109 protein-coding genes and 1 pseudogene (2 of these 110 only partly in view) are annotated in these 110,967 nt (G+C 64.2%); 61 read left to right on the forward strand and 49 right to left on the reverse strand.

The features are described from left to right. The 4 genes from ABIC03_RS23195 to ABIC03_RS23210 form a co-directional block, all read left to right on the forward strand. On the forward strand, positions 1–477 hold the 3' portion of the coding sequence (locus ABIC03_RS23195; protein ID WP_354061359.1) for an outer membrane protein. Its footprint begins 387 nt before the window's first position; only the last 477 of its 864 coding nucleotides appear in the window; the start codon falls outside the window, past its left edge; it ends in the stop codon at positions 475–477. Positions 478–633: 156 nt separating this feature from the next. Further along, the gene (locus ABIC03_RS23200; protein ID WP_354061361.1) at positions 634–1,761 is read left to right on the forward strand and encodes an alkene reductase; all 1,128 of its coding nucleotides are present in this window, start codon (positions 634–636) and stop codon (positions 1,759–1,761) included. A 162-nt stretch (positions 1,762–1,923) separates the two neighbouring features. Then, positions 1,924–2,427: a GFA family protein gene (locus tag ABIC03_RS23205; RefSeq protein ID WP_354061363.1), complete on the forward strand. Its 504-nt coding sequence runs from the start codon at positions 1,924–1,926 to the stop codon at positions 2,425–2,427. Between the two features lie 105 nt (positions 2,428–2,532). After that, a complete protein-coding gene (locus ABIC03_RS23210) occupies positions 2,533–4,194 on the forward strand; it encodes a thiamine pyrophosphate-binding protein (protein WP_354061365.1) in 1,662 nt (553 codons plus the stop codon). A gap of 191 nt (positions 4,195–4,385) precedes the next feature. On the opposite strand, the gene ABIC03_RS23215 is transcribed toward ABIC03_RS23210, so the two are convergent. Then, the gene (locus ABIC03_RS23215) at positions 4,386–5,765 is read right to left on the reverse strand and encodes an LLM class flavin-dependent oxidoreductase (RefSeq protein WP_354061367.1); all 1,380 of its coding nucleotides are present in this window, start codon (positions 5,763–5,765) and stop codon (positions 4,386–4,388) included. Positions 5,766–6,004: 239 nt separating this feature from the next. Between ABIC03_RS23215 and ABIC03_RS23220 the strand changes: the two genes are divergently transcribed. The 7 genes and pseudogenes from ABIC03_RS23220 to ABIC03_RS23250 all read left to right on the forward strand — a co-directional run. Continuing rightward, positions 6,005–7,402 (forward strand): M20 family metallopeptidase, encoded by a 1,398-nt coding sequence (locus ABIC03_RS23220; RefSeq protein WP_354061369.1) that lies wholly within the window; start codon positions 6,005–6,007, stop codon positions 7,400–7,402. Positions 7,403–7,501: 99 nt separating this feature from the next. Then, a complete protein-coding gene (locus ABIC03_RS23225) occupies positions 7,502–8,413 on the forward strand; it encodes an amino acid ABC transporter substrate-binding protein (protein ID WP_275171048.1) in 912 nt (303 codons plus the stop codon). Between the two features lie 128 nt (positions 8,414–8,541). Beyond that, positions 8,542–9,273 (forward strand): amino acid ABC transporter permease, encoded by a 732-nt coding sequence (locus ABIC03_RS23230; protein WP_354061372.1) that lies wholly within the window; start codon positions 8,542–8,544, stop codon positions 9,271–9,273. A gap of 4 nt (positions 9,274–9,277) precedes the next feature. Further along, the gene (locus ABIC03_RS23235) at positions 9,278–9,970 is read left to right on the forward strand and encodes an amino acid ABC transporter permease (protein WP_275171050.1); all 693 of its coding nucleotides are present in this window, start codon (positions 9,278–9,280) and stop codon (positions 9,968–9,970) included. Positions 9,971–9,978: 8 nt separating this feature from the next. Then, positions 9,979–10,710, forward strand: coding sequence for an amino acid ABC transporter ATP-binding protein (locus ABIC03_RS23240; protein ID WP_275171051.1), 732 nt, complete (start codon positions 9,979–9,981; stop codon positions 10,708–10,710). A gap of 201 nt (positions 10,711–10,911) precedes the next feature. Beyond that, a complete protein-coding gene (locus ABIC03_RS23245; protein ID WP_275171052.1) occupies positions 10,912–11,772 on the forward strand; it encodes a D-amino-acid transaminase in 861 nt (286 codons plus the stop codon). Positions 11,773–11,825: 53 nt separating this feature from the next. Next, positions 11,826–11,948: pseudogene (locus ABIC03_RS23250) on the forward strand (LysR family transcriptional regulator); the annotation flags it as partial. Here the strand turns inward: ABIC03_RS23250 and iaaH are convergent. Beyond that, positions 11,943–13,367, reverse strand: a complete 1,425-nt coding sequence (gene iaaH / locus ABIC03_RS23255; RefSeq protein WP_354062009.1) for an indoleacetamide hydrolase — start codon at positions 13,365–13,367, stop codon at positions 11,943–11,945. The pseudogene ABIC03_RS23250 and the gene iaaH sit on opposite strands and share 6 nt — an antisense overlap. A gap of 76 nt (positions 13,368–13,443) precedes the next feature. Then, positions 13,444–16,893, reverse strand: coding sequence for an indolepyruvate ferredoxin oxidoreductase family protein (locus ABIC03_RS23260; protein ID WP_354061375.1), 3,450 nt, complete (start codon positions 16,891–16,893; stop codon positions 13,444–13,446). Between the two features lie 154 nt (positions 16,894–17,047). On the opposite strand from ABIC03_RS23260, the gene ABIC03_RS23265 reads away from it, so the two are divergent. Then, positions 17,048–17,503, forward strand: coding sequence for an Lrp/AsnC family transcriptional regulator (locus ABIC03_RS23265; RefSeq protein ID WP_275171054.1), 456 nt, complete (start codon positions 17,048–17,050; stop codon positions 17,501–17,503). Positions 17,504–17,620: 117 nt separating this feature from the next. Here the strand turns inward: ABIC03_RS23265 and ABIC03_RS23270 are convergent, their stop codons facing one another. The 3 genes from ABIC03_RS23270 to ABIC03_RS23280 are packed head-to-tail and all read right to left on the reverse strand — an operon-like array spanning position 17,621 to position 20,863. Continuing rightward, entirely contained in the window at positions 17,621–18,406 is a 786-nt protein-coding gene (locus tag ABIC03_RS23270; RefSeq protein ID WP_354061377.1) for a fumarylacetoacetate hydrolase family protein, read from the reverse strand. A 15-nt stretch (positions 18,407–18,421) separates the two neighbouring features. Continuing rightward, positions 18,422–19,789, reverse strand: a complete 1,368-nt coding sequence (locus ABIC03_RS23275; RefSeq protein ID WP_354061379.1) for an LLM class flavin-dependent oxidoreductase — start codon at positions 19,787–19,789, stop codon at positions 18,422–18,424. 21 nt (positions 19,790–19,810) lie between these two features. Next, positions 19,811–20,863 (reverse strand): Ldh family oxidoreductase, encoded by a 1,053-nt coding sequence (locus tag ABIC03_RS23280; protein WP_354061381.1) that lies wholly within the window; start codon positions 20,861–20,863, stop codon positions 19,811–19,813. A gap of 283 nt (positions 20,864–21,146) precedes the next feature. Between ABIC03_RS23280 and ABIC03_RS23285 the strand changes: the two genes are divergently transcribed. After that, on the forward strand, positions 21,147–25,262 hold the full coding sequence (locus tag ABIC03_RS23285) for a GAF domain-containing protein (RefSeq protein ID WP_354061383.1): 4,116 nt from the start codon (positions 21,147–21,149) through the stop codon (positions 25,260–25,262). Here the strand turns inward: ABIC03_RS23285 and ABIC03_RS23290 are convergent. From ABIC03_RS23290 to ABIC03_RS23305, 4 genes are all read right to left on the reverse strand, one after another. Next, complete coding sequence (locus ABIC03_RS23290; protein ID WP_354061386.1) at positions 25,236–25,577, reverse strand: hypothetical protein; 342 nt, start codon at positions 25,575–25,577, stop codon at positions 25,236–25,238. The genes ABIC03_RS23285 and ABIC03_RS23290 overlap by 27 nt on opposite strands. A 284-nt stretch (positions 25,578–25,861) precedes the next feature. Further along, positions 25,862–26,668 carry a WecB/TagA/CpsF family glycosyltransferase gene (locus ABIC03_RS23295; RefSeq protein WP_354061388.1) on the reverse strand — a complete coding sequence of 269 codons (807 nt, stop codon included), beginning with the start codon at positions 26,666–26,668 and terminating at the stop codon, positions 25,862–25,864. Continuing rightward, positions 26,661–29,036, reverse strand: coding sequence for an exopolysaccharide transport family protein (locus tag ABIC03_RS23300; protein ID WP_354061390.1), 2,376 nt, complete (start codon positions 29,034–29,036; stop codon positions 26,661–26,663). The genes ABIC03_RS23295 and ABIC03_RS23300 overlap by 8 nt, the downstream gene beginning before the upstream one ends. A 291-nt stretch (positions 29,037–29,327) precedes the next feature. Continuing rightward, positions 29,328–30,128 (reverse strand): class I SAM-dependent methyltransferase, encoded by an 801-nt coding sequence (locus tag ABIC03_RS23305; protein WP_354061392.1) that lies wholly within the window; start codon positions 30,126–30,128, stop codon positions 29,328–29,330. Between the two features lie 396 nt (positions 30,129–30,524). Here ABIC03_RS23305 and ABIC03_RS23310 point away from each other — a divergent pair, with 396 nt between their 5' ends. After that, the gene (locus tag ABIC03_RS23310; protein WP_354061394.1) at positions 30,525–31,553 is read left to right on the forward strand and encodes a glycosyltransferase family 2 protein; all 1,029 of its coding nucleotides are present in this window, start codon (positions 30,525–30,527) and stop codon (positions 31,551–31,553) included. Positions 31,554–31,568: 15 nt separating this feature from the next. Here ABIC03_RS23310 and ABIC03_RS23315 read toward each other — a convergent pair whose 3' ends face one another. After that, complete coding sequence (locus ABIC03_RS23315; protein ID WP_354061396.1) at positions 31,569–32,555, reverse strand: glycosyltransferase; 987 nt, start codon at positions 32,553–32,555, stop codon at positions 31,569–31,571. 247 nt (positions 32,556–32,802) lie between these two features. Here ABIC03_RS23315 and ABIC03_RS23320 point away from each other — a divergent pair, with 247 nt between their 5' ends. The 3 genes from ABIC03_RS23320 to ABIC03_RS23330 all read left to right on the forward strand — a co-directional run bounded on the left by ABIC03_RS23320 (position 32,803) and on the right by ABIC03_RS23330 (position 36,529). Continuing rightward, complete coding sequence (locus ABIC03_RS23320; protein ID WP_354061398.1) at positions 32,803–33,870, forward strand: glycosyltransferase; 1,068 nt, start codon at positions 32,803–32,805, stop codon at positions 33,868–33,870. A 41-nt stretch (positions 33,871–33,911) separates the two neighbouring features. Beyond that, positions 33,912–35,318, forward strand: a complete 1,407-nt coding sequence (locus ABIC03_RS23325; protein WP_354061400.1) for an O-antigen ligase family protein — start codon at positions 33,912–33,914, stop codon at positions 35,316–35,318. Between the two features lie 65 nt (positions 35,319–35,383). Then, a complete protein-coding gene (locus ABIC03_RS23330) occupies positions 35,384–36,529 on the forward strand; it encodes a GNAT family N-acetyltransferase (RefSeq protein ID WP_354061402.1) in 1,146 nt (381 codons plus the stop codon). 30 nt (positions 36,530–36,559) lie between these two features. Here ABIC03_RS23330 and wrbA read toward each other — a convergent pair whose 3' ends face one another. The 3 genes from wrbA to ABIC03_RS23345 all read right to left on the reverse strand — a co-directional run bounded on the left by wrbA (position 36,560) and on the right by ABIC03_RS23345 (position 38,728). Beyond that, positions 36,560–37,159, reverse strand: a complete 600-nt coding sequence (wrbA, locus tag ABIC03_RS23335; RefSeq protein ID WP_354061404.1) for an NAD(P)H:quinone oxidoreductase — start codon at positions 37,157–37,159, stop codon at positions 36,560–36,562. Between the two features lie 85 nt (positions 37,160–37,244). Further along, positions 37,245–37,943 (reverse strand): pirin family protein, encoded by a 699-nt coding sequence (locus ABIC03_RS23340; RefSeq protein ID WP_354061406.1) that lies wholly within the window; start codon positions 37,941–37,943, stop codon positions 37,245–37,247. Between the two features lie 32 nt (positions 37,944–37,975). Further along, positions 37,976–38,728, reverse strand: a complete 753-nt coding sequence (locus tag ABIC03_RS23345) for an SDR family NAD(P)-dependent oxidoreductase (protein WP_354061408.1) — start codon at positions 38,726–38,728, stop codon at positions 37,976–37,978. Positions 38,729–38,845: 117 nt separating this feature from the next. On the opposite strand from ABIC03_RS23345, the gene ABIC03_RS23350 reads away from it, so the two are divergent. Then, positions 38,846–39,781, forward strand: a complete 936-nt coding sequence (locus ABIC03_RS23350) for a LysR family transcriptional regulator (RefSeq protein ID WP_354061410.1) — start codon at positions 38,846–38,848, stop codon at positions 39,779–39,781. A gap of 130 nt (positions 39,782–39,911) precedes the next feature. On the opposite strand, the gene ABIC03_RS23355 is transcribed toward ABIC03_RS23350, so the two are convergent. Continuing rightward, positions 39,912–40,169 (reverse strand): hypothetical protein, encoded by a 258-nt coding sequence (locus tag ABIC03_RS23355; protein ID WP_354061412.1) that lies wholly within the window; start codon positions 40,167–40,169, stop codon positions 39,912–39,914. A gap of 154 nt (positions 40,170–40,323) precedes the next feature. Between ABIC03_RS23355 and ABIC03_RS23360 the strand changes: the two genes are divergently transcribed. Beyond that, positions 40,324–41,307: a tripartite tricarboxylate transporter substrate binding protein gene (locus ABIC03_RS23360; protein WP_275171074.1), complete on the forward strand. Its 984-nt coding sequence runs from the start codon at positions 40,324–40,326 to the stop codon at positions 41,305–41,307. Positions 41,308–41,402: 95 nt separating this feature from the next. Then, complete coding sequence (locus ABIC03_RS23365) at positions 41,403–41,747, forward strand: hypothetical protein (protein WP_354061414.1); 345 nt, start codon at positions 41,403–41,405, stop codon at positions 41,745–41,747. Here ABIC03_RS23365 and ABIC03_RS23370 read toward each other — a convergent pair. The 3 genes from ABIC03_RS23370 to ABIC03_RS23380 all read right to left on the reverse strand — a co-directional run bounded on the left by ABIC03_RS23370 (position 41,744) and on the right by ABIC03_RS23380 (position 44,097). Beyond that, positions 41,744–42,220 (reverse strand): YbaK/EbsC family protein, encoded by a 477-nt coding sequence (locus ABIC03_RS23370; protein ID WP_354061416.1) that lies wholly within the window; start codon positions 42,218–42,220, stop codon positions 41,744–41,746. The two genes, ABIC03_RS23365 and ABIC03_RS23370, sit on opposite strands and share 4 nt — an antisense overlap. 41 nt (positions 42,221–42,261) lie before the next feature. Continuing rightward, complete coding sequence (locus ABIC03_RS23375) at positions 42,262–42,993, reverse strand: haloacid dehalogenase type II (protein ID WP_354061418.1); 732 nt, start codon at positions 42,991–42,993, stop codon at positions 42,262–42,264. 93 nt (positions 42,994–43,086) lie between these two features. Beyond that, a complete protein-coding gene (locus tag ABIC03_RS23380) occupies positions 43,087–44,097 on the reverse strand; it encodes a zinc-dependent alcohol dehydrogenase family protein (RefSeq protein WP_275171077.1) in 1,011 nt (336 codons plus the stop codon). Positions 44,098–44,181: 84 nt separating this feature from the next. On the opposite strand from ABIC03_RS23380, the gene ABIC03_RS23385 reads away from it, so the two are divergent. Further along, entirely contained in the window at positions 44,182–44,529 is a 348-nt protein-coding gene (locus tag ABIC03_RS23385) for a MerR family transcriptional regulator (protein WP_354061420.1), read from the forward strand. A 22-nt stretch (positions 44,530–44,551) separates the two neighbouring features. Here ABIC03_RS23385 and ABIC03_RS23390 read toward each other — a convergent pair whose 3' ends face one another. Next, positions 44,552–44,974, reverse strand: a complete 423-nt coding sequence (locus ABIC03_RS23390; protein WP_275171079.1) for a winged helix-turn-helix transcriptional regulator — start codon at positions 44,972–44,974, stop codon at positions 44,552–44,554. Between the two features lie 84 nt (positions 44,975–45,058). On the opposite strand from ABIC03_RS23390, the gene ABIC03_RS23395 reads away from it, so the two are divergent. Continuing rightward, on the forward strand, positions 45,059–45,793 hold the full coding sequence (locus ABIC03_RS23395) for an SDR family NAD(P)-dependent oxidoreductase (RefSeq protein ID WP_354061422.1): 735 nt from the start codon (positions 45,059–45,061) through the stop codon (positions 45,791–45,793). Positions 45,794–45,852: 59 nt separating this feature from the next. Here the strand turns inward: ABIC03_RS23395 and ABIC03_RS23400 are convergent, their stop codons facing one another. After that, the gene (locus ABIC03_RS23400; protein WP_007596981.1) at positions 45,853–46,737 is read right to left on the reverse strand and encodes a 4-hydroxyphenyl-beta-ketoacyl-CoA hydrolase; all 885 of its coding nucleotides are present in this window, start codon (positions 46,735–46,737) and stop codon (positions 45,853–45,855) included. A 321-nt stretch (positions 46,738–47,058) separates the two neighbouring features. Between ABIC03_RS23400 and ykgO the strand changes: the two genes are divergently transcribed. The 3 genes from ykgO (at position 47,059) to ABIC03_RS23415 (ending at position 48,318) form a co-directional block, all read left to right on the forward strand. Next, positions 47,059–47,184 carry a type B 50S ribosomal protein L36 gene (gene ykgO / locus ABIC03_RS23405; RefSeq protein WP_006611362.1) on the forward strand — a complete coding sequence of 42 codons (126 nt, stop codon included), beginning with the start codon at positions 47,059–47,061 and terminating at the stop codon, positions 47,182–47,184. Positions 47,185–47,291: 107 nt separating this feature from the next. Then, positions 47,292–47,933 carry a tetratricopeptide repeat protein gene (locus ABIC03_RS23410; RefSeq protein ID WP_275171081.1) on the forward strand — a complete coding sequence of 214 codons (642 nt, stop codon included), beginning with the start codon at positions 47,292–47,294 and terminating at the stop codon, positions 47,931–47,933. Positions 47,934–48,057: 124 nt separating this feature from the next. After that, positions 48,058–48,318, forward strand: coding sequence for a hypothetical protein (locus ABIC03_RS23415; protein WP_354061425.1), 261 nt, complete (start codon positions 48,058–48,060; stop codon positions 48,316–48,318). 12 nt (positions 48,319–48,330) lie between these two features. Here the strand turns inward: ABIC03_RS23415 and ABIC03_RS23420 are convergent, their stop codons facing one another. Then, a complete protein-coding gene (locus ABIC03_RS23420; protein ID WP_275172373.1) occupies positions 48,331–48,513 on the reverse strand; it encodes a hypothetical protein in 183 nt (60 codons plus the stop codon). Positions 48,514–48,839: 326 nt separating this feature from the next. Between ABIC03_RS23420 and ABIC03_RS23425 the strand changes: the two genes are divergently transcribed. Next, a complete protein-coding gene (locus tag ABIC03_RS23425) occupies positions 48,840–49,796 on the forward strand; it encodes an alpha/beta fold hydrolase (protein ID WP_354061428.1) in 957 nt (318 codons plus the stop codon). 18 nt (positions 49,797–49,814) lie between these two features. Here the strand turns inward: ABIC03_RS23425 and cycA are convergent, their stop codons facing one another. Beyond that, entirely contained in the window at positions 49,815–50,210 is a 396-nt protein-coding gene (gene cycA, locus ABIC03_RS23430; RefSeq protein ID WP_027520444.1) for a cytochrome c-550 CycA, read from the reverse strand. A gap of 273 nt (positions 50,211–50,483) precedes the next feature. Between cycA and ABIC03_RS23435 the strand changes: the two genes are divergently transcribed. The 5 genes from ABIC03_RS23435 to ABIC03_RS23455 all read left to right on the forward strand — a co-directional run bounded on the left by ABIC03_RS23435 (position 50,484) and on the right by ABIC03_RS23455 (position 56,495). Beyond that, a complete protein-coding gene (locus tag ABIC03_RS23435) occupies positions 50,484–51,977 on the forward strand; it encodes an FAD-linked oxidase C-terminal domain-containing protein (protein WP_354061430.1) in 1,494 nt (497 codons plus the stop codon). 63 nt (positions 51,978–52,040) lie between these two features. Next, positions 52,041–53,279, forward strand: coding sequence for an FAD-binding protein (locus ABIC03_RS23440; protein WP_354061432.1), 1,239 nt, complete (start codon positions 52,041–52,043; stop codon positions 53,277–53,279). After that, positions 53,276–54,598 carry a glycolate oxidase subunit GlcF gene (gene glcF, locus ABIC03_RS23445; protein WP_354061434.1) on the forward strand — a complete coding sequence of 441 codons (1,323 nt, stop codon included), beginning with the start codon at positions 53,276–53,278 and terminating at the stop codon, positions 54,596–54,598. The genes ABIC03_RS23440 and glcF overlap by 4 nt, the downstream gene beginning before the upstream one ends. Positions 54,599–54,697: 99 nt before the next feature. Continuing rightward, entirely contained in the window at positions 54,698–55,081 is a 384-nt protein-coding gene (locus ABIC03_RS23450; RefSeq protein WP_275172379.1) for a histone, read from the forward strand. A 409-nt stretch (positions 55,082–55,490) separates the two neighbouring features. After that, positions 55,491–56,495 (forward strand): TorF family putative porin, encoded by a 1,005-nt coding sequence (locus ABIC03_RS23455; RefSeq protein WP_354061436.1) that lies wholly within the window; start codon positions 55,491–55,493, stop codon positions 56,493–56,495. 250 nt (positions 56,496–56,745) lie between these two features. Here the strand turns inward: ABIC03_RS23455 and ABIC03_RS23460 are convergent, their stop codons facing one another. Beyond that, positions 56,746–58,509: an ABC transporter ATP-binding protein/permease gene (locus ABIC03_RS23460; protein WP_354061438.1), complete on the reverse strand. Its 1,764-nt coding sequence runs from the start codon at positions 58,507–58,509 to the stop codon at positions 56,746–56,748. 313 nt (positions 58,510–58,822) lie between these two features. Here ABIC03_RS23460 and ABIC03_RS23465 point away from each other — a divergent pair, with 313 nt between their 5' ends. Further along, positions 58,823–60,487 carry an L-lactate permease gene (locus tag ABIC03_RS23465; RefSeq protein ID WP_354061440.1) on the forward strand — a complete coding sequence of 555 codons (1,665 nt, stop codon included), beginning with the start codon at positions 58,823–58,825 and terminating at the stop codon, positions 60,485–60,487. A gap of 138 nt (positions 60,488–60,625) precedes the next feature. Further along, complete coding sequence (locus tag ABIC03_RS23470; RefSeq protein ID WP_007614988.1) at positions 60,626–61,024, forward strand: META domain-containing protein; 399 nt, start codon at positions 60,626–60,628, stop codon at positions 61,022–61,024. A gap of 196 nt (positions 61,025–61,220) precedes the next feature. On the opposite strand, the gene ABIC03_RS23475 is transcribed toward ABIC03_RS23470, so the two are convergent. Further along, a complete protein-coding gene (locus ABIC03_RS23475; RefSeq protein WP_354061442.1) occupies positions 61,221–62,432 on the reverse strand; it encodes a hypothetical protein in 1,212 nt (403 codons plus the stop codon). Positions 62,433–62,458: 26 nt separating this feature from the next. Between ABIC03_RS23475 and ABIC03_RS23480 the strand changes: the two genes are divergently transcribed. Further along, the gene (locus tag ABIC03_RS23480) at positions 62,459–62,638 is read left to right on the forward strand and encodes a hypothetical protein (RefSeq protein ID WP_354061444.1); all 180 of its coding nucleotides are present in this window, start codon (positions 62,459–62,461) and stop codon (positions 62,636–62,638) included. Here ABIC03_RS23480 and groL read toward each other — a convergent pair. Next, positions 62,635–64,266, reverse strand: coding sequence for a chaperonin GroEL (groL, locus tag ABIC03_RS23485; protein WP_354061446.1), 1,632 nt, complete (start codon positions 64,264–64,266; stop codon positions 62,635–62,637). The genes ABIC03_RS23480 and groL overlap by 4 nt on opposite strands. 143 nt (positions 64,267–64,409) lie before the next feature. Next, the gene (locus ABIC03_RS23490; protein WP_007596954.1) at positions 64,410–64,706 is read right to left on the reverse strand and encodes a co-chaperone GroES; all 297 of its coding nucleotides are present in this window, start codon (positions 64,704–64,706) and stop codon (positions 64,410–64,412) included. A gap of 313 nt (positions 64,707–65,019) precedes the next feature. Between ABIC03_RS23490 and ABIC03_RS23495 the strand changes: the two genes are divergently transcribed. Next, a complete protein-coding gene (locus ABIC03_RS23495; RefSeq protein WP_018453434.1) occupies positions 65,020–65,541 on the forward strand; it encodes a hypothetical protein in 522 nt (173 codons plus the stop codon). Positions 65,542–65,702: 161 nt separating this feature from the next. Here the strand turns inward: ABIC03_RS23495 and ABIC03_RS23500 are convergent, their stop codons facing one another. After that, complete coding sequence (locus ABIC03_RS23500) at positions 65,703–66,482, reverse strand: protein phosphatase CheZ (protein WP_354061449.1); 780 nt, start codon at positions 66,480–66,482, stop codon at positions 65,703–65,705. A 314-nt stretch (positions 66,483–66,796) separates the two neighbouring features. Between ABIC03_RS23500 and ABIC03_RS23505 the strand changes: the two genes are divergently transcribed. Continuing rightward, positions 66,797–67,597, forward strand: a complete 801-nt coding sequence (locus ABIC03_RS23505) for a L,D-transpeptidase (protein WP_354061451.1) — start codon at positions 66,797–66,799, stop codon at positions 67,595–67,597. A 73-nt stretch (positions 67,598–67,670) separates the two neighbouring features. Here the strand turns inward: ABIC03_RS23505 and ABIC03_RS23510 are convergent, their stop codons facing one another. The 5 genes from ABIC03_RS23510 to ABIC03_RS23530 all read right to left on the reverse strand — a co-directional run bounded on the left by ABIC03_RS23510 (position 67,671) and on the right by ABIC03_RS23530 (position 72,783). Continuing rightward, positions 67,671–68,510: a DUF2076 domain-containing protein gene (locus ABIC03_RS23510; protein ID WP_354061453.1), complete on the reverse strand. Its 840-nt coding sequence runs from the start codon at positions 68,508–68,510 to the stop codon at positions 67,671–67,673. Between the two features lie 136 nt (positions 68,511–68,646). Beyond that, the gene (locus ABIC03_RS23515; protein WP_354061455.1) at positions 68,647–69,492 is read right to left on the reverse strand and encodes a ChbG/HpnK family deacetylase; all 846 of its coding nucleotides are present in this window, start codon (positions 69,490–69,492) and stop codon (positions 68,647–68,649) included. Further along, positions 69,489–70,550: a glycosyltransferase family 2 protein gene (locus ABIC03_RS23520; RefSeq protein ID WP_354061457.1), complete on the reverse strand. Its 1,062-nt coding sequence runs from the start codon at positions 70,548–70,550 to the stop codon at positions 69,489–69,491. The genes ABIC03_RS23515 and ABIC03_RS23520 overlap by 4 nt, the downstream gene beginning before the upstream one ends. A gap of 100 nt (positions 70,551–70,650) precedes the next feature. Beyond that, complete coding sequence (gene hisG, locus ABIC03_RS23525; protein WP_275172391.1) at positions 70,651–71,628, reverse strand: ATP phosphoribosyltransferase; 978 nt, start codon at positions 71,626–71,628, stop codon at positions 70,651–70,653. A gap of 3 nt (positions 71,629–71,631) precedes the next feature. Further along, the gene (locus ABIC03_RS23530) at positions 71,632–72,783 is read right to left on the reverse strand and encodes an ATP phosphoribosyltransferase regulatory subunit (RefSeq protein WP_354061459.1); all 1,152 of its coding nucleotides are present in this window, start codon (positions 72,781–72,783) and stop codon (positions 71,632–71,634) included. Between the two features lie 738 nt (positions 72,784–73,521). On the opposite strand from ABIC03_RS23530, the gene ABIC03_RS23535 reads away from it, so the two are divergent. Next, on the forward strand, positions 73,522–74,466 hold the full coding sequence (locus ABIC03_RS23535; protein ID WP_354061461.1) for a helix-turn-helix domain-containing protein: 945 nt from the start codon (positions 73,522–73,524) through the stop codon (positions 74,464–74,466). 82 nt (positions 74,467–74,548) lie between these two features. On the opposite strand, the gene ABIC03_RS23540 is transcribed toward ABIC03_RS23535, so the two are convergent. Beyond that, positions 74,549–75,301 carry a 16S rRNA (uracil(1498)-N(3))-methyltransferase gene (locus tag ABIC03_RS23540; RefSeq protein ID WP_354061463.1) on the reverse strand — a complete coding sequence of 251 codons (753 nt, stop codon included), beginning with the start codon at positions 75,299–75,301 and terminating at the stop codon, positions 74,549–74,551. A 210-nt stretch (positions 75,302–75,511) separates the two neighbouring features. Here ABIC03_RS23540 and ABIC03_RS23545 point away from each other — a divergent pair, with 210 nt between their 5' ends. Both ABIC03_RS23545 and ubiA read left to right on the forward strand, forming a co-directional pair. Beyond that, on the forward strand, positions 75,512–76,171 hold the full coding sequence (locus tag ABIC03_RS23545; protein WP_275172395.1) for a hypothetical protein: 660 nt from the start codon (positions 75,512–75,514) through the stop codon (positions 76,169–76,171). Further along, positions 76,168–77,100 (forward strand): 4-hydroxybenzoate octaprenyltransferase, encoded by a 933-nt coding sequence (gene ubiA / locus ABIC03_RS23550; RefSeq protein WP_354061466.1) that lies wholly within the window; start codon positions 76,168–76,170, stop codon positions 77,098–77,100. Before ABIC03_RS23545 ends, ubiA begins: the two co-directional genes overlap by 4 nt. Here ubiA and ABIC03_RS23555 read toward each other — a convergent pair. Next, positions 77,097–77,615 (reverse strand): DUF6101 family protein, encoded by a 519-nt coding sequence (locus ABIC03_RS23555; protein WP_354061468.1) that lies wholly within the window; start codon positions 77,613–77,615, stop codon positions 77,097–77,099. The two genes, ubiA and ABIC03_RS23555, sit on opposite strands and share 4 nt — an antisense overlap. Before the next feature lie 264 nt (positions 77,616–77,879). Here ABIC03_RS23555 and ABIC03_RS23560 point away from each other — a divergent pair, with 264 nt between their 5' ends. The 7 genes from ABIC03_RS23560 (at position 77,880) to ABIC03_RS23590 (ending at position 84,065) form a co-directional block, all read left to right on the forward strand. Further along, complete coding sequence (locus ABIC03_RS23560; protein ID WP_354061470.1) at positions 77,880–79,283, forward strand: TldD/PmbA family protein; 1,404 nt, start codon at positions 77,880–77,882, stop codon at positions 79,281–79,283. Beyond that, positions 79,270–80,085 carry an inositol monophosphatase family protein gene (locus ABIC03_RS23565; protein WP_354061472.1) on the forward strand — a complete coding sequence of 272 codons (816 nt, stop codon included), beginning with the start codon at positions 79,270–79,272 and terminating at the stop codon, positions 80,083–80,085. The genes ABIC03_RS23560 and ABIC03_RS23565 overlap by 14 nt, the downstream gene beginning before the upstream one ends. A 60-nt stretch (positions 80,086–80,145) precedes the next feature. Further along, complete coding sequence (locus tag ABIC03_RS23570) at positions 80,146–80,388, forward strand: DUF4170 domain-containing protein (protein WP_007596929.1); 243 nt, start codon at positions 80,146–80,148, stop codon at positions 80,386–80,388. Further along, positions 80,385–81,098: a lysophospholipid acyltransferase family protein gene (locus ABIC03_RS23575; RefSeq protein WP_354061474.1), complete on the forward strand. Its 714-nt coding sequence runs from the start codon at positions 80,385–80,387 to the stop codon at positions 81,096–81,098. The genes ABIC03_RS23570 and ABIC03_RS23575 overlap by 4 nt, the downstream gene beginning before the upstream one ends. After that, on the forward strand, positions 81,061–82,407 hold the full coding sequence (locus ABIC03_RS23580; RefSeq protein ID WP_354061476.1) for a 3-deoxy-D-manno-octulosonic acid transferase: 1,347 nt from the start codon (positions 81,061–81,063) through the stop codon (positions 82,405–82,407). Before ABIC03_RS23575 ends, ABIC03_RS23580 begins: the two co-directional genes overlap by 38 nt. Further along, positions 82,400–83,416, forward strand: coding sequence for a tetraacyldisaccharide 4'-kinase (gene lpxK, locus ABIC03_RS23585; protein WP_354061478.1), 1,017 nt, complete (start codon positions 82,400–82,402; stop codon positions 83,414–83,416). The genes ABIC03_RS23580 and lpxK overlap by 8 nt, the downstream gene beginning before the upstream one ends. A gap of 313 nt (positions 83,417–83,729) precedes the next feature. Then, positions 83,730–84,065: a GYD domain-containing protein gene (locus ABIC03_RS23590; protein ID WP_007596925.1), complete on the forward strand. Its 336-nt coding sequence runs from the start codon at positions 83,730–83,732 to the stop codon at positions 84,063–84,065. A 382-nt stretch (positions 84,066–84,447) separates the two neighbouring features. On the opposite strand, the gene ABIC03_RS23595 is transcribed toward ABIC03_RS23590, so the two are convergent. Then, positions 84,448–84,642, reverse strand: a complete 195-nt coding sequence (locus tag ABIC03_RS23595) for a hypothetical protein (RefSeq protein ID WP_354061481.1) — start codon at positions 84,640–84,642, stop codon at positions 84,448–84,450. 519 nt (positions 84,643–85,161) lie between these two features. Between ABIC03_RS23595 and ABIC03_RS23600 the strand changes: the two genes are divergently transcribed. Then, positions 85,162–85,467: a hypothetical protein gene (locus tag ABIC03_RS23600; protein ID WP_275172403.1), complete on the forward strand. Its 306-nt coding sequence runs from the start codon at positions 85,162–85,164 to the stop codon at positions 85,465–85,467. Between the two features lie 16 nt (positions 85,468–85,483). Here the strand turns inward: ABIC03_RS23600 and ABIC03_RS23605 are convergent, their stop codons facing one another. Further along, positions 85,484–85,711 (reverse strand): DUF2093 domain-containing protein, encoded by a 228-nt coding sequence (locus ABIC03_RS23605; RefSeq protein ID WP_007596922.1) that lies wholly within the window; start codon positions 85,709–85,711, stop codon positions 85,484–85,486. Positions 85,712–85,886: 175 nt separating this feature from the next. Between ABIC03_RS23605 and ABIC03_RS23610 the strand changes: the two genes are divergently transcribed. Together ABIC03_RS23610 and ABIC03_RS23615 are read left to right on the forward strand one after the other, a co-directional pair. Further along, positions 85,887–86,711: a dienelactone hydrolase family protein gene (locus ABIC03_RS23610; RefSeq protein ID WP_354061484.1), complete on the forward strand. Its 825-nt coding sequence runs from the start codon at positions 85,887–85,889 to the stop codon at positions 86,709–86,711. A 259-nt stretch (positions 86,712–86,970) separates the two neighbouring features. Next, positions 86,971–87,156 carry a hypothetical protein gene (locus ABIC03_RS23615; protein ID WP_354061486.1) on the forward strand — a complete coding sequence of 62 codons (186 nt, stop codon included), beginning with the start codon at positions 86,971–86,973 and terminating at the stop codon, positions 87,154–87,156. Positions 87,157–87,631: 475 nt separating this feature from the next. On the opposite strand, the gene xseA is transcribed toward ABIC03_RS23615, so the two are convergent. After that, a complete protein-coding gene (gene xseA, locus ABIC03_RS23620; protein ID WP_354061488.1) occupies positions 87,632–89,272 on the reverse strand; it encodes an exodeoxyribonuclease VII large subunit in 1,641 nt (546 codons plus the stop codon). Positions 89,273–89,390: 118 nt separating this feature from the next. Here xseA and ABIC03_RS23625 point away from each other — a divergent pair, with 118 nt between their 5' ends. The 8 genes from ABIC03_RS23625 (at position 89,391) to ABIC03_RS23660 (ending at position 96,080) form a co-directional block, all read left to right on the forward strand. Continuing rightward, a complete protein-coding gene (locus ABIC03_RS23625; protein WP_354061490.1) occupies positions 89,391–90,500 on the forward strand; it encodes an alpha/beta hydrolase in 1,110 nt (369 codons plus the stop codon). After that, on the forward strand, positions 90,497–91,051 hold the full coding sequence (locus ABIC03_RS23630; protein WP_354061492.1) for a hypothetical protein: 555 nt from the start codon (positions 90,497–90,499) through the stop codon (positions 91,049–91,051). Before ABIC03_RS23625 ends, ABIC03_RS23630 begins: the two co-directional genes overlap by 4 nt. After that, positions 91,051–91,350 carry a winged helix-turn-helix domain-containing protein gene (locus tag ABIC03_RS23635; protein WP_354061494.1) on the forward strand — a complete coding sequence of 100 codons (300 nt, stop codon included), beginning with the start codon at positions 91,051–91,053 and terminating at the stop codon, positions 91,348–91,350. Before ABIC03_RS23630 ends, ABIC03_RS23635 begins: the two co-directional genes overlap by 1 nt. Positions 91,351–91,807: 457 nt before the next feature. Further along, positions 91,808–92,179, forward strand: a complete 372-nt coding sequence (locus ABIC03_RS23640; protein WP_354062011.1) for a helix-turn-helix domain-containing protein — start codon at positions 91,808–91,810, stop codon at positions 92,177–92,179. Positions 92,180–92,241: 62 nt separating this feature from the next. Then, entirely contained in the window at positions 92,242–92,706 is a 465-nt protein-coding gene (locus ABIC03_RS23645) for a hypothetical protein (protein ID WP_502916945.1), read from the forward strand. Between the two features lies 1 nt (position 92,707). Beyond that, on the forward strand, positions 92,708–93,436 hold the full coding sequence (locus ABIC03_RS23650) for an HIRAN domain-containing protein (RefSeq protein WP_354061496.1): 729 nt from the start codon (positions 92,708–92,710) through the stop codon (positions 93,434–93,436). 283 nt (positions 93,437–93,719) lie between these two features. Next, complete coding sequence (gene purD, locus ABIC03_RS23655) at positions 93,720–95,003, forward strand: phosphoribosylamine--glycine ligase (RefSeq protein WP_354061498.1); 1,284 nt, start codon at positions 93,720–93,722, stop codon at positions 95,001–95,003. Between the two features lie 171 nt (positions 95,004–95,174). Next, positions 95,175–96,080, forward strand: coding sequence for an alpha/beta fold hydrolase (locus tag ABIC03_RS23660; RefSeq protein WP_354061500.1), 906 nt, complete (start codon positions 95,175–95,177; stop codon positions 96,078–96,080). Here ABIC03_RS23660 and ABIC03_RS23665 read toward each other — a convergent pair. Continuing rightward, positions 96,077–96,535 carry a nucleoside deaminase gene (locus ABIC03_RS23665; protein ID WP_007596901.1) on the reverse strand — a complete coding sequence of 153 codons (459 nt, stop codon included), beginning with the start codon at positions 96,533–96,535 and terminating at the stop codon, positions 96,077–96,079. The two genes, ABIC03_RS23660 and ABIC03_RS23665, sit on opposite strands and share 4 nt — an antisense overlap. A gap of 119 nt (positions 96,536–96,654) precedes the next feature. Here ABIC03_RS23665 and ABIC03_RS23670 point away from each other — a divergent pair, with 119 nt between their 5' ends. After that, positions 96,655–98,796: a pseudouridine synthase gene (locus tag ABIC03_RS23670; protein WP_354061502.1), complete on the forward strand. Its 2,142-nt coding sequence runs from the start codon at positions 96,655–96,657 to the stop codon at positions 98,794–98,796. 2 nt (positions 98,797–98,798) lie between these two features. Then, positions 98,799–99,353 (forward strand): 16S rRNA (guanine(966)-N(2))-methyltransferase RsmD, encoded by a 555-nt coding sequence (gene rsmD, locus ABIC03_RS23675; protein ID WP_354061504.1) that lies wholly within the window; start codon positions 98,799–98,801, stop codon positions 99,351–99,353. Between the two features lie 133 nt (positions 99,354–99,486). Here the strand turns inward: rsmD and mutL are convergent, their stop codons facing one another. After that, positions 99,487–101,298, reverse strand: a complete 1,812-nt coding sequence (gene mutL / locus ABIC03_RS23680) for a DNA mismatch repair endonuclease MutL (protein WP_354061506.1) — start codon at positions 101,296–101,298, stop codon at positions 99,487–99,489. A gap of 245 nt (positions 101,299–101,543) precedes the next feature. Here mutL and ABIC03_RS23685 point away from each other — a divergent pair, with 245 nt between their 5' ends. Next, the gene (locus ABIC03_RS23685) at positions 101,544–101,861 is read left to right on the forward strand and encodes a ribbon-helix-helix domain-containing protein (RefSeq protein ID WP_354061508.1); all 318 of its coding nucleotides are present in this window, start codon (positions 101,544–101,546) and stop codon (positions 101,859–101,861) included. A gap of 144 nt (positions 101,862–102,005) precedes the next feature. Here the strand turns inward: ABIC03_RS23685 and ABIC03_RS23690 are convergent, their stop codons facing one another. Genes ABIC03_RS23690 through ABIC03_RS23705 form a run of 4 tightly spaced genes read right to left on the reverse strand, consistent with a single transcriptional unit; the run spans position 102,006 to position 104,969 of the window. Then, complete coding sequence (locus tag ABIC03_RS23690; RefSeq protein ID WP_354061510.1) at positions 102,006–103,574, reverse strand: GMC family oxidoreductase; 1,569 nt, start codon at positions 103,572–103,574, stop codon at positions 102,006–102,008. Between the two features lie 29 nt (positions 103,575–103,603). Beyond that, on the reverse strand, positions 103,604–104,152 hold the full coding sequence (locus tag ABIC03_RS23695) for a gluconate 2-dehydrogenase subunit 3 family protein (protein ID WP_354061512.1): 549 nt from the start codon (positions 104,150–104,152) through the stop codon (positions 103,604–103,606). Positions 104,153–104,186: 34 nt separating this feature from the next. After that, positions 104,187–104,582 carry a VOC family protein gene (locus ABIC03_RS23700; protein ID WP_275172421.1) on the reverse strand — a complete coding sequence of 132 codons (396 nt, stop codon included), beginning with the start codon at positions 104,580–104,582 and terminating at the stop codon, positions 104,187–104,189. Further along, the gene (locus ABIC03_RS23705) at positions 104,583–104,969 is read right to left on the reverse strand and encodes a c-type cytochrome (RefSeq protein WP_275172522.1); all 387 of its coding nucleotides are present in this window, start codon (positions 104,967–104,969) and stop codon (positions 104,583–104,585) included. A gap of 306 nt (positions 104,970–105,275) precedes the next feature. Here ABIC03_RS23705 and ABIC03_RS23710 point away from each other — a divergent pair, with 306 nt between their 5' ends. Then, positions 105,276–105,584: a hypothetical protein gene (locus ABIC03_RS23710; RefSeq protein WP_354061514.1), complete on the forward strand. Its 309-nt coding sequence runs from the start codon at positions 105,276–105,278 to the stop codon at positions 105,582–105,584. A gap of 62 nt (positions 105,585–105,646) precedes the next feature. Here ABIC03_RS23710 and arfB read toward each other — a convergent pair whose 3' ends face one another. The 6 genes from arfB to ileS form a co-directional block, all read right to left on the reverse strand. Then, positions 105,647–106,063, reverse strand: a complete 417-nt coding sequence (gene arfB / locus ABIC03_RS23715; protein WP_354061516.1) for an alternative ribosome rescue aminoacyl-tRNA hydrolase ArfB — start codon at positions 106,061–106,063, stop codon at positions 105,647–105,649. A 112-nt stretch (positions 106,064–106,175) separates the two neighbouring features. Beyond that, positions 106,176–107,543, reverse strand: coding sequence for a M16 family metallopeptidase (locus ABIC03_RS23720; protein WP_354061518.1), 1,368 nt, complete (start codon positions 107,541–107,543; stop codon positions 106,176–106,178). After that, positions 107,540–108,934, reverse strand: a complete 1,395-nt coding sequence (locus ABIC03_RS23725) for a M16 family metallopeptidase (protein ID WP_473304537.1) — start codon at positions 108,932–108,934, stop codon at positions 107,540–107,542. The genes ABIC03_RS23720 and ABIC03_RS23725 overlap by 4 nt, the downstream gene beginning before the upstream one ends. Positions 108,935–109,131: 197 nt before the next feature. Next, on the reverse strand, positions 109,132–109,857 hold the full coding sequence (locus ABIC03_RS23730) for a hypothetical protein (protein WP_354062016.1): 726 nt from the start codon (positions 109,855–109,857) through the stop codon (positions 109,132–109,134). 97 nt (positions 109,858–109,954) lie between these two features. After that, entirely contained in the window at positions 109,955–110,449 is a 495-nt protein-coding gene (gene lspA / locus ABIC03_RS23735; RefSeq protein ID WP_199198057.1) for a signal peptidase II, read from the reverse strand. Positions 110,450–110,605: 156 nt separating this feature from the next. Beyond that, a protein-coding gene (gene ileS / locus ABIC03_RS23740; protein WP_354061522.1) for an isoleucine--tRNA ligase crosses the window boundary here: on the reverse strand, positions 110,606–110,967 show its 3' end. It continues 2,638 nt past the right edge of the window; the window shows 362 of its 3,000 coding nt (coding positions 2,639–3,000); the start codon falls outside the window, past its right edge; it ends in the stop codon at positions 110,606–110,608.

Consider the following 110,967-nt stretch of genomic DNA (forward strand, 5'->3'; position numbering starts at 1 on the left):
ACCCGAACCTTGCCGGTCTTCCCGACGATCATGACCACGCAAGATCAGAAGGTCGACTGGTTGGGGACCGTGCGCGCCCGGATCGGTGCCGCCGTTATGCCCGACTTGATGCTGTACGCGACCGGCGGTCTTGCCTATGGGCACGTCAAGGCGTCGACGTCGATCGTGGATCCCACGGGTGCGAGCGGCACGCCCTGCCTCAATGTGATCTGTAGCGCAGGCGCGGTGGAAAGCTGGCGCGTGGGCTGGACGGTCGGCGGCGGTGGCGAGTACCATTTTGCGTCGAACTGGAGCATCAAGCTCGAATATCTCTACTACGATCTCGGCAGCGAGAAATACACGATCTTCAATCCGCTGTTCCCGTTCACGCCCGGCCCGGCGCGCGGCTTTGACTCAACCGCGAATTTCTCGGGCCACATCGCGCGTGTCGGTTTGAACTACAAGTTCGGCGCAGGCGCGGTCGTTGCAAAATACTGACCTGCAATTCTGAACAGACAACAAGCCCCGGGCTCGGCCCGGGGCTTTTTTATTCCCCGCCTCTTTTGGCTGGCCAGCCATTCCCCCATGCAGCTTCCGAGCTGCGAGCCTTTCTCTTATGATCCTCGTCCTCTCATCGATCATTTTGGGGCCGGAATGAAATTCGAGGCTTTGTTTCAACCGTTGCAGGTCGGTCCGTACGAGCTCGCGCATCGCGTCGCGATGGCGCCGTTGACGCGCATGCGGGCCGAGCGCGAGAGCTTTTCGCCGCGGCCGCTCAACGCCGAATATTATGGTCAACGCGCCACCCAGGGCGGCCTGCTCATCGCCGAGGCCTCGCCCGTGCTCTCGCACGGCCGCGGTAATCCGGCGACGCCCGGCATCTATTCGGAGACGCAGATCGCGGGCTGGCGCAAGGTGGTCGACGCCGTGCACGCCAAGGGCGGCATCATCTTTCTCCAGCTCTGGCATGTGGGCCGCGTCTCGCATTCCTCCTTCCACGGTGGGGATCTGCCGGTCTCGGCCTCGGCGATCCCGATCAGGGTCGAAGGCATGAAGGCAATGACCGCCGACGGCAAGATCTCCGACTATGAGACGCCGCGCGCGCTGGAGACGGACGAGGTCAAGGGAATCGTCGAGGCGTTCAGGCAGGGCGCGAAGAACGCGCTCGCCGCCGGCTTCGACGGCGTCGAGATCCACGGTGCCAACGGCTATCTGCTCGAGCAATTCCTGCAATCACGCAGCAACCAGCGCACCGATCAATATGGCGGTTCGATCGAAAACCGCGCGCGGCTTCTGCTCGAAGTGACCCAGGCCGCGATCGACGTCTGGGGCGCGAGCCGCGTCGGCGTGCGGCTGTCGCCCCACGGCATTGCCAATGATTCCGGCGAGCCAGATCCGATGCCGCTCTACACGCACGTGGTGAAAGCGCTCGACGAACTCGGCCTTGCCTATCTGCATTTCATCGAACCGCGCTCCAGCGGCTCGGGGCGCGCCGAAGTCAACTGGCAGAACGTGCCGTCGGCAATGCTGCTGTTCCGCCCGCTCTACAGCGGCGTGCTGATGACCGCCGGCGGGTTTACGGGCGAGACGGCGAACGCCGCGATCGCGGAGGGGCATGCCGACATCATCGCTTTCGGCCGCATCTTCATCTCCAACCCCGATCTGCCGCGCCGCCTGCAGCACGACTACCCACTGACGCCGTATAACCGTGCGACGTTCTACGGCGGCGAGGAGAAGGGGTATACGGATTATCCGGTGCATGACGAGCCGACGCCTGCATGAGCGTTCTCGTCTGTCATTCCGGGGCGATGCGAAGCATCGAGCCCGGAATCCATTCCGCCTTCAGGTACGCCGTGCGATGGATTCCGGGCTCGCGACTTCGTCGCGCCCCGGAATGACAATCATGTATTGTCGTGGTCACGACGACAATTCAGGGAATTCACCATGGCCAAAGCCGCAGCCGCCGCAGGAGTCGCAACGGGCCAATGCCTCTGCGGCAAGGTCACCTTCGAGATCGACGTCCCCGCACGCTGGGCCTGGCACGATCACTCCGCCGCCAGCCGTCGCGCCCACGGCGCTGCCTATGCGACCTATGTCGGAAGCTGGAAGAAACGGTTTCGCATCACCGCAGGCAAGACGGCGCTGACCCGCTACGAGGATAAGGCAACGAAGACCGCACGCAGCTTCTGCGCGCATTGCGGCACGCCGATCGCATATGAGCGCCCGCGCGGGCCGCATATGGTCAACATCCCCCGTGCGCTGTTTAGGGAACGCACCGGCCGCCAGCCGCTCTATCACATCGCGATCGAGGAGCTGCAGGAATGGACCTATACCGGCGAGCCGCTGGTGCCGCTGAAAGGCTTTCCTGGTGTGGTCTGGCAACGCTCGAAAAAGAAGAAGCGTACGGGTGGCGAGGACCCGTTCGAGCTGGGGCGCGAGGAAATGTAACGCCTCGCGTACGCAACGCAGCCATGACCGTGCTTCCTTGGCGCCTCCCACGATTTCGGCCATCATGCGCCCGTCCTTGCGGCAACGTCCGCCTCTGGAGGAAACATGAAGAACAAGATCACCGGCCGCTCCGCCTTTCTCGCGCTGCTCAAGGACGAGGGCATCACGCATCTGTTCGGCAATCCCGGCACCACCGAGTTGCCGATCATGCATGCGCTGAAGGACCACCCTGATCTCACCTATGTGATGGCGATGCAGGAGAGCCTGGTGGTGGCGATCGCGGATGGCTACAGCCGCGCCTCCGGAAAGCTCGTCGCCTGCAACGTCCATGTCGCGCCCGGCCTCGGCAACGCGATGGGCTCGCTCTACAACGCCCAGTTCACGGGTACGCCGATGATCCTGACAGCGGGCCAGCAGGAGCAGGGCCACGGCCTGATGGAGCCGGTGCTCAACGGCCCGCTGGTGCGCATGGCCGAGCCGCTGGTGAAATGGGCGGTCGAGGTGACGCGGCTCGAGGATCTGCCGCGCATCGTGCGCCGCGCCGCAAAAGTCGCGACCACGCCGCCGACCGGGCCGGTGTTCATTTCGTTGCCCGGCGACATCCTCAACAGCGAGGCCGGCATTGATCTCGGCCGCTCCACCCGCATCGACGCTCGCACAAGGCCATCGGATGAGGCACTCAAGGCGTTGGCCGCGCGGCTGCTCAAGGCCGAGGGTCCCGTGATCGTCACCATGGACGAGGTGGTGAAGAGCGATGCGCTGAATGAGGCCGCCGAACTCGCCGAGCTTTTGGGCGCGGCCGCGTACCAATCCTCGACGCCCTATGGCTCGCACTTCCTCTCGGAGAGCCCGAGCTTCGTCGGCACGCTGGCACGGGTTCAGAAAGTCGCGCGCGACACGCTTGCGCCGTACGACCTCTTGATCGCGCTCGGCGGCGATCCCCTGCGGATGTCGGTCTACAGCGAGGTCGATGCGCTGCCGGAGGGCCTTGGCATCGTGCAGATCGGTCTCGGCGATTGGGAGATCGCCAAGAACTACGGTGCCGAGATCGCGCTGAAGGCGGATTTGAAGGAAACGCTGCGCGCGCTGATCCCGGTGTTGAAGGAGATGGGCGGCGCGGCCCTGGCGCAACGTGCGAGGCAACGTCTCGCCGAGCTCGCGCCGAAGAACTGGACCGCAAGGCGTACCGCGCTGGTCGAGCAAATCGGCAAAGCCGCCGACCGCAGCCCCATCGATCCGGACTGGCTGGTGCTGCAGATGGTCGAGGCCATGCCCGCCAATGCCATCCTCGTCGACGAAGGCCTCACCTCAAGCCGCCAGATCACGGCGCTGCGTGCGCACCGCGACCGCTTCGGCTATCACGGCCTTGCCTCCGGCGGCATCGGCTGGGGCCTGCCGGCCTCCGTCGGCGCGAGCATCGCCAATCCCGATCGTCCCGTGGTCTGCTTCTCCGGCGACGGCAGCGCGATGTATTCGATCCAGTCGCTGTGGACGGCGGCGCATCACAAGCTGCCGCTCAATGTGGTCATTGCCAACAATGGCGGCTACCGCATCATCAAGCAGCGTCTGCTCGCCTTCCACGGCGACGACAATTACGTCGGCATGGATTTCGTCGATCCGCCGGTGGATTTCGTGGGCGTGGCGAAGGCGCTAGGATGCGAGGCGATCAAGGTCAGCGACCCCCGCGAGTTGAAGGCGACGCTGGCGTCGGCGTTTGGCCGGCCGGGGACGAAGCTGATCGAGGTGATGGTGGACGGGAAGGTGTAGGGCACGCTGTCTCCACATCGCCGTCCTGGCCTAGTGCGCAATTGCGCACGGGGGCCAGGACCCATACCGCGTGATTTATCGATCGCAGGTGGTGCCGGTCCCGAACAACCAGTCTTCGCCAAATTGCTCCCTGGGGTTATGGGTCCCGGCCTGCGCCGGGACGACACTGAGGGTGTGGCGCGATCTTCCGCCTACCCCTTCTTCCCCACCCGATACCCCGCTGCAGGATGCGGCGCACCTAGCCGCGCACGTCCCTCGCCGAACAGCTTCTCCCGCAACGTGCCCTGCGCGTACTCCGCCTTGTACCGCCCGCGCCGCGTCAGCTCCGGCACCAGCATGTCGGCGATGTCCTCGAAATCGCCGGGTGAGATCGCGAACGCGACGTTGAGGCCGTCGACGTCGGTCGCCTCGAACCACGCCTCGATCTTGTCCGCGACCGTCTCCGGCGTGCCGACCACGACGGGACCGGCGCCGCCGACGCCGACATGCTCGATGACGTCGCGCACGGTCCAGACGCGGTCGGGATCTGCGCGGGTGACGTTGTCGAGTGCGCTGCGGCCGGCGTCGTTCTGGACATGACGCACCTGCTGATCGAGCTCGTAACCGGAGAAGTCGATGCCGGTCCATCCCGACATCAGGGCCAGCGCGCCTTCCGGGCTGATGTGGCGGCGATAGTCGGCATATTTTTCGTTCGCCTCGGCCTCTGTCCGCCCGAGGATGATCGTCATCATCGAGAACATCAGGATTTCCGCCGGATTGCGGCCGAACGCGGCGGCCTCCTGACGGATCGCCGACACGCGCGGCGCGATCACCTTGGCCGATGGCCCCGACATGAACACGCATTCGGCGTGCTGTGCCGCGAACTTCCGTCCGCGCGGCGAGGTGCCGGCCTGGTACAGCACGGGCGTCCGCTGCGGCGACGGTTCGCTGAGATGAATGGTGTTGTTGATGCGCCAGTTCGCGCCCTCATGGTTGACGCGATGGACTTTTGTGGGATCAGTGAAGATGCCGCGCTTGCGGTCGCGCAGCACGGCGTCGTCCTCCCAGCTCCCTTCCCAGAGTTTGTAGACGACCTCCATATATTCGTCCGCGATTTCGTAGCGGTCGTCGTGCCCGATCTGCTTGTCCTTGCCGGCGCCGCGCGCGGCGCTGTCGAGATAGCCCGTGACGACATTCCAGCCGATACGTCCCTCGGTGAGATGATCGAGCGTCGACATCCGCCGCGCGAACGGATAGGGCGGCTCGAAGGAGAGATTGCTGGTGACGCCGAAGCCGAGATTCTTCGTCACCGCCGCCATGGCCGACAGCAGCAGCAGCGGATCGTTCGAGGGCGACTGGGCTGCATTGCGCAAGGCTGCGTCAGGACTGTTGCCGTAGACGTCATAGACGCCGAGCACGTCGGCCAGGAACAATCCGTCGAAACGGCCGCGCTCCAGCGTTTTGGCAAGATCGATCCAGTAGGGCAGGCGGTTATATTCGGCAGTGCGGTCGCGCGGATGGGTCCACAGGCCCGGCGACTGGTGCGCGACGCAATTCATCGCAAATGCATTGAGCCTGATCTGCTTGGCCATGATGGTCCCCGGCGCCCTGTACCGGGCACTCTTCGAATGATAGAGCTGCGCCCGAACTTGGCGAAGTTCTTGCATATAGCGCGACGTTGGCAAGGCCAAAATCAGCGGCGCTGCCGCGCTTGGCAAGCCAATCTCAAGAGAGCAAGAACGAAATCCCAAGACTATCGAAGTCCCCGCCACTTTCGAAGGCCTGCCCGTATCGGGTATGCTCCTTCGTCTGACAACCTAAAAAGAAAATAATGACCAGAGCCGATGCCATCGCCCGCGCCCGTGACGATTTCAAATCCGGCGCGTTCCTCGCCGAACTCGACCGTCGCGTCGCCTACCGGACCGAGAGCCAGAATCCGAACCGGAGCGTCGAGCTGCGCGCCTATCTGGAACAGGAGATGGTGCCCGCTTTCGCCGCGCTCGATTTCGAAAGCCGCATGGTCGAATCTCCCAGCGGCAAGGCGCCGTTCCTGTTCGCCGAACACCACGAGAGCGAGACGGCCCCGACCGTGCTGATCTACGGCCATGGCGACGTCGTCGATGGCATGGAAGGCGAGTGGCGCGACGGCCGCGATCCCTGGCGCACCACGGTTTCGGGCACGCGTCTCTACGGTCGCGGCACGGCCGACAACAAGGGCCAGCACAGCATCAACATGGCCGCACTCCGCGCGGTGCGCGAGGCCCGCGGCGGCAAGCTCGGCTTCAACGCCAAGTTCATCCTCGAGATGGGCGAGGAGATCGGCTCGCCGGATCTCGGCAAGGTCTGCGATCTCAATCGCGATGCACTCAACGCCGATCTGTTCATGGCCTCCGACGGGCCGCGCCTGTCCGCCGACCGTCCGACCCTGTTCCTCGGCTGCCGTGGCGGCATCCGCATACATCTCGATGTGAACCTTCGCGACGGCGGCAATCACTCCGGCAATTGGGGCGGCGTGCTCGCCAACCCCGCGACCATTCTGGTCAACGCGATCTCGACGCTGGTCGACGGCCACGGCCGCCTTCAGCTGGATGCGTTGAAGCCGCCCCGGCTCACCAACCAGATCCGCAGCTATCTTGCGGACGTGCAGGTGGTGCCGACCGAGGACGAGCCGGCGTTGGCCGAGAACTGGGGCGAGGAGGGTCTTTCGGCGGCCGAGCGACTCTATGCCTGGAACACGCTCGAAGTGCTGGCTATGTCGTCGGGCAATATCGAGAAGCCGGCCAACGCCATTCCCGGCCACGCCAATGCCGTGCTGCAGCTGCGTTTCGTGGTCGGTACTGAGATCGATGGGCTGATCGAGGCGATCCGCGCGCATCTGGTGCAGAAGGGCTTTCCGATGGTCGAGGTGCGGGCGGCGCAGAGCTTTGCCGCCTCGCGCACGGATTTCGACAGCCCCTGGATCGCATGGGCGGCGGATTCGGTGCGTCAGACCACTGGCAGGGTCCCGGCGGTGCTGCCCAATTTCGGCGGCTCGTTGCCCAACGACGTGTTCTCCGAGATCCTGGGCCTGCCCACGATCTGGGTGCCGCACTCCTATCCCGGCTGCTCCCAGCATGCGCCCAATGAGCACATCCTGCTGCCATTGACCGAAGAGGCCTTGACGGTGATGGCCGGGCTGTTCTGGGATCTCGGGGAATTGCCGGGACCGCTAACACACCCGCTGGCCTGAGCCGTTAACCGGAGCCGCGATCCAGCCAAAAGTCACATTCTATTCCAACCCAATTTGTGCTTGCATCCCGCCGGCATCATCCTGAAAGGGGACCAAAAAGTGAAACATTTCCGTAGCATCGGCCTCGCGCTCGCCGCGACCTTCGCCGTCGGCCAGGCCGGGGCCCAGGAGCTGACCGGCACGCTCAAGAACATCAAGGACACCGGCGCCATTACGCTCGGCTTCCGCGACTCCTCTATCCCGTTCTCATATCTCGACGACAACCAGAAGCCCATCGGGTTCGCGATGGACATCTGCTACAAGATCGTCGACGCCGTGAAGAAGGAGCTCAAGCTCGACAAGCTCGAGGTCAAGCTCAACCCGGTGACCTCGGCGACGCGTATTCCGCTGATGGCGAACGGCACCATCGACCTCGAATGCGGTTCGACCACCAACAACGCCGAGCGCCAGAAGCAGGTCGCCTTCACCAACACCCATTACCTGACTGCCAGCCGCTACGTCTTCAAGAAGTCGAGCGGCCTGAAGTCGATCGACGATCTCAAGGGCAAGACGGTGGTCTCGACCGCCGGCACCACCAACATCAAGCAGCTCACCGAAGCCAATGTTGCGAAAAGCCTCGGCGCCAACATCATCCCGGCCAAGGACCACGCCGAATCCTTCCTGATGGTCGAGACCGACCGCGCCGTCGCCTTCGTGATGGACGACATCCTGCTCGCGAGCCTCGTGGCCGGCTCGAAGTCGCCCGACGACTATGTCATCTCCAAGGACGCGTTCTCCAAGCCTGAGCCCTACGGCATCATGCTGCGCAAGGACGACGCGCCGTTCAAGAAGGTGGTCGATGCGGCGACCGCCGCGCTCTACACCTCCGGCGAAGGCCAGAAGATCTACGAGAAGTGGTTCACCCAGAAGATTCCGCCGAAGGGGCTTAACCTCAACACCCCGATCTCGGCCGAGCTGAAGAACGAGTTCGCGAAACCTTCGGACTCGCCAAACCCGGACGACTATAAGTAAGCTGAGTTGTTCGCCTCTCCCCGCTTGCGGGGAGAGGCAGCATATTCCAGCCATTCTGGAGGGAGAGTGGCCGGACATTTGCATAGGCGCCAGGACATCCATGACTGGCGCGTTCGCGCGGGGGACACGTGAACTACCACTGGAACTGGGGAATTTTCTTCGAGCCGAACCCGATGGGGACCGGCACCTATCTCGACATGCTGTTGTCGGGCCTGGTGCTGACCCTCAAGACGGGTGCGCTCGCCTGGATCATCGCGCTGATCATGGGCTCGATCGTCGGCGTGATGCGCACGCTGCCGTCCAAGGGCGCGAACTGGTTCGGCTTTGCCTATGTCGAGTTCTTCCGCAATATGCCGCTGCTGGTGCAGCTCTTCCTGTGGTTTTTCGTGCTGCCGGAAGTGTTGCCAAGGTCCGCGGGATTGTGGTTGAAGCAGCTGCCGAATGCGCCGTTCTGGACGGCGGCGATCGGCATCGGGTTCTTCATGTCGGCGCGCGTCGCCGTGCAGTTGCAGGCCGGCATCGGATCGCTCCCGCGCGGGCAGAAGATGGCGGCGACCGCGCTCGGCCTGACGACCTTGCAGGCTTATCGCTACATCCTGCTGCCGATGGCGTTCCGCATCATCCTGCCGCCGCTGACGTCCGAGTTCCTCAACACCATCAAGAACACGGCTGTGGCCATCACCATCGGCTTGCTTGAGCTGACCGGACAGGCGCGCTCGATGCAGGAATTCTCGTTCCAGGTGTTCGAGGCCTTCACGGCCGCGACCCTTCTCTATCTCCTCGTCAACGCCGTCGTCGTGACCGCAATGCGCTTCCTCGAGCGCTACGTCGCGATCCCCGGCTACATCACGGGGAAATAGCGCCATGTTCAGCAATTTTGATTTCGGGGTCATCATCCGCACGCTGCCCTATCTATTCTATGAGGGCATGACGTTCACGCTGATGCTGACCGGGCTTGCTGCACTCGGCGGCCTTGTCTTCGGCACGGCGATCGCGCTGATGCGGCTGTCCGGCTACAAGGTGCTAGGCCGCATCGCGGGCGTCTATGTCGACTTCATGCGCTCGCTGCCGCTGGTGCTGGTGATCTTCTGGTTTTACTTCCTGGTGCCTTATATCGGGCAGTGGGTGACCGGCGCGTCGCGCCCGATCAGCGTCGGCGCGTTCGCATCCTCGCTCATCACCTTCATCATGTTCGAGGCCGCGTACTTTTCCGAGATCATGCGTGCCGGCATCCAGTCGATCTCGCGCGGCCAGCCGGCCGCAGCCAACGCGCTCGGCCTGACCTACGCCCAGACCATGCGCTACGTTGTGTTGCCGCAGGCCTTCCGCAACATGCTGCCGGTCCTGATCACGCAGACCATCGTGCTGTTCCAGGACACCTCACTGGTCTACGTGCTGTCGATCACCGATTTCCTCGGTGCGGCAAGCAAGGTTGCACAGCGCGACGGCCGTCTGGTCGAAATGTATCTGTTCGCAGCAATCGTCTACTTCACCATTTCCTGTGTCGCGTCCTTCGGCGTTCGCCGCCTGCAGGCGCGCATCGCCATCATTCGATAGAGTCTGTCATGATCGAGATCAGCCACGTCGACAAATGGTACAGCCCGAGCTTCCAGGTGCTGACCGACTGCACCACGAGCGTCTCCAAGGGCGAGGTGGTCGTGGTCTGCGGCCCGTCGGGATCAGGCAAGTCGACGCTGATCAAATGCGTCAATGCGCTGGAGCCGTTCCAGAAAGGCGACATCAGCGTCGATGGCACCAAGGTCAACGATCCCAAGACCAATCTGCCCAAGCTGCGCTCGCGTGTCGGCATGGTGTTTCAGCACTTCGAGCTGTTTCCGCATCTGAAGATCATCGACAATCTCTGCCTCGCACAGCAGAAGGTGCTCGACCGGTCGCGCGACAAGGCGATGGTGAAAGGCATGCAGCTGCTGGAGCGCGTCGGCCTGAAGGAACAGGCGCAAAAGTATCCCGCGAACCTGTCCGGTGGCCAGCAGCAGCGGGTGGCGATCGCTCGCGCGCTCGCAATGGACCCCATTGTCATGCTGTTCGACGAGCCGACCTCGGCGCTCGACCCTGAAATGGTGAGCGAGGTGCTCGACGTCATGGTGGACCTCGCCCATGAGGGCATGACCATGATGGTCGTCACCCACGAGATGGGCTTTGCCCGCAAGGTTGCCAACCGCGTGATCTTCATGGACCGCGGCGAGATCGTCGAGGACGCCCCGAAGGACGATTTCTTCGGCAAGCCCCGCAGCGACCGCGCGCAGAAATTCTTGTCGAAGATCCTGTCCCATTAACTCCGTCGTCATTCCGGGATGCGCCTTTTGGCGCGGGCCCGGAATCCAAATCCCAGACTGGTGGCTATGGATTCTCAGATGCGCAATTGCGCATCAAAGCTCGTCGCTTCGCGCCGCCCCGGAATGACGAATAGAGGGGTGATCGGCCGCGGCAACTGGCGTATAAGCGCACAAAATCCCTTTTCCCCCAGGAGACCTGCCTTGGATCCGATCGCCTATGTCAACGGCTCATTCGTCCCGCTTTCGGACGCCAAAATTTCGGTCCTCGATCGCGGCTTCCTGTTTGCCGACGGCATCTATGAGGTCTCGGCCGTGCTCGACGGCAAGCTGGTCGACAATGCCTCGCATCTGGCGCGGCTGGAGCGCTCGGTCGGCGAGATCCAGCTGAAGCTGCCCGAGACGGTCGAGCGTATCACCGAGCTCCAGAAGGAGCTGATCGCACGCAACAAGGTCGAGAACGGCCTCGTCTATCTCCAGGTCACCCGCGGCGCCGACAAGGGCCGCGACTTCGCTTTCCCCAAGGGCGACGTCAAGTCGAGCCTGGTGATGTTCACGTCGGAGAAGGACATCATCAACGCCGCCTCGGCCAAGACCGGTATCAACGTGATCACCGTGCCTGACATCCGCTGGGAGCGGCGTGACATCAAGAGCGTGGCATTGCTGGCGCAGGTGCTCGCGAAGCAGGCCGCAGCCGAAGCGGGTGCGGGCGAAGCCTGGATGCTGGAGGACGGCTACGTCACCGAAGGCGGCTCGTCCTCGGCGTTCATTCTCACCAAGGACGACGTCATCGTGACCCGCAAGAACTCCAACGCGATCCTGCCGGGCTGCACCCGCAAGGCGGTGGTGGCGCTGGCGGAAGAGCGTCAGCTCCGCCTCGAGGAGCGTTCCTTTACGGTCGCCGAGGCGCTCGCCGCCAAGGAAGCCTTTGCCACCTCGGCGTCGCTGTTCGTCCAGCCGGTGGTTGCGATCGACGGCAAGAAGGTCGGCGATGGCAAGCCCGGCCCGCTTGCCGCGCGGCTGCGCGAGATCTACGTGGAGTTCGCCAAGGCGACGGCGGTTTAAGCACACACCCGGTGTCCTCGCCGGCGAAGGCGGGCGAGCCAATACTCCGTGACGAGATGTCGATGAACGCCGTCTATCCACACCGCCATCATCTATCGGCCAAGGTCAGGACCTTCATCGACATGCTCGTGCATCACAGCGCCGAGCAGCAGAAGCTGATCAATCCCGATTCATGATCGGGGTGGCGCCGGCAGCCGGCCGAATACTTTTTCAAGCGCCATGCCGAGCGCAAGCAGGCGGCGATCGCTGCTCGCGGGGCCATCCAGTTCGAGCCCGATCGGAAGTTTGCTGACCGCGCCGAGCGCAATCGGGATCTGGAGTCCCGGAATTCCGGCATTGCTGCCGGGATCGGTGTTCTGGATGAACAGGCCGAAATTTTCGAGGCTGCTGGAGTCGGGATTGGAAGCAATCGCCACGCGCGGCGTGGTCGGGAAGGCGATGGCATCGAGCCGGCTGTCCACAAAAGTCCTGCCGTAGAGCGCCTGCATGGCGGGGCGCGCGGTCCTGATGGCAGCGTCATAGATCGGCGCGGCGTCGACCAGCGTATTGTCTGGACCAGGCAGCTTGCGCGGGATCACGAGGCCGTCATAGGTGCCCTTGACGTCGGGGCTCGCGATCTCCCGCGCCAGTGCGTCGATGGTGATGCCGGTGCCGGTGTGCGCGAGATAGGCCACCATGTCATCATAGGCCTCGTACAGCGCGACGGGGAAGCCGATTTGGCCGTTGAGTTCGGCCAAATGCGGCATTTCGATCTCGACCACCGTGACGCCGTGCGCTTTCAGTTTCGCGACCGCCGCCTGGAAGGCGGTATCTGTGTCGGTATCGAGATTGATCAGCATCGACCCCACGATGCCGATGCGCATCTGCTTCAGATCGGCTGGCTGAACGGCTTCGCCACCCGCAATGATGCGGTCGAGCAGTTCGACATCCGCCATGGTCGCGGCCATCGGGCCCGCGGTGTCGCGGGTGTGCGAGATTGGCGCGATGCCAGCCTGCGGATAGCGTCCGACCGTCGGGCGGAGCGAGGCACATCCATTCAGCGCGGCGGGGACCCTGACCGATCCGCCAGTGTCAGTGCCGAGCCCGCCCGCGACGATCCGCGCGCCGATCGCGGCGCCCGTTCCGGAGGAGGAGCCGCCCGCGATCAGGGCGCGGTCATAGGCGTTGCGCACGCCGAACTCCGCGCCGGTCTTGAATGCGGTGTTGTAGCCGGAGATGCCGAAGGCGAGCTCGTGCATGCTGGTCTTGCCGATGATGACCGCGCCCGCCGCACGCAGCTTTGCGACCACCGGCGCGTCGGCCCTCGGAACGTAATGTTTCAGCGCTGGCGTTCCCGCGCTGCACGGGAGCCCCGCAACCTCGATATTGTCCTTGATCACGATGGGAACGCCGCCGAGCGGCTTGTCCTTGTTGTTGTTCGCGTCGAATGCGGCCGCAGCCTTCAGGGCGCCGGCCTCGTCCAGGGTGACGAAAGCATTCAGATCGGCACTAGCCTTGGCGCGCGCGAGAGCTTCCGTCGTGAGCGCGGTGCTCGTGATTTTTCCGGCGCGGAGGTCGGCCGCAGCCTGGGTCAGGGTCAACTGGTCGAAATCCATCATACGTCACCCGATTGCAGGAGCGCCATCAAGGCGCCCCTCGGCTCCCAGAGGCTGAAGCCTCGTCGGCGCTCCGTCAACCGTAGGCTCGCATCTTTGCAGGTGATGGGGCGTCGAGCTCGGCGAACAGCCGTTCGACCTCGGCCTTCACCTTCCCGATCGCGGCGTCCTTAACCGGCCCGTAGCCGCGGATCTCCATCGGCGTTTTTGCAATGGCGACCAGACTTGGCAGATGCGCCGCGTCGAGCCCGCCGAGCAGCCGCTCGATGACGCCATCATACCAGGTGATCAGTTCCCGCTCGGCGCGCCGTTCCGCCGTGTAGCCGAACGGATCGAACGGCGTACCGCGCAATCCCTTCAGTCGCGCCAGCAAGGCAAGCGGCATCTGGATCCACTGCCCGAAGCTACGTTTGCGCGGACGACCGCGGGCGTCGCGCCTTGAGGGCAGGAACGGTGGGGCGAGGTGATATCGGACGCTGAATTCGCCTTCGAATTCGCCTTTCAATTCGTCGAGGGAACCACTCTGCATGTGGAGCCGTGCCACCTCGTACTCGTCCTTGTAGGCCATCAGCTTGAACAGCGCGCGTGCGACCGCTTCGGTCAATGCCTCGCTATTCAGGTTGGCTTCGGCATGCCGAACATTTGCAACGAGTGCTCGATAGCGCGCTGCATAGGCATCGTTCTGGTAGGCCGTGAGGAAGTCGGCGCGGCGGTCGATCAGTTGGTCGAGCGTCTCGGCCTCGGGCGCTTCATGCACCTTGGGCAAGAAGTCCGGATCGGCGGCCGCGACCCGGCCCCAGGCAAAGGCCTGCTTGTTGCTTTCGACCGCGACACCGTTGAGCTCGATCGCGCGCAACAGCGCCGACAGCGAGACCGGCAACAGCCCGCGCTGCCAGGCAAAACCCAGCATGACGATGTTGGCATAGACGGCATCGCCGAGCAGGCGCTCGGCCAGCGCGTTGGCGTTGATGGTGTCGAGATTGCCGTCGCCGATCACCTGGCCGATCGCGCGCAGGCGGGCGGGTGAGGCGAGGTCGGCGTCGCGGAAACGGACGACGTCGCCGGTCGGCATCTCGGCGGTGTTGACCGCGGCGCGCGTGCCTTTTCGATAGGTGCCGGACGCCTTCGGCGAGGAGCTGACGACGAGGTCGCAACCGATCAGCGCATCGGCCGCACCCTGGTCGACCCGGACCTGGTGTAATGCATCGGGGGATGCGGCCAGCCGGATGTAGCTCAGCACCGGCCCGAATTTCTGCGCAAAGCCGGTAAAATCCAGCACCGAGACGCCGTTTCGCTCGAGATGCGCCGCCATGCCGATCAGCGCGCCGACAGTGATCACGCCGGTCCCGCCGACGCCGGTGACGAGCAGATCGTATGGTCGGTCGAGCGTTGCGGGCGCGGGCAGGGGAAGCGTGGCGGCGCGGCCGACCGCGTCAATCCGGCTTGCGCCTTTCTTCCGGCGCGTCGCGCCTTCAACGGTGACGAAGCTCGGGCAGAACCCGTTGAGGCAGGAGAAGTCCTTGTTGCAGGATGAGAGGTTGATCCGCCGCTTCCGGCCGAAGAGTGTCTCCTTGGGCTCGACGCTGAGGCAGTTGGATTCGACCGAGCAGTCGCCGCAGCCCTCGCAGACGAGATCGTTGATATAGGCGAAGCGTTTGGGGGCAGCCATCTGTCCACGCTTACGGCGACGCCGTTTCTCTGTCGCACAGGTCTGCTGATAGATCAGCACCGAGACGCCGGGGATATCGCGCAGCTCGCGCTGCACATTGTCCAACTCTTCGCGCGGATGGATGGACACGCCGACCGGAAGATCGCCTGGCGAAAATTGCGCTGGATCGTCCGACACCAGCGCGATGCGCGCGACGCCCTCGGCGCGGACGCTGTGCGCGATGGCGTGGACGCTGATCGGGCCGTCGACGGGTTGGCCGCCGGTCATCGCGACGGCATCGTTGAACAGGATCTTGTAGGTGATGTTGGCTTTGGCCGCGATCGACTGCCGGATCGCCATCGAACCCGAATGGTAATAGGTGCCTTCGCCGAGATTCTGGAAAACGTGCTTGTTGCCGGTGAAGCGTGACGAGGCGGCCCAGTTCACGCCTTCGCCGCCCATCTGGATCAGCGACGAGGTCTCGCGGTCCATCCAGCTCGCCATGAAATGACAGCCGATGCCGGCCAGCGCCTTCGACCCCTCCGGCACTTTGGTCGAAATGTTGTGCGGGCATCCGGAGCAGAAATACGGCGTGCGCGTCGCACCGCTGACGTTGATCGTGCGCGCGGCCTCAGGCATCAAGCCGGCTGCACGTGCGCCGAGATTGAGGCCTGGGAACATCGGATCGAGGCGGCGTGCGAGCACCCCAGCGAGCGCGCGCGGTGACAATTCGCCGATCCAGGAGATCAGCCGCGCGCCCGTCTCGTCGTGCTTGCCCACCATGCGCTCGGGTTTTTCGCCTGGAAAGTCGTAAAAATATTCCTTGAACTGGCTTTCGATGATGCCGCGCTTCTCCTCGACCACGAGGATCTCGCGCTTGCCCTTCACGAACGCCATTGCGTCGTGCAGCGCCAGCGGCCAGACCATGCCGACCTTGTAGATGTCGATGCCGATGCTGCGGCAGGCTGCTTCGTCGAGACCCATCAGCCGCAGCGCTTCCATCAGATCGAGATGCGCTTTGCCCGTGGTGACGATGCCGTAGGTGGCGCCCGGGATGTCGTAGATGTGACGGTCGATCGGATTGGCCTTTGCGAAGGCGTAGACCGCATGCTTCTTCGCCTCCAGCCGCTCCTCGATCTGTGGGCCGGGCAGATCGGGCCAGCGATAGTGCAAGCCGCCGGGTGGCGGCGTGAAGTCCGGCATGTGGAAGGCGCGCGGCGGGCGCAGCGCGACGGAGGCGCCGGATTCCACGATCTCAGAGATCGCCTTGAAGCCGACCCACATGCCGGTGAAGCGGCTCAGCGCGTAGCCATATTCACCGAATTCGAGATATTCGCTGACGCTCGCGGGGTGGAGCGTCGGCATGAACCAGCTCATGAAAGCGACGTCAGACTGGTGCGGCATCGAGGAGGAGACGCAGCCGTGGTCGTCGCCGGCGACCACCAGAACGCCGCCGTGAGGTGAGGACCCGTAGGCGTTGCCGTGTTTCAGTGCATCGCCGGAGCGATCGACGCCGGGGCCCTTGCCGTACCAGAGCCCGAACACGCCCTCGACCTCGCGGTCCGCTTGCGTCTCGACCTGCTGCGAGCCGAGCACTGCGGTTGCGGCAAGATCTTCGTTCACTGCGGGGAGGAATTCGATGCGGTCCCGCCTTAGCCGTTCCTGGATGCGCCACAGTTCGAGGTCGATGCCACCGAGCGGCGAGCCGCGATAGCCCGAGATGAAGCCCGCCGTGTTCAGCCCCGCGGCACGGTCGCGCCGCACCTGGTCGAGCGCGATGCGGACGATGGCCTGCGTGCCGGTGAGGAAGATGCGGCCTTCTTCGCGATCGTAGCGGTCGGAAAGCTCGTAAGGATCGAGAGACGGAATGGTGTCCATGCGGACCTCCCCACGGCATCCTTGCCGGATGGGAGAAGGGTAAGCCTGGGCAAGCGGTAGGTCTTACCTTTCTTTCCGAATAGTATGCCTATTATGGTAGAGTTATCCAAGATAGTCTACATCAAGGTGGATTAATCCATTTTGGGTGGCTCCCATGATCGAAGACCAGGACGCGCGGATTCTCGCCTTCCTTCAGAAGGACGGCCGCGCCACCAACCAGCAGCTCGCCGACGCGGTCGGCATGTCGACCTCGGCGTGCTGGCGCCGGGTGCGAGCGCTGGAGGAGAGCGGCGCCATCCAGGGCTATGCGGCCCTGGTCGCGCGCGAGCAGGCCGGCTTTGCGATGTCCGCGATCCTCCACGTCTCGCTGGAACGGCACGACGCAAAATTCGTCGACGAATTCGTCGCGCGGGTGACCACGCGGCGTGAGGTGCTGGAGTGCTTTGCGACCACGGGCGATGCCGATTACCATTTGCGCGTCGTCGTGCAGGACATGGCGGCCTACAACAGATTCCTCGACGACTTCATGTTCCGCATTCCCGGCATTCGCTATGTTAGGAGCAATGTGGTGCTGAAGGAGATCAAGACCGGCGTGGCGCTGCCGTTTTGAGAGGCGCTGGCTGCCGTAGGGTGGGCAAAGCGAAGCGTGCCCACCACTTCGTTTGCGGTCGCGGAAAGCTGGTGGGCACGGCGCAAGCGCGCCTTTGCCCACCCTACGACATCTCTGTTACCGCTTCTCCCGCACGAACCTGTTCCGCAGCGTGCCAATGCCGGTGATGTCGATCTCCACGACGTCGCCGTGCTTGATATCAGGCGAGGCTCCGTCCGTGCCCATCCAGATCACGTCGCCGGGCCATAGCGTAAAGTATTTGGTCAGCTCGACCAGGAACGGCACCACGCCGAAGATCATGTCGTTGGTGTGAAAGCGGTTGGTCTCCTTGCCGTTGACCCGGACGATCGTCTGCATTTTGGCGAGATCGGCCTCGGTCTCGATCCATGGGCCCATCGGCTTGAACGTGTCGGCGTTTTTCGAGCGCCACAGGCTGCGGTCGGCTTTCTGCCAGCTCCGCTCGCTGACGTCGTTGCCGATGGTGTAGCCGAAGACGCAATCCATGGCATTCTGTTTGGTGAGATGCTTGACCTTTTTGCCGATGACGACGACGAGTTCACCTTCGTAGTGGATCTTGTCCGTCGCAAAGGACGGGATCACGACCTCCTCGTCGTGTGCGATCAGCGCATTCTGGGCGCGATAGCCGATCTCGGGTCTGTCCGGCACTGCCGGCACCTCGCCGCGCTTGTCGGCGGCCTCCTTCAGGTGCTTCAGATAGTTGAGGCCGACGCAGTAGAAGGTGCGCGGAATCAGCGGCAGCTCGATTCTAACCTGCGACAGCGGATGCGTGCGCGAGGTGCGTTGCCATTCGCCGAAGGGATCGCCGTCGACCGCAATAACCTGGTCGCCCTCGACGATTCCCCAGGACGTCTTGTCCGCGGCGGTGAATTTCAGCCAGCGCATGCCGTGTCTCCGTTGTTATTCCGCGGTATCGTACGGGTGCACTTTCCAGTCGCCGGCAGCCGGCCGCTTGAGCCCGAGATTTTCCCGCAGCGTCTTGCCGCGATATTCCTTCTGGAACAATCCGCGGCGCTGCAATTCCGGGACGATATGTTGCACGAAATCGGCATAGGAGCCGGGCACATAGGTCGCGGCGATGACAAAGCCGTCGCAGCCGCGCTCGACGAACATTTCTTCGAGCTTGTCCGCGATCTCCTTGGGGCCCCCGACCATCGCATCCTGGACCTGACCGCGGCCGGAAAAGGTGACGAAGTCGCGCGTGCTCGGATTGCTCTTGCCGGAGTTCTTGAGCACGCCGTCCCGGATGCCCAGAATGCCCTGCATGCTCTTCAACTCTTCCGTCGTCAGCGGCTCGTCGAGATCCTTGGAGGCGAAGTCGTAGTTGAGCGCTTCGGCCAGCAGCGACAGCGCGTCGATCTGCAGCGGCAGCTTGTTGATCAGCGCCATCTTGTCTTCGGCCTCGGCTTTGGTCGCGGCGCACACTGGTGTCGTCAGGTTGCAGAGGAACATCGCCTCCGGATCGCGGCCGGCTTTCGCGGCCTCGTTACGCACCGACGCATAGCCTTCCTTGGCGGCGGCGAGGTTGCGTGCAGCGGTGAAGATCACCTCGCCCCACCGACCAGCGAAGCGCTGGCCGCGGCCGGACGCGCCGGCCTGGATGATCACGGGATGGCCCTGGTCGGAGCGCGGCACCGTGAAGGGACCGCGCGACTTGTAGAATGAGCCCTTGTGATCGAGCCGCTTTACTTTGGCCGGATCGGCGAAGCGGCCGCTGGTCTTGTCCATGATGAGCGCGCCGTCTTCCCAGGTGTCCCAATGGCCGAGCACGATCTCCATGAATTCGTCGGCCTTGTCGTAGCGGGAATCATGTTCGGGATGAGGGTCGCGCCCCATGTTGTGTGCCTCGCCGTCGTTGAGCGAGGTGACGACGTTCCACCCGGCGCGTCCGCCGGACATTAGGTCGAGCGTTGCGAAGCGGCGCGCGATGTCGAAAGGTTCGAAATAAGTCGTCGAGCCGGTCGCCACCAACCCGAGCTTCTCTGTAACCATGCCCATCGTGGTCAGCACGATCAGCGGGTCCATCTTCACGCAACGGATGCCGTATTCGACGGTATGGGCGTGATCGTTGCCGTAGCGGTCCGGCATCGCGAGCCGGTCGTCGAAGAAGGCCATGTGGAACTTGCCGGCTTCGAGGATTTTAGCGATCTCCTGATAATAATCCGCCGACATCGAATCGTCGCGCGAATCCGGATGTCGCCACGAGCTGGGCAAATTCGTGCAGTTCTGGGCCTGAAGGAAGCCGACCAGTACCATCTGCCGCGTCATGCTGCTGTTCTCCGAATTGCGTCAGGCCAGATCGAGGACCGTATCGAGCCTGTACTCGTGCGCCAGCGTGCGCAGCTTTTCCCAGGTTGCATCCTCGATCTCGATGCCGTCGCGCCGGCGCTGCTGCTCGCGCACACCCTCGATCTCACCGGGATAGAACACGCCCTTGCTGCCCTCGGAGGGCGGGGTCGATTTGAGGTAGCGTGCGAACTCGGCGACCTCGCGCTTGAAGTCCTGCAGCGGGCGAAACGCGGCGACGTTGAATACGGCCATGAAGCAGCCGTCATTGTGCCGGCCCATGGGCTCGACGCCGAAACCGAGGCCGGTGAGCAGGCCGCACAGGACCTCGACCATGGCGGCGAGGCCGCTGCCCTTGTAGCCCTCGGTTCCGCCTAGCGGCAGCAGCGCGCCGCCCTTGCGGTATTGGGTCGGATCGGTGGTGTGTCGTCCTTCGGCATCGATGATCCATCCCCTCGGAATCTCCTCGTCGCGGGCGACCGCGAGCTGGATCTTGCCGGCCGCGACCGCAGAGGTCGCCATGTCCAGATAGAACGGCGCTTCGAGATCGGACGGCACCGCGATCGAGATCGGATTGGTGCCGAGCCGTGCCTCCTTGCCGCCGAACGGCGCCACGTGCTTCGGCGAGCGGCCAGAATCCGCCGTTGCGATCCCGATCATGCCTTCGCGCATCGCCATCAGCGGATAGGCGGCGAGGCGGCCGACATGGCTTTGCCGGAACACGGTGCAGGCGGCGACATTCGCCGTCTTCGCTTTCTCGATCGTCAGTGCCATCGCCTTGGCGTTGACGTGGAAGCCAAAACCCCACTGACCGTCGATCACGGTGGTCGTCGGCGATTCCCGGACGATGCTCCATTTGGCGCCGGGTACGATGTGGCCGGCCCTGATGCGGTCGATATAGGTGGGAACGGCGATCACGCCGTGGGAGTCGTGGCCGGCGAGATTGGCGTTGACGCAGCCGCTTGCGACCGCGTCGGCCTCTTCCTCGGAAGCTCCGGCAGCACGAAGCAGCGCGGCGCTGATGCGCGTGAGGCGGTCGGCCTGGACGATCGGCATGGCGTTTCCCCGGCTGGTGCCCTTAACAGGCTGCTTGTTGGGAGCCATGGTCTCAAAGCGCGGCTGCGATATCAATCTCCCGTAAACCAATACAGGGCTGCAAATTCGTAAACAGAACGCGTCTTTGGTCGAAACCGCCATCCCGTACAGCGGGATTTCGCGCCGGTTGTTTGCAGCTCGTTCACTTTGATCGACGGTTTGCGGGAACCAATAACCCGCACTTAGGCGATCGCCTCATAAGCTACCCGGGATAAAATGGCAGAAGTGCCGGGGAGTTGAGATCGTGCAGGGGACCCTCGCGCGCACACTTGCAGCGTTGAGCGACATCAACGAAGCCATCCTTTACGCGAAATCGCCGGACGAGCTGTACCAGAAGGTCTGCGACGCCGGCTTTTCGAGTGGGGACTTCATGGCCGTCGCCGTCTTCCTGGCGGAGCCGGTTGGCCCGCGGCTGCGGTTTGCGGCCGGCTGCGGCGACGATGTTGCGCGGCTGCGTGCGATCAAGATCACCACGCTGGCCGGCACGCCGGAGGGATCGGGCGTCGGCGGCGAAGCCTTTCGTAGCCAGGGGATCTGCATCAGCAACGATTACCTGAACGATCCTCGCTCGCTCGCGTGGCGCGAGGGCGCGGCCGGGGCGGGCGTCGGCGCAGCCGCGGCGCTTCCCCTGATCTGCGGCGGTCGCAGTATCGGGGTGTTGTATGTGACGCGCTCGGGGGCCGGCACGCTCGACGAGGCGATGGTCTCGCTGTTCGAGCGGATGTCGAGCAATATCTCACATGCGCTGGAGAATTTCGCGCGCGAGACAGCGCGCCTGGATGGTGAGCGGGCAGTGCGGCGGCTCAACCGCATGTTCGGCGCCCTCACTGCGACGAATGAAGCAATCCTGCACGCCAGCACTGAGCAGGACTTATATCAGCGGGTCTGCGACGCCGCTGTGTATAGCGGCAAATCGCTTGGCACTTTCGTTCTGCTGCACGAGCCGGATTCCGAATGGCTGACGCCGGTGGCAGCGACCGGACATAATCTGGATCTGATCAGACAGTCGCGCTACTCGATCGATCCGGAGAGTCCCTACGGCCAGGGCATCTCCGGTGAGGTGTTCCGGACCCAGAAAGCGATCGTCGAGGACGACCTCGTCAATCGTACCAAGGGGACCACCTGGGAGCAGGCCAACATCAATGCCGGAGCCGTCGCCTGCGTGGCTGCTCCCTTGATCAAGCGTGGCACCAGCATCGGCGTGCTGTTTTTCTTCGTGAGCAAAGCCTGGGCGAAAGACGAAGGCATCGTCGCACTGTTGCTGCGCATGACCGAAGCCGTATGCTTTGCGCTCGAGAATTTTGACCGCGACAAGGAGAAGGCTCAGATCGCCCTGGAGGAGGAACGGCTGGCGCGCATGTACGCGGCGCTAAGCGCGACGAACGAGGCCATTCTGCGGGCAAGATCCCGCAGCGAACTGTTTGACCTGGTTTGCGAAGCCACGGCGCAGGGCGCGAAGTTCGCCTCGACCTCGATCGCGTTGCTCGACGGCGACGCGGGACTGCTTCGCGTTGTCGCATCTTTTGGTCCGAACGCCGCTGAGGTACGAACCTTCAGATTGCCGGTCAGCGACAAGGTGCCGGAGGGACGTGGGCTGACCGGCACTGCGTTCCGGACGCGGCAGGCCTGCATCAGCAACGACATCCTGGCAGACGCGCGCCTCGAGCCTTGGCACGCCAGCGCGCGTCGCAACGGCATTGCGTCGTCAACCGCGCTGCCGCTGTTCAACGGCGACAAGGTCGAAGGGGTATTCCTGTTCAACTCGCGCGAGCGCGGCACTTTCACGGACGAGTTCGTCGAGCTGCTGCGCAAACTCCAGGCGAACGTCGCCTTTGCGCTGGAGAACTTCGATCGGGCCGACGAAAAAGCGCGGGCCGACAAGCAGCGTGACCGCCTGAGTGGCATGTTCGAGGCGCTGAGCGCGACCAATGAAGCCATCATGCGCGCCAAGACGCGCGAGGAGCTATTCGAGGTCGCGTGTCAGGCCGCCGTGCTCGGAGGCGTGTTCGCCTCTGCGACAATCGGCATTATGGACGACAAACGTGAACTCGTCCGGGTGGTCGCCGTGAAGGGACGCCTTCAGGAACGAATGGTGGGACGCACCTGCAGTGTTTCCGCCGACCATCCTGAGGGCCAGGGAATCATAGGGATGTCGCTGCGGACCCACCGGGCCAGTGTCATTAACGACTATCAGAACGATCCGCGATCGATGCACTGGCATTCCAAGGCGATCGAGGATGGAACCCGTGCTGCTGCCAGCTTCCCACTGCTGCGGGCCGGCCAGGAGCCGATTGGCATCCTGCTTTTCCTCGCACCTGAAGAGAATACGTTCACACCCGATCTGGTCGAACTGCTCGGACGCCTGGCTGAAAACGTCTCTTTCGCCCTCGACAATTTCGATCGTGCCGAGGAGAAGGCCCGTACCGAGGCGCAGAAGGAACGCCTGACGCGCATGTTTGCGTCTCTGAGCGCCACCAACGAAGCGATCATGCGGGCGAAGTCGCGCGCCGAACTGTTCGACCTCGTCTGCCTTGCCGCCTCGAATGGCGCAAAATTCACATCGACCACTATTGCACTGTCGAGGGCCGACAGCGACCAGCTGGAGATCGTGTCGAGCGCCGGACCATCGTCAGACACCACGCGCAATGTCCGCCTGTCAATCGACCCCGACCGTCCCGAGGGGCGCGGAATGAGCGGCACGGCGTTCCGCACCCGCCAGCCCTGCATCAGCAACGACTATCTCAACGACGATCGCGTTCGCGCCTTCCATGCCATTGTCCGCAACGACGGCGCGCGGTCGGGCGCGGCTTTTCCGCTCGTCGCGCACGATCAGGCCGTCGGCGTCATGATCTACATGTCCACCGAGCCGGGCACCTTCACGGCCGAGTTCGTTGAGCTGTTGCAGCGCCTCGCCGACAACGTCTCCTTCGCGATGGAGAATTTCGACCGGGCCGACGAGAAAAACGAGGCCGACGAGCGGATCGAATACCTCGCTTCGCACGACAGCCTGACCGACCTGCCGAACCGCGAGACCTTCAACGCGCTGCTGCATGAGGCGATCGACGAAGCGCAGCGCCACGATCACCGCTTTGCGGTGCTGTTCATCGACCTCGACCGTTTCAAGGTCATCAACGATTCGCTGGGCCACGAGGCCGGCGATCTGCTCCTGCTCGAAGTGGCCAACCGGCTGCGTGGTGCGCTGCGCGCAAGCGACGTGGTGGCGCGGCTCGGCGGAGACGAGTTCGTGGTGATCCTCGATCAATGTGGCGAGATCGATAACGTGCAGCGCATCGCGAACGAGCTGTTGACGGCGCTTGCCGAACCTATGGAGCTAGCGGGGCATGAGTGCCACACCACGGCCTCGATCGGCATCGCGATGTATCCAACCAACGGCTCCGACGCACAGACGCTGACCAAGAACGCCGACATGGCGATGTATCTCGCCAAGGAGGACGGCAAGAACGGCTACCGCTTCTTCTCCAAAGAAGTGAAGACGCAGTCGATCGAGCGGCTGTCGCTGGAGAGCGCGCTGCGCCGGGCGCTGGAGCGCGATCAATTCACTTTGAACTACCAGCCCAAGGTGGACATGGAGACCGGCCAGATCACGGGCGTGGAAGCCCTGCTGCGCTGGACGCACCCCGATCTCGGCAGCATCTCGCCGGCGCAGTTCATTCCGCTTGCGGAAGAGACCGGATTGATCGTGCCGATCGGCCGCTGGGTGGTGAAGGAGGCCTGCGCGCAGGCCATGGCCTGGCAGCGCCGCGGCCTGTTGCCGGTGTCGATGGCGGTCAACCTGTCACCGCGACAGTTTGTCGACGAGCATCTGTTGCAGGACGTCGATGAGGCGCTCGCCGCCAGCGGCATGTCACCCGTGCTGCTCCAGTTGGAGGTCACTGAGAGCATGATGATGCGCAACGTCGGGCGCGCGCTCAAGGTGCTCGACGCCATCCAGAGCCGCGGCATTCGCTTGGCGATCGACGATTTCGGGACGGGCTATTCGTCGATGTCGCTGATGAAGCATTTCCCGATCGACACCATCAAGATCGACCGCTCCTTCGTGCGCGACTTGCCACAGGACGCGGAGGATCAGGCGATCGCGCAGGCGATCATCAGCATGGGCAAGGCACTCGGCATGACCGTGGTGGCGGAAGGCGTCGAGAACGCCGAACAGGAGGCGTTCCTGCGCGCCCATGGCTGCGACGAGATGCAGGGTTTCCTGATCTCCAAGCCGCTGCCGGCGCGGGAGATGGCCGAGCTGCTGCGGCCGATGGAGCTGCCCGTCGCGCCGCCGCTCCAGCCGGAGCCGGACCATGTCGCCACCGAGGCCGCGGCACTACGCTTGAAAAGCGCTGTCGTCTGATGGCTGCGGGTGCAGTTCGCGGACGTCCTCTTCCCTGATCTCTGCCTTGCGTGGAAAATGATCCGGCCAGGGAAGCGAGGTTTGTTCGGCGAAGAGCGTGATAAGGACATGCGCTCCTTCGGCAAAGCTCGAGCCGTCGCCAAGGCCGAGCTCGCGACACCAGGCCTGGCGCATCGGCTCATGCGTGTCGAACACTGCCATCGCCGGACCCCACCACCAGGCCGGCGCCGGCGATCGTTCCTCCTCCGGCACGGCATGCCAGAGGACGAGCTCGTCCATCATGCGCTCGAATTGCAGGCTTGCGGCCTGATGCATTCGTTCCGTGCTCCCTTGGGTCGCGCCTGAAAGCAGGCCGATGCGCGGACTCGATCGTGGCCTTCGCTGTGAAAAGCTGGCTCGCGCTATCGGCTGAGCCCATTGCGCCGCTTGTGTCGGCGGCCATAGAAAAACATGCGGCGGCCGGGAAAGTTGCCGACGCCGACTGCGACAGTCTCTTTAGCCGCTTATGAGCCCGGCCCGCAAGGCGCAATACCGGCGGCGCTGGCATTGAAATAGCGCAGGCGGGGCTGGTAACCGTCGGCGGTCATGTCGTTGTCTACTCAGCGATTGAGGGGCCGATTGCGGCTGAACAGCAGATAGATCGCGCGAGGGTTGGTGGTCAAATAGCGCCAGAACAGGCGGCGGGGCTCGAGCAAGGTGCGCCAGGCCCATTCCAGCCCGATCTTCTGCATCCATCGCGGCGCGCGCGATCGGCTGCCCGACAAGAAGTTGAACAGGCCGCCGGATGTCTTGATGACGCCGACATTGGTGAGATGCGGAGTGAATTCCTCGACGAACGCCTGCTCGTTTGGCACGCCCAGCGCAACCCAGAGATAATCCGGCGCTAGCGCGTTGATCTCGTCGACCTTAGCACGCAGCGCATCGCCACGGAGATAACCGTGGCTGTGGCCGACGATCTTGAGGTTTGGATACATCTTCCGGACGTTCTCGACCGCGGCGGCGTTCTCGTCCTCGCTGGCGCCGAACATATAGAAGGTGCGGCCGACCGCTTCAGCCTTGCGCGCGACGACGTGAAACAGGTCCGTCGTGGCGACGCGCTCGGGCAGCGGAAACCAGGATTGCAGCCTGGACGCCGCGACCAGCGGCTGGCCATCGGCGTTGATGAGGTCCGCGCCTCGGAACAGGCGCTCGGTCTCCGGTTCAGTCGAGCACCGCGCCAGCACCTCGCCATTGGCCGAGGTCAGGTGCAGCGGACGGCCGATGCGATGGCGCGGATCGGTCGCCTCGATCATGAAATCTGCGGTCGCTTCCAGGTCGATCGCGGCCATGCGAAGGCCGCCGATGGTGATCCGCGGCACGTCGGCGGTTGCGGCCCGGCCATCGAGATTGATGCGGCGCTCAAGCATACTGTTTGCCTCGTTGGCGAGCTTGGGCCATAGGGGTGAGTTCGTCGAGCACGACGCCGACGAGCTTGCGCTCGGCACGGCCGAGCGTGCTCAATATCTCTTCCAGGCCGTCGTTGATGTCGAGGCTGGTCGGCAGCACCGCCACCAGCGCGTCGGCATCATCGAGCAGCTTACAGCTGCCGGCCGTGAGTGGCGCCGCGGGGCCGTCGAGGACGACGAGGTCATAGCCGCCGGCGGAGCGCGCCTGCTCGATGGCCTTGCGGATGGCGTCAGCGGCTTTGCCCGCGTCGCGTTCGGCGGCCGGCAACACCGAGATGCCGTTGAGGGTCTTGATCTCGCGCGCGGCCTTGCTGCCGATCGAAAGCCATCCGACCTTGCTCGGCTCGCTCTTGCCGGGACGGTTGACCTTGTTCGAGAGCGAATGCGCCTGATGGTCGGCATCGATCATCAGCACCCGGGCGCCGTCGCGCGCGGCCGCGAGCGCGAAATTCAGCGCGGTCACGCTGCGCCCGGTGGTCTCGCTGGCACCGACGAGCGCGATAACAGGCATTGTCTTGCCGCCGGCGCGCCGGGCCGCCGTAGCGCGCATGTCGCGCCAGGCGTTGAGCAGCGTCGTCAGTGGAAAGCCGGGGCGCAGCGTCGGCCAGCCCAGCCGGGTGAGGTCGATGCCCCCGCCGGTGGCGAGAATGGCGCCGAGCGTGTGGATGACGTCGGCCTCCTGGAGGCGCGCGATCAGCGGCTTTTCGATCAGGGGCTTCTCGACCATCGAAGGTTGCAGCGGCGGGGCGGCGAGTTCCGGCAGTGCTTCAGCGACTTCCGGGGTTCGCAGGACCGGCTGGGCCCGGGCAGTCTCTGGCGCCCGCGAAGGCGCTGGAGCTCGCGGAGCTTGCGGCAACGGAGTGCGATTGGGACGGGCCGGCGCCGGTGCCGGCGCGAAGGCACTGGCGAACAGCAGTTCGGCGGCGACGAACCAGCTCGATGCAGCGATTGCGCCGAAGATGAAACCGATCATGGCGAACAGGCTCATCGCCGGCGGAAACGAGCGCCGCTGCGGCACCGTCGCTTCGCCGATGATTCGGGCCGCCGAGGTGTTCAGCGTCTCCTGTTCCTCGGTCTCGCGCGAGCGCTTGAGGAAGGATTGATAGACGTCACGGCTGGCATCGGCTTCGCGTTCGAGCTCGCGCAAGCGCACGGCGGCCTGACTGAGCTGGACGCTCTGCCGCTTCTGCGCCTCCAGTGCCCGGCTGAGCGAGGCTTCGAAGTCGCGGGCGCGCGTCAAATCGTTCTTGGCGGACTGGGCGAAGCGGTCGATTTCTTCGTTGATGGTGCGCTTGAGATCCTCTACCTGCTTCTCGGTCTGGCGCAGCGCCGGATGACGCGGGCCGAGCTCGCCGGCCTGCTCCGCATATTTCTTGCGCGCGTCGGCATATTGCGCGCGCAGGTTCGCGATGGTCGGCGATTGCAGCGCCTCGGAGTTCGCGCCTGCATCTGCCGTCGTGCGTCGGCTCGCCTCGATCTGGTCGAGGCGCGCCTGCGCGTCCATCGTCGCGGCGCGGGCGGCGGAAAGCCGCTGGTTGCTGGCGGAAAGCTGCTGGTCGCTGATCAGCGCATCCTGGGTACCGACGAAATTGTTTTGAGCCTTGTAGGTCGCGAGCACGGTCTCGGCGCTGCGCAGCCGCTCGCGCAGCTCCTTCAGGCGGCCGGAGAGATCGTTGGTGGCGCGCCGCGCGGCCGAAGCCTGCGAGTTGCGGGATTCCGCGAGGTAGGCGCTGGTCAGCGTGTTGGCGAGCATCGCCGCTTTCGCCGGATCGGTCGACCAGACCTCGATGTCGACGATGAAGCTCTTCTCGGTCTTGCGGATCGTGATGTGCCGGTTCAGCGCCTCGAGGGCTGCGAGCTGCACTTCCTTCTTCTCAGCGGCGGAGGGCGCGTGGGGCTGAAGGCCGAGCAGGCCGAGCAGCGACGACATCACGCCTTTGCCGTCGGCTCCGCCGCCGAACTCGGGATCCTTGTCCAGATCAGCCTGCTGGATCACCTGCAGCAGCACGCTGTTGGAGGTGATCAGGCGCGCCTGGCTCTCGACCACCATCGACATGCCGGATACGTCCTGCGCGCGGGGCGTTAGCTCGCGATCGACGAGCTGAAGCTCGCGCGGGTCGACATAGAGCTGGGCGGTGGCGGTGTAGCGGGGCGTCAGGCTCTTGCCCACGACGACGGCAAGCGTCGCACCGAGCAGCGCGGCAACGGCAATCGCGATCTTCCGCCGCCAGAGCAGATTGGCCAGCTCCAGCACGTTGAAGCCGGCCTGAAGCCGCTGCTGGGGGGCCTCCGGCCTGGCCGGGTCTATCGGCTGGTTATAGTCAAGCATGATCCCCAGCTTTCATTCCAAGTGCCGCGTGCTGAGGGGGTACTCTTCGCTCTACGCCACGCACCTCGGATATAGGTGCCCACTCAACGCAACAGGGAAAATTAACCATACTCATTGAGGGACTATTCACCGAAATGGCAAACAAAGCGTTTAAGCGCATGCCACCCTTCGACGCATCGCCGTGACGCGTGCGATGGCGCGGTCCTTCAGAGCTTAACGGTTCGTTACCGCGCGCGGCGTGGCCGCGAGGCTTCGCTGGTCTTGCGATCGGCCGCGCGCGCACCATGGCCGTCAGCTTTTCCGCAGGATGACGTGATAGTCGCCGCGGCGGACGTCGGTCCCGCGCGGGAGCACGGCGTTGAGCACGGCGGCGCCGGCGTCGACCAGGGCTGCGAACAGCGGCTTGCGCCGGCGCATCTCGGGATAGCGCGGGCTCTCGACCTCACGGCGGTAGATCATCTCGAGGCCATTGGCGGCGGCGAACACTTCGAGCCTCGGCAGCGACACCAGGGGATGGAAGAAGGTCGGGAACGGCGGCTCGCCCGGCAAGCCGGCGTCCTTGATGCCTCGAATGTGCCGGTAGAACCAGACGTGGAACCAGTGCGGCGAGTATTTGGTGACGACCCCGGACAACGAGCGCGGATTTGGCGCGCCGATCAGGATCATCCCGCCGCGCTTGAGCGCATCGCGGAAATTCAGGAGTGCGGCGTCGACGTTGGGAAGATGTTCGATCACGTTGTAGCAGATCACCAGATCGAAGGTCTCGCGTCCGAAGCGGTAGGTCTGGACGTCGCCGAGGATCGCTTCGTCCGCGTAGCTGTTGTTGCGAACCTGGTCCTCGTCGATGTCGACGACGGTGACCTTGCTTCGACTCAGCAATTCCGGTGGCAGTACGCTGCACGAGCCGCCTCCGGCTTCATAGGTGGCGAGCTGGCCCTGCGGCAGTTCGCGGCGCAGTACGTCGTGGACGGCGAGCAGACTGTCGCGGGCTTCACCGGGGACGAGATCGTGCAGCGCCTGAGTGTGGGCGATGGCCGCGGGAATCTGGACCGCCGTGGCTGTCGCGAAATCGATCGTGGCTGGCTTGTTCATATTTTTTTCTGACCGCGCTTGTTCGACTTAAATTTACAGGAAAAATCTCGTGTAGCCGTAGAGCAAATCCGATGCCGCGACGCTTCACCCGTCACGGTGCTTACGATCGGGTTAATGGGCATGTGCGTTAACTACGGCATCGTCCGCGCCAGCCGCCATCGGCGCGGTGGACCGCGAATTGCAGTATCACGCGCGCAAGGTTTCGCAGCAGAAACACCCGAAAGCAGTTAAGTGCATGGATGGCAGAAAATCGGCGGCGTGCCGCCGTCGCGAGGCTCCAACCGGCCGTTCATTTTGGGACGTGCCTGTCCCGCGGCGATGTGCCGTCGCGGGACGGCGCTGATCCCCGGGATCGAAGCAGGGCTTTTTCAATCTATCTCGGACATCTAGAACGTCATGACATTGATCCCGACAGACCTGTCCGCCACGCGTATCTCGGATGCCGTGCGCGATCCCAACCGGGAGATCGCGGCCAGCTCCCGGATTATCGACCTGTCGGTTGGAATCGTCGTCTGCATCCCCTGCTTCCGCCGCCCGCAGCATCTGCGGTTGACACTGGACTCGCTCGCCCACCAGCGCACCCCGCGCTCCTTCGCCGTCGTCATGGTCGAGAACGATACGGTACGGCGCGAAAGCGCCCCGGTGGCCGCGGAATATCTCGCCGATGGCAGGCTTCAGGGCATCTGCCTGGTCGAGAAACGGCAAGGTAACGTCCAGGCGATCAACGCCGCGTTCGAGACGGCGCTGGCGCTGTTTCCCGCCGCGACCCGGTTCCTGATGATCGACGACGACGAGATCGCTTCGCCCGATTGGCTCGATCTGATGGTTCGTACCGCGGAGGCGACCGGCGCCGACGTGGTCGGCGGGCCGGTGCTGCCGGTCTTCGAGGACGACAGCATGCCCTGGCTTTCGCGTCACCCAGTCTTCAGTCCCGCCTATGATTACAGCGGCGCGGTGCCCCTGATCTATGGCTGCGGCAATTGCCTGATCACGCGTGCGGCGTTCGAGAGGTTCGCCCGTCCCGCCTTCGATCCGCGCTTCAACTTCCTCGGGGGCGGCGACTGCGATTTCTTCGTGCGCTGCCGCGATGCCGGCATGACGTTCCACTGGACGGCGGAGGCTGTCATCACCGAGACGGTGCCGCAAAGCCGCACCGGTTTCGGCTGGATCGTGAAGCGAGGCCTGCGCATCGGCGCGATCAATTATCGTGTGCAGTCCAAGGCCGCGCAGGGCACGGCGGCGCGAGTGTGGGTGTTTGCGCAGGTGCTCGGGAGGTTGCCGCTGTCTTTGGTGCGCGCGGCCACTCTGCTGAACTCATCGAAGGCCGTCGTCGCGATGCATCCCGTGATGGTCGCGCTCGGCTCGTTGTTCGCCGCGTTCGGCATCGAGCCGAAACCCTATAAGGCCTCGAAGATCGCGTCCTGACGCCGAGGTCGCGGGCTAAATACCAAAGCAGGCGAGGGCGACCCTGACCGCGGAACGCGGCAGCGATTTGAGCGAGCGGCGCCCGACCATCCCGAGATAGGCGAGGGCTTGGCGATATCTGCCGAAGCGGACCGCTTGCATCGCCGAATACGTGACGAGATGAACCTCGGCGGCCTGGCGCAGCCCGGCTGCCGTGCCCGCGGGCAGTCGCGCCATGATCAGCCCGTCGTCGAACACCCGCGCGATCGCCGGAAAGAAATCCTGTGGCGTCCGCACCGCCGCGTTCATGGTGTTGGCCGTGTGCAGGCGGTAGTCGAGCAGAAGGTTCGGCGCAAATTCGAATTCGCCGATCGCGGCAAGGCGGCACCAGCAGTGCCAGTCCTCGCAATATCTGAGCGAGACGTCGAAGCCGCCGATAGCGCGGAAGGCCTCTGCACGTGCGAGCGCAATGCCGCCATTGACGATGAAGTTGCCGGCCGCCAGCCGCGCCAGCACGTCGCCGGACGGCTTGCGGCGCCCTTTCAGCAGATCCCGACGGCCGATCTGCCGCCCCTCGCTGTCGATCGTGTTGTAGTCGCCGTAGACGAGAACCGCGCGCGGCGCGCCACGCGCGGCCGCCAGCAGCGCCGCGACCGCGCCGGGCCGCAGGCGATCGTCGGCATCGAGGAAGAGTAGCCATTGGCCGTTCGCATGCTGCGCGCCGAGATTGCGCGCGGCCGATACGCCCGTCGCGCCGTTGGTCATCAGGCGCAGCCGCGGGTCACGAATGGCACGGACGATGGCGGTGGTGCCGTCGGTCGAGCCGTCGTCCACGACGATCACTTCGGTGACCTCGGCTTGCGCCAGTGCGCTGGCGAGGGTTTCACCGACATAGGCCGCAACATTCTTGGCCGGGATGACGACAGACACCGATGTGGCTGAGCCGACTTGCAGCGGGAGACGCGCCGCCGGAACGACGCGCGATGCGGCGGGCAATTCGAGAATTTCTTCCGCGGTGATCAAGATACGACTCGCCTTTAACCGTCTGTTAACCAGGGCGCATCTGCGCGTTCGCAATGCGATCGATCGCAACCCTGACCGTCGCGAATGATACTCGCATTGGGAAAAAAACGTCGCCGCGACGGCTACCGCAGCGTTGGTTTCGTCAATTAGCGTTAAGCCGCCGGCATTAAGCCTGTGGCAAATTTGGAAGAGTGCGACAGCCGGTCCCATGCGAGAATGCGCAACCTGGCTGCCGCGGATGGACCCAGTGCCCACAAAGACATTCGACTACGATCCCGACGACATGGTCCTCAACCTGTTCTACGAGGATAAGGACGATCGCTGGTTTCCCGGCGACCGGCATCTGCGGCGCATGGCGCGTCGCATGCTGCTCGGCGAGCCGCGCATGAGCGGGCAGCTCCGCGTGTTCCTCAATCTCTGTGCGGGGCTCGATCGACTTGGCATCCGCTATCGCGTCAACGACTACAGCTACATCGCGCGGCATCCGGGCGAACTCGCCTGCATCATCGGCCGCACCTTCCTGCTCGACAAATTTGCCTGGAAAAATCCGATCCTGCTCGGCGTCGCCGCCCATAATCATCCGCTCGACGATCCTGACCTGTTCAAGCGCCTGCCGGTCAAGAAAGTCGTGGTGCCGGGCCCCTGGTACGCCGACATGTATCGGCCGCATTGGCCCGACACGGAGGCCTGGCCGATCGGCATCGACACGGATCTCTGGGCACCGTCGCCGACGTCGCAAAAGAGCGTCGACCTCCTGATCTACGACAAGGTGCACTGGGATCGCGAGCGCTACGCACCGGAGCTGATCGAACCCCTCCGCGCCCGGCTCACGAAGGAAGGCCGCTCGTTCATCGAGCTGCGTTACGGCAGCTACAAGGAGGAGGACTATCGGGCTGCGCTCGCGCAATCGCGTGCGATGATCTTCCTGTGCCAGAACGAGAGCCAGGGCATCGCCTATCAGCAGGCCTTGTCTTGCGGCGTGCCGGTGCTCGCCTGGGATCCCGGCGGCCCCTGGCGGGACCCCGATTATTATCCGCATCGCGTCCAGTTCGCGCCGGTGTCGTCGGTGCCGTACTGGGACGATCGCTGCGGCGCCAAGTTCGTCGACATCGCCGGGTTCGAGGCGGGCTGGGACGAGTTCTGGGCCGGGTGCGCCGCCGAAACCTTCGATCCGCGCGGCTTCGTGCTCGACAATCTCACGCTGGAACAGCGCGCGCTGCAATATTACGAGATCGCGCGAAGCATCGTGCGGCAGGAGGCGGTGCCGCAGAGCTCCGCTGGACTGGTTGACGGATGCTTAACAGGGATCGGCTAAGACTTTGAGCTTCCCTCCGGCTTCATCACCAGCCTCGAGCCATGGATCGCAGCGCCATTGACATGACCGACGTCGAGGCCCGATCGTTCGGCGGCGTCCTGCGCGATGGGCTTGCGGGGGTCAACGCCGTGCGAGCGGCGCGCTGCCTCGTCGCAGTCGCAGCCCTGCTCCTCGTGCTGGTGACGCTCGATCCATTTCCTGACCTGCGCAACGAGGATGTCACCACCGTCGTCGGCGGACGGATGGCGCTCACTTATGTCTCCTGGGGCCTGCTGGCCGCGATCGCGGTGCTGTTCGTCGCCGCGGCGGATGCGCCCGCGCTGAAGACGCTGGTGACGCCACTGCATCTCTGCCTGATCGGCTGGCTGTTGATCAACATCGTCTTCTCCGAGAACCGCGGAGTTTCGATGCAGCGCTTCGTGCTCGCAGCCAGCGTGATGTCGCTTGCGGTGTTGTTGCCGTTGCTGCCGCCGACGCAGCGCAGCTTTAACCTGTGCCTAGGAGGCGCCGCGCTCGTATTGCTCGCACTCTGCTATCTCGGCGTCTTCATGGCGCCGCAATACTCGATCCACACCGCACTCGACGTCACCGAGTCGCAGTTGGCCGGCGACTGGCGCGGCAGCTTCGGCCACAAGAACATCGCCTCGCCGGTGATGACCATCCTGGTCTATGTCGGCATCTATCTGTCCGCCGTCGGCTCGTTCGTGATGGGTCCGGCCATCGCCGCGCTGGCCGGAATCTTCCTGATCTTCACCGGCGGCAAGACCTCCTCAGTGCTATGCCTTGCGATCTACGCGCTCGCCTCGCTGGTCTGCGTCACACCAAGCCTGTGGCTGAAGCGGATCATCTGCTTCGTGCCGCTGATCGTGATGAACCTGTTGACGGTCGGCAGCGTCGTGAGTCCGGCGCTCGGGGCAATGACGCGGCTGCTTCCGCTCGATCCCACCTTCACCGGCCGTTCCGCCATCTGGGAGTTCGCGCTCGCAGCCGTGGCCGAGAAGCCGATCATCGGTCACGGCTATGCCGCGTTTTGGGACGACGTGACCGCGCGGCAGACCGCCCAGGGCGCCGAATGGGCGACGAGCGCGGCGCACAGCCACAACAGCTATCTCGACCTCGCGGTCACCATCGGCCTGCCGGGGCTGTTGCTGGTGATCCTCATCTTCGTGCTCGCGCCGCTCGGCAATTTCCAGTCGGCCCGAACTCACAATCGCAGCGGTGCGTTGGCCAAGCTGTTCCTGACCGTGTGGCTGTTCGGCCTGTACTACGGGGCCACCGAGACCTTCCTGCTCGAACGGCAGAATCCGATCTGGTTCATGCTCGCCGTCGCCGTGGCCGGCCTGCACTTCCTGGCCAGGTTCCAATGCGTCGCGGAAGTGGAACCGGACCCCGACGACTTGTCGCAGCCGGTGCGGCTGCAGTGGCTTCGGCTTAACGATAAGCAATGAGGTCACTTGTGGCTGCGACAAAACACAATCTATCTGGAAACACCCAGTAACCGTATGTCCCGCGGATGACGATCCTCAGCGTCGAGCAACCAGATGGTCTTGTGTTCAGCACGTCGGGAATCGCCGTCGATTTGGTGCGTGACTGGCGGCAGGCCGCATCGCGCCTAAACGCAGGCCATCGCACTGCATTTCAGCATGGATACTGGCTCGGCGCCTGGTACGAGGCGTTCCGCGATGGCTCGCCGCTGATTGCATTGATCTCCGATGCCACGACCGGCAGGGACATCGCAATGGTGCCGATGATCAGCCACCTCAGGCGCGGCATCCGCATCGTCGAATTCGCCGATTTTGGAGTCTCCGACAACAACGCGCCGATCCTGGCGCTCGATGCCGCGTTGGACGCGGCGGCGACGGATGCGATCGGGAAGGCGCTGATCGACGCATTGCGCGCATTGCCGGACCGCTTCGACCTGCTGCGCCTGAGGAAGATGCCGGCCCATATCGGGGGCAACCCGAACCCACTGGTGTCGCTCGGCCGGATCGGATCCTGCTCGCTCAACGGCAACCTCGTGCTGACCGGCGACGACTATGAAGATTACCAGGCCTCGATCAAGCGCATGCAGATGCCGCGCTGCTGGCGCGTCTTCAGCCGTCACGCCGGGGCGCGATTCGAGATCGCCACTGATGTCGCGCGTGCGCGCGAGCTGCTGGACGTGATGGATGCCCAGCAGCAGGCGCGCATGCGAAAGCTCGGCTCGCGCTTCGTCCTCAACGACGAAACCCATGCGCAGTTCTATCGCGAGGTCGCCCGCCAAGGCGTCGCGGACGGTTACGCCGTCATTTCGGCGCTGGTGTGCGACGAGGCCGTCGTCGCCACCACGCTCGGCGTCAGGTTTGGTGCGACCTATTTTCTCCTGCGCATCAGCCACGCCGGCGATTCCTGGTCGAGCTGCTCGCCGGGGCTGCTCGTGACCGAGCGCACCATGGCGGCGTTGCATGCGCAGGGTGTGCGCCGTTTCGACCTCAGCATCGGCAACCAGGGCTACAAGCGCCGCTTCGGCGCCAAGCCGGTACCGCTGACCGATGTCAGCGTCGCGCTGTCCTGGCGCGGCATGCCCTTCGCATGGCGTGACCACGCCGCGCAGGGCCTGCGCCGTCACCCCAGGCTCGCCGCCTTTGCGGCGCAGGCGATTGGCAAGGGGATGCGCTGACGGGCGCTCCCCTCGCACCAGCCGTGTAGCTCAGCCATGGAGTTTTCTGGCGGTCTCCGCGATCTGCCGGCCCTGATAGCGTGCGCCGGCGAGCTCGTTGGCGCTGGGCTGGCGGCTGCCGTCGCCACTGGTGATCGTGGTGGCGCCATACGGCGAACCGCCGGTGACTTCATCGAGCTTCATCTGGCCAGCGAAGCCGTAGTTCAGGCCGACCACGGTCATACCGAAATGCAAGAGGTTGGTGATGATCGAGAACAGCGTCGTCTCCTGGCCGCCATGCTGGGTCGCGGTCGCCGTGAAGGCACCGCCGACCTTGCCGTGCAGCGCGCCCTTGGCCCAGAGCCCACCGGCCTGGTCGAGGAAGTTCGCCATCTGCGAGGCCATTCGGCCGAAGCGGGTGCCGGTGCCGACGATGATCGCATCGTAGTTTGCGAGGTCGTCGATCTTGGCGACGGGGGCAGCCTGGTCGAGCTTGTAATAGGACGCCTTGGCGACCTCGGCCGGCACCAGCTCGGGCACGCGCTTGATGTCGACGGTGGCACCCGCTTCGCGCGCGCCTTCGGCAACGGCATTGGCCATCGCTTCGATGTGGCCATAGGCGGAATAGTAAAGGACGAGAACTTTGGTCATGATGGTCTCCGTTGAATGCAGATTTGATGGATTGATTGTTGGTGTCGTCATGCAGGGACAAGCCCGGCCATGACGGAGAGAGCCGTCAGGCCGCGTCGACGAGCACGATCTCGGAATCTTCCAGTGCCGTGATCATCAGCCTGTCCTCGTCGCGGATCGCGGCGCCGTCGCGGGCGTTGACGCGCACGCCGTTGATCTCGACCGACCCCGCCGCGGGCACGAGATAAAGGTGCCGCGACTTGTGCGGCGCGTACTCCGCGCTCTCGCCCGCCTTTAATGTGGTGGCGAGCACCCGCGCATCGGCGCGGATCGGCAGCGCGTCCGTGTCATTCTCGAAGCCGCTCGCGATGGTGACGAGCTTGCCCGAGCGGTCTCCTTTCGGAAACGGCTTCGAGCCCCAGGTCGGCTGCCCCCCGCGCGCGGTCGGCTCGATCCAGATCTGGAAGATACGTGTCCTGGTCGGCTCGAGATTGTATTCGGAGTGGCGGATGCCGCTGCCGGCGCTCATCACCTGCACGTCGCCCGCTTCGGTGCGTCCCTCGTTGCCGAGGCTGTCCTGATGGGTAATCGCACCCTCGCGCACATAGGTGATGATTTCCATGTTGGCGTGGGGATGGGCAGGGAAGCCGGTGTTCGGCGCGATCTCGTCGTCGTTCCACACCCGCAAGGCGCCGTGACCCATGTTGTCAGGGTCATAATGGCTTGCGAAGGAGAAATGATGCTTGGCGTTGAGCCAGCCGTGATCGGCGCCGCCGAGCTTTGCGAAGGGTCTGAGTTCGATCATCTGCGTGATTCCTAATGTTGGGACGGTGGCGCCTAGGCGCCAAAACCGCCGTCGACGTTGAGCACCGTGCCGGTGACGAAGGAGGCTTCCGGGCTTGCGAGGAAGACGATTCCGGCCGCGACTTCCTCGGGGCGGCCGAAGCGCTGCAGCGCGTGCTGCTTGCGCTGGGTCTCGGCGAACTCGCCGCCGTCCTTCGGATTCATGTCGGTGTCGATCGAGCCGGGTTGCACCACGTTCACGGTGATGCCGCGCGGGCCGAGATCGCGTGCGGCGCCCTTGGTGTAACCGACCACGGCGGCCTTGGTGGCGACGTAGTCCGCAAGGCCCGGGAACGAGGCGCGGTCGGCAAGCATCGAACCGACGGTGACGATGCGGCCGCCTTCGCCCATCAATTGCGAAGCGGCGCGGATCGCCGCGATCACACCATGCACGTTGACGGCGTCCTGTCGGGCGAACGCCTCGGTGTCGGCATTGGCGTCGTCGATCGCGCCGCCGCTCGCGACGCCGGCATTGTTGACCAAGATGTCGAGATGGCCAAACTCCTTCGCGACGTCGTTGACGAGCTGCGTCACGTCCTTGGCCGAGGCCTGGTCGGCCTTGAAGGCGCGGGCCTTGACGCCCCGGGCCTTCAACTCGGTGACGACTGCTTCCGCCTTTTCGGGAGAGGCGACGTAGCTGATGGCGACATCAGCACCTTGATCGGCGAGTGCGCGCGCAGAGGCCGCGCCGATACCGCGCGAGCCGCCGGTGACGAGGGCAACCTTGCCTGAGAGCTTCTTGGTCATTGGATTTCTCCGGTCCTGAATTTCTGATGACCCTTGGATAAGCCTCGGCCTGTGGTATAGAAATAGAAACTGTTGAAACATATTGTTTCCTTAAACAGCCCAATTGGATATGCTTTCATGGCCAAACTTCCCGATTTCGAGGCACTCGCGATTTTCGCAAAAGTCGTGGAACTACGGTCGTTTGCGGGGGCCGCGGGCGAACTCGCGATGTCCAAGGCGACGGTGTCCAAGGCGGTCACGCGCCTCGAAGAGCGGCTCGGCGCCCGACTGTTCAACCGCACCTCACGCCGGCTCGCGCTGACCGATGCCGGGCATAAGCTCGCCGAGCGTGCGACGCGCCTGCTGTCCGACGGCGAGGCGGCGGAGAACGAGGCGCTGGCGCAGTCGGTAGCGCCCCGGGGCCTAGTGCGGCTCGCCGTGCCCATGTCGTTCGGGATCAAGGCGGTGGCGCCGTTGCTCCCGGAGTTCTTCGAGGCTTATCCAGAGGTCTCGGTCGATCTGCACTTGAGCGATGCGACCATCGACTTGATCGGCGAGGGTTTTGACATGGCGGTGCGGATCGCACGGCTGCCGGACTCCTCGTTGATTGCGAGGCGGCTCTTCACGATGCCGCGCTTTACGGTAGCTGCGCCGTCCTATCTGAAGCGCGAGGGACGGCCGACGCATCCGATGCATCTGGCCGCGCACAAATGCTTCAGCTATACCTATCTCTCCACGCCGAACGTCTGGCACTACACCAACGCGGCCGGCGAGCAGGCGAGTGTACGCCCAGGCGGACAGCTCCGCGTCAACAACGGCGAAGCGGTGATGCCGGCTCTGATCGCCGGTCTCGGCATCGCAGACCTTCCGGAATTCATCGTCGGTGACGCCATCTCCTCCGGCGACGTCGAGGTGATCCTGAAGGACTGGAAGCAGGCCGAAGGTGCCGTGCATCTGGTGACGCCACCCGGCGGCCCGCGCCCCGCACGCGTCGAGGCGCTCGGCGATTTTCTCGCAGCGAAGCTGCCGGGTACGTGCAAGCGGCGGGTGCGCGGAAAGGCAAAGCCGTCGTAGCAAAGTCATCGTAGAACGAGCGGCTTCAGCGACCTCCGTCATTGCGAGGAGCGAAGCGACGAAGCAATCCAGAATGTCTCCGCGGAGGTATTCTGGATTGCTTCGCTTCGCTCGCAATGACGGGGTTGGACTAAGACACCTTCTCACCATTACGCACGACAATTCGCAAGCTCGGCTTCAACGTCTCTTCCAGCTGCGATTTCAAATCATGAACACGTGGGTCGCGCGAGCGCTTCGCGCACACTGCGTATTGATGCACGGATTGCGCCAAGGCGCGTCGCGCTTCCGGCGTTCGCGTCACGTCGGGCTTTGAAAGCCGCAAGACGATCGCGGCGAGATTCACCAGCATCTCGTCCAACGCCACGTCAATGGTCTGAAGTTTATTCATCGCTCCACTCCCTGGGAGGCAACGGTAGAGTCCTTGGGGCGTTCCTGACCGGGCGGAACATGGATAATGCTTCGTTAATCCCGCCGCGCGGCTTGTTCTTGCGGACAGTCACGCTAGGCTGGCAACGAAACAAGAAAACGGGGGGAAATCTGCCATGGATCGACGCGATGTCCTGCGCGCCGCTGCCGCATTGCCGTTGTTGCCTGCGTTGTCGAGCGCGGCTTTCGCGCAAGCCTATCCCGCTCGCAACATCACCATGATCGTGCCGTTTCCGGCCGGCGGCCAGGCGGATCTTGCGGCCCGCCCCGTCGCACAGGCGCTGGAGCGAATCCTCGGCAAGGCGGTCATCGTCGACAACCGCGCCGGCGGTGGCGGTGGATCCGTCGGCAATGCCGCGGCGGCGCGCGCCGAGCCCGACGGCTACACGTTGCTGATGACGCTGTCCTCGCTCGCGGTGCTGCCCGAGGCCGACCGGCTGTTCGATCGTCCGGTCGCCTACGAGGTCTCGCAGTTCATGCCCATCGCACGGGTGCTGGCCGATCCCACGCTGCTCGCGGTGCCGGCCTCGGCGCCGTGGAAGACGGCGCAGGATTTCGTCGAGGACGCCAGGAAGCGGCCGGGCCAGATCACCTATGGTTCGTCGGGGCCTTACGGCACGCTGCATGTGGCGATGGAGATGTTCGCAAACAGCGCCGGCATCAAGCTGCTGCATGTGCCGTTTCGCGGCGCAGGTCCCGCACTGACCGCGCTGCTCGGCGGCACTGTGCAGGCGATTGCAGCAGCTCCCGGCACGCTGAAGCCGCAGGTTGACGACGGCAAGCTGCGGGTGCTCGGCAATAGCGGTGCGCGGCGCATCGCGAGCTTCCCCGATGTGCCGACGTTCCAGGAGCTCGGCTATAAGGACGTCGAGATGTACATCTGGGCCGGGCTCTTTGCACAGAATGCTCTTCCTGCGCCGATCGTGACTCGGCTGCGCGAGGCGATGGCGCAGGTGATGACGAGCCCGGACGTGCTCAAGGCCTTCGAAACGTCGGGCAGTCTCGTCGCCTATCAGGACGCACCGGCGTTCGCCGAGTTCGTGGCGGTCGACAGCGCGCGGCTGATTACGGCGGTGAAGAAGATCGGCAAGGTCGAATAGGTTCCTAGCTCGTTTTCACATTTTTTTGTTGGTCCAGAACCTCTCCGCGTCTCATTGATTGAACAGAATTCGAGAGACTCGTGAAGGAATCGGACATGCGAACAGAGCGGATTGCGCTGGGTGTGGCGCTTGCGATCGGCGGCATCGTCGCGCAGGGCGCTGCATCGGCTGAAGAGTATCGTGGAACTATGGAGCAGCAGATGGCCTGCACGCCGGATGTGTGGCGGCTGTGCAGCGACCAGATCCCTGATGTGAGCCGCATTACGGCCTGCTTGCGGCAGAACACGCCACAGCTCTCCAGCGGTTGTCGCGCCGTGTTCCAGTCCAACAACCAGATGCCGCCGCAGCAGCAGGTTCCGGGCAATCGCGCCGCGCCGGCGCCACGTTATAACAATGCGCCTCCGGCGACCCAGCCCCGGCCTTACGACGAGGATGATTAGCGCGCTTCGGACCTGACCTCGCAGACATCGACCCATTCCGCCCCGGTCAGCTCGGCCATCCGGGAGGGCGTGATGCGCACCGCGCTATGCGTCGAGCCGGCGGCCGGCACCACCACGTCGAACGCCTTCAGCGAGACGTCGCAATAGACCGGCAGCGGCGACTTCAGTCCGAACGGGCAGACGCCGCCGACCTCGTGGCCGGTGACCTCCGCGACCTCTTCAAGTCCCAGCATCTTCGGCTTGCCGCCAAACGCCGCCTTCACCTTCTTGTTGTCCATGCGCGAAGTGCCGGCTGCAACGATCAGGATCAGGCGCTCGCCGATCCGCAACGACAGCGTCTTGGCGATCATCCCGGGCTCGACACCATAGGCTTCCGCGGCCAGCGGCACTGTCGCGGAGCTGATCTGGGATTCGATAACGGTGATGTCGGGGGCTTTTTCGGCGAAGAAATTGCGAACGGATTCCAGGCTCATTCCAGTCAGCTCATTCCAGACCTACGGGCGGGCGGCGATGCCTAAGCAATCCTTGGCAGCTCCGAGAGCGTCCGGACACGATGATCCGGCGCAAAGCCGAGCTCGTCCATCTGGGTGCGGATCGCCTTGAACATCGTCAGCGGTGCCACGAGTTCGTTCTCGACGCAAGCCAGCGCCATCGCTTCCGGCGTCACCCGTTCGATCCAGGCAACGTTCAGTCCGAACGCTTTCGCGCCCGCGACATCCCAGGGATTGGAGGAGACGAACAGCACCTCGTCCGGCGCGGTGCCGAGCACCTCGCCGATCAGCATGTAAGCTTCCGGGCTAGGCTTGAAGATCTTCTTCGCGTCGACGCTGATCGTGGCGTCGAGCAGGGCGTCGAGGCCGGAGTTGCGCACCAGCGCATTCAGCATGTCCGGACTGCCGTTCGAGAGGATGGCGAGTTTTCGCGGTTTCAGAGCCGTGAGCGCTGCCGTCGCATCCGGATAGAGATCGAGATGCAGATATTTCTCGATCACGCGCTCGAATGCCTCGTTCTCGTAAGCGAGCCCGAGCACGCGCAGCGTATAGGCAAGCGAGTCGCGCGTGATGGCTGCAAAGTCCTGGTAGCGCCGCATCAGCGAGCGCAACCAGGTGTATTCGAGCTGCTTGATCCGCCAGATCTGCGTGATGATCTCACCGTAGCCCGGAAACGCATCCTCGGTGGTCTCCGCGACCGACTGGATGTCGTAGAGCGTTCCGTAGGCATCGAAGACAACGGCTTTGAGGCTCAATTGACCCGTCCTCCGGGATCGTTGCGGTCCACGGACTATACAAGGCGCCGCGGTATCGATCCAAGACGGAAACGCGACTTGGACGCCTGGTTTCTAGAATCTGATCACGATCTTGCCGAAATGTGAGCCGGTCCGCAGGTGCGCATATGCTTCGGCGACCTCGTCGAAACCATAGATCCGATCGACAATCGGGTGGATAGCATGTTCGGTCAGGAAGCGATTCATCGCGGCAAAGTGTTCGAGCGATCCAACGGTGACGCCGATGATGTCGGCGTTCTCCCACTGAAGGCGCGCGAGGTCGGGCTTGGGGCCGAACCCTGTCAAAACTCCAATCTGAACGATCTTGCCACCCGAAGCGACTGATCGCAGCGATCGGTCATAGGTGCCGGGACCGCCGAGTTCGAGGATGTGACTGGCGCCGGCGCCATTCGTCGCCTTCATGAGGGCGACATCCCAGTCAGGCGTGTCGCGGTAGTTGATGAGGATCGAGCCGCCCAGCGCCTTGGCGCGGGCGAGTTTTTCGTTCGAGGAGGATATCACGATCGCACGCGCGCCCAGCGCCGCTGCGAATTGAAGGCCGAACAGCGCGACGCCACCCGTTCCCTGGACCAGCAACGTATCGCCTTTGCCCATCCCGCCGCGTGCGACGAGGCCATGAAAAGCCGTGACGCCAGCGCAGGGCAGGGTCGCAGCCTCCACCGCGGACAAATGCGCCGGCACTGAGACCAGCGCGGTCGCCGGCAGCACGACATATTCAGCCAGCATTCCGTCAAGGGCGTTGCTGCCGAGCGCTGAGGCAATGTAGCTCGCCTTGAACGGCCCCGAGATCCAATCGCGAAAGTACGATGCGGCGACACGATCGCCCACCTGCCATTGCACGACGTCGGAGCCGACGGCGTCAACGACGCCAGCGCCGTCGCAGAGCGGTACGCGGCCGTTGAGCTCGCCTTGGCCTGCACGGTCGAGGATCAGGAGGTCGCGGTAATTCAGGCTTACCGCTTCGACCCGAATGCGGACCTCGCCATTGGCGGGTTCGGGTTTGCTGACGTCGACCTGCACAAGTCGGCCGGCACCAGCATGGCCATTCAAATGGTAGGCTTTCATCGTTGCTCCCTTCACAAGTGGCATTCACTTGGACGAGCAAAGTCTGTAAGGTCTGACAGTACTGTCAGGGTCAAGAGGCTTCAGATGAGAATCGGCGAACTCTCCCGGCGGACGGGGGTCAGCGTCCGAATGCTGCGCTACTATGAAGGCGAAGGACTGCTTGCGCCGCTGCGGACCGATTCCGGTTACCGCGACTATGGCCTGGCCGAAGAGGAAACCGTTCGGCGGATCAAGATGCTCGGCGGCGCGGGAATGACGCTCGAAACCATCAAGCGGCTGCTCCCCTGCGTAAGGAACAACGATCCAACTTTCACGCCGTGCAACGAGCTACGAAAAATACTCACGCAGCAGGTCGGGCTGATCGATGAACGTATCGAGACGCTCAGCGAAAGCCGGACAATTTTGGCGGGCTATCTGGCAAGCGTGAATTGATCGCACAACGTGGTCATCAGATTTACCGCCTCTTGGTATTCCAGGCGTCGCGCTCGGCGAAGACGCGGCTGACCTCCGCCATGTGCTCCGTGCCCCACGAGCACAGCGGCACGAGGGCCTGAGCCAGGCTGTGGCCCAAAGAGGTGAGGCTGTAGTCGACCCGCGGAGGCACTTCCTTGTAGTCGGTCCGCTTCACAAGACCATCGGCCTCCAGCTCCTTGAGTTGCTGGATCAGCATCTTGTCGCTGACGTCGCGCACGGCTCGCCGCAGGTCGCCATAGCGGGTCGGCCCGCCCTGGGCGAGGAAGTACAGGATCAGCGGCTTCCACTTGCCGGCGACGACCCGCAGGGTCGCGTCGAGGCCACACGTGAAGCCGGGCAAAGTCGGCGTGCAGCTTGGGACAGGTGGCGAAGCCTGCGCAGGCGGAGAGATCGTGTCTGACATTTTTGGGCACTTACCAAAAGGTGCATACTTGTCGATAGGTGGGTAGGCCGCCAGCTCAGTGCAACCCTAGTGAAGGAGCACATCATGAGCAGACTACAAGGCAAGACGGCGGTGGTGACGGGCGGTGGAACCGGGATCGGGCTTGGCGCCGCCAAGCGATTCATCGACGAAGGTGCGTTCGTCTATCTCTTCGGGCGGCGCCAGGAGCCGCTCGATGCAGCCGTGGCGCAGCTGGGTTCCTCGGCGCGCGCCGTCAGGGGCTCGGTGACGGACATGTCCGACCTCGACAGGTTATACGCGGCGGTGAAGGCCGAACGCGGCGGGCTCGACATCCTGTTCGCCAATGCTGGGACCGGATTGTTTGCGCCGCTCGGCGAGATCACGCCCGAGCATTACGATCGGATCTTCGACGTCAACGTGAAAGGGTTGGTGTTCACGGTGCAGAAGGCCCTGCCGCTAATGAAGCAGGGATCATCGATCATCCTGACCGGCTCGAGCACGGGCGTGATGGGGACGCCGCAGTTCAGCGTCTACAGCGCGACCAAAGCCGCGATCCGCAATCTGGCGCGCAGCTGGGCGCTGGACCTGCGCGGCACCGGCATCCGCGTCAATGTGCTGTCACCGGGGCCGACCAAGACGGAGCTGGCGCTGGAGATCGTCGGCGAGGAAGCGTTCGACGCGCTTGGAAGCATGACGCCGCTCGGGCGTGTGGGCGACCCGAGCGAAACGGGGGCGGTGGCCGCGTTCCTGGCCTCCTCAGACAGCAGCTTCATGACCGGCGGCGAGGTCTTCGTGGATGGAGGCCTCGCACAAGTCTGAGAATTGAGCACCTAAGTGTGAGGGCTTCGGTCAATGGATCGAAGCCCTCGACGCGCTTTCTAGATCCCCAACAGCTTCCTTGCGTTGGCCTTCAACACCTTCGGCCGGATCTCGTCGCGGATGTCGATCTTGGCGAAATCCGACAGCCAGCGGTCCGGCGTGATCACCGGCCAGTCCGAACCGAACAGCATCTTGTCCTGCAGGATCGAGTTGATGTAGCGCACCAGGATCGGCGGGAAATATTTCGGCGACCAGCCCGAGAGGTCGATGTAGACGTTCGGCTTGTGGGTCGCGACCGACAGTGCTTCTTCCTGCCAGGGGAAGGAGGGATGGGCGAGGATGATCTTGAGGTCGGGAAAATCAGCCGCGACGTCGTCCATGTACATCGGGTTGGAATATTTCAGCCGCATGCCCATGCCGCCGGGCATGCCCGAGCCGACGCCGGTCTGGCCGGTGTGGAACAGCGCGATCGCGCCGCCATTGTTGATCTCTTCATAGAGCGGATAAGCCATGCGGTCGTTGGCGTAGAAGCCCTGCATGGTCGGGTGGAATTTGAAGCCGCGCACCCCGTATTCCTCGATCAGCTTGCGCGCCTCGCGCACCCCGAGCTTGCCCTTGTGCGGGTCGATCGAGACGAAGGGGATGAGAACGTCGAGATGGTCGGAGGCGATCTCCAGCATCTCCTCGTTCTTGTAGCGGCGGAAGCCGGTCTCGCGCTCGGCGTCGACCGGGAAGATCACCGCGGCGATGTTCTTGGATCGATAGTAGGCGGCGGTCTCCGGCACGGTCGGCGGATGCTTGTGCGGCGACTTGAAATAGTCCGCCATCTGCGCCTGAAAATCGTCATAGCCGTCGTCGGGATGGGTGCCGCAGGGCTCTTCGGCATGGGTATGGATGTCGATGGCGACGACGTCGTCGATATTCGGCAGCTTCAGCTTTGGCATGGGTTTCCTCCCGACGGGTTGCCGAATTGATTATATGATATAACGAACTTGGCAAGGCGTTGTGGGATAAGGCGTTGTAGGACAGGCGTCGTCCGAGCCAGATTGGGCCGATCCGGCCGCTTCTACTTTGCGTGGGGTTGTTTTCAAGAATGTGCTGGGTGGGATTGGGGCAGTTAACATTGACATCCGGTCCTCCCATGCCTTAAGAACCGCCCCGTCCCGGGCGGTCGGTCCGCCAGCGGGAAAATCTCATTTTGCCTCATTCGCGCGTGCCGAAACGGTAGTGCCGAACACGGCCTTTCGAACGTTCAGGATTCTGCCATGAAGGTCCGTAACTCGCTGAAATCGCTGCGCGGTCGCCATCGCGCCAACCGCCTGGTCCGCCGCAAGGGCCGGGTCTATGTGATCAACAAGGTGCAGCGCCGCTTCAAGGCGCGTCAGGGCTGATATTGCCCTGCCGGACGCCAGCGCGCGCCCCGCAAGACCACGGTCTCACACGAGTTTGACGCCGCCCCTGCTTTGCAAGGGCGGCTTTGCGCGTTTAGACTTCGACCATGGCAGTGAGATTCTTCGTCGCGCGCACCCTTTGTCTGGCTCTCGTACTGGGAGCCGCCGGCCTCGCTCCGGCGCTGGCACAGCAGATTAATCCGCCGGCCCCGCCCGGCAAGCAGAAGAAACTTCCGGAAGCGCCGGCCAAGCTGCCCAAGGTCGATCGCACCAAGAATCTCGATTTCCTGTTCGGCGCACTGAAAGCTGCGCCCGACGAAGCCAGCGCCAAGCACGTCGAGGCGCGGATCTGGGCGATCTGGATCCAGACCCCGAGCGACACCGCGGCGCTTTTGATGGCGCGGGCCAAGACCGCGGTCGACGCAAAGAAGATCGAGGTTGCGATCAAGCTGCTGGATTCGGTCGTCAAGCTGAGGCCCGACTATATCGAGGCCTGGAATCGTCGCGCGACGCTCTACTACATGCAGAACGATTATGGCCGCTCGCTTGCCGACATTCGCGAGGTGCTGATCCGCGAGCCCCGCCATTTCGGCGCGCTCGCAGGCCTCGGCATGATCATGCAGGAGGTCGGCGACGAAAAGCGCGCGCTCGAGGCCTACCGCAAGGCGCTCGCCGTCAATCCGCACCTCGAGAAGATCCCCGACCAGGTCAAGTCGCTGACCGAGAAGGTCGAAGGCCGCGATATTTAGCGGACAAGTCGATCATTGCTCGAGCGAATGCGGCGCAGGCGGATTAACCACGATGACACGCGCCGCGCTTCGAGGGGTATGGGTGGCCCCGCCGCAGGCCTACCTTCATGGTGGGAGCACAGCCATGAAGCGTTTGATCTTTGCAGGTATATTGCTGCTGGCGTCGGGCACGGTCAGCCTTGCCGACGGACTGTTCTGGGTGGTCGGCAACCGCGCCACCGGAAAATGCAACATCGTGACCAGCAATCCCGTGATCATCGGCGACGTCTGGTTCGGTGACGGTCCCTACAAATCGAAGGCCGACGCCAAGCTTGCCCGTTCGACCATCCGCGCCTGTCCCGCACCTACGCCTGACGAGGAAAAGGACGAGGATAGGACGAACTAGGTCGACAGCGACCTAGTGCAAAACGTTGCCGCTGCGCTCGGCGAGGCCGCGATCGACCGCTGCGGCGTAGGCCTTCGCCAGCTCCGTCTCGAGGTGCTCGTTGATCAGCAGCAGCGCGCGCACGGCACCGCGAAGGTCGCCGTTGCAGCTTGCCACGATCTCGTCGATCGCAGTGTCTTTGGATCTCAGGCTCATCGAAATTCTCCGGTTCAAATCAGGATAAATCCTGCCGGTCTTTCCCGCATCCCAGAGGGTTGCGAGCACGATCGGCGCCCACCCACGTCTAAATGGCGGAACCGACCGTGGCGATTATAAGGAAGCCGCGATGACGACTGCATGAAGCTGTTCGAGGCTGACTTACCGCGAGAAGTGCCATTGATTTCGTTGCATTTTTTCTTGCTTGAATTATGCACATATCCACAGCCCCGGCCTTTCAAGTGGAGCGCGGAGGCTCCCCGGGCGAAACTGCCGCCCGCAAGCCACGTAACTGCCCTGTGCCCTGGATCGCCCGGATTCCATCCATGATCGTGATGTCAGTCGTGACCGCGCTGGTTGTGCTGGCGCTGGTCACGCAGGTCGGCGTCCTCGCCGTGCAACGCGCCTTTCCACCGCAGGGCCGGATGATCGAGGTCGAGGGTGCCGTGCTTCACCTCGTCGATATCGGCCCGCGCGATTCGGGCCTGCCGATCGTGATGCTGCACGGCGCGAGCTCCAACCTCGAAGCGATGCGGCGGCCGCTCGGCGATCTCCTGGCCAGAGATCATCGCGTCATCCTGATCGATCGTCCCGGCCATGGCTGGAGCACGCGGGCGCGGCGGCAGGATTCGACGCCGGAGGTGCAGGCGCGGATGATCGATGAGGCGCTCGGCAAGCTTGGGATCGATCGCGCGGTGTTCGTGGTGCATTCCTGGAGCGGTGCGCTCGGCGCGCGGCTGGCGCTCGATCATCGCGGCCGCGTCGCGGGCCTTGTGATGCTTGCGCCCGTCACCCATCCCTGGCGCGGCGGCGTCGGCCGCTACAACGAGATCATCGCAACGCCGGTGATCGGCCCGCTGCTCGCCTACACCATAACCCTGCCGCTGGGCTACTTCCTGAGCGAGCCCGGCGCGCGCAATGTCTTCCTGCCGCAAATGATGCCGGACGGCTTTGTGCAGGACTCCGCGACGCCGCTACTGCTGCGCCCCCGCGAGTTCATCGCCAATGCCTATGATCTGGTGACGCTGAAGGAAGCGGTCGCCGCGCAGGTCGCGCGCTACGGCGAGATATCGGCGCCGGTCACGATCATCGCCGGCGAACCCGACAAGACGGTGAAGACCGACATCCACGCGCGCCCGTTCGCCGCCACCGTGCAGAATGCGAAGCTGATCGTGCTGCCGGATCTCGGCCACATGGTGCAGAACGCGGTGCCTGATCTCGTGAAGACCGAGATCGAGACGATGATCGGAAACATCGTTCCGGCGCAGGCGGCCGCCGATTAGCGGCCGCCGTTCAGCCGATTACTGCTTGATCTTCCCGTCCTTGTCGAACTGCGACACATAGGCCCAGAGATTGTTGATCTCGGTCTCGTTCTTGATGCCGGCGAACGCCATCTTGGTGCCGGGGATCTTGGCCTTGGGATCCTTGATGTATTCCTTGAACACGGCCTCGTTCCAGGTGATGCCCGAATTCTTGTTGGCGTCGGAATAATTGTAGTCCGGCGCGGTGCCGGACTTGCGGCCGTCGAGGCCATTGAGCTCGGGGCCGACCTTGTTCTTGGCGCCTTCGCCGATCGCGTGACAGGCCAGGCATTTGTTGAACGACGACTTGCCGGCCGCGACGTCCTGCGCCATCGCGCTGGGTGCGGTGGCAATCGCGGTGAGGATGGTCAATGCGCCAAAAATCAGTTTTGTCATCGGGTGCTCTTCGTCTCTTCCCTGGGGGCTGGTCTGTTGCTTGCCTGATCGGCAATGGTCGGACCTGCCGGTTTTGGCAGGCCTGCCCGGATTGGACAAGCCGCCAAGCTATGACAGGTTTCACGATTTCCTACTTGTCCCAGAGCGAACTCGCGCAGGATCGTCGATCCGACTTTCGGATGGCCTACCCAAACCACCGCGGACGTGGTTGATTTACCGCGACAAATCGATCGTGCGGCCTCGGCCGGAAGGAAATGCCATGAAGGAAATGTTATGGCCATCATGATGCCGGCGAGCGACCAGGCCGTGCTCGCGCGCCGCGCCGAGATCGTGGCTGCATTGCGCGCAATCGTGCCGGGCGAAGGCGTGATCGACAGCACCGCCGAGATGCGGGCCTATGAATCCGACGGATTGACGGCCTATCGGCAGCCGCCGATGGTCGTGGTGCTGCCCGACACGACCGAGCAGGTTTCGCTCATCCTGAAATATTGTGCAGGGCAGGGCATCAAAGTGGTGCCGCGCGGCTCCGGCACCTCGCTATCCGGCGGCGCGCTGCCGCTGGAAGACGGCGTGCTCTTGGGCCTCGGCAAGTTCAAGCGCATCCGCGAGATCGATTTCGACAACCGCGCCGTCGTCACCGAGCCCGGCGTCACCAACCTCGCGATCAGCCAGGCCGTCGCCCATGCCGGATTCTACTACGCGCCGGATCCGTCCTCGCAGATCGCCTGCTCGATCGGCGGTAATGTCGCGGAGAATTCCGGCGGCGTGCACTGCCTGAAATACGGCATGACCACCAACAACGTGCTCGGCTGCGAGATCGTGCTGATGAGCGGCGAGATACTGCGCATCGGCGGCAAGTCGGCGGAGAACTCCGGCTACGACCTGATGGGCGTCATCACCGGCTCCGAAGGCCTGCTCGGCGTCATCACCGAGATCACGGTGCGTATCCTGCAAAAGCCGGAGACGGCGCGCGCGCTGATGGTCGGCTTCGCGCAAGTCGAGGCGGCCGGCGAATGCGTGGCGCGCATCATCGGCGCCGGCATCATTCCCGGCGGCATGGAGATGATGGACAAGCCTGCGATCCACGCCGCGGAAGCCTTCGTCCATGCCGGCTATCCGCTCGACGTCGAGGCCCTCCTCATCATCGAGCTCGACGGTCCCAAGATCGAGGTCGACGAGCTGATCACGCGGGTCGAGACGATTGCGAACGCTTGCGGCTCGACCACCTGCCAGATCTCGACCTCGGAGGCCGAGCGCAATCTGTTCTGGGCCGGCCGGAAAGCTGCGTTCCCCGCCGTGGGCCGCATCTCCCCGGACTATCTCTGCATGGACGGCACCATCCCACGCGGTGCGCTGCCGAAGGCGCTGGCGCGCATCCGCGAGCTATCGGAGAAATACCAGCTCGGTTGCGCCAACGTGTTCCATGCCGGCGACGGCAATCTGCATCCGCTGATCCTCTATGACGCCAACAAGCCCGGCGAGATCGAGCGCGCCGAGGCCTTCGGCGCCGACATCCTGCGCGCCTGCGTCGAGTTCGGCGGTGTGCTCACCGGCGAGCACGGCGTCGGCATCGAGAAGCGCGATCTGATGCCGGAGATGTTCAGCGAGATCGACCTGAACCAGCAGCAGCGCTTGAAATGCGCCTTCGATGCGCAGGGCCTGCTCAATCCCGGAAAGGTGTTTCCGACCTTGCACCGCTGCGCCGAGCTCGGCCGCATGCACGTCCACGCTGGCAAGCTGGCGTTTCCTGACATCCCGCGATTCTAGCGTCGCCTCGCTGCAACGCGCCAGATTTGATTTTCGCTGCAAACTTCGTTACCCGCTACAGGCGTGGATACGCTCAAGGTACGAGACGCCAAAGACGTCGAAGAGGTGGTGCGCGCGGCGATTGCCAATGAGCAGCCGCTCGAGATCATCGGCCATGGCTCCAAGCGCGGCATCGGCCATGCGATGGCGACCAACGCCGTGCTCGACGTCTCCGCGCTGAATGCCATCACCGCCTACGAGCCCAACGAACTCATCGTCACGCTCCAGGCCGGGGCGCCGCTGGCCGACGTGCTGTCGCTGATCGATGCCAAGAATCAGCAATTCGCCTTCGAGCCGATGAACACGGCGCCACTGCTCGGCACGCCGGTATCAGCCACCATCGGTGGCATGATCGCGGCTGGCTTGGCAGGTCCGCGCCGGATCAAGGCGGGTGGGGCGCGCGACCATCTGCTTGGGGCGCATGCCGTGTCCGGTTTCGGCGACAGCTTCAAGACCGGCGGCAGGGTGGTGAAGAACGTCACGGGCTACGATCTCTGCAAGCTTCTCGCCGGTTCCTGGGGCACGCTGTCGGTCATGACCGAGGTCACGCTGAAGGTGATGCCGAAGCCGGAGGCCGAGCGGACGCTGTTGCTGCGCGGGCTCGACGATGCCGCCGCCAACAAGGCAATGACGGCGGCGCTCGGCTCGCCCTTCGACGTTTCCGGGGCCGCGCATCTGCCGACATCGGCGTTCCGGACCAAGATCGAAGGTCTCGGCGATGTCGCAGGCCAGGGCGAGGCGCTGACCGTGCTGCGGCTCGAGGGCATTACCGCCTCGGCCGCTCACCGTGCCGGCTCGCTGCGCGAATTGCTGGCGCCGTTCGGAACCGCAACTCTCGTCGAGGAAACGGCGTCAGCGGCGCTGTGGACCACGATCCGCGATGTCCTGCCGTTCGCGGCTGCTGGCGTGCTGGGGCCCTGGCCGGTCTGGCGGATCGTCTGTCCGCCGGCGTCGGGCGCGGCGCTCGGGACGCTGCTGGCGCGCGAGACCGGTGGCGAATTGATCTACGATTGGGGTGGTGGACTGATCTGGGCGGCGTTGCCACCGAAGCCGGACGCGCATGGCCCGGCCGTGCGCGAACGTGTGAATGCGGCCGGCGGGCACGCCACGCTGATCCGGGCGGCCGAGGACATCAGGCGCGCGATCGATGTATTCCACCCGCAAGCCCCTGGCCTTGCCGCGCTGAGCGAGCGGGTCCGCGCCAGTTTCGATCCGAAGACCATCCTCAACCGGGGCCGGCTGACGCGGGGCGCTGCCGCATGAAGACCGAATTTTCACTCGCGCAGCTCGCCGATCCCGACATCGCGGAAGCGGACAAGATCCTGCGCGCCTGCGTCCATTGCGGCTTCTGCACCGCAACCTGTCCGACCTATGTGCTGCTTGGCGACGAACTCGATAGCCCGCGCGGCCGCATCTATCTGATCAAGGAGATGCTGGAGAAGGACCAGACGCCGACGGCCGAAGTGGTCAAACACGTCGACCGCTGCCTGTCGTGCCTGGCCTGCATGACGACCTGCCCCTCGGGGGTGAATTACATGCATCTGGTCGATCAGGCCCGGGTCAGGATCGAGCAGCGTTACGAGCGGCCGCTGGCCGAGCGGCTGCTGCGCCGGGTGTTGGCCTTCGTCTTGCCGGACCCGCAGCGTTTCCGCGCCAGCATGTGGCTGGCGCGGCTGGCCCGCCCGCTAGCCGCATTCCTGCCGACGCCCCGGCCATCGGCGACGCCCGGCATGATCCTGCGCCTCAAGGCGATGCTGGCGCTGGCGCCGAGCCGGCTGCCGCCGCGGGGGCCCGCCGCTGGAAGTGTGTTCGCGGCTCTCGGCAAGAAGCGCGGCCGGGTCGCGCTGCTCCAGGGCTGCGCCCAGCAGGTGCTGGCGCCGCGCATCAACCAGGCCGCCATCAGTCTCCTCACGCGCCACGGCATCGAGGTCGTCCTCGTCAGGGACGAGCAGTGTTGCGGCGCGCTGACCCATCACCTCGGCAACGACCAGGACGCATTGGCGCGGGCTCGCGCCAATGTCGCGGCGTGGCGCGCGGAAGCGGCCGGCGAGGGGCTCGACGCCATCCTGGTGACCGCGTCCGGCTGCGGCACCGTGATCAAGGACTACGGCTATCTTCTGCGAGAGGATGCTGCGTTTGCCGCCGATGCGGCGAAGGTCTCCGCGCTCGCCAAGGACATCACTGAATACGTCGCCGGCCTTGGACTCGCGGCCACAGCGCGAAAGGACAACATCGTCGTCGCCTATCACTCTGCGTGTTCGTTGCAGCACGGGCAGAAAATCACGGGCCTTCCGAAAGAATTGCTTTCCAATAATGGATTCGTGGTGAAAGATGTGCCGGAGAGCCATTTGTGTTGCGGTTCGGCGGGCACCTACAACATTCTCCAGCCCGAGCTTGCGGGCCGGTTGCGCGATCGCAAGGTCGCCAACATCGCGAGCGTCAAGCCGGACATGATTGCCGCAGGCAATATCGGCTGCATGGTGCAGATTGCCAGTGGCACGTCAGTTCCGGTCGTACACACGATTGAGCTTCTCGATTGGGCTACGGGCGGGTCGCGGCCGGCATTGAACGCGCAAGACTGAGCTTTCGAAGGCCGAGCCTTCGAGGGCTGAGCTTTCGTCCGGAGGTGACGGCTGAAGGCGCCCGATCGACCATTGTTCGGCGGCAACAGGAGGACCACGATGGCGAAAGCGAAGAAGAAGAAAAGCAAGAAGGCCAAAAAGGCCAAGAAGGCGGTAGCGGCGAAGAAGACCTCAAAGAAGGCAGCCAAAAAATCCGCGAAGAAATCCGCGAAGAAGTCTGCCAAGAAGGCCACAAAGAAATCTGCGAAGAAGGCCGCGCCAAAGAAGGCCGCCAGGAAGTCGGCCAAGAAGGCCGCTAAGCAGGCTGCCCCTAAGAAGGCCGCCAAGAAGGCTGCGAAGAAAGCGGCGCCGAAGAAGGCGAAGGCAGCTCCCGCGCCGAAGCCGTCAACACCGGCAGCTCCGGCTCCCGAGCCCGCCGCCGAGACAAGCTGGGCGATGCCTTCGTCTTCTGCGGACACGACGCCGGCCGAAGGACAAGGTTAGGCCCAAGGTTAGTCCGAAGGCTGGATCCAATCCGACGACCATGATCGACAACAGGAAGGCCGCAGCGATGCTGCGGCCTTTTTGCATCGGCGCGACGGCGCGCGCGGGATGGTCTTGTCGGAAGCAGCCTGATTCGTGGCGCGGGCAGCACGGTACCGCGGGGCCGTACTAACCCGGGCCTCCCAGTGCACTTTGGCATGCAAATAATGTGATCAAGAAGACACACAGGCTGACAACCTTCCGTAGAATCGTCAGAACGCCCAAAAAGTCGGCAGATGCCCGTGTTTTTTGCTTCACGGTTTACGTCACTCCATCCAAATTGCCGCAGTTACGAAATTTTCAATCAGGTCGAGCGTTCCGGGGGCTTCCGGGATCGGCTGGGGTCTTAGAACTGGTGATGGGGATCGAAATGAAAAAAGTGGCTTTGTTGGCAACGGCGCTGGCAATGGTGACGGGCTCGGCTTTCGCGGCAGACATGCGAGTGAAGACGCTGAAGGCCCCGCCGGTCGTCGCGTTTGACCCCTGGGATATCGCCTTCGGCGGCGCCATCATGAGCGACTACATCTTCCGCGGCGTCACGCAGTCGAACCACAAGCCGTCGGTCGCGGCCTATTTCGAGCCGCGCTACAACGTCAACAAGGACCTCCAGCTCTACGTCGGCGTGTCCGCGGAGAGCATCTCCTTCGCCAATCGCGCCGCTGCTGAAGTCGATATCTACGGCGGTATCCGCCCGACCTTCGGCGCCTTCGCCTTTGACATCGGTGTCTGGGGCTACCTGTATCCGGGCGGCAGCTGCGCCGACAACGTGCTCACCGGCGGCATCCCCGGCGGCAACGTCTGCGGCGTCAGCACGACCACGATCTTCCTCGCCGACGGCAACGTCATGAAGAAGGACGTCAGCTTCGTCGAAGTCTACGGCAAGGTGAACTACACCATCAACGACAGCTTCACGGTCGGCGCGACCGAGTACTACTCGCCGAACTTCCTGAACTCGGGTGCCTGGGGCAACTACGCTTCGTTGACCGCCAAGTACACGGCGCCCAGCACGGCCTTCGGTCCCTCCGGCATGGGCATGTACGTGTCGGGTGAGTTCGGCCGGCAGTGGTTCGGTACTTCGGACGCCTTCTACGGCACCGGCGTGGGCACCGTTTTCGCCAACGGTATCCCGTACAAGGACTACAACACCTGGAACATCGGCATCGGCTTCACCTACAAGGTGTTCACGCTGGACCTGCGTTACTCCGACACCGACCTGAACAAGGGTGATTGCAACGCCTTCACCAGCGCCTTCAACGCCACCGGCACCACCAACGTCACCGCGATCAATCCGGGCGGCGCTGGCTCCAACTGGTGCGGCGCGGCCGGCATTGCCAAGCTGTCGTTCGACCTGACGGCGATGAGCAACCTGAAGTAAGCTTCTTCCCGAAGCGACTTTATGAAGGGCGGCAGGGCAAACCTGCCGCCCTTTTGCTTTGGGACTTTGGGGCGCCGGGCCGGGGCCCTGCATGGTTCGAGACGCCCGCCTCCGGCGGGCTCCTCACCATGAGGGGTCACAGATTTCACCGCGAGGACAGACCTCATCCTGAGGGCCCGCCAAAGGTGGGCGTCTCTAAGGAGGGCCGCAGCGAAGGGCCATAATAGCCTCAGGGCTCGGTCGAGCCGTCTCAGCGTGCCGCGCTCGGCTCCTTCTCGGCCGGCACACCACCATCACCGAGGACGTGGATCGCGCCGTGCTTCACCATCGTCACCTTGCGGGTATGGAAGGCTTCCAGCGTCGAGCGGTGGCCGATGGAGACGAGCGTGGCCTGCGGTAGTTTCTCCGCCAGCAGCCGGTACAGGCGGGCCTCGGACGGTTCGTCCAGCGAGGCCGTGGCCTCGTCCAGGAACAGGTAGTCCGGGGCGTGCAGCAGCGCGCGGGCGAGCCCGAGGCGCTGCTGCTCGCCCAGCGACAGCATCCGGTTCCAATGACCATCCTCCTCGAGCCGTTCGGCGAGATCGGGCAGCCCCACGGCGATCAGCGCGTCCCTGACACGGGAGGTTTCGAATGCGCCCGGCGCGGCCGGATAAACCACCGCGTCGCGCAGCACACCGACCGGGAAATAGGGACGCTGGGGCAGCATCATCAGCTTCGCCTTTTCCGGGACGAAGATGCTGCCGGTGCCGAACGGCCAGATGCCGGCGATGGCCCGGAATAGCGTCGACTTGCCGGAGCCCGACGGTCCGGTCACCAGCACGCGCTCCGGCGTCTGGACGGAGAAGGCGTCGGCGGCGACCAGCGGCGTGCCGCTCGGCAGGTTCACGCAGAGCTGTTCGAGGGCGATATTGCGATTGCCGCCGGCGACCTTGAGGGCAATCGCAGGCTCGTGCGGCGGCAGGTTCGCGGCCGCATCGACCGACATCTCGAAGCCGTCGAGGCGCGCGACGATCGAGCGCCATTCCGCCAGCGACCGGTACGCCGTGACGAAGAACGACAATGCGCCTTGTACGCTCGAGAAGGCGGAGGCGGTCTGCATCATGTCGCCAAGCTGGATCTTCTTGGCGAAGAAGGCCGGCGCCACCAGCACGTAGGGAAAGATCACGGCGGCCTGCTGATAGCTCGCGGTGAACGCGGTGAGGCGCTTGGTGCGGCTCATGATGGCGTACCAATTACCAATCACGAAGCCGAAGCGCTCCAGCAGCCGGCCGCGCTCGGCGCCTTCGCCCTTGAGTAGCGCGATCTGCTCGGAATTCTCGCGAACGCGGACGAGGTTGAAGCGGAAGTCGGCCTCGAAGCGCTGCTGCTCGAAATTGAGATTGACCAGCGGAGCGCCGATCCAGTGCGTCAGCGCCGTGCCGAAGATCGCGTAGACCAGCGCGCCCCAGCACAGATAGCCGGGGATCATGAGATCGGCGCCGAACAGGTGCAACGGCGCAGCGTTGGAAAGACCCCAGAGGATGATCACGAACGAGAACAGCGTCACGATCGACGAGAGCAGGCCGAGCCCGATGGTCAGGGTCTGCTCGACGAAGTTCTTGACGTCCTCGGTGATGCGCTGGTCCGGGTTGTCGGCCGCATCGCCCTTGAGCTGCATGCGGTAGTGAGTGGCGCCTTGCAGCCATTCGCCCAGATAGTGCCGGGTCAGCCATTGCCGCCAGCGGATCTGGAGCCACTGGTTCAGGTACAGCTTGTAGACCGCCAGCGCGATGAAGGCGGAGGCGAGGCCGATGAAGATCCAGATCTCCCTGACGAAACTATCCCAGTCACTTGCCTGCAGCGAGCTGTAGAACCGGTTCTGCCATTGATTGACCAGGACGTCGATCGCGACCAGCGCCAGCTCCATCGCGATGACAGCGGCCAGCAGACCGCGGCCGGCCCATTTGTCCTCCGACCGGAAATATGGGGCGGCGATTCGCCAGACGATCGCGAGCGTGGCGCTGATGTTCTTCACAGAGCTGAGTCTCCTGAGGGGATGTGCACAACTGCCAGGGGCCAAAGACTTAGGACGACGGCGGAAATCGGCGCGCTTAGACTAAAGTCGCAAGGCATGCAATTTGCGTTGGCTTGTCGCAGCTTGCAACCCTAGCATGGGCTCAACGGCGCGGGGCGGGGGGCCTTCGGGATTTCGCGAGCTTGTGAGCGGACGGGAACCGCTGCATTCGCCAGGAATTCGCGTCTGGCTCGGGGGTTATCGCTTCAACGCCAAGCAGGATCGGCTGTCCACGCGGGCCGCCTGCAGCACACATGCGTGGGGGAGGAAGACCATGTGGAATCAAGTTTATGACCCGTTGCACAGCCCCGTGCTGTCGACGATCGCAGCGGCAGTCCCCGTCATCACATTGCTGGTCCTGATCGCGAGCGGCCGCGTCCAGGCTCATATCGCGGCGGTCATCGCCGTGATCGTGGCCAATTTGATCACGATCTTCGTCTTCACAATGCCGGCGAACATGTCGATTCGCGCCTCGGTGCTGGGTATCGTCACCGGGTTCTTCCCGATCGGCTGGATCGTTCTCAACGTCATCTTCCTCTACCAGGTGACGGTGAGCACCGGACGCTTCGAATTGCTCAAGCGCGCGGTCGGCGGCGTCACCGAGGACCGGCGGCTGCAATTGCTGCTGATAGCATTCTCGTTCGGCGCCTTCTTCGAAGGTGCCTCGGGCTTCGGCACGCCGGTCGCGATCACGGGCGCCGTCCTGATCGGCCTCGGCTTCTCGCCGCTTGCAGCAAGCGGCCTGTCGCTGATCGCCAACACCGCGCCGGTCGCCTATGGGGCGCTGGGCACGCCGATCCAGGGCCTTGCCTCGGTCACCGGGCTTGATCCCTACATCCTCGGCGCGATGGTCGGCCGGCAATTGCCGTTCTTCTCGCTGATCGTGCCGTTCTGGGTGGTGTGGGCGTTCGCGGGCTGGAAGGGCATGAAGGATGTCTGGCCGGCGATCCTGGTCACCGGCGTGTCGTTCGCGGTCCCGCAATTCGTGATCTCGAACTTCATCAATCCCTGGATCGTCGACATCGGCGCATCGCTGATCTCGATGGGCGCGCTGATCCTGTTCCTGAAGGTCTGGCAGCCGAGGCAGCTCTGGCTGTCCCCCGCGCTGCGCGGCCGCGATGAATCGGCCGCCACCATGGCCGCCGCAAAACCGATGGACAAGACGCCGCTGACGCAGAGCGAGCTGTTCAGCGCGCTGCTGCCGTGGATCATCGTCTGTATCGTGATGCTGATCTGGGGCAATGGTGGATTCAAGACCTGGGCGAACTCGATCTTTACCTGGAACTACCCCGTTCCCGAGCTGCATCAGATGATCAACAAGATGCCGCCGGTCGCGCCGGGGCCGACGAAAGAGAGCGCGGTGTTCGGCTTCACCTATCTCTCGTTCACCGGCACGGGCATGCTGATTGCGGCGATCATCTCAGGCTTCCTGATGGGCGTCGGTCCTGGCCGGCTCTTGACGGAATACGGGCGCACCATCCGGCTTTGCGCGATCTCGCTGATCACGATCTCGGCGATGCTTGCGATCGGCACGCTAACGCGGCTCTCCGGCGTGGACGCGACGCTCGGCCTCGCCTTTGCTGCAACAGGCGTGCTCTATCCCTTCTTCGGCACACTGCTCGGCTGGTTGGGCGTGGCGTTAACGGGATCGGATACCGCTTCCAACGTTCTGTTCGGAAATCTTCAGAAGATCACCTCCGAGCAGCTTGGTCTGTCGCCGATCCTGATGGCTGCGGCGAACTCGTCCGGCGGCGTGATGGGCAAGATGATCGACGCCCAGTCGATCGTGGTCGCGTCCACCGCGACGAATTGGTACGGGCACGAAGGCGCGATCCTGCGCTTCGTGTTCTGGCACTCGATCGTGCTGGCCTCGTTGGTCGGCGTGTTCGTGACGTTGCAGGCCTATGTCTGGCCGTTCACGGCGATGGTGCTGAAGTAGCAGGCCACGCCCCGCTTCAACCCAAATCCCCGCGAGGTTGGTCCTCGCGGGGATTTTTGCGTCGCGCATGGGCGAACCTTCTCAACGGCGCCGCCGTCTTATAGAAGGTGCCGCGAATCAAGTCGGTCGAGAGGTCTCATGGTTTCGTTCAGGCAGACGGTGTGTGCGGCGGTTGCAATGCTCGCGATGTCCACGCTTGCGCGTGCGGAGGACGGTTTTCCGTTCGGCACCGAGATGACGCTGGAGGCGCTGCCGCAGCCGGGCTCGAAGCGGATTCCGAACATCGAGATCGGCGACAATGGCGAGGTCGTGCTGGAGCTCTGGTGCAAGGGCGGCAAGGGCCAGTTCTCGGTTGCCGGCAACACCGTGATCTTCGTCCCCGGCCAGATCCAGGACCGCTCCTGCCCGCCGGCGCGAGCGCAGGCCGACGACGATCTCGTTGCGGCCCTCGGCAGCGTCGAGACCTGGAAGCGCCAGGGCGACGTGCTCACGCTCGTCGGCCCCAAGCCGCTGCGCTTCCGCGTCAACGGCAATTAGCCACCGCTGTCATTCCCCGCGACCCGGCTACGCCAAGGCTTCGCCGGGGTTGAGGTCCAGGGGCGCCGAAGCTTTAGCGTAGGCGGCAAGCGGGGAATCCAGTACGCCGCAGCTTCTCGATGCATCAAAATCGTCTCGGAGTACTGGGTCGCCCGGTCAAGCGGGGCGACGACCGAGAGTTGATGTGCGGGTTACGTCACTTCCACACCGACTTGTCGGCGTCCCAGCGCTGGCCTTTCAGTTCCTTGGCGAGCGCCTCGACCGAACCGTTGTCATCGGGCTGATCGCCCTCCTCGTCGGCGGTCGCTTCGTCCGAGAGATTGAGCTTGGCGCCGCTGCTCTCGTCAGTGGTCGTGGTCGCGGGACTCCCGACCCAGAGCATGAGCTTGTCGGTCGTGCCGGGCTTGTCGGGCGAGACGAGACCCGCAACCTCGATCGTGTCGGTGAGCTCGAGCGCGGGAAAATCCAGGTTCGGCCGCTTGAACACCAGCTTGAGCTTGCCGGTCGCCGGGTTGAAGCTCTGCGAGACCGGCTTTGCCGCGAGCGTCCTGCTCAGCACGCCAGCCACCGCGGCCGCGAGCTTGTCGCGGTTGATCTTGTCGCCGTCGCGCCAGTCGGCGGCGGGAATGCGGATGGTGCGGTCCATCTCGATCATGCCCGCGGTCCAGCCCGCGGCAGTGACACCGGGCATCGCCTTGAATTTTGCCAGCAGCGCGCCGGCGCGCTCCGGATCGACCGACATGTTGATGGTCTGCTCGCCCGCGCGCAGCGCGTCGCAGCCGACGGTGAGGCTCGCCAGCGTCACCTCGACGTCCTGGCCCTTCAGGCTCTTCAGGAACTCGGTCGCGGCATCCACCTTGACCTTGACCGCGATCGCTTCCGGTGAGACGTCGGTGAAATCCTTCGGCTGCGGCGTGATGCCGTCGTCGGAGGTCTGATTGTCGAGGAATTCCTTCTCGCTGAGATCGGAATTGTCGGGCGAGGTGACCTCGGTGACGGCCTGGCCAATGCTGATCTGGCCGCGGAATTCGAACGTGTCTCCGGCCTGTTTGCGCAGCAGCTTGACGGTGACCGGCGCCTTCGCGCCGAGGCTCTGAGTCGTACCCGTCAGGTTCTGGCCCGCGACCTGGAGATTGACGATGAAGCGGTCCTTGCGGTCGGAATTCTTCGCGAGGGGATAACAGACGTCGAGCACGGCCGCGGTGACGGTCTTGCCCTGGCGTGTCTCCTTCAGGATCACGTCGGCATTGCCGTCCATCAGCCCGTCGATCGAGGTGAAATAGCGCGTCTCGGCGCCGCCCGACGCCGTGGCCTTGGGCGCCAGCTTCATCTGGGCCGATGCGACCTCAGGCGAAACTGCAAGCAGAGCCGCCAGAACGGCCGTGGAGCAAAACAGAAGCGGGCGCATCGACGAAATCCCCGGGGCAATGGGGCATGATCCGGAAAAGTGTGCAGCGGTTTTCCGATGAGATCATGCCCAAACAATTCGAATCGGGCGTCACCGTAGTGGGTTTTGGCCGCCGGTTGAATTGGAAAGCTCGGGCCATGATCGGCAAAAAAGAAGGCCGCCCGGAGGCGGCCTTCGCAACTACTGTCAGGCGCGGATGGGCTTAGAAGCCGCCCATGCCGCCACCGGCCGGCATGCCGGGGGCGGCTTCCTTCTTCGGTGACTCCGCGACCATGGCCTCGGTGGTCACCAGCAGGCCGGCGATCGACGCGGCGTCCTGGAGCGCGGTGCGCACCACCTTGGCGGGGTCGATGATGCCCTTCTCGACCATGTCGACATACTCCTCGGTCTGGGCGTCGAAGCCGAAGGTCTCCGACTTGTTCTCCAGGATCTTGCCGACGACGATCGAGCCTTCCACGCCCGCGTTCTCGGAGATCTGGCGGATCGGGGCTTCCAGCGCCTTCAGCACGATGTTGATGCCGGCCTGGACGTCGGCATTGGCGTTGGTCAGACGGCCAACCGCCTTCTTGGCGCGGAGCAGCGCGACGCCACCGCCGGGGACGATGCCTTCCTGCACCGCGGCGCGGGTGGCGTTGAGCGCGTCCTCGACGCGGTCCTTCTTCTCCTTGACCTCGATCTCGGTGGCGCCGCCGACGCGGATTACCGCGACGCCGCCTGCGAGCTTGGCGAGCCGCTCCTGGAGCTTCTCACGATCGTAGTCCGAGGTGGTCTCCTCGATCTGGGCCTTGATCTGGCCGACGCGGGCCTCGATCTCCGGCTTCTTGCCGGCGCCCTTGACAATCGTGGTGTTCTCCTTGTCGATCACCACCTTGCCCGCGCGCCCAAGCATCTTCACCGTGACGTTCTCGAGCTTCATGCCGAGGTCTTCGGAGATCAGCTGGCCGCCGGTGAGGATCGCGAGGTCCTCGAGCATGGCCTTGCGGCGGTCGCCGAAGCCCGGCGCCTTGACGGCGGCGACCTTCAGGCCGCCACGGAGGCGGTTGACGACCAGGGTGGCCAGCGCCTCGCCCTCGACGTCTTCAGCGATGATGACGAGCGGCTTGCCCGACTGCACCACGGCTTCAAGCACCGGCAGCATGGCCTGCAGGCCGGACAGCTTCTTCTCGTGCAGGAGGATGTAGGCGTCCTCGAGCTCGGCCGTCATCTTCTCGGGGTTGGTGACGAAGTAGGGGCTGAGATAGCCGCGGTCGAACTTCATGCCCTCGACGATGTCCACCTCGGTGTCGAGCGACTTGTTCTCCTCGACGGTGATGACGCCCTCGTTGCCGACCTTCTGCATCGCCTGCGCGATCATCTTGCCGATGGCGGCATCGCCGTTGGCCGAGATGGTGCCGACCTGAGCGACCTCGGAGGAGGCGGCGACCGGCTTGGCGCGCTTCTCGATGTCCTTGACGACGGCCGCGACCGCGATGTCGATGCCGCGCTTGAGGTCCATCGGGTTCATGCCGGCGGCAACCGACTTGGCGCCTTCGCGCACGATGGACTGGGCCAGCACGGTCGCGGTGGTGGTGCCGTCGCCGGCGAGGTCGTTGGTCTTGGAGGCGACCTCACGCACCATCTGGGCGCCCATGTTCTCGAACTTGTCCTCGAGCTCGATCTCCTTGGCGACGGTGACGCCGTCCTTGGTGATGCGGGGCGCGCCGAACGACTTCTCGATGAGCACGTTGCGGCCCTTCGGGCCGAGCGTCACCTTGACGGCGTTGGCGAGAATATCGACGCCGCGCAGCATGCGATCGCGCGCGTCTCCGGAAAACTTGACGTCTTTGGCAGCCATGGTCTGCAATTCCTCTTCTTTCGTGATGTGTCTTGCTTATTGGGTCGCCTCATCCCGGGGTCCGCGATCGAACCCGGCGGAATGATGCATGCCCGGATCGAGTGACCCGGGCATGCATTCAGCGGCCGTTCAGGCGTCTGGCCTTAGGCCATCACGCCCATGATGTCCGACTCCTTCATGATCAGGAGCTCATCGTTGTCGATCTTGACCTCGGTGCCCGACCACTTGCCAAACAGCACACGGTCGCCGACCTTGAGGTCGATCGGGATCAGCTTGCCGGCCTCGTCGCGGCCACCGGGGCCGACGGCGACGACTTCGCCCTGGGACGGCTTTTCCTTGGCCGTGTCCGGAATGATGATGCCGCCCTTGGTCTTTGACTCGGCGTCGATACGTTTGACCACGACACGGTCATGCAGCGGACGAAATTTGGATTTAGTCATGACGTTTCCCTTTGGAGGCTCGCTTCGGAAGGAGAGGCAGTGGGCGGGCGGCGCTTCCGTCCACCCTTCCCGAGGATCGATCGGCGCGCGTTAGCAATCCATCTTTCAGAGTGCTAATGGTGCGTCCGGGAATATGGCTTGGCCGCGATCCTGTCAAGCAAAGGTGGTTAAGCGATTGGTGAGACGGATATAGGATGGTGACATTGGAAACTTGTTCGGGGCGCCGGCGTATTAAAGGACGTCATTGCTCCGGCAGCGGTTTTGCGCTTGGCTGCGTAAGGGGTGCGGCCATGGTTTTGTCCGGGGGAATGCCATGATCAGTTCAGCTCACGCGCGCACGGTCGCCAATCTGGCGGCGGCTTCTTGCCTGGCGCTGCTGCTTGGTGCCTGCGGCGGCGGCATGAGCCTGCCGTCCTTTTCTTCGTCCTCACCGCCGCCCGAGGCCGAGCCCGGCACCGGCCCGGAAATGCCCGCGTCGATCCGCGCCGACGAGATCGTCGGGCGCTGGGGCCTCGCCTCGTTCCAGAACCCGGCCGACCGAGCCCGCACCGAGGCTGCCGCCCGGGCCCAATGCAAAAATCCTTACGTGATCACCGCCGGCTCCTCCGGCGGCGTGATCATGCATCTGGCGGACCAGGCAACACCGCAGGAGCTGCGGCTGAAGGGTTCGCCCAGCGGCAAGAACTATATCGGGCCGGCGGGTCCGACGCCCGGCGACCAGGACCGCGAGATCGTCTCCTTCGACGGTCGCGTTCTCATCACCCGCTTCATCGACAAGGACGCCGCCACCCGCTACGGCAACATGGTCTACGTCCGCTGCGCGCCGAGGGCGTGATCAGAGCGCCGGCCTAGCCAACTCGTCATTGCGAGGAGCGAAGCGACGAAGCAATCCAGGCTGCCTCCGCGGACACAGGCTGGATTGCTTCGCTTCGCTCGCAATGACGAAAAAAACGCCGGCTTGCGCCGGCGTTTTGTTTTTCAGAGTGTCGCGTCCGCTCAGTCGAACAGCGCGTCGATGTCGTCCTGCGAGGCGTGGCCGACGTCGCCGGCGAGCTTCGGGCCGTTGAGAAGCTTGTCGTCGTCGCTGCGGGTGTCGACCTGCGGCACGACGTGGGACTTGATCGCGTCGACGCCGCCCCAGATTTCCATCATGGAGTTGATGTGCTGCTCGATGAACTTCATCGTGGTCATGACCTTGCTGATGCGCTGGCCGGTCAGGTCCTGGAAGTTGCAGGCTTCGAAGATCGAGATGACGCGTTCCTGGATATCGTCGGCGAGCCGCTTCTGCTGATCGGCCGATTGCACCTTGGCCATCGCGCTGGCCGCCTGGTCGATCGACTCGGCGGCTTCGAGGATCTGCTGGGTCGCCTGTTCGGTGCCGCCGACGACTGCGCCGAGCTCGCCATTGACCTTGGCCATTTCGCCGCCGTCGAAGCTCTTGCCATGCAGTGTCGCGATCTCGCGCTTGGTACGGTCGATGGCGTCGTGAATGAGGTCGAGCTCGACCTTCAGCTTCTCGCACTGCTCGATCTGCGCCCGGTAAGTATCGAGCATGGTACGGGCTTCGGAGAGCTCGTGGGCGGTGGAGGCGTCGATCGCGGCCATGGCGGCGCTGCCGGACAGGGGCGCGGCGCCCTTCGCCATCTGTGCACGGATCGCACGCAACTCGGCCATGATCTCGCTATGCATCGGCGCAGCCTCCTCAATCATTTCGGGGCTTGGCATCTCGCCGACAATAGCCTCTTCGACACGAAAACGTTTGCGGTGAATAGCCATCAAGAACTCCCCCCACCTCACTCACGCGTCTTTGTAGGCAGAAGCGATTTAACACGAAGTTCACAGCCGGAACTGTCGTGCGGTTGTGCGCGACGGCTTGCAAACGGGTGATTAACCATGCGTACGCGGCGTTCATCGAAAATAAACGCTGATCGCCAAATTGCACCGCTGCCGACGACGTGGTGAATCGAAATGGCGTTTCCGTTTACCAAACAAAACGGCTTTTGCTCTTTATTGACCACGTCGCGGGTGCGGATCAGCCATCACCTCGCCACGACGCATGTGATCTAGACGAAACAGTACAGAGTACGTCGATGTTCAAGAAAATGTCTGTCGCGCTGCTTGGCAGCGCTTGCACCTTCATTGCGGGCGCCAACTGCGCCAGCGCTTTCGACAATAGCGTGCCGAACGATCCGCCCGCGGTGCTCTACCAGCCGCAGGTGCCGCCTGCGCCGGTTCGCGTCGCCTCCAATTCAAACATGGGCGGCGGCTTCATCGAGTTCATATTTGGCGACGGGCCCGGTCGCGGTCCGGCCTACGCGCCGCAGCAGCCGATGTATCAGCAGCAGCCTGGATATTATGACCAGCGCCGCCTGCCGCCGATGGGCGAGCCGCAGATGCAGGGCGCAGGTCTCCAGCAGGAGGCGGTCGATCCGCGGCAGCGTCAGTTCGACCCGAGATTCGAGAAACAACTCGTTGACTATAGCGGCAACGAAAGCGCAGGCACGATCGTGGTCGATACGCCGAACAAATTCCTCTACCTCGTCGAGGGCAACGGCCGGGCGATGCGCTACGGCATCGGCGTCGGGCGTCCCGGCTTCACCTGGTCCGGCGTGAAGTCGATCACGGCCAAGCGCGAATGGCCGGCCTGGACCCCGCCGGCGGAAATGATCGCGCGCCGCCCCGACCTGCCCAGGCACATGGAAGGCGGCCCGGAAAATCCGCTCGGCGCGCGCGCGATGTATCTCGGTTCGACGCTCTACCGTATCCACGGCTCCAACGAGCCCTGGACCATCGGCACCAACGTCTCCTCGGGCTGCATCCGCATGCGCAACGAAGACGTCATCGACCTCTATGGCCGCGTCAACGTCGGCACCAAGGTCGTGGTGATGTAGGCGCATATTGCTCGGAATCAAAAACGGCCGCCTCATCGGCGGCCGTTCTCGTTTGGAGCAAGGATAAATAGCGTCAGGCGTAATCGCTGCCGCCATCGTCGCCGCCGCCGAAATCGCTGTCATCGGCGAGGTCGACATTGTCGTCATTGTCGTTCTGATCGTTGTAATTCTCGTCGTCGTTCGAAGCGTGGTCGGCGAAGCCTTGGCGGGACGCATCGCCGCGGTCGCGGTTCGAGCCGATGTCGTCGAGGCCGGCATCGCGCGCGAGTGAGCCGCCGGACTGATCGCTGCCGCTCCAGGGACTTCCACCAGCGCTGCGGTCGCCCAGGGCATTGGTGTCGCCGAAGGCCTGCTGATGCGATCCGCCCATCATCCCGCGAATGCTGGACAGCAGCAGCGAGCCGCCGACGACGCCGGCCGCGGCTGCCGCCGCCGTGCCGAGGAACGAGCCGCCGCCACCGCCGACCGGCGGCGCGCCATAGCCTTGCCCTGGACCCTGATTTGGTCCTTGACCGTAAGCCTGCCCATAAGGCGGCTGGCCGTAACCGGGCTGGGGCTGCTGCATCGCCTGGCCGCTGTTCCACACCGGCCGCGAGTCACGCGGCGGCACGTTCGGAACCGAGCCGCGCGACGGACCCCCGCCGAATAGCGTGTCGCGCATGGTGTCCAGGAAACCGCCGGACTGCGCCTGCTCGGGCGCCTGCCCCGCCTCCAGCTCCTGGATGCGATTGTGAGCACGCTTCAGCGCCTCGTCCTGCAGCAGCACGGTCTGCACCAGCGCATAGATCGCCCCGGGCGCCTTGCGCAGGCCGTCGGAGATCGCGGCGATCGCGTCGGGATCGCGCGGTGCATTTTCCAGTTTCGAAAGCCGGTCGAAAAGCTCGTCGACGAGTTGGCGTTCCTGCGGCGTCATGGTCAGTCTCCCTTGCGCAAAACAAGCGCGAGGCAGATGTAGGGTTCCATTGTGGCCCCAACAGTGCCGGCAGGATTAAATTTCGGTATGCGACAAGCTGCCTCGCGGGCTGCTTTCTCGCAAACTTTCACCGGTTTCACCCCAGCGTGACGCCGCTGTCCGTCAGCAGGCGCGCGAAGGCATCGCCGGCGAGATAGGCGTGCTCGCGCTCGCGGACAGCGGTCATCGGGTCGAGACCGGTGAGGATGTCGTCGACGAAGCCGGGATGACACATGATGAGGCCGCCATCCGGCAGGCCTTCGAGGAATTGCCGCATCAGCGCGCCGAAATCGGCGGCTTGCGTGAAATCATAGGCGCCGGCGAAGCCGGGATTGAAGCTCAGGCCCGCGCGGCCGGCACGGCGGCGGAATTGGGCGCTGAGGATATCGAGCACCATGGCTTTCGGTGAGGCCAGCCGCTGCATCAGCGGCAGGTCGCGGCCGCCCTGGCGCACCCAGGCTTTTGGCGCGGCTTCGGCAACTGCATCGACAAAGCCGTCGCGCACCTGCGGGTAGAGCTGCACATGCTGATGGCCGTCGACGAAGTCAGGCGCGCGCCCGAACGCTTTCGCGAAGGCTGCCAGCTGCGCCTTGACCTCGTTGCGAAAGAACTCGCGGTCGAGCCTTCGCGCAAGACCCGCGCGCAGCAGCTTCGGAAACGGGAGAAACATGTCGCCGTCGAGCGGGCGGAAATGCATGGTGAGCGGCCGGAACGGTGCCGACAATGTCACGTGCAATCCGATCGCGCAGCGCGGGCTCGCTTGCGCCGCCGCCTGGAGCGCCTCGATCTCGCTGCGCTCGACCGCAGGTCCCACCATCATCACCGAGGTGGCGTTGAGACGGCAGCGTCCGATCAGGTCGCGGATGGCGCGATTGACGCCCGGGCTGATGCCGTAATCGTCGGCGCAGAGCCAGATCCGCCGCAGCGGCGCGGCCGCGCTCATTCGGCCGCCGTCCTGTTCGAGGTGTCCTGGCTTGAAGCGTCCTGGGCCTTCTCGGTCTCGAAATGCTTTTCACTGTGCTCGGCGACGAAGTAGATCGGGCGCGCCTTCAGCTCGGAGAGGATCTTGCCGATATATTCGCCGACGATGCCGATCATGATGAGCTGCACGCCGCCGATCGTCATCAGGCCGATCACGAGTGAGGGATAGCCGGGCACCTGCTTGCCGGTGGTCAAGACCTCCCAGAGGATCGACAGACCGAACAGGAACGCTCCGCCGGCGAGGATCACGCCGAGCAGGCTGGCGAAGCGCAGCGGCGCCACCGAGAACGAGGTCACGCCTTCGATCGAAAGACCAAGCAGACGCGCGGCGCTGAAGGTTGTCACGCCATGGGTGCGCGGCGCGGGTTCGTAATCGACGCGGATCTGGCGGAAGCCGATCCAGCTCGCGAGGCCCTTGAAGAAGCGGTTGCGCTCCGGCAGCTGCCTCAGTGCTGCGACCGCGCGGGGCGACAGCAGGCGGAAATCGCCGGCGTCTTCTGGAATCTTCTGGCGCGCGCCCCAATTGATCAGCGCATAGAAGCCGCGTCCGGCGAGCCGCCGCAGGAACGGCTCGTTGTCGCGATGCGCCTTGGCAGTATAGACTACGTCGTAGCCGTCCTCGATCCAGTGCCGCACCAGTCGCTCGACCAGCGACGGCGGATGCTGGCCGTCGCCGTCCATGAACAGCACCGCGCCGAGCCGGGCATGGTCGAGGCCGGCCATCAGCGCGGCCTCCTTGCCGAAATTCCGCGACAACGACACCACCTGGACGTCGACCGCGTCGGCCGGCAGCGAGCGGGCGATCGACAGCGTCGCGTCCGCGCTGCCGTCGTCGACATAGACGACCTCGCAAGCCAAGCGATAGCGCTCCCGCAAGGTCTTTGCGAGATCGCAGATGCGCTGGTGCAAGGCGGCGAGGCCCGCCGCTTCGTTGTAGACGGGGACGACAATCGACAGTCCCTTCGCGGCGGCGCTTGCCGCGGTGGTCGTCATGCCGGAAACGTCAGAGCCCAACGTCATCGATCAAGGTTCCAGAGGCGTTCAAGGTCATCTCAACAGCATATGGTAGCTGCCGTTTGCTGTCGCTACGCTGAACGGAATTGCTCAACAAACTTTGGGCTCACTGCCGCAGGAACGCCTCGAGCCTGGCGAACAGCGGGTTGTCCCGGTCGAACACGTAATCCAGCGAAACCACCGAGACGGTCTCGGCGCCATGCCCGCGCAGGAAGCTCGCGAGTGCATAGAGCTGGCCCGGCGGGCAGTGCAGCGTGAGCATGCCCGAGGAGGTTGGCCCGCCGAACGGGGCTTCGACGCCGAAGCGCTCGTGGGCCTCGGTGAGCATGGCCGCGTCGCACTGGCGGAAGCGGGTGCGGACCTCGCGGTATTTGTTGGCCCGCGCCCGCGCCGCGATGTGATCGAGGATGATTCGCGCGGTCTCCCGCGCCTGCGGCGACCAATCGGCGTCCCTCGAGGCCACCAGATTGGCCTGGCTACGCAGGATCACGCCGTCGTCGAGCACCCGCAATCCGTTGGCGGCGAGGGTCGCCCCGGTCGTGGTGATGTCGACGATCAACTCGGCGCTGCCGGCGGCCGGCGCGCCTTCGGTTGCGCCCGTGCTTTCGACGATGCGGTAATCGGTGATGCCTTGATTCTGGAAGAAGGCGCGGGTGAGGTTGATGAACTTGGTCGCGACCCGCATCCGCATGTGATGCTGCTCGCGGAAGCCGGTGGTGACGTCGTCGAGGTCGGCCATGGTGCGGACGTCGATCCACGCCTGCGGCACCGCGACGACGACGTCGGCATAGCCGAAGCCGAGGCCTTCGATCAGGGAGACGCGCTTGTCGGCGTCCGCGATAGTCTCGCGCACCAGATCCTCGCCCGTGACGCCGAGATGCGCCGAGCCGCGGGACAGTTGCGAGGCGATCTCGCTTGCCGAGAGATAGGCCACCTCGACATTGTCGAGGCCTGCGAGCGTGCCGCGATAGTCGCGGGCGCCGCCCGCCTTCGACAGCTTCAGCCCGGCGCGGGCGAAGAAGGCCTCGGTGTTTTCCTGAAGGCGGCCCTTGGAAGGAACGGCCAGAACGAATGGCGCGCTCATGACTTAAGCTCCCACCTTGCGGCCGATCCGGGTCAGCGCATCCACCCAGACCGAGAAACCGACCGCGGGGATCGGCTCGGCCGATCCAAGCTGGGTCATCAGTCCGTCATAGCGGCCCCCGGCAACCAGCGGCTCGGCGCCGTTGCCGCGGTGATGCAGCTCGAATTCGAAGCCGGTGTAGTAGTCGAGCCCGCGTCCGAACGCGGTCGAAAAGCGCGTCCCCTTTACATCGATGCCGCGCGCGGCCATGAAGCCGACCCGGCTTTCGAACTGGTCGATCGCAGCACTGAGGTCGAGCTTTGCATCATCGGTGAGCGCGCGCAGCTCGGCGACGGCGTCATCGGGATTACCCGATATCGACAGGAAACGCTTGAGCACGGCGATGGCCTCGCGCGGCAGCGCGCCGCCCTTCAACGTCGATTGCTCGAGGAAGCGGTCGGCAATCTCGGCCGTGGTGCGGCCGCCGACATTGGTGGTGCCGGCGATCGACATCAGATCGGTGACGAAAGCGAGTGCCGCCTTGCGGTCGGAGCCGGCGAGCGCCGCGAGCACGCCCTCATATTCGCTCCGGGTCGCGGTGGTCGCGGCCGCCAGCCGCCCCAGATCCTGCTCCAGGCTGATCTTGCGGTTGAAATCCTTGACCAGGCGGCGGCGCCAGACCGGATAGAGGTCGAGCGCGTCGAGCAGCGCGTTGAACAGCGCCACGTCGCCGGTACGGATCTCGACGTCGCGGACGCCGAAGGCGGCGGTCGCCTCCAGCGCCAGCGCCAGCATCTCGGCATCGGCCGCGGCGCGGTCCTGGCGGCCGAACGATTCGATGCCGGCCTGCAGGAATTCGCTGCTCTGGCCGTTGCGGTAGCGAAACACCGGGCCGAGATAACTGAACCCGGCCGGCTGGCCAGCACGGCCAGAGCTGAGGTAATCGCGGGCCACCGGAATGGTCAGGTCCGGCCGCAGGCAGAGCTCCTCGCCGGAGAGGTCCGTGGTCAGGTACAGGCTCTTGCGGATGTCCTCGCCGGAGAGGTCCAGGAACGGTTCGGCCGGTTGCAGGATCGCGGGCTCGGCCCTGACATAGCCGGCCTGCGCGAACGACAGCAGCAGCGTATCCGCCCAGGCGGCGGAGCCGGCAGCATTTGAGGTAGCAGTCGCGGTCATCTCGGGGTCCATCGTCCCGGAAGAACCGGGAAGGGCAAGCAAGGGGAACGAATTGCCGCAGGCCTTAGCATGGCCCGAAAGCGGTTTCGACCTCCAAAGGATCAATCGCTTAACAGCGTCGGAGCGACGCGCCGTCATCAGAGGAGCGAAGCTTAAATCAGGTCTCGCGCCAATTCAGGTAATATAGCACCTATTCATCCCACTGCGTCGACCCAGATGGTAGGGAGGCCTCACCCTCATTCATTTCGGGGCAGGGACGTCTCTGGGGCGCTTCCAAGATGAATGGGTCGCCTGGGGCGGAAAGCTCGGCCGCCTCGATCGCAACTTCATCCGCGAGCTGCTCGGCCCGCTTCAGAATGCTCCACCGGTCACATACTCAATTTGGGTAGGGGGACGATCCGTTCGCGGAACCTTCGTTTACAATGCGAAAGTTGGTTTCCGATTCATAGCGATGCAACAGACGATATACGGTCGGTCTCGTGACACGCGCTGGCCGCTGATTTCGATCTGCGAGATGTTCCGGCACTATGACGAATTCGATCCACTCGACCTTCTGATCGTTCATGCCATTCTCAATGCCGCGCGACCTGCGGCGCGCCGGCGTCAACGGGCCGGATGATTTGCGTGGCGCTAGACTCGCCGTTTCCAAGAAGAAGGCCAGGTAAGCAGCAGAACATGGATCAAAGCCGTCTAGTCCCTGCTCGCGAGGGAATGCAAAAGAGAGCGGCGGATCGCTTGATGTCGTTCCAGGATCTCAAGCCGTCCTCGGCGCTCGAGCTCAATTCGTATGACATCGATCATTTCGGCGAGACCGAGAAATACGCCGGCGCATCGAGCATGCCGTTGTCGGCCGGGGCTACCGCGATCATGCGTGCCCGGCTCACCTTGCCGACCCTGACCCTGTCGCTGTTGAAAACCTTCCCCCGGATCATTCGAGGCTATCAGTTCACCAATGCTGCCGCAGTGGCGGTACCGATGGATCACGTGACCTCTGCCCGCATCAACGGGCAATCGATGGGCGGTTCTGTCCTCGTATTGAAAGGTGATTCAGATTGCCTGGTGCATGAGCCGGAGGGGCGTCTGCTGGCAGTGGTCTACTTCAGTCCATCCGGGCGGGAGCCATTGCCTGAATTAGGCGATGGATGCCATTTGCTGAATCCGGCGCCGGACGTGCTTGCCTCGCTACGCCGTCTGATCTCGATATCGCTTGAAACCGCAGCAAATGACCCAGACTTCTTGAACGAGCCGGCTTCGCAAACGATTGTCGAACAGTCACTGCTCAGCACGATGGATGCGGCGATCTGGTCCAGCGTCGCAAGCGGACCTGTGTCATCCACCACCGAGCATTATCGGCGGATCGTAGCCGATATGGAGAAACTGATTCGGCGCGATCTGATGATCTGGCACAAGACGACCGAACTGGCGGAGCAGGCGGGCGTGTCGGTCCGGACTCTCCAGAGTGCGACACGGTCCATCTGCGGCATGAGCCCACATCGCTATAGCCGGGTCTTGCGCCTCTGGTCGGTGCGCAAGCAACTGCGCACCGGCCGAGCGGGCCGGAGTGTGAAGTCCTGTGCGCTTGCGCATGGCTTCTGGCATCTCAGCGAGTTCGCAGCGAGCTATAGAGAGGCTTTCGGAGAGTTGCCTTCCGAGACTCTGAACCGATCGCTACGAGGCGAATAGCACGACGCGGTCGCTCTCTACCTGGTTCGGTGGCCTTGGGCTGCTCAGATGATCGGCAGCCGGAAGGCCAACCAATGCTTGCCTAGCCGCGTTCGCCACCCCAGTCGCCCAGTACCGCCTGCACCATCGCCAGCGCGGCCACCGCGGCCGTGTCGGCCCGCATGATCCGGGGTCCCAGCGCCAGCCGCAGGATTTTCGGCTGCCGCAGCAGCAGCGCCCGCTCTTCCTCGGCAAAGCCGCCTTCGGGGCCGATCAGCACGTCGATGCCCTCCGCCGCGCCTGCGCCTTGCAGGCTCTGAATGGGGTTTTCGAGCTCCGCCGCCTCGTCGCAGAAGATCAGCAGCCTGCCGGCGGCGCGCTGGCTGAGGAAGCGCTCCAGCGGCACCGGCTCGGCAACGGTGGCGATGCTGAGAATGCCGCATTGCTCGGCCGCCTCGACGACATTGGCGCGCATCCGCTCGGTATTGACGCGGGAAGCCTGGGTAAATCGTGTCAGCACCGGCTGAAGCGAGGCAGCGCCCATCTCTATGGCCTTCTGCACCATGTAGTCGAGCCGGGCATGCTTGAGCGGGGCGAAGACGTAGGCGAGATCGGGCAGCCGGTCCTGCGGCCGGGTCTGCTGGAGGATGACGAGGCCATCCGGCCGCTTGCGGCCTTCAATGGCGGCCTGCCACTCGCCGTCGCGGCCGTTGAACGCCAAAACCTCGGCCCCGGCGGCAAGCCGCAGCACATTGCCGAGATAATTGCTCTGGTCGCGGTCGAGCTCGACCCTGCCGTCCTGGGCAAGGGGGGCATCGACGAACAGGCGGGGGCCGCGGAAATCGTGGGAAGGCATCGTTCAAGGGTCCGATTTGCCGCCGTTCTTAACCGAAAGCAGTACTTTCGGGGTAAATTTTGCCAAATTGGTGCGTCGGCGCGCCGCGCTCTTGCCCTATTCAACGGGTTGTTAAGCGCCGGCGGGAATCGTAAAATCGCGAGCACGCTGGTTGCGCTTCAATTGGGAAGACGCCGAACCCCGCAAGCTCCTGCCGGAGAGACTGCCTTGATGATCCGTCATTTGATGGTTCCGATCACTGCCGCCATGGTCACGATGGGCGCCGTGTGTGCCTATGCGCAGGGTTTCCCCGCGCCGCTGCCGGGCCAGGCCCCAACGAGTTCCGCCTTCCCGCCCGTGAATGGCTCGGCGCCCGTCGCCTCCGTCGGCGGCGCGCCGCAATCGTCCTTTCCCGTGAACGGCGCCGCACCCGTCGGTGGCGCCGGCGCCTTCAGCGCGGCCCCGCCGACGCAAGCCGGTCCCGGCGAGGACTGCATGAAGGCCTTCATGCCTCTGCGCGAGGATGCCGAAAAGCGCGGCAAGCTGATCAAGGCCGCGAGCGACCGTCACGCCCCGCCTGACGAGGCCTGCAAGCTGATCCGCAACTTCAGCCAGGCTGAGACCAAGATGATCAAGTACATCGAGGCCAACGCCTCGAAGTGCGGGATTCCGGCGCAAATCGGCGCGCAGATGAAGGACGGCCACAAGAACACCGAGGCGATGGCGGCGAAGGTCTGCAATGTTGCGCAGCAGATGCAGAACCAGCCACGCGGTCCGGCCGGTCCGTCGCTGAGCGAAGTGCTGGGTTCGGGCTCGGCGCCCGAGGCCAATGCGGGCAAGAAGGGCGGCAGCACCTTCGACACACTCAACGGCAACGTCCTGACCCGATGAGCGACACATCCGCCCGAGTTGCCGATTCCACCGGCAACTGGGTCGATACGCGCGCACCGCAATGGGCGCGGCCTTATCTGCGCTTGTCCCGCTTCGATCGTCCGATCGGCTCTTGGCTCCTGTTGATGCCGTGCTGGTGGTCGGCGGCGCTCGCCGCCGGCATGGCGCATGACGTCCGCGGCCTGCCGCTCACCATCGTCCTGTTCTTCGTCGGCGCCTTCGTGATGCGGGGAGCAGGCTGTACCTGGAACGACATCACCGACCGTGACCTCGACGACAAGGTCGAGCGCACCCGTTCACGGCCGCTGCCGTCGGGCCAGGTGAGCGCGAAGCAGGCGCTGGCCTTCATGGTCGCGCAAGCGCTGATCGGGCTCGTGGTGTTGCTGCAGTTCAACCGTTTCGCGATCCTGACGGGCATTGCCTCGCTGCTGATCGTCGCGATCTACCCGTTCATGAAGCGCATCACCTGGTGGCCGCAGACCGTGCTCGGGCTCGCGTTCTCCTGGGGCGCCTTGATGGGATTTGCCGTCACCTTCGGGCGGATCGACGTCACCGCGCTCGTGCTCTATGCCGGCGCGATTTCCTGGGTGATCGGCTACGACACGATCTACGCGCATCAGGACGCCGAGGACGATGCGCTGATCGGCATCAAGTCCACCGCGCGCCTGTTCGGCGCGCATACGCACCAGGCGCTGATCTTGTTCTACGGCCTTGCGGTGCTGCTGATCGGCGTGGCGCTGGCGTCGGGCGATGCGCGCTGGCCGGCCTGGCTCGGACTTGTGGCTTTCGCCGTGCATCTGGCCTCGCAGATCGCGCGGCTGAATATCAGCGACGGCGATCTCTGCAAGCGCCTGTTCTATTCGAACCGCGACGCGGGGCTGTTGTTGTTTGCGGGATTATTGGCCGACGCGGTGATGCGGGCGGCTTAAGTCCGCGCGATGATCTCGCGCTCATCGCGATGCACCGACAGCTCCCGTGCGACACCGGTGCGGCGGCGCATCAAAAATTTCGGACGGCGGTCGCGGATCGCGTTGGCGCGGCGACGGCGCGGCGCGGGTTTGCGCGCGCCTTCGTCGAGCTGCGGAAGTGCGAACAGCTCGCTCCAGATCGCCCAGGCCTCAACGAGTTCGTTGCCATCCGCGCTGACCAGCAGCGGAATGGAGAGCGAGGGATCGCGATGCACGAGGACGAGGGTCTGGGCCTCGTCCTTGCCGCGCAGCGCGACGCCGATGAAGTCGCTGACGCGGACGTTGATCGCCATCCGCATGCCGCGGACGGCACGGTGCAGCACGACGCGTTCTCGATGAAGCTCGATCTGCCGGACATAACCGTCGGCGCGCGGATCATGCGCATCGAAGCGAACCGGAAGGGAAAGGGGGTCGAGCCGCAGGGAGCGGCTCGACCCGGCGGGAGCGATCCCGCTTGTTGCTGTTTGACGCCTCACGGCTTTAGTTCTCCCCGCCGGGATTATGTTCCCGGTCGATGCGAGGACCTTAGCGCGCGGCTTTCCGAAACCGCTTAAAAAGGCTGGTTAATCCAACCTCACCGCCGCGCATGATTGACAAGACCTTGGCGCGCATGATTGACGAGACGTTGCGCGCAAGGTGCGAATCTGAGCTTTTGGTGGGCTGAAAATGCTTGAAGTCCGCGCGATCAGGGCACATCTGTGGGTTCCGGTCCCGCAGCCCGCCCCAACAGGATTTCGTTTGTGAACCCTTCACCAAGCTCGACGCTTTCGCCCAAGGATTCGTCCACAGCCAGCCGCGACCTGTTCGACCAGTCTGCGCTCTCCGATCTCGCGCAGCGGCTGGTCGAGGCGGCCAGGCGCGCCGGCGCGGATGCGGCCGATGCGGTCGCCGTGCGTGGCGTCTCGCAAGGCGTCGAGGTCCGCGACGGCAGGGTCGAGGAATCCGAACGTTCCGAGGGCGACGATGTCGGCTTGCGCGTGCTGGTCGGCCGGCGTCAGGCGGTGGTCTCGACCAACGACGCGAGCGGCGATGCCGTGACCAAGCTTGCCGAGCGAGCGGTTGCGATGGCGCGCGTCGCGCCCGACGACAAATATGTCGGCCTGGCCGATCCCGCACTGCTCGCGCGCGACTTCCCCGATCTCGATCTGCTCGATCCTGACGTGCCCGCGACCTCGGAGCTTGAGCGCCGTGCGCTAGAAGCCGAGGCTGCGGCGCTCGCTGTGAAGGGCGTGACCAAATCCGGGGGCGCCTCGGCCTCCGCGGGCATGGGCGGCATGGTGCTCGTCACCAGCACCGGCTTCCACGGCTCTTATCTGCGTTCCAGCCAGGGCATCTCCGCCACCGCCATTGTCGGCGACGGCACCGGCATGGAGCGCGACTACGACTTCACCTCGGCGCCGCATGGTGCGGACCTCTTGTCGCCGGAGATCGTCGGCCGTTCCGCGGGCGAGCGCACCGTGGCGCGCTTCAATCCGCGCAAGGTCGAGACCTGCAAGGTGCCTGTGGTGTTCGATCCGCGCGTCGCGGGCTCGCTGGTCGGTCACGTCGTCGGCGCCATCAACGGCGCTTCGATCGCGCGCAAGACCAGCTTCCTGAAGGACAAGCTCGGCCAGCAGCTGTTCGCCAAGAACATCCGCATCATCGACGATCCCCTGCGCAAACGCGGCCTGCGCTCGCAGACGTTCGACGCCGAAGGCGTTGCCGTGAAGAAGATCGCGCTGATCGACGAAGGCGTGCTGACGACCTGGCTGCTCGATTGCGCCACCGCGCGTGAGCTTGGTCTCACCACCACCGGCCACGCCCATCGCGGCGTCTCCTCCTCGCCGTCGCCCGGGCCGTACAATCTGCATCTTGAACCCGGCACGCCTACGCCGGCCGAGCTGATCTCCGACATCAAGCAGGGTTTCTACGTCACTGATTTGATCGGCTCGGGCGTCAACGGCGTGACCGGCGACTACAGCCGCGGCGCCTCCGGCTTCTGGATCGAGAACGGCGAACTCACTTATCCCGTGAGCGAGGTGACGATCGCCGGTCATCTGTTCGAGATCTTCAAGTCGATGCAGCCGGCGAACAATCTCGAGTTCCGCTACGGCGTCAATGCGCCGACGGTGCGCATCGAGGGTTTGACGCTTGGCGGACGTTGACGCGAACGCAAGTGAAGGCATCCAGGCGCGCGACGCGGCGCTGCTGCAAGACACGGTGCAGGAGGCGGGCGCACTCGCGCGGTCGATGTTCCGCACCGAGCTGAAGAAGTGGACCAAGGGCGCGTCCTCGCCGGTTTCGGAAGCCGACATTGCCGTCAACGATCTCCTGGAATCGCGCCTGCGTGCGGCGACGCCCGACTATGGCTGGCTGTCGGAGGAGAGCGCCGACGACGAGGTGCGGCTGTCGCGGCGGCTGACCTGGATCGTCGATCCCATCGACGGCACCCGCAACTACCTCAATGGCCATGACGAATGGTGCGTCAGCGTCGCGCTGGTCGAGGATGCCTCGCCCGTGCTCGCCGCGGTGTTCGCGCCGACGAGCGATGAGTTCTTCTTCGCCGCCCGCGGCCAGGGCACGACCCTCAACGACGTGCCGGTGCGGGCGACGGCGGGATCCGAGCTCGACTTCTCGCGTGTCGCGGGTCCGAAGCCCCTGGTCGAGCGCCTTAAGCCGTCACTGGGCGAGATCAAGCTGCATCCGCGAATCGGTTCGCTCGCGCTGCGTCTGTGCCGGGTCGCCCATGGCGCGCTGGATGCGGCTTTTGCGGGCGGTAACAGTCATGATTGGGACCTTGCGGCGGCCGATTTGATCGTGCAGGAAGCGGATGGTAGAATGAGCGATCTCTCCGGAGATCCCATCCTCTATAACCGCCGGCAAGTCACGCATGGGGTGCTGGTGGCAGCGGGTCGCGATCGTCATGCGAGCATTGTCTCGCATTTTCGAAACCGCCCCTTGCCGTGATGCGCTTTCTCGTGCTTGTCGAACACTGCTTTGCCGGGCAGCCCGTTAGGAACAGAACCGATGCCAGATAGTGCCCCGCAACAACTGCTCCACCTCGTCGTCGGCGGCGAGCTCGTCGACCTCGAGCACAACACCTTCAAGAACCTCGACGACGTCGAGATCGTCGGCCTCTATCCGAACTATGCGACCGCGCACGCCGCCTGGCGCGCCAAGGCGCAGAGCACGGTCGACAACGCGCAGATGCGCTATTTCATCGTCCATCTCCATCGGCTGCTCGACCCGAATCAAGAACCGGCGCGTTGAAAAAGCTGCTTCGCAATACGCTGAGGAGCAGCTTCGTTCAGCGTGCCGTCGGAATCCTGGCGGCCGAATATCTGCGTCTGGTCTGGCGGACGAACAAATTCACGTTCGATCCGCCTGACGTCTATGACCGGGTCGAGCCGCAGATCCCGGCGATCTTCGCGTTCTGGCACGGCCAGCATTTCCTCACCCCCTTCATCAAGAACAAGGACTGGTACAAGGCCAGGGTCCTGATCTCCCGCCACCGCGACGGCGAGTTCAACGCCATCGCCGCCGAGCGGCTCGGCATCGGCACCATCCGCGGGTCGGGCGACCATGGCAGCGCGTTTCACCGCAAAGGCGGGGTCGGTGCCTTCAAGGAAATGGTGCGGACGCTCCAGGACGGTTGTAATGTCGCGCTGACTGCCGACGTCCCCAAGCGCTCGCGCGTGGCCGGGCTCGGCATCATCATGCTGGCACGGGAATCGGGGCGGCCGATCATGCCTTTTGCGATGGCGACCAGCCGCTTCGTCCGGCTTAAGAACTGGGACCGCACCACCATCAACCTGCCGTTCGGGCGGGGCGCATTGGTCGGCATCAAGGAAATCCACGTTCCGCCGGATGCGAACGCCGCCACCATGGAAGCGCTGCGGCTCGAGCTGGAGGAGACCTTGAACGAGGCGACCCGCCAAGCCTATGCGCAACTCGGCCGGCCGGGACCTGCAGATGCCTAAATCGCTGCCCGGCTCGCTGCCGTTGACGCTGCGGATGTACCGGCGCCTGGCGCGCGGCCTGGTGCCGCTCGCGCCTGCGCTGATCAAGCGGCGCCTGAAGCAGGGCAAGGAAGATCCCGCGCGCGTCGGCGAACGGCGGGGCCTGTCCCGGGACGTGCGGCCGCACGGTCCGCTGGTTTGGATTCACGGCGCCAGCGTCGGCGAGGTCCTCGCCGCGGCGGCGCTGATCGAGCGCTTGCGCGATCTGAACCTGCGCATTCTGCTCACCTCGGGCACCGTCACGTCGGCTGCTATTGTCGCAAAGCGCTTTCCGCCCGACGTCATCCATCAATACGTGCCATATGATTCCCCGCGTTATGTCGCGCGCTTCCTCGACCATTGGATGCCGTCGCTGGCGCTGTTCATCGAATCCGATCTGTGGCCGAACCTGATCCTGGCCGGCGCTGCGCGCCGCGTGCCGATGGTGCTGATCAACGGGCGGATGTCGCCGCGCTCCTTCCCGCGCTGGCGGCGCATGCAAGGCACCATCTCGGCGCTGCTGTCGCGGTTCGACATTTGTCTGGCGCAGTCGAAGACCGATGCCGAGCGCTTCTCGACGCTCGGCGGCCGCGACGTCGTCACCACGGGCAATCTCAAGCTCGACGTTCCCGCGCCGCCGGCCGATCCCGCCAAGCTCGAACGGCTGATGGCGATGACGCGCGGGCGTCCGATCATCGTGGCGGCCTCGACGCATCCGGGCGAGGAGGAGATGCTGGTGGCCGCGCATCGCAGCCTCAGCGGCTTCTTCCCGCAGCTCCTGACCGTGATCGTGCCGCGCCATCCGGATCGCGGCTCCTCGATCACGGGCCTGATCACGGCGTCCGGCCTGAAGCCGGCGCTGCGCTCGCGCGACGAGCTGCCGACGGCGACCACCGACGTTTATGTCGCCGACACCATGGGCGAGCTCGGCCTGTTCTATCGCCTCTCGGAGATCGTGTTCATGGGCGGATCGCTGATCCGCCATGGCGGCCAGAATCCGATCGAAGCGATCAAGCTCGGCGCGGCCATCGTCCATGGTCCGCACGTCTTCAATTTCGCCGATGTCTACGAGGCGCTCGATCACAGCGGCGGCGCGCGCCAGGCCGACTCGCAGGAATTGCTGATCAAGCAACTCGGCCAGCTGCTCGCCGATCCTGCCGTACGCAAGAAGATACAGCAGTCGGGCGCCGGCGTGGTCGAGGATCTCGGCGGCGCGCTCAATCGCACCATGACCGCGCTCGAACCTTATCTACTGCAGTTGCGGATCGAGATGGGGGCTGCCAATGCGTGAGCCGGCCTTCTGGTACCGGCCACGTTCCCTCGAATCGTACGCATTGGGGCCGCTGGGTGCGCTCTATGGCGCGATCACGGAACGGCGGATGCTGCGCGAGGGCGTCGACGCCGGCATCCCCGTGATCTGCGTCGGCAACTATCATGTCGGCGGCGCCGGCAAGACGCCGACCGTGCTGGCGCTGACGAAGCTCCTGCGCGAGCTCGGCGAGAGGCCGGTGGTGCTCAGCCGCGGCTATGGCGGCAGCCTCAAGGGCCCGGTGATGGTCGACCGGATGCGTCACACCGCTTCCGATATCGGCGACGAGCCGCTGATGATGGCGCGCGACGTTCCTGTCACGGTTGCGCGCGACCGCCTCGAGGGCGTCGTGCTGGCCAAGTCGCAAGGCGCCACCGTGATCCTGATGGACGACGGTTTCCAGAACCCGCGCCTCTTGAAGGACACGTCGCTGATCGTGATCGACAGCGAGCGCGGCCTCGGCAATGGCAAGGTGCTTCCGGCCGGTCCCCTGCGTGCGCCGCTGAAGGCGCAACTCGCGCGCACCGACGCGCTGGTCGTGATCGGCGGCGGGCGCGCCGCCGACGATGTCGCCGCCGAGCTTGCCAGGCGCAACAAGCCGGAGCTGCGCGCGCGGCTGAGACCCGGGGCCGAGTCGGTCGCAAGACTATTGGGCAAGCCGGTGTTCGCGTTCGCCGGCATCGGCGATCCCGAACGGTTCTTCCGCAGCTTGCGTGCCAGCGGCATCGAGGTCGCGGCTACGCGTGCCTTCGCCGATCATCACATGTTCTCGAACGACGAGATCGCGGCCCTCGCCGCGGAGGCGCAGCGCGAGCAGCAAACACTGGTGACGACGCAAAAGGATCTCGCGCGTCTGCACGGCCGCGAAGGCGTGCCGGACGGCATCGTGCCGTTCGCCGTCCAGCTCGAGTTCGACGACCCGGCTGCGCTCCGACAATTGATCAGCGACCATCTCTACAAGGCGCGCGAGCGAAGATTCGGCAGGCGATAATGTCGGACGGCGCGCGAACCGCGCTCGCACTCGTTGTGGACGCCACGGTGTGACGAAAAGCATTTCCTGCGCGGATGCGATATGTGGCAACCGAGGTGACATGTCGCGGCTGACGAATTCCCTTCCGCATGTTGGGCAGTTGATGTAGCCTTTCATGAGAGCCGTCACCGGGACGTGCCGAACTTCCGGAAATCATCGACGGCGTTTATGCCCACGGCGGGCAGTACCTTCATCATTTCAGATGCAGCGGCCGTAACGACGAGTTCGGAACGGCAGGGAAAGTCATTGCCAAAAACCCAGAGGAGAACATGCCATGCATTTTTGCCTCACCGGACAATACACACCACGCGCTCTCAATGCCATTTTGGAGAACCCCAAGACCGATCGTCAGGAGGCGGCAAGAAAACTCATCGAAGCGGCCGGCGGAAAGCTGATTTCGATGTTCAGCGTTGCGGCCGACGGCCCAGGCGTTTTGGTGATTTTCGATGTGCCTGATCCGGGTGCGGCTCCGGCCATTTCCGGCCTGACCGTCACGGCGGGCACCCTGCAGAACGTGAAATTGACGCGGCTGTTCACGCAGGACGAGATCAAGCAGGTCCGCCAGAACGCGGCGAAGCTGCGTTCTTCGTATACCCCGCCCGGAAGCTGACATCCGGATCTAAAGCGAAGCCGCCGCAGTCGAACGAAGCGGCGGCAACGCTCACCTCACAGCAAGAATAATGTTTGCAAGCCGAGGCAAGGCGAAGGCCTCCTGCGTCGTTGGCGGACAATGCTGTACGACGCGTGCTGCGTCCGGCGTCATAGGTCCGACCGAACGCGCTTGCCAGCGGCCTCGGTAACGGCCTGCGATTGCGGTTCAGCGGTCAATCATGCTCACCACGCCCCAACGGCCATCAATCCGATAATGGTCAGGCACGAGACGCAGGCCACCATGGCGGTATAGTACTCGGGTGCATTCATTGCTGCCTCCCAAACTGTTGCCAACTGCTTGGTCACTGCTACGCGGGAGAAATCGCCGGTCTCGGGCCGCTTCAATTCGGCGTGCCGCGACCGGTCTTGCGTTGTGTGTCCGTCCTCTCATCGTCACCCTGATCCGGATGACGATGCGCTTCGAGAGCTTCAGAGCGTTCAGCTGCGATCAGAAGCTGTTTCCGCATTTCAGCGAGGCGGGCGCGGCAATACTCACGATAGAGCAGGTTTAATATGGTGGGCATGATCACCCCCATCGTTGATTTTCGATTTACAAATATTCCACCGCGAATTTTCGAGGTGATCGTAGCCCGACAGATGGCTCTTCGATATGAGCCCGTTCACAGACTGCGCCAATTCCAGAGCTCAGTGGCCGGTTGGTTGACTTGATTGTCTGTGCGATAAAAAGAGCAGGGCCAATTACCTAAGATGAAGCATAGCGGCGCTCTGTTTCAGCAAGACTTCGTCAAACAACCTAAGAGCGCCAATCGCAACAAAGAATCCAACCACAACGCGAAATGACTAACCACGGAGTGCAAGCACTCTCCGATGCAACGCGGATCGGCGTGACGGAGATCATTTGCGGTGAGACGCGTACTTCATGCGCGCGCGAACATCGTCGCGACGCCGATGCGGACCATTTCCATGCCTCGCGATAAGCTGCACATTTCGTGCTACGTCGACAGGGCAGCTGCGCTTTGCTCGCCGACGGCAGCCGCCATTCAGGCGTCGTTCATCGCAAAACTCCTAATCGTTCAGACGATCAGGAGAGTTCGATGAAGCTGCCGGCCGCGATTGTTGTCGCTAGCGTTGCGTGTCTGATTGCTGCGCCCGTGCTTGCACAGACGACGTCGCCCGCTGCTTCAAGCGCGACAGTGCCGGTGCCCGCAACCAAGCGCGTGACGTGCCTCAGCTCAACGCAAAATCTGAAGGGACAAGACAAGCGCGACCAGATGCAGCTCTGCATGGCGCAGGCGCGGCTTGATTGTCTGAAGCAGGCGATCGATCAGAAGATCGTCGGCGAGATCAGGAAGAGTTTCATCAAAACCTGCGTGGGCGCGGATGGCACGGAGCAGCACTAGACGTGCGCCCGCCGCCTCACGCCTGCGGCTTGGGCGCGCCCGGGTAATGCCGCTCGAGCACGGCGGCGGGCGTGGCGTAGGCTTCCTGCAAATCCACGCTCCAGTATTTCAACTCGTCGAGCGGGATGCGCGTATCGGTGATCGCGCAGCGCACGAAGGTCCCCGGCGAGATCACGCGGAAATCGCCGTCGAGATACTGCACCTGCGCTTCGCCATGGCCCGAGGGGCCGAACTTGTTCAGCACGGTCGAAAGTCTCCGTGGAAGGCCGCTCCGGAGTCACCTTGGAGGGCACGATGTGTTGGACGGGATGTAGCATAGATAGGGTGGCTTGTCCGCCCGGTAAACCCACCGGTTTGTGATGTTTTGGCGCTGTTTCCGCATGATAGTGCTTGAGCGAAGGATCCCACGGCAAAGTTCGATGCGCCTTCCGTTCACCGCCCTGTTCCTGACGTTCCTGATCTCGGCCGCGCAAGCGTCGCCGGCGCCGCAGCCGGTCGAGATTCCGCTCGCGTCCGGCGTGCTGCATGCGCAGCTCTACAAGCCCGAGGGCACCGGGCCGTTTCCGACCGTGATCGCGCTCCACGGCTGCGGCGGCCTCGGTGGCCATTCCGATTCCGTGCTGCCGCGCTATCGCGACTGGGCCGAGCGGCTGCTCAAGTCCGGCAACGCCGTCCTGCTCCCTGACAGCTACGGCTCGCGCGAGCTCGGGCCGCAATGCCGCGTCAAGGAGATGCACGTCAAGGCGCGGCGCGAACGCGTCACCGACATCGCGGCGTCGCGCGCCTGGTTGATGCGGCAGAGTTGGGTTGCGCGCGACCGCGTCAGCCTGATGGGGTGGGCGAATGGCGCCAGCGCGCTGCTCTGGGCCGTGCGTCCACAGAGCCTCGCGCGCGAGACGGGGCCGGATTTCCGCGCCGCGATCGCGTTCTATCCGGACTGCAGGATTTCCGCTGGGCTAGGGTGGAGCACACGGGTGCCGACGCTGGTGCTGATCGGCGGCAATGACGACGTCTCGTCGCCGCCGGCCTGCCGCCAGATGGTCGATGGTGCGCACGGCCGCAGCGCGCTCGCGCGCATCGTGGTCTATCCCGGCGCCTTTCACGATTTCGACCGCGCCAACACGCCGCTGCATGCCGCTGCCGGCAGCACCGACGCCGCCGCGCCCGAGCACGGCCATCTCGGCACCGATGCGGAGGCGCGCGCAGAGTCGCAGAAGGAAGTCGCGGAGTGGCTGGCGCGGTGACGGCAGTGCCGTAGCCCGGATGAGCGTAGCGATATCCGGGAAGGTCCGTCCCGCATATCGCTACGCTCATGCGGGCTACATGCGCCGAGCGGGCTCGCCGCGCCGTAGCTCGTGAGAAGCGAAGGCGGGGCCGCCCTCGGGAACAACAGCGGACAGCCCCGCATCGACCACCGCCCTGCACGGAAAATGGCCGACCGTGACTCTACGGATCGCGCGCCGTGATGGTTTCAGCCCGTGACGACGCCATCATTCGACCACGATGTCGATTAAACGCAATCCCATGCGCAACCGCTTCTTCCTGTTCTCCTCCGCCCTGATCGTCTTCACCGTCGCGGTCTTCCTGTTCGAAGCCCATCTCTTCGAAGCCCATGCCGGCGCGCCGCAACTCGCGCCGGAACATTGCGGCTTCTGGACCACGATCGACGCGGGATTGTCCTGCCGCTGAGACGCGCAGTCTCGTAGCCCGGATGAGCGTAGCGATATCCGGGGCCGCCGGTCCCGCATGTCCCTACGCTCATGCGGGCTACGACAGTGCGTGTGTGGCGCGCGCGTCCCACATACGACGGACGTGTAAGGCGCACTCTCTCCCAACGTCGTCCCGGCCTAGTGCGCAATTGCGCACGGGGGCCGGGACCCATACCGCGTGATCTATCAGTTGCGCGTGGTATCGGTCCCGAACGACCAGTCTTCGCCAAACCTCTCCCTGTGGTTATGGGTCCCGGCCTTCGCCGGGACGACAGCGAGTTCGTGGCACGCGTCCCACATCCGCACTGTCATCGCCCGGCTTGACCGGGCGATCCAGTACGCCGAGACGGCTGTGATTGATCGAGAAGCCGCGGCGTACTGGATTCCCCGCTCCAGTGCGCAATTGCGCACAAGGCGGGGAATGACGGCGAGGGTGGCGCGACGCCCTCGCGCCTCTAAAACAAATTCCCCTGATCCACCGGCTTGCCCACGCGCTTCGGCGCGGGCTTCGCCTCTTGCGCCGTCGCCTTCGCTTGCGCCGGCGCGCGCTTTGCCGCCGGTGCTGCACGATCCGCATCCGCAGTGGCACCCACACGCCCATCCGCAAACTCGATCTCGACCCTTGCACCAGGCCCGATCGCGTCCGCCGAATGCAGGGGATGGCCGGCGTCGTCCCGCACCAGCGCAAAGCCGCGGGCGAGCACGCCGCGATAGGACAAGGCGGAGAGCAGCTTGCCGCTGTTCTCGACGCGGGCATCGAGCCGCTGCAACAGCGTCACCAGCGCGCGGCCCGCGCGCTCGGCCAGGCGATGCGTGCGCTCGCGCTGGCGGTGAATCGCATTGCGCTGCGCCTGCGCATTGGAGAGTTTTGAGGCGCGCAAGCGCACCTCCAGCCCGGCGAAGCGGTCGCGCCGCCGCCGTAAGAGCGAGCGCGTGGACAGCCCAAGCCGCTCGCCGCACACCGTGAGGCGATGATCGGCCTGCGCGATCTGGCCGTGCAGCACCCGCAGCGTCAGCTTGGCGCCTGCGGCGGTGAACCTGCGGAAATGCGCATGCGTGTTGGCCTTGAGGCAGCGGGGCAGGGACGCGCCCGCCGAATCCAGCCGCTGCCGCGGGATCGCCAGCAAATCGCTCGCCGCCGGCAGCGCGCGCGCGGCCGCGCGCAGCTCGCTGCGACGGCTTTCCTGGCCGCGTTGCCAGCAGGACCGGGTGCGTCGCCCGAGATCGCCGACCTCGACAAAGAGATCGCTGCGCACCGGCACCGCCATCTCGGCGGCCGCCGTCGGCGTCGGCGCGCGCTTGTCGGCGACGAAATCGATCAGCGTGATGTCGGTCTCGTGCCCCACCGCCGAGATCAGCGGGATCATGCTCTCGGCCGCGGCACGGACCACGATCTCCTCGTTGAACGACCAGAGATCCTCCAGCGAGCCGCCGCCGCGCGCGACGATCAGCACGTCGGGGCGCGGAATCCTGCCGCCCTCCGGCAGCGCATTGAAGCCGCGGATCGCGGCCGCGACCTGCTCGGCCGAGCCTTCGCCCTGAACTTTCACCGGCCACACCAGCACGTGGCGGGGAAAGCGGTCCTCCAGCCGATGCAGGATGTCGCGGATCACGGCGCCGGTCGGCGAGGTCACCACGCCGATCACCTCCGGCAGCCACGGCAGAAGCTGCTTGCGCGCCTCGTCGAACAGGCCTTCGGCGGCGAGCTTCCGCTTGCGCTCCTCCATCAGCGCCATCAGGGCGCCGATGCCGGCCGGCTCCAGCGCCTCGATCACGATCTGGTATTTCGAGGAGCCCGGATAGGTCGTGAGCTTGCCGATGGCGATGACCTCGAGCCCCTCCTGGGGCTTGAAGCGCATGCGGCCGTGCACGCCCTTCCAGATCACCGCCTCGATCTTGGCGCTCTCGTCCTTGAGCGCGAAATAGCAATGGCCGGAGGAATGAGCCCCGCGGAAGCCGGAGATCTCGCCGCGGACCCGGACATGGCCGTAGGTGTCCTCAACCGTCCGTTTCAGGGACTGCGAGAGCTCCGAGACGGTGAATTCGGGTGTGTTGAGCAGGGGTTCCGCAGACGGCATCGGCAAACGATTCGGCATGTTGGGATCAGACCCGACGTTAAGGATTTTTGCAGCGCGGCGCCAATCCGGGGATTGATCAAGAGAGTACTCTGTAGTATAGAGTTCTCTATATTTAATCGATTTGAGAGGAGTGGTCATGGCAATTCGACTGCTGCGCGGCGTTATGAACGGGCTGAAATGGGCCCTGTGTGCGGTCGGCGGCGTGACGCTGATCCTGGCCGCGATGACCGCAACGCCGCTGGAGCGACCACCGGAGATGCGATCGGTCACCGACTCCGCCAAGGGCATCGAATGGTCCACGTTGCCTCCGCTGGAGCGCTTCCAGGCCCGCGACGGCACCTGGATCGGTTTCCGCCACTACGCTGCCAAAGCGTTTTCAAGCGAAGTGGAAGCCGGTTCGCGTGAAGAAAACGCGTCAAAACAAGAATCCGGAGCCCCGTTCCGATCCCATCGGAACGGAAATGGCTCCGGCCCCGCGACGGGCCGTGGCGCGATCTTCATCCACGGCTCGTCCGGCTCCAGCGGCACCGTCAATCATGCCCTGACCCATGCGATCGCCGCGCGCGGGGTGGAGACCTGGGCGCTCGACGTGCGCGGCCATGGCGGCTCCGGCACGCGCGGCGACATCTTCTATGTCGGCCAGCTCGAGGACGACCTCGTCGACTTCGTCGCCGAGGTGCGCAAGACCGCGCCGGATCTGCCGCTCACCCTGATCGGCCATTCCGCCGGCGCCGGCTTCTCGCTGCGCGTCGCCGCGACGCCGATCATGCAGGACATGTTCGTGCGCACCGTGCTGCTCGCGCCCTATCTCGGTTATGACGCGCCGACCAACAAGCCGCATGCCGGCGGCTGGGCCAATATCGACCTGCCGCGCTTCTTCGCGCTCGCCACGCTGCGCAAGCTCGGCATCGACTGCTGTTCGCAGCTTCCGGTGCTCGCTCTCGCCGTGCCTGCGACTTCGGCAAAGTACCTCGTCTCCACCTATTCCGATCGCCTGACGCGCAATTTCGCGACGCGCGGCTATCGCATCGATCTTCCGGCGACGACCCGCCCGGTCACGATCTTCGGCGGCGCCGAGGACGAGATGATGATCTCGGACAAATATGCGGAAGTCGTGCAGGCCATCAAACCGTCGGTCGACGTCAAGATCATCGACGGCATCAACCACATGGGCATCGTCACCAACCCGAAGGCGATCTCGGTCATCGCCGACGATGTGGCGGCGCGTGGGGCAGGGCAGTCATGATCGACAGCAAGGAAGCTTCCGCGGCGCTGGCCGATATCGACGACATCGTCCAGCGCGTGAAGCAATCGCAGCTCTATGAGCTGGCGAGCTTTGCTGCCGTCTGGTGGGGCATCTTGGTGTTCGCGGCCAATCTCGTGACATGGCTTTGGCCGGTCTATGCGGTCTACGCCTGGGTTGGCGCGGACGCTTTGGGCGCCGGCGGTCTGGTGGCGCTGCGCATTTTCAATCCGCCGCACCACTCCCATGGCGCCGCCTTCAACGTCAGACTGCTTCTGGTGTTCGTGCTGTTCTTCGCCTTCGGTTATCTCTGCACCAACGTGATCGGTCATTTCGGTCCGCGCCAGCTCGGCACGTTCTGGCCGCTCTACTTCATGCTGTTCTATACGCTGGCGGGTCTGTGGTTCGGCTATGCCTTCATGGCGATCGGTGTCGGCATCTCCGCGCTGACGCTGATCGGTTATTTCTATATCGGCGAGGCGTTTCCACTCTGGATGGCCTTCGTCAATGGCGGAGGCCTGATCCTCGGCGGCCTCTGGATGCGGCGGATCTGATGGCCGAGCTCGACGACATCATCCATCAGCCGTTGCGCCTGAAGATCATGGCGGCGCTGAACGCGCTGCCGGGTACCGGCGGCCTGGAGTTTTCCCGGCTGAAAAAGCTCACCGGCGCGACCGACGGCAATCTCGGCGCGCATATCGAGACCCTGGCCAAGGCGGGCTACGTGTCGGTGGAAAAAGCCTTCGTCGGCAAGAAGCCGCAGACCACGGTCACCGCCACTGCAACCGGCCGCGGCGCCTTCGCGCGGCATGTGGCGACGTTGCAGGAGATCATTGCGGGGAAGCAGGTGTAGCGCCTCGGCAAGATCGGTACTCGGGTGGGAACCACGAAGCGGCGGCCTTGACTTGTCTGATTTTCGAACATAACATATTTATAATGTCCGATTTGTTGGAGCGGGTGATGCCAGTCATCTCAAGGGTAGGTACCAGTCCTAAACCCATCTACCCGGAGCTAGATGTTTCCAATTGTCTCCGCGATGAGTTGGTTAGGGTGGCGAGAGAGGATGCAGCCTTGTCCGGGAGAGTTTTGCCCACTGACGAGTCCGCGCTTTCGCATTCATCTGTTGAACTCGATTCGTTACGGGTCGTCTCTACTCTATGTCGGCTAGACGAATTGTTGGGTTTTGAGGTGAAAGATAGCGTCGTTCAGTACGGCGGCTATGGCTCCATCGACAGCGCTATGCGCCAGCTATTGCCCCGTATCAAAAAGGAATGGGATAGGCATCATACCCCTCGCGGAGAGAGATCGTGATGGCTCCATCCAATCGCGATACCGACGCCGAACGGCGCCGAATTGGAGAGCGTCTCCGCCAAGCAAGAGAATACTTGGGCCTCTCACAGGATGAAGTTGCGCGGCATCTTGCTGTTACGCGTACAGCTATCACAGGAATTGAAACCGGCCAGCGACGAGTCGAAGCGCTTGAATTGAAGAAGCTGTCAGAACTTTATAAACAACCAAGCAGCTATTTCTCCGGGGAAGATGAATTTGCGTCCGCTTTGCCGGTCGATGTCGCTCACCTTGCGAGAAAGGCGGCCAAGCTCTCGTCCAAAGACCGCGAAGAGTTAGGCAGGTTTGCCGAATACCTTCGCGCTCGCTCCGCTACAGACGGAGAAAACGGGTGACGTATATGCGAATATGCTCGACGATAGGAACGCAATCGCCGAGCGAGTGGTGGGCTCACACGATGACGTTCGACGCATTGATTGGAAATACCGACAGACATCCACAAAACTGGGGCTTTCTCGTTAAGCGCATCCAGCCAGAAGAGATTGACTTGGAATTGGCTCCCGTCTTCGACAATGGGACGAGTTTTGGGTACGAATACTCCGACGCGCAGATTAAAGATGAATGGCTCCCGGCTCGAATGACCTCTTATCTTAACAAAGGAACTCACCACTGCAGTTGGGAACAGGATGCCCGCACAGGGGGGCGCCATATTGAATTGTGCAAATCGCTTGCCCAGTCCAGCGCAGACGCTGGCACCGCCGCGAGAAGTATGATTCGCTTGGCTACTTCGAATATTGATGAAATAGTGAATTGGTGCGCACAGTTCGAAGCGCCCGTGCGGTTCAATGATGACAGGGCAAATTTCGTTTGCCAACAACTGAGGGCAAGACAAGATGCTCTCGCAAATGCGATCGGCGTCTGAAGTGGAAAAACGCATTCAGCACGTCAGAGAACCGCACAGATTGATATTGGCGTGGCAAGCTCCCGACCAATTCAAAATGCGATTTCGATGGGCGGTGGGCGAACTCAGTTTGTCCGATGGCATTTATACGTTTCGCTATTTCAATGCGGATGAATTTTCAAAACTAAATGACTCCCGCAAGATCGAGGAGTTGTTGAGTCTGGGCTACAGGGGCTATCCGGCATTCGCACCGAGCAAACACGTTTACACCAATAGCGTGATCTCACCGTTCTTGAGAAGATTACCCCCTCGGTCACGAACCGACTTTTCCGACTACATGGCGGGATTTCACGTCGACCCAAGCATCACACTATCTGATTTTGCTCTCTTATCGATCACAGAAGGCAAACTACCAAGTGACGGCTTCTCTTTGGTCGATGAATACCTAGAGACTGAGGGGCCGAGAGAACTCTTCGTGGAGTTGGCCGGACATCGCCATTATCGTCACAAGTTGCAGCACCCCCTAGTCATCGGACGAGACGTTGAACTCGCGCCTGAGCCAAACAACCCGGTTGACCCTAATGCTGTGATGGTGCGCTCTTCGGGCGAGTGCATTGGGTATATTAATCGCCTACAAGCGAAGGCGTTTTCAACTTGGATACGTGAAAATCGGGTTGTTGCTACATTGGAAAGGCTTGATGGAAGCGTGGATAAGCCAAGAGCATTCGTCTTCACCACTATATCTCAGTAGCAATAGGTATTGGGATTGCCATTAGACTTAAAGAGGCGACCGCTCTTGGTAATTCACGACCGGGTGAGGACAGTAGCAGCTTCGGCAATGTTCGTATTCCGCCGAAAAGTGAAATAATTGGTGAGTGTCGCCAACCGGTGCGCATGGCGCGGCATGATCAATTCCAGCGTGCATCCCCAAGTGGCAGCGCAGAATGGCGGGAAGTTCGGCGGCCAGCCCCTTGAGCCCCACCCCGATTCGTGCGACCTCCGCCCCCAGCAAAACCCCTCATTCTGAGCCTTCGATGCACATTCTCCTGCTCGGTTCCGGCGGCCGCGAACATGCCCTGGCGTGGAAGATCGCAGCCTCTCCCCTGGTGACCAAATTCTGGTGCGCGCCGGGCAATGCCGGGATCGCGCGCGAGGCGGAATGCGTGGCGCTCGACGTCGCCGACCATGCCGCCGTGATCGCGTTCTGCAAGACGAATGCGGTCGAGCTCGTGGTGGTCGGCCCGGAGACGCCGCTGGCGGCCGGTATCGTGGATGACCTCACCGCCGCCGGCATCAAGGCGTTCGGGCCGGACAGGATCCCGGCCCAGCTCGAAAGCTCGAAGGGCTTTACCAAGGCGCTGTGCACCGAATTCGGCATTCCGACCGGCGCCTACAAGCGATTCACCAATGCCGCCGATGCGCGTGCTTACGTCCAGAGCCAGGGCGCGCCGATCGTGGTCAAGGCCGACGGCCTTGCCGCCGGCAAGGGCGTCGTCGTCGCCAAGTCGGTGCGCGAGGCGGAGGACGCCATCGCCATGATGTTCGAGGGCGCCTTTGGCGAGGCCGGCGCCGAGGTCGTGATCGAGGAGTTTCTGCCGGGCCGCGAGATCAGCTTCTTCGCGCTGTGCGACGGCGAGACCGCCATTCCGCTGGCGTCCGCGCAGGACCACAAGCGCGTGTTCGACCATGATGTCGGTCCGAACACCGGCGGCATGGGCGCCTATTCGCCGACGCCGCTGGTGACGCCGGCGATCCATGACGCGATCATGGCCAAGATCATTCTGCCGACGGTATCAGGCATGAAGCAGCGCGGCACGCCCTTCCGTGGCATCCTCTACGCCGGCATCATGCTGACGACGCAGGGCCCAAAGCTGTTCGAGTTCAACGTGCGCTTCGGCGATCCCGAGTGCCAGGTGCTGATGCTCAGGATGATGTCGGATATCGTGCCGGCCTTCCTCGCCGCCTGCGACGGGCAGCTGAAGAACTTTGACCTGCGCTGGCATCCGGAGGCCGCGCTCACGGTGGTGATGGCGGCGAAGGGCTATCCCGGCGACTATCAGAAAGGCACGCGGATCGAGGGGCTCGATGACGCCGCCAAGGTCGAGACCGCCGAGATCTTCCACGCCGGCACGGTCGAGAAGGACGGCGCCATCCTCGCCAATGGCGGCCGCGTGCTCAATGTCTGCGCGCTCGGCAAGACCGTGACGGAGGCGCAGGCGCGCGCCTATCAGGCCGTGGACCGCATCAACTGGCCGGAAGGCTTCTGCCGCCGCGACATCGGCTGGCAGGCGGTGGAAGCCGAGAAGTCCAAGAGCTGACAGGGTTTTTTCGTATCCGGGCGCAATGTGCGGCCGCGCCGTGGGCACTCCAAAATTGTGTAGGCGGCTGTTGGACTTAGCTACTGTGCATGGGGTTGTTTTTCGACTTTTTGTTTTGGGGCATTCTCAAGACCGAACAGATCCAGCGCTGACTAGATAAGGATGCAGAAGATGTCCGATCTCGCCGACCTCTATCCCGGCTTCGCCTCCGAATGGATCAACACCTCCTTCGGCCGCATCTTCGCCCGCGTCGGCGGCAAGGGACCGCCTCTGTTGCTGCTGCACGGCTTCTCCGAGACCAACGTGATGTGGCACCGGGTCGCGCCGCAGCTGGCCGACCGGTTCACGCTGATCATCGCCGATCTGCCCGGCTATGGCTGGTCCGACATGCCCGAGAGCGACGCGCTGCACATCCCCTACAGCAAGCGCGCGATGGCCAAGGCGATGGTCGAGGCGATGGAGCAGCTCGGCCATGTGCACTTCGCGCTCGCCGGCCACGATCGCGGCGGCCGCGTCTCGTATCGGTTGGCGCTCGATCATCCGGGCCGGCTGTCGAAGCTCGCGGTGCTCGATATCCTGCCGACCTATAATTACTGGGAGCGGATGAACCGCGCCTACGCGCTGAAGATCTATCACTGGACTTTTCTGGCGCAGCCCGCGCCGTTGCCGGAGACGCTGATTTCGAGCAACGGCGAGTTCTTCCTGCGCTTCAAGATGGCGAGCCAGACCCGTTCGAAGACGCTCGATGCGATCGACGAGCGTGCGCTCGAACACTACATCGCCCCGTTCCGCGATCCCGCCCGCGTCCACGCGATGTGCGAGGATTATCGCGCCGGCGCCTATTTCGACTACGATCTCGACAAGGCCGATTTCGAAGCCGGCAAGAAGATCACGATTCCGATGCTGGCACTGTGGGGCAACGCCGGCGTGGCGCAAGCCGCCGCCACCCCGCTCGACATCTGGCAGCAATGGGCGACCAACGTCGCGGGCATGCCGGTGGATTCGGGGCACTTCCTCACCGAGGAGAACCCCGACGTCACCGCCAAGGCGCTGCGCGAGTTCTTTGCCGCGCCTTAGCGCCGCTCCCGGAAGAAGTCCTTGAGCAGCCGCGCCGCTTCGCTTTCGCCGACCCCGGAATAGACATCCGGGACGTGATGGCAGGTCGGCGAGGTGAAGAACCGCACGCCTGATTCAACCGCGCCGCCCTTGGGATCGGCGGCGCCGTAATACAGGCGCCTCACCCTTGCAAACGAGATCGCGCCCGCACACATGGTGCAGGGCTCCAGCGTCACGTAGAGGTCGCAGTCGACCAGGCGCTCGCTGCCGATTTTTTTGGCCGCCTCGCGCAGCGCAACGATCTCGGCATGAGCCGTGGGGTCGTAATCGGTCAGCGTCCGGTTCGCCGCGGTGGCGATGACCTCGTAATTGCGGACCACGACGCATCCGATCGGAACTTCGCCCGCCTTTCCGGCGTTTTCGGCCGTTTTGAGCGCCAAATCCATGAAAGAGGGGGCTTTCAAGCCTCGTATCATCGCGAGAAACCTGCTAGTAGCTGCGCCTTCAGCAGAAGTGCTTACCGAATTTGCCTGAGCATGCGGCTCGAGACGAGCGCGCACAATGCTTTCTGGCCACCCCCTGAGTGAGATTATTCATGCCTCGCGACAGCGACAAAGACAACGATTCCCGCGGCCGTCGTGATCGCGGCCCGGCCAAGGGCGGCCGTTCCGGCAAGGCGCGGGGCCCCGAGAAGAAGTTCGCCAAGCGCGGCTTCGAGGGCAAGGGCGACAGCCGCCCGCCCCGCGGCGACCGCGACAGCCGGCCGGTTCGTCGCCGCGAGGACGGTGATGCCCCGCGCCGCGACTTCAGCGACCGTCCGAAATTCAATCGCCAAGACCGGCCGCGCGAAGACCGGCCGCGCGGCGAGGATCGTGGCGAGCGCAGCTTCAAGCCGCGCGGTGATCGTCCCTTCAAGCCGCGTGAAGACCGTCCGTTTTCCGATCGTCCGTCGCGCGACGGCGAGAAGCGCCCGTTCAACCCCCGTGGCGACCGCCCATCTTCTGATCGCCCCTCGCGCGATGGCGAGAAGCGGCCGTTCAAGCCGCGCGGTGATCGCCCGTCCTATGGGCGTGATGACCGTCCGCCGCGCAGGGATCGCGACGATTCCCGTCCGGCCGGCCGAACCGGTGACGCGAAGTTTGGCGACAAGCGACCTTACGCGCCGCGTGGCGACCGTCCGGAACGCAAGTTCGACGGCGAGCGGAAGTTTTCGCGCGGGGCACCAGACCGCAATCGCAGCGACCGCAGCGATTCGAAACCCTGGCAGAAGCGCGATGCGGCTCCGCGCGGCGATCGGCCGCCGCGCAAAGACTTCAGCAAGGGCCCGCGCAAGGATTTTGGCGGCAGCGACCGCGGTCAGGACAAGCGCTGGCAGAAGCGCGATGATCGGCAAGGCGGCGGCGAAGACCGTCCGCGCTTTTCGCGTTCGCGCGACGATCGTGCATCGGGTGATCGTCCGTTCCGCGAGCGGCCCAAATTCGATCGGCCCAAGTTTGATCGGCCACGCGATGATCGTCCCAGGTTCGATCGCGGCGGCGATCGCCCGAAATTCGATCGTCCGCGCGAGCGCTCCGAGGGCCGCTCCGACTGGCACGAGCATCCCCGCAGCGAAGCTCGTTCTGGCGATCGTCCGCGCCGTGAAAACGAGGATGACAGCAGGATCTTCGAGAAGCGTCCCGCCTTCGGCGGTCGCGGCGCCTATCGCGACCGTGATCGGGATTTCGAAGGCCGCCCGCGCCGGGACGAAGCACCGAAGCCGAAGAAGGCCGGCGAGCGCATCGCCAAGGTGCTGTCGCGTGCGGGCCTCGCCTCGCGCCGCGATGCCGAGGAGATGGTCACGCAGGGCCGCGTCAGCGTCAACGGCCGGGTGATCAATTCGCCTGCGCTCGACGTCACCTCGAACGATGTCGTCACCATCGACGGCAAGCCGTTGCCGGAGCGTGAGCGCACGCGGCTGTTCCTCTATCACAAGCCGCGCGGCCTGATGACGACGCATGACGACCCCGAGGGGCGTCCGACCGTGTTCGACAATCTGCCCGAAGGCCTGCCGCGGCTGATCTCGATCGGCCGGCTCGACTTCAACACCGAAGGCCTGCTGCTGCTCACCAATGATGGCGGGCTCGCGCGCACGCTCGAGCTGCCGGACACCGGCTGGCTGCGCCGCTACCGCGTCCGCGCCCATGGCGACGTCACGCAGGCGCAGCTCGACGTGCTCAAGAACGGTATCGAGATCGAGGGCGTCAAATACGGTCCGATCGACGCCACGCTGGAGCGTGACCAGGGCGCCAATGTCTGGCTGGTTTTTGCGATCCGCGAGGGCAAGAACCGCGAAGTGCGCAACGTCTGCGCCCATCTCGGGCTCGAGGTGAACCGGCTGATCCGGGTCTCCTACGGCCCGTTCCAGCTCGGCGAGGTCCCGGAAGGCCAGGTCGAGGAGATCAAGTCCCGCGTGCTGCGCGACCAGCTCGGCGAAAAGATCATCGAGAAATCGGGCGCGCAGTTCGACGTGCCGCAGAAATCTGCCTCGCATGAGGGAGACGACGCGCCGCGCGAGAAGAAGCCCGCGAGCAAGCGCGGCGTGATTAACGACCGCAAGGGCCGCCGCGTGCTGGTGCAACGCACCGGCAGTGAGGAAGCGCGCGAGCGCAACGAGGCTGAGGCGAGCGGCTACGGCCCGCCGCGCCGTCCCAAACGCGGCTATCACGGCAAGCGCGATCTGGCGCCGAAGGAGGACTGACGTTGCGCGTCGTCGGCGGTCGATTGAAGGGGCGCAATTTGGCCTCACCGTCCTCGCGCGACATCCGCCCCACGGCGGACCGCCTGCGTGAGTCCGTGTTCAACATCCTCGTGCACGCCTATGGCGATCCGATTGCGGATGCGCGCGTGCTCGATCTCTTCGCCGGCACCGGCGCGCTGGGCGTCGAGGCATCGTCACGCGGCGCGAAATTCACGCTGTTCGTCGACAACGGCGCGGAAGCGCGCGCCCTGCTGCGGAACAATGTCGAGACGCTGGGCCTTGGTGGCGTGACAAAAGTCTATCGCCGCGATGCGACCGATCTCGGGCCCGCGCATCCGGTCGAGCCGTTCTCGCTGGTGTTCCTCGATCCGCCCTATGGCAAGGGGTTTGCGGAGAAGGCGCTTGCGAGCCTGCGCGACGGCGGCTGGCTGACGCCGGGCGCGCTGCTCGTGGTGGAAGAGGCAAAGTCCGCGCGGTTCGTGACGCCTGAGGGGTTCGAGGAATTGGAGCGGCGCGCGTATGACGACACGGAGTTCGTGTTTTTGAAGCGGCCGTAACTTCACAATCGGTTCGTAGGGTGGGTTAGCCGAAGGCGTAACCCACCACCTTGCCGCGCACGTGGGACGAAGTTGGTGGGTTACGCTGAGCAGATGCGCTTTGCGCATCTGCAGGGCTAACCCACCCTACGAATTACCTCCGCCCGAACAGCTTCTCCACGTCGCTCAGCTTCAGCTCGACGTAGGTCGGGCGGCCGTGATTGCACTGGCCGGAGTTCGGGGTCTCCTCCATCTCGCGGAGCAGGGCGTTCATCTCCTCGGGCCTGAGCCTGCGGCCGGCGCGCACCGAGCCGTGACAGGCCATGGTGGCGGCGACGTGCATCAGGCGGCGCTCCAGCGGCAGCGCCTCGTCCCACTCGGCCATGTGCTCGGAAAGATCGCGCAGGAGCCCGCCTGCATTGGTTTTGCCGAGCAGCGACGGCGTCTCGCGCACCGCAACCGCGCCGGGGCCGAAGGATTCGATCGCGAGGCCAAACGACGCCAGCTCCTCGCTGCGCTCGAGCAGGCGCTCCACCGTAGCCTCGTCCATCTCGACGATCTCGGGGATCAGCAGGATCTGCCGCTGCACGCCGTTTGCGGCCAGCGAGGCCTTCAGCCGCTCGTAGACGATGCGTTCATGCGCGGCGTGCTGGTCGACGATGATCAAGCCGTCGCGGGTCTGCGAGACGATATAGGTCTCGTGGATCTGGGTGCGCGCAGCGCCGAGCGGACGGTCGACGAGATCGCCGGCGGGCTGCGTTTCGATCCGCACATCCGCACTGGGCGCACCGACGTCGAACGCGGCCTGTGTGCGCTCGGCGAACGCGGGTGCGGCGGAGCCGTCGAATGACGGCATCGGCGCGACTGGGGCGGATGGCGACTGGCGCCAGTCCCAGCTTGCCGGGCGCGGCGTGAATGCGGGGCGGAACGAAGACAGCGCGCTCTCGCCGCTGTTGGCAGCCGTACGCCGGCCCTCCCGTGCAAGCCCTTCTTTCAATCCGTGCACGATCAGCGCGCGGACGAGGCCGGCGTTGCGAAACCGCACCTCGGTCTTGGCCGGATGCACATTGGCGTCGACCTCGCGCGGATCGAGCGTGACGAACAGCGCCAGCACCGGATGGCGGTCGCGCGGCAGATAGTCGGCATAGGCCCCGCGCACCGCGCCTAAGATCAGTTTGTCGCGCACCGGGCGGCCGTTGACGAAGAGATATTGCCCGAGCGCGTTGGCCTTGGTTAGCGCCGGCGCTGCGGCATAGCCGGCGACCATTACGCCCTCGCGCTCGGCATGGACCTCGATGGCATGGCTGCGGAACTCTGGCCCCAGGATGTCGCCGAGACGAGTCAGGCGACCGGCGACGCCGGGCAGCGCCGCAGCCCAGGTCACTGGGGCGCGCTCTTCGCCCGCGAGCGTGAAGGCGATTTCCGGCCGCGCCATCGCGAGGCGCCGCACCACCTCACGGATCGCTTCGGCCTCGGTCCGGTCGGTCTTCAAGAACTTCAGCCGCGCCGGCGTCGCGTAGAAGAGGTCATTGACTTCGACCCGCGTGCCGTGCGCGAGCGCCGCCGGCATGATCTCGGACTTCTCGCCGCCCTCGACATTGAGCGCCCAGGCGTGCGGCTCGCTGGCATGCCGCGTGGTGATGGCGAGCCGCGCCACAGAGCCGATCGAGGGCAGCGCCTCGCCGCGGAATCCGAGCGTGCGGATCTGCAGCAAGTCCTCGTCGTCGAGCTTGGAGGTGGCGTGACGCTCGACCGCCAGTGACAGGTCCCTGGCGGTCATGCCACTGCCGTCGTCGGTGATGCCGATCCGCCGGCGCCCGCCACCATCGGTAAAGACGTCGATCCGGCTCGCGCCGGCATCGATGGCGTTCTCGACCAGCTCCTTGACCACGCTCGCGGGACGTTCGACCACCTCGCCGGCGGCGATGCGGTTGACGACCTGTTCGGGCAATTGGCGGACGGGCATGAAACTTGGGCTTCGACCTGGATTCGCTGACAGCGATATTCTAGGCCGTGTTGCGTCAAAAGCGTGTGCTGGGCAACAGGAACATGGCGGGCTGGGGAAAAGGGCTGTCTATCGCATTGAAGAGATTGGACGTTCGAGAATATCGCGCAACTGGGATGGATCAATCTCCGGTGCTGGTCCCGATTGTGGGGTACCGGGCTGCGGTGTAGCATCGTGAAAAAACGGCAACAGGACGGGAGGACGCCATGTGCCATCTCTTCGCGCACCAGCCCCAACGCGACTACGAATCCCAGACCCGCTCGTTGCGGATCGGAGGGCATTGCACCTCGATCCGTCTGGAAATGGCATTTTGGGACACGCTGGAGGAGATCGCGGCCAAGGAGAACATGAGCGTCGGCAAGTTCCTGACGACGCTCTACACCGAGGTGCTCGACCATCACGGCGAGGTCAACAACCTCGCTTCGTTGCTGCGCTGCTCCTGCCTGATCTACCGCGCCAAGGCGACAGCGCCGGTGCAGACGTTCAAGACGACGGTCGCGCCCATCCTCGATGCGGCGGAATAGCCCCGATGTCGTCCTGGCGAAGGCCAGGACCTATACCGCGGAATCCATCAGCGATGGGCGGTATGGGTCCCGAACAACGAGCCTTCGCCGAACTCCTTCCTGGGGCAATGGGTCCTGGCTTTCGCCAGGACGAACGAGATTGGATCAAATCTCCTTCTTCTGCATCGCACCCGCAATGTAATCCGCCTGCCGGATCGCGAGCGAGACGATGGTCAGCGTCGGATTGCAGGCTGCGCCGCTGGTGAACTGGCTGCCGTCGGAGACGAACAGGTTCTTGACGTCGTGGCTTTGGCCGAACTTGTTGACCACGCCGTCTCGCGGCTTGTCGCTCATCCGGTTGGTGCCGAGATTGTGCGTGCTCGGATAGGGCGGTGTCGGATAGCTCACGGTGGCGCCGACGGCGTCGTAGACCGCAGCGCCCTGCTTGTAGGCGTGCGCGCGCATCGCGAGATCGTTGGGATGATCGTCGAAGTGCACGCTTGCGACCGGCTGGCCGAAGTTGTCCTTCACGACAGGATCGAGCGTGATGCGGTTGGTCTCCTGCGCCATGTCCTCGCCGACCAGCCACATCCCGGCCATCCGCGGATAGCCGTCGAGCGCCGCGGTGAATGGACGTCCCCAGGCGCCGGGATTGAGGAACGCCGCCATGAAGGGCAGGCCGATCGATAGTGTCTCCATCTCGTAGCCGCCGACGAAGCCGCGCTTCGGATTATTTGCGGCCTCATCGCGGATGATGCCGGCCATGGTGGTGCCGCGATACATGTGCACCGATTTCTCGAACACGGCGTAGACGCTGCCGGTCATGTGGCGCATGTAGTTGCGGCCGACCTGGCCCGATGAGTTGGCGAGGCCGTCCGGAAACATCGTGGATGCGCTGTTCAACAGCAGCCGCGGGCTTTCGATCGAATTGCCGGCCACCGCAACGATACGGGCCTTCTGGCGCTGCATCGCGCCAGTCTCGTCGGCGTACACCACGCCGGTGACCCTGCCCCCCGCGTCATGCTCGATCTTGACCGCCATGCTCGCGGGGCGGACCTCGAGATTGCCGGTCGCCTCGCCCTTAGGGATCTCGGTGTAGAGCGTCGACCATTTCGCGCCTGATTTGCAGCCCTGAAAGCAGAAGCCGATCTGCTGACAGGCGCCGCGGCCATCGCGCGGTTGGCTGTTGATCGCCATGTTGCCGGTATGCACCGTTTTGTATCCGAGCTTCTTCGCACCGGCCTCCATCACCCTGAAGTTATTGTTGCCGGGAAGTCCGGGAATGCCGTTGGTGCGGGTCACGCCCATCTTGTTCTCGGCCTTGGCGTACCACGGCTCCATCTCGGCAAGCGTGACCGGCCAGTCCAGCAGGTTGGCGCCGGGAAGGTTACCGTAGGTGCTCTTCACCTTGAACTCGTGCTCCTCGAACCGCAGCGATGCGCCGGCCCAGTGTGTGGTCGAGCCGCCGACCGCCTTGACGATCCAGGCGGGAAGACCCGAGAAGTCTTTTGCGACGCGCCATGTTCCCGATGTGGTGCGGGCATCGGTCCACGCGAGTTGGGAGAAACTCTCCCACTCGTCGTTGACGAAGTCCTGATTTTCGATGCGGGGGCCCGCTTCGAGGATGACCACCTTGATCCCCTTCTGCGCGAGTTCGTTACCCAGCGTGCCGCCGCCGGCACCGGAGCCGACGATCACCACAACGCTGGAGTCGTTCAGATCGAATTTTGCCATATGCGTTCTCCTGAACCGTTGGGTGGACCTCAAGCCTTCGGCAGCCAGTCGATGTCGGCGAAGCCGCGGTTGATGTAGCCACCGTGCTCGGCCGAGGAGCCCTCGTAGCCGAACCGCGGCCAGACCTCTTTTTGGTTGTAAAGAGAGACGATGAGGTCGCCGCGCACCTTCTGGAAGAACTCGCTCTGCTCGATCTCCTTCAGGAGCACCACGCGGTCGGCTTCCCACGGCACTTCGGCGTAAGCCACCTTGTGGCGATCACGCGCATTCTGATCGAGCCGTGTGATGCCGTCGCTGATCAGCGACTTGACGGAGGCGTCCTTCGCCGCCTTGCCGTCCCACGGCTTGATCGCGGTGATGTAATAGCTGTCGCCGAGGACGTCGTGCGGATAAATATCGCGCGCGACCTTCAGCAGCGTCTTCATCGTTGTGGGCGAAAGCGCACTGGTCTCGTCGGCCCATGCGCCCTCGACGCTGACGGCGACGCTGGCCGCGACTGCCGCGACCGGCACGGCGGTCGCGGCGCCCTTGAGAAAGACGCGGCGGCTGTGCTTGCTTCGACGATCGACTTCTCTCATGGCATTCCTCCGTTGATCTTGATTTTTGATTTGGTTAGTTGAAACGTCCGCCGCGCTGAATCACCTCTATCTTGTAGCCGTCGGGATCACTGACGAAGAAGAAGCGCGCTAGCGTTTTGCCGTCGTGCTTGAAGTCACGCAGCTGGCCCGGCGCGAGCTTCTCGCGCTCGAAGCGGGCATGTTCGGCATCGAGATCCTCGACCACCACGGCTAGATGTCCGTAGCCGTCGCCGAGCGCATACGGTTCCTTGCGATCGAAATTGACCGTCAGCTCCACCTCGAAGGGTGAGGACGGGTGCCGCAGATAGATCAAGACAAAGTCTGCGAACTTCAGACGGTCGGTGATTTCCAGGCCAAAGGCCCGCTGGTAGAAGTCGAGAGAGCGCGCCTCGTCGAGTGCGCGGATCATGGAATGGACCGGCTTCGCCATTCAGTGCTGCTCCCTAAGAAAGGCGATGATGGCGGCGCGCGTCTCCGGCTTCGCCTGCCGGTAGACCATGACGACGCCGGGAATCACCGCTTGCGGATTGGTCAGCCAGGCATCGAGCTTCGTCTCGTCCCAGGCAAAGGCTGCTTTTGCGAGGGGCTCTGAATAGTGAAAGCCTTCGACCTTTCCGGCGAGACGCCCGACGATCCTAACCAGCGGCGGACCCTGCCGCACCGGTTCTGACAGGTTCGTGGTGTGGCACACCGCGCATTGCTGCTTGAACAGTGTCGCGCCATCCGGCGGCTTTGCAGCCGGCAAGGGCATTTGCGCCTCGGCCAACTGCACCACCAGCACCATCGCGGTGCACAACCCCAGCACGATCGCGCGCATCGTCAAAAGTCCGCCCATCCACGTCAATTCAGCGTGCGCAAATTCTAGGCGCAGCAAAACAAGCCGTGGTAGTAGCGGGCTGTTTCGCTGCGTGTGGAGATGCGCGCGGGCAGCGTTGTTCCGCGCTGCCGCATATGCGGAGGACAATTCCGCGAAACCGCCGTCAAATCCCTAAACGATCACCACACGAGACAGATTGCATCACGGCCGCGCCGTTCGAGCTCGTAACGCGATGGACTGGTTCGGCTCAGGCGGACGGCGCATCAAGCCGCCGAACCGATCATCGCGAAAGTCCAGGAGAAATGGATGAAGTTGTTAAAGACCTCTGCAATCGCATGCGCCGTCTCGGCCCTCATTGTGACACCCGTTCTCGCGCAAGGTACGTCGTCCGGCGCCAAGCCTAGCGGGACCGTGCAAAGCAAACCCATGCAAGGCAGCACAATGGGCAGCGGCGACGAGGAGATGAGCGCCCAGCCGGGCGCGGCGGGCGAGACGACGGGCATGAAGCCGACGAAGGGTACCAGGGGCACGGTTGGCACGACGGGCAGTGCTGCGCACAGAGGGACCACCGACGATTCCGCGACGGGCGGTGCAGCCACGGGCAAGCGCTACTAGCCAATGGAGTGAAACGGCAGAACTCTGGTCGCCCTGCGGCCGGAGTTCTTTTGCTGTGTCTGCTAGTCGTCGAAACCGCGCCCGCGCTTCGACTTGATGTCGCTGCGGCGCTTCTTGCCCTCGAGCCGGCGCTGCTTCGAGCCAAAGGTCGGCTTCGTCGCGCGCCGCGGCTTCGGCCGGATCATGGCTTCGCCGAGCATCTCCGTAAGCCGGTCGATGGCGTCCTGGCGATTGCGCTCCTGGGTGCGGAAGCGTTGCGCCTGGATCACGATGACGCCGTCCTTGGTCATGCGCTGCCCGGCGAGCCGGGCGAGGCGCAACGCGGCATCCTCCGGCAGCGTCAGTTTGCGGGTGTCGAAGCGCAATTGCGCCGAGGTCGCGACCTTGTTGACGTTCTGCCCGCCCGGGCCGGAGGCGCGGACAAAGCTGATCTCGATGTCGTCCTCGTCAATGGCGAGATCGCGGGATATCCGCAGCATGGTGGCACCATTCGTGATGCCCGGACATATCCCGGCCGCCCAAGTTCGGCAATGGCGCCCGAAATGCAAATGGCCGGGCGAGCCCGGCCATTCAGGAAGCCTACGGACGACGTCAGTTCGACTTCGTCGCCGGTGCGGCGGCTGGTTGCGCCGCGGCCTGCGGAGCGCGGCCGACGACGACGGTCAGGAGGCCCTGGCCCCAGAGGCGCTTTGCGGCCGCCTTGGCGTCGTCCATGGTGACCGCTTCGATGACGGCGTTGCGCTTCTCGATATAGTCGATCGGCAGCTTGTCCTGCTGATATTGCAGCAGCGCCTGCGCGAGCTTCGAGGAGGTGTCGAGCGCCAGCATCTGTGAGCCCTTGAGATAGGACTTGGCCTCGTCGAGCTCCTTCTGCGTCGGGCCTTCCTCGGCGATCCGGCGCACTTCCTTGTCGATGGCATCGATGGTGTCGCCGGCACGGTCGGCACGGGTCCCGGTATTGCCGATGAAGACCGCCGAATGCTCCATCCAGAGCAGCGACTCGAATACCGAATAGGCCAGGCCACGCTTCTCGCGCACCTCGCGATAGAGCCGCGAGGACAACCCGCCGCCGCCGAGGATGTGGTTGACGACATAGGCAGCCATGAAGTTCGGATCGCTGCGCTTCACCCCGGGGCCGCCGAAGGTGATCACGGTCTGGGGCACATCGAGCGTCACGAAGGCGCGTTGCGGCGGCTTGGCGGCCTCGACGTCGGAGACCGGCACGAGGTTGGCCTTGGCGGGCAGGCTGCCAAACGTGTGGTCGAGCAGCTTGCCGAGCGTGGCCGGATCGACATCGCCAACCACCGCGATCTTCAGCGAGTCCTTGGCGAGCACGCGGCCGACATAATCCTTCATGTCGGCCACCGTGATGGTCGGAACGCTGTCGAGATTGCCGTTGGATTGCCGGCTATAGGGATGATCGCCGAAGGCGACCTCCAGGAATTTGCGGCTCGCGAGCGAAGTCGGGTTGGTGGTCTCGCGCCGCAGGCCCGAGATCACCTGCGAGCGGATGCGTTCGACATCGGCGGTTTCGAAATGCGGCGAGGTCAGCGCGCTCCGCAGCAGGTCGAAGGCCTCGTCCTTGTTGTCGCGCAGCATGCGCAGGCTGCCGCGGAACGTGTCGCGGGTGGCGCTGAAGGAGAGCTCGATGGCGCGGCGGTCGAGCCGCTCGTGGAAGGTCTTGGAATCGAGATCGCCGGAGCCTTCGTCGAGGAGATCGCCGACCAGATTGGCGACGCCCGACTTGTCCTTGGGATCCTGGGCCGAGCCGCCGGCAAAGGAATATTCCATGGCGATCAGCGGCACGGTTGCATCCTGCACGAACCAGGCCTCGATGCCGCCCGGTGAGGTCAGATGCTGGATCTTTGCAGCCGCCCGTGACGGAGAGACCGCAGCGAGCGCGAGTGCTGCGCCGGTGGCAAAGGAGAATGCAATGCGTCGAAGGAAGGGATAAGTCACGAACGCTTCTCCTCGCGCTTTGTGGTCGCGGTGTCCTTGATCAGATAGCCCGTCACCGAGCGCTTCTTCTCGAGCCATTTCTGCGCGACGGTGCGGACCTGCTCGGCGGTAACTGCGCGGATGCGATCTGGCCAGCTCCGGATGTCCTCGACCGACAGGCCCGTGGTCAGCGCGCCGCCATACCAGCGCGCCAGCACCGCCTGGTTGTCCTGGGCGTAGATCGCCTCGGCGATGAGCTGAGTCTTGACCCGCTCGAGATCCTCGGCGCGGATTGGATTCTGCGCGATGTCGGCGATGACGCCGTCGACCACCTGCTCGACCTCGGCGAAGCTGACGCCGGATTTGGGCGAAGCCGAGATCGCGAACTGGGTGGGGTCGAGCGAGATGCTCGAATAGCTGGCGCTGGCGGAGACCGCGAGCGGCTTGTCGACCACGAGCGCACGGTAGAGATAGGAATTGCTGCCGCTGCCCATCAGCTGCGCCAGCACGTCGAGGGCCGCGCTTTCGCCGGCCGCAGCCGTGGTCGCCGAGGGCACCAGATAGTATCGCCGCAAGCCGGGTTGCTCGACGCGCGGATCGGCCAGGGTCACGGTGCGCGGCGCCGCGGGCTCCGGCTCCTGCGGGCGGACGCGGCGCGCCGGGATTGCGGGCTGGGCCGGGATGGAGCCGAAATTGCGCTCGACCAGCGGGCGGATGTCGGCGGGCTCGACGTCGCCGGCGATCACCAGGATCGCGTTGTTCGGAGCGTAAAAGCGGCGGTAGAAGGCGAGCGCATCCTCGCGATCGAGCTTTTCGATCTCCTGGTGCCAGCCGATCACCGGCCGGCCGTAGGGATGGTTGAGATAGAGCGCGGCCATGATCTGCTCGTTCAGCCGCGCGTCCGGATTGTTGGCGACGCGCATGTTATACTCTTCGAGCACGACGTCGCGCTCGGGCAGCACGTTCTCGTCCTTGAGGATCAGGCCGGTCATGCGGTCGGCCTCGAACTCCATCATCTTCGGCAGCTGCTCTTTCGGTACTCGCTGGTAATAGTTGGTGTAGTCCACCGAGGTCGAGGCGTTCTCGTTGCCGCCGACGCGGAGTACGGTCTGGGAGAATTCGCCGACCGGATGCTTCGATGTGCCCTTGAACATCAGGTGCTCGAGGAAGTGCGCGAGCCCGGACTTGCCCGGCGTCTCGTCCGCCGAGCCGACCTTGTACCAGATCATTTCCGTGACGACGGGGGTGCGGTGGTCCGGAATTACCACGACCTGCATGCCGTTTCCGAGCGTGAAGCTGGCGGGCGGGGCCGATGTCACCGTGGTCTGCGCAAGGGATGCGCCGGCCGTCAGGACACTCGTCGAAAGCAGCGCGGCAAGGAGGCAGGCAGCCGATCGGTAAGAGGACATCATGATCCTTATGAAAGGCCGAGCCCGGATGTCCGGCTCGGAGGCACGGCATGGTACACCGTGCGGCAAACGCTTCGCGTCACGAAGCAGAGAACTCAACTCGGGCGCAAGTTACTGATAAGCAATCAAGACAGCGTCCCGCGGGTACGAGCCGCCGGCGCGGGACCGCGTCTGTGGGAATATCGCGAGGGACAGGAGAGCTATTGTTCCTTGTCCTTGCCGGACATGATGTCGAAATAGGTCCGCCGTGTCTTGTCCTCTCCGGCGCCGTAGGCGTAGCTCGGTGACGGCGTCTGGTAGCCGGGCGGCGGCTCGACCAGCGACTGGCGCGGCGGCTCGGTCGTGAATTGCTTGGCCTCGCCTTTGTTGTTCGACATCATGCCCCACAGACCGCCGGTGAAGCCGAGTTGGGCGGGGCTGAGCGACGGGTTGCCGTTGGTGCCCGGCTGAATAGGATCATTGCTCGTGCGCTCGGGTGCGGCTGTCCTGCCGACCTCCATCTCGGCGGGTGACAACGCCCGCCCTGCCTGCCAGCTCTCCGTCGCCTTGACGGCCTTCTTCCGCTGCGCGATGGCCTCCTTGCGACGTCTCTCGTCAGGGTCCTTCGGCCAGTTCGGTGCGTTCTTGGCTTCGGTCCCGGCCGGCGGCGGCAGGTCAAGCTTGGGCGGTACCACCAGCGGCGACCGCTCGCGGTATTCGATACCCTTCTTCTCCATGCTCTTGGCGCCGATGCCCGACATCAGATTGTCGATGAGCTTCTCTTCGAAGGTCATGTCGTCATCGTCCTCGCCGTCGTCACCGGCGCGGGCGGCGCCAGCCGACATGACGAGACCGATGCCGAGCGCGACAGCGGACAATCTCAACGCCCGCCAGAACGCCTGCCGGGGGTCTCCAACCATCGAACTGCTGGTCTTCGAGCTGCGCATCACTGTACCTGTTCCAAATTGTGGCAGTTTGCCGCTCTCGCGCCGCATAATCCCTCGCAAAAGCAAGGTTCCGCCTGCCGGTCCGTATCGGCCGGGATCAGGGCGCTTTTGCGGCGGGTACCCCCAGGAAGGAATCATACAATAGCGCCGCCACGCCAGCAACGATGGCCACGTCCGCGAGGTTGAACACGTACCAATTATAGGTATTTCCGCCGATCTCGACGTGGAACAGGGCGAAATCGACCACCGCGCCATAGGCCAGGCGGTCGATGCCGTTGCCGATGGCGCCGCCGATGATCAGGCCGAGGGCGATGGTTGCCAGCAGGGTGTGCGAACGGGCCATCCAGATCGCCAGCGCAACCACGGCGAGGACCTTCACGGCCATCAGCGCCATTTGCGCAGCCTGGCCGTCGTTCTGGAGCCAGCCGAAGCTGATGCCGATGTTCCAGGCCAGCACCAGGTCGAAGAACGGCGTCACGCTCACCGCGCCGCGACGGGCGAGGTCGAACACGTTCAGCAGCCAGAGCTTTGAGGCCTGGTCGGCCACGAGGGTGACCAGGGCCGCGAGGATGCCGGCGCGGAGCGGGGTCATGGGCAGTCGACCACAACACGCTCCGCCGTCGTCCTGGCGAAAGCCAGGACCCATACTCCGAGGCGGTCGTTGTTTGAAAGACTTGTGGTCATCAGCCTTCGTCGCAATTGGCGGCGGTGGAATGGGTCCTGGCTTTCGCCAGGACGACGGTGAGAGCTAGATGCTGACCCCCAGCGTCTTCCATTCGCGCAGCGCCTTGGCGTCGCGCGGGGTGACGTCGGGATATTCGGGGTCTTCACCCACCGTCGGCGAAATCTTCCAGGAACGGGCGCATTTGGTGCCGACCGCCTTCTCCACCACGACAGCGACGCCTGGAACGGCATCGAGACGGAATGCGGAAGCCGGCGCTTCGCCCTCGCGCACCTCGTAATTCGAGGTGATGCAGATTTCCGCGAGGTCGGTGTCGAACAGCGTCGCCAGCATGTCGCGGTCGGCGACATAGATCACCGGTGATGCCTCCAGCGACGAGCCGATGTTCTTGGCGGCGCGTTCGAGCTCCAGCGCACCGGTGACGACGC

The sequence above is a fragment of the Bradyrhizobium sp. RT6a genome, assembly GCF_040547675.1.
Lineage (GTDB): Bacteria > Pseudomonadota > Alphaproteobacteria > Rhizobiales > Xanthobacteraceae > Bradyrhizobium.

Excerpts from the sequence above, each read along its gene's own strand:
- ABIC03_RS23665 (WP_007596901.1), bottom strand. The coding sequence starts at position 96,535 with ATGATACGAGGCTTGAAAGCCCCCTCTTTCATGGATTTGGCGCTCAAA.
- ABIC03_RS23640 (WP_354062011.1), top strand. The coding sequence starts at position 91,808 with ATGGCTCCATCCAATCGCGATACCGACGCCGAACGGCGCCGAATTGGA.
- ABIC03_RS23595 (WP_354061481.1), bottom strand. The coding sequence starts at position 84,642 with ATGGGGGTGATCATGCCCACCATATTAAACCTGCTCTATCGTGAGTAT.
- ABIC03_RS23390 (WP_275171079.1), bottom strand. The coding sequence starts at position 44,974 with ATGTCAGACACGATCTCTCCGCCTGCGCAGGCTTCGCCACCTGTCCCA.
- ABIC03_RS23210 (WP_354061365.1), top strand. The coding sequence starts at position 2,533 with ATGAAGAACAAGATCACCGGCCGCTCCGCCTTTCTCGCGCTGCTCAAG.
- ABIC03_RS23495 (WP_018453434.1), top strand. The coding sequence starts at position 65,020 with ATGATCAGTTCAGCTCACGCGCGCACGGTCGCCAATCTGGCGGCGGCT.
- xseA (WP_354061488.1), bottom strand. The coding sequence starts at position 89,272 with ATGCCGAATCGTTTGCCGATGCCGTCTGCGGAACCCCTGCTCAACACA.
- ABIC03_RS23355 (WP_354061412.1), bottom strand. The coding sequence starts at position 40,169 with ATGAATAAACTTCAGACCATTGACGTGGCGTTGGACGAGATGCTGGTG.
- ABIC03_RS23310 (WP_354061394.1), top strand. The coding sequence starts at position 30,525 with ATGACATTGATCCCGACAGACCTGTCCGCCACGCGTATCTCGGATGCC.
- hisG (WP_275172391.1), bottom strand. The coding sequence starts at position 71,628 with ATGAGCGCGCCATTCGTTCTGGCCGTTCCTTCCAAGGGCCGCCTTCAG.
- ABIC03_RS23625 (WP_354061490.1), top strand. The coding sequence starts at position 89,391 with ATGGCAATTCGACTGCTGCGCGGCGTTATGAACGGGCTGAAATGGGCC.
- ABIC03_RS23570 (WP_007596929.1), top strand. The coding sequence starts at position 80,146 with ATGCCAGATAGTGCCCCGCAACAACTGCTCCACCTCGTCGTCGGCGGC.
- ABIC03_RS23685 (WP_354061508.1), top strand. The coding sequence starts at position 101,544 with ATGTGCCATCTCTTCGCGCACCAGCCCCAACGCGACTACGAATCCCAG.
- ABIC03_RS23700 (WP_275172421.1), bottom strand. The coding sequence starts at position 104,582 with ATGGCGAAGCCGGTCCATTCCATGATCCGCGCACTCGACGAGGCGCGC.
- ABIC03_RS23220 (WP_354061369.1), top strand. The coding sequence starts at position 6,005 with ATGACCAGAGCCGATGCCATCGCCCGCGCCCGTGACGATTTCAAATCC.
- ubiA (WP_354061466.1), top strand. The coding sequence starts at position 76,168 with ATGAGCGACACATCCGCCCGAGTTGCCGATTCCACCGGCAACTGGGTC.
- ABIC03_RS23580 (WP_354061476.1), top strand. The coding sequence starts at position 81,061 with ATGCGCAACTCGGCCGGCCGGGACCTGCAGATGCCTAAATCGCTGCCC.
- ABIC03_RS23400 (WP_007596981.1), bottom strand. The coding sequence starts at position 46,737 with ATGCCAAAGCTGAAGCTGCCGAATATCGACGACGTCGTCGCCATCGAC.
- ABIC03_RS23425 (WP_354061428.1), top strand. The coding sequence starts at position 48,840 with ATGATCGTGATGTCAGTCGTGACCGCGCTGGTTGTGCTGGCGCTGGTC.
- glcF (WP_354061434.1), top strand. The coding sequence starts at position 53,276 with ATGAAGACCGAATTTTCACTCGCGCAGCTCGCCGATCCCGACATCGCG.
- ABIC03_RS23420 (WP_275172373.1), bottom strand. The coding sequence starts at position 48,513 with ATGAGCCTGAGATCCAAAGACACTGCGATCGACGAGATCGTGGCAAGC.
- ABIC03_RS23370 (WP_354061416.1), bottom strand. The coding sequence starts at position 42,220 with ATGAGCCTGGAATCCGTTCGCAATTTCTTCGCCGAAAAAGCCCCCGAC.
- ABIC03_RS23670 (WP_354061502.1), top strand. The coding sequence starts at position 96,655 with ATGCCTCGCGACAGCGACAAAGACAACGATTCCCGCGGCCGTCGTGAT.
- ABIC03_RS23530 (WP_354061459.1), bottom strand. The coding sequence starts at position 72,783 with ATGACCGCGACTGCTACCTCAAATGCTGCCGGCTCCGCCGCCTGGGCG.
- ABIC03_RS23645 (WP_502916945.1), top strand. The coding sequence starts at position 92,242 with ATGACGTTCGACGCATTGATTGGAAATACCGACAGACATCCACAAAAC.
- ABIC03_RS23545 (WP_275172395.1), top strand. The coding sequence starts at position 75,512 with ATGATCCGTCATTTGATGGTTCCGATCACTGCCGCCATGGTCACGATG.
- arfB (WP_354061516.1), bottom strand. The coding sequence starts at position 106,063 with ATGCTGCGGATATCCCGCGATCTCGCCATTGACGAGGACGACATCGAG.
- ABIC03_RS23295 (WP_354061388.1), bottom strand. The coding sequence starts at position 26,668 with ATGCTTGAGCGCCGCATCAATCTCGATGGCCGGGCCGCAACCGCCGAC.
- ABIC03_RS23410 (WP_275171081.1), top strand. The coding sequence starts at position 47,292 with ATGGCAGTGAGATTCTTCGTCGCGCGCACCCTTTGTCTGGCTCTCGTA.
- ABIC03_RS23600 (WP_275172403.1), top strand. The coding sequence starts at position 85,162 with ATGAAGCTGCCGGCCGCGATTGTTGTCGCTAGCGTTGCGTGTCTGATT.
- ABIC03_RS23635 (WP_354061494.1), top strand. The coding sequence starts at position 91,051 with ATGGCCGAGCTCGACGACATCATCCATCAGCCGTTGCGCCTGAAGATC.
- ABIC03_RS23470 (WP_007614988.1), top strand. The coding sequence starts at position 60,626 with ATGGTTTCGTTCAGGCAGACGGTGTGTGCGGCGGTTGCAATGCTCGCG.
- ABIC03_RS23590 (WP_007596925.1), top strand. The coding sequence starts at position 83,730 with ATGCATTTTTGCCTCACCGGACAATACACACCACGCGCTCTCAATGCC.
- ABIC03_RS23360 (WP_275171074.1), top strand. The coding sequence starts at position 40,324 with ATGGATCGACGCGATGTCCTGCGCGCCGCTGCCGCATTGCCGTTGTTG.
- ABIC03_RS23615 (WP_354061486.1), top strand. The coding sequence starts at position 86,971 with ATGTCGATTAAACGCAATCCCATGCGCAACCGCTTCTTCCTGTTCTCC.
- ABIC03_RS23535 (WP_354061461.1), top strand. The coding sequence starts at position 73,522 with ATGTCGTTCCAGGATCTCAAGCCGTCCTCGGCGCTCGAGCTCAATTCG.
- ABIC03_RS23505 (WP_354061451.1), top strand. The coding sequence starts at position 66,797 with ATGTTCAAGAAAATGTCTGTCGCGCTGCTTGGCAGCGCTTGCACCTTC.
- mutL (WP_354061506.1), bottom strand. The coding sequence starts at position 101,298 with ATGCCCGTCCGCCAATTGCCCGAACAGGTCGTCAACCGCATCGCCGCC.
- ABIC03_RS23260 (WP_354061375.1), bottom strand. The coding sequence starts at position 16,893 with ATGGACACCATTCCGTCTCTCGATCCTTACGAGCTTTCCGACCGCTAC.
- ABIC03_RS23480 (WP_354061444.1), top strand. The coding sequence starts at position 62,459 with ATGATCCGGAAAAGTGTGCAGCGGTTTTCCGATGAGATCATGCCCAAA.
- ABIC03_RS23490 (WP_007596954.1), bottom strand. The coding sequence starts at position 64,706 with ATGACTAAATCCAAATTTCGTCCGCTGCATGACCGTGTCGTGGTCAAA.
- ABIC03_RS23455 (WP_354061436.1), top strand. The coding sequence starts at position 55,491 with ATGAAAAAAGTGGCTTTGTTGGCAACGGCGCTGGCAATGGTGACGGGC.
- ABIC03_RS23365 (WP_354061414.1), top strand. The coding sequence starts at position 41,403 with ATGCGAACAGAGCGGATTGCGCTGGGTGTGGCGCTTGCGATCGGCGGC.
- ABIC03_RS23730 (WP_354062016.1), bottom strand. The coding sequence starts at position 109,857 with ATGCGCAGCTCGAAGACCAGCAGTTCGATGGTTGGAGACCCCCGGCAG.
- groL (WP_354061446.1), bottom strand. The coding sequence starts at position 64,266 with ATGGCTGCCAAAGACGTCAAGTTTTCCGGAGACGCGCGCGATCGCATG.
- ABIC03_RS23345 (WP_354061408.1), bottom strand. The coding sequence starts at position 38,728 with ATGACCAAGAAGCTCTCAGGCAAGGTTGCCCTCGTCACCGGCGGCTCG.
- ABIC03_RS23500 (WP_354061449.1), bottom strand. The coding sequence starts at position 66,482 with ATGGCTATTCACCGCAAACGTTTTCGTGTCGAAGAGGCTATTGTCGGC.
- ABIC03_RS23395 (WP_354061422.1), top strand. The coding sequence starts at position 45,059 with ATGAGCAGACTACAAGGCAAGACGGCGGTGGTGACGGGCGGTGGAACC.
- ABIC03_RS23415 (WP_354061425.1), top strand. The coding sequence starts at position 48,058 with ATGAAGCGTTTGATCTTTGCAGGTATATTGCTGCTGGCGTCGGGCACG.
- ABIC03_RS23200 (WP_354061361.1), top strand. The coding sequence starts at position 634 with ATGAAATTCGAGGCTTTGTTTCAACCGTTGCAGGTCGGTCCGTACGAG.
- ABIC03_RS23300 (WP_354061390.1), bottom strand. The coding sequence starts at position 29,036 with ATGCTTGACTATAACCAGCCGATAGACCCGGCCAGGCCGGAGGCCCCC.
- ABIC03_RS23435 (WP_354061430.1), top strand. The coding sequence starts at position 50,484 with ATGGCCATCATGATGCCGGCGAGCGACCAGGCCGTGCTCGCGCGCCGC.
- ABIC03_RS23215 (WP_354061367.1), bottom strand. The coding sequence starts at position 5,765 with ATGGCCAAGCAGATCAGGCTCAATGCATTTGCGATGAATTGCGTCGCG.
- ABIC03_RS23465 (WP_354061440.1), top strand. The coding sequence starts at position 58,823 with ATGTGGAATCAAGTTTATGACCCGTTGCACAGCCCCGTGCTGTCGACG.
- ABIC03_RS23275 (WP_354061379.1), bottom strand. The coding sequence starts at position 19,789 with ATGACGCGGCAGATGGTACTGGTCGGCTTCCTTCAGGCCCAGAACTGC.
- ABIC03_RS23695 (WP_354061512.1), bottom strand. The coding sequence starts at position 104,152 with ATGAGAGAAGTCGATCGTCGAAGCAAGCACAGCCGCCGCGTCTTTCTC.
- ABIC03_RS23450 (WP_275172379.1), top strand. The coding sequence starts at position 54,698 with ATGGCGAAAGCGAAGAAGAAGAAAAGCAAGAAGGCCAAAAAGGCCAAG.
- ykgO (WP_006611362.1), top strand. The coding sequence starts at position 47,059 with ATGAAGGTCCGTAACTCGCTGAAATCGCTGCGCGGTCGCCATCGCGCC.
- ABIC03_RS23540 (WP_354061463.1), bottom strand. The coding sequence starts at position 75,301 with ATGCCTTCCCACGATTTCCGCGGCCCCCGCCTGTTCGTCGATGCCCCC.
- ABIC03_RS23265 (WP_275171054.1), top strand. The coding sequence starts at position 17,048 with ATGATCGAAGACCAGGACGCGCGGATTCTCGCCTTCCTTCAGAAGGAC.
- ABIC03_RS23710 (WP_354061514.1), top strand. The coding sequence starts at position 105,276 with ATGAAGTTGTTAAAGACCTCTGCAATCGCATGCGCCGTCTCGGCCCTC.
- ABIC03_RS23725 (WP_473304537.1), bottom strand. The coding sequence starts at position 108,934 with ATGATGTCCTCTTACCGATCGGCTGCCTGCCTCCTTGCCGCGCTGCTT.
- wrbA (WP_354061404.1), bottom strand. The coding sequence starts at position 37,159 with ATGACCAAAGTTCTCGTCCTTTACTATTCCGCCTATGGCCACATCGAA.
- ABIC03_RS23510 (WP_354061453.1), bottom strand. The coding sequence starts at position 68,510 with ATGACGCCGCAGGAACGCCAACTCGTCGACGAGCTTTTCGACCGGCTT.
- ABIC03_RS23270 (WP_354061377.1), bottom strand. The coding sequence starts at position 18,406 with ATGCGCTGGCTGAAATTCACCGCCGCGGACAAGACGTCCTGGGGAATC.
- ABIC03_RS23660 (WP_354061500.1), top strand. The coding sequence starts at position 95,175 with ATGTCCGATCTCGCCGACCTCTATCCCGGCTTCGCCTCCGAATGGATC.
- ABIC03_RS23290 (WP_354061386.1), bottom strand. The coding sequence starts at position 25,577 with ATGCATCAGGCCGCAAGCCTGCAATTCGAGCGCATGATGGACGAGCTC.
- ABIC03_RS23385 (WP_354061420.1), top strand. The coding sequence starts at position 44,182 with ATGAGAATCGGCGAACTCTCCCGGCGGACGGGGGTCAGCGTCCGAATG.
- iaaH (WP_354062009.1), bottom strand. The coding sequence starts at position 13,367 with ATGGATTTCGACCAGTTGACCCTGACCCAGGCTGCGGCCGACCTCCGC.
- ABIC03_RS23380 (WP_275171077.1), bottom strand. The coding sequence starts at position 44,097 with ATGAAAGCCTACCATTTGAATGGCCATGCTGGTGCCGGCCGACTTGTG.
- lpxK (WP_354061478.1), top strand. The coding sequence starts at position 82,400 with ATGCGTGAGCCGGCCTTCTGGTACCGGCCACGTTCCCTCGAATCGTAC.
- ABIC03_RS23280 (WP_354061381.1), bottom strand. The coding sequence starts at position 20,863 with ATGCCGATCGTCCAGGCCGACCGCCTCACGCGCATCAGCGCCGCGCTG.
- purD (WP_354061498.1), top strand. The coding sequence starts at position 93,720 with ATGCACATTCTCCTGCTCGGTTCCGGCGGCCGCGAACATGCCCTGGCG.
- ABIC03_RS23515 (WP_354061455.1), bottom strand. The coding sequence starts at position 69,492 with ATGAGCGCGGCCGCGCCGCTGCGGCGGATCTGGCTCTGCGCCGACGAT.
- ABIC03_RS23520 (WP_354061457.1), bottom strand. The coding sequence starts at position 70,550 with ATGACGTTGGGCTCTGACGTTTCCGGCATGACGACCACCGCGGCAAGC.
- ABIC03_RS23235 (WP_275171050.1), top strand. The coding sequence starts at position 9,278 with ATGTTCAGCAATTTTGATTTCGGGGTCATCATCCGCACGCTGCCCTAT.
- ABIC03_RS23610 (WP_354061484.1), top strand. The coding sequence starts at position 85,887 with ATGCGCCTTCCGTTCACCGCCCTGTTCCTGACGTTCCTGATCTCGGCC.
- ABIC03_RS23205 (WP_354061363.1), top strand. The coding sequence starts at position 1,924 with ATGGCCAAAGCCGCAGCCGCCGCAGGAGTCGCAACGGGCCAATGCCTC.
- ABIC03_RS23305 (WP_354061392.1), bottom strand. The coding sequence starts at position 30,128 with ATGAACAAGCCAGCCACGATCGATTTCGCGACAGCCACGGCGGTCCAG.
- ABIC03_RS23240 (WP_275171051.1), top strand. The coding sequence starts at position 9,979 with ATGATCGAGATCAGCCACGTCGACAAATGGTACAGCCCGAGCTTCCAG.
- ABIC03_RS23350 (WP_354061410.1), top strand. The coding sequence starts at position 38,846 with ATGGCCAAACTTCCCGATTTCGAGGCACTCGCGATTTTCGCAAAAGTC.
- cycA (WP_027520444.1), bottom strand. The coding sequence starts at position 50,210 with ATGACAAAACTGATTTTTGGCGCATTGACCATCCTCACCGCGATTGCC.
- ABIC03_RS23475 (WP_354061442.1), bottom strand. The coding sequence starts at position 62,432 with ATGCGCCCGCTTCTGTTTTGCTCCACGGCCGTTCTGGCGGCTCTGCTT.
- lspA (WP_199198057.1), bottom strand. The coding sequence starts at position 110,449 with ATGACCCCGCTCCGCGCCGGCATCCTCGCGGCCCTGGTCACCCTCGTG.
- ABIC03_RS23325 (WP_354061400.1), top strand. The coding sequence starts at position 33,912 with ATGGATCGCAGCGCCATTGACATGACCGACGTCGAGGCCCGATCGTTC.
- ABIC03_RS23630 (WP_354061492.1), top strand. The coding sequence starts at position 90,497 with ATGATCGACAGCAAGGAAGCTTCCGCGGCGCTGGCCGATATCGACGAC.
- ABIC03_RS23690 (WP_354061510.1), bottom strand. The coding sequence starts at position 103,574 with ATGGCAAAATTCGATCTGAACGACTCCAGCGTTGTGGTGATCGTCGGC.
- ABIC03_RS23340 (WP_354061406.1), bottom strand. The coding sequence starts at position 37,943 with ATGATCGAACTCAGACCCTTCGCAAAGCTCGGCGGCGCCGATCACGGC.
- ABIC03_RS23705 (WP_275172522.1), bottom strand. The coding sequence starts at position 104,969 with ATGCGCGCGATCGTGCTGGGGTTGTGCACCGCGATGGTGCTGGTGGTG.
- ABIC03_RS23330 (WP_354061402.1), top strand. The coding sequence starts at position 35,384 with ATGACGATCCTCAGCGTCGAGCAACCAGATGGTCTTGTGTTCAGCACG.